This window comes from Sphingobacterium puteale (assembly GCF_003627955.1).
In the GTDB taxonomy this organism is placed as follows: Bacteria; Bacteroidota; Bacteroidia; order Sphingobacteriales; family Sphingobacteriaceae; genus Sphingobacterium; species Sphingobacterium puteale.
In genome coordinates this window covers 115,343-230,685 of the sequence record NZ_RBWS01000008.1, presented here as the reverse complement: position 1 = coordinate 230,685, position 115,343 = coordinate 115,343, and the positions used below count along the sequence as shown (strand labels likewise).

Annotated in this window: 105 protein-coding genes (2 of these 105 running past the window's edge); 36 read left to right on the top strand and 69 right to left on the bottom strand. The window is 40.6% G+C overall.

Features of this window, described 5'->3' with window-relative positions; all coding sequences use genetic code 11:
- The 4 genes from D7322_RS11755 to D7322_RS28450 all read right to left on the bottom strand — a co-directional run.
- Positions 1–154: the 5' portion of a patatin-like phospholipase family protein gene (locus D7322_RS11755; RefSeq protein ID WP_121124550.1), read on the bottom strand. 878 nt of this gene lie to the left of the window's left edge; only the first 154 of its 1,032 coding nucleotides appear in the window; it begins with the start codon at positions 152–154; its stop codon lies beyond the left edge, outside the window.
- Between the two features lie 35 nt (positions 155–189).
- On the bottom strand, positions 190–1,035 hold the full coding sequence (locus D7322_RS11750) for a phosphatidate cytidylyltransferase (RefSeq protein WP_121124423.1): 846 nt from the start codon (positions 1,033–1,035) through the stop codon (positions 190–192).
- Entirely contained in the window at positions 1,028–1,633 is a 606-nt protein-coding gene (locus D7322_RS11745; RefSeq protein ID WP_121124421.1) for a CDP-alcohol phosphatidyltransferase family protein, read from the bottom strand. The genes D7322_RS11750 and D7322_RS11745 overlap by 8 nt, the downstream gene beginning before the upstream one ends.
- 163 nt (positions 1,634–1,796) lie before the next feature.
- Entirely contained in the window at positions 1,797–3,272 is a 1,476-nt protein-coding gene (locus D7322_RS28450; RefSeq protein WP_183078686.1) for a TPM domain-containing protein, read from the bottom strand.
- 137 nt (positions 3,273–3,409) lie between these two features.
- Between D7322_RS28450 and D7322_RS11735 the strand changes: the two genes are divergently transcribed.
- Positions 3,410–3,565: a hypothetical protein gene (locus D7322_RS11735; RefSeq protein ID WP_220700064.1), complete on the top strand. Its 156-nt coding sequence runs from the start codon at positions 3,410–3,412 to the stop codon at positions 3,563–3,565.
- A gap of 75 nt (positions 3,566–3,640) precedes the next feature.
- On the opposite strand, the gene D7322_RS11730 is transcribed toward D7322_RS11735, so the two are convergent.
- Positions 3,641–4,963, bottom strand: coding sequence for a gluconate:H+ symporter (locus D7322_RS11730; RefSeq protein WP_121124419.1), 1,323 nt, complete (start codon positions 4,961–4,963; stop codon positions 3,641–3,643).
- 16 nt (positions 4,964–4,979) lie between these two features.
- Positions 4,980–6,491, bottom strand: a complete 1,512-nt coding sequence (locus D7322_RS11725) for a gluconokinase (protein WP_121124418.1) — start codon at positions 6,489–6,491, stop codon at positions 4,980–4,982.
- An 81-nt stretch (positions 6,492–6,572) separates the two neighbouring features.
- Here D7322_RS11725 and D7322_RS11720 point away from each other — a divergent pair, with 81 nt between their 5' ends.
- On the top strand, positions 6,573–6,806 hold the full coding sequence (locus D7322_RS11720) for a hypothetical protein (RefSeq protein WP_121124416.1): 234 nt from the start codon (positions 6,573–6,575) through the stop codon (positions 6,804–6,806).
- Between the two features lie 237 nt (positions 6,807–7,043).
- Here the strand turns inward: D7322_RS11720 and D7322_RS11715 are convergent, their stop codons facing one another.
- Positions 7,044–8,675, bottom strand: coding sequence for an ABC-F family ATP-binding cassette domain-containing protein (locus D7322_RS11715; protein ID WP_121124549.1), 1,632 nt, complete (start codon positions 8,673–8,675; stop codon positions 7,044–7,046).
- Positions 8,676–8,759: 84 nt separating this feature from the next.
- Here D7322_RS11715 and trmD point away from each other — a divergent pair, with 84 nt between their 5' ends.
- From trmD to dusB, 6 genes are all read left to right on the top strand, one after another.
- Complete coding sequence (gene trmD, locus D7322_RS11710) at positions 8,760–9,437, top strand: tRNA (guanosine(37)-N1)-methyltransferase TrmD (RefSeq protein WP_121124414.1); 678 nt, start codon at positions 8,760–8,762, stop codon at positions 9,435–9,437.
- A gap of 257 nt (positions 9,438–9,694) precedes the next feature.
- Entirely contained in the window at positions 9,695–11,098 is a 1,404-nt protein-coding gene (locus tag D7322_RS11700; protein ID WP_121124410.1) for an anthranilate synthase component I family protein, read from the top strand.
- Positions 11,095–11,388: a chorismate mutase gene (locus tag D7322_RS11695; RefSeq protein ID WP_121124409.1), complete on the top strand. Its 294-nt coding sequence runs from the start codon at positions 11,095–11,097 to the stop codon at positions 11,386–11,388. The genes D7322_RS11700 and D7322_RS11695 overlap by 4 nt, the downstream gene beginning before the upstream one ends.
- Complete coding sequence (locus D7322_RS11690) at positions 11,375–11,947, top strand: anthranilate synthase component II (RefSeq protein ID WP_121124407.1); 573 nt, start codon at positions 11,375–11,377, stop codon at positions 11,945–11,947. The genes D7322_RS11695 and D7322_RS11690 overlap by 14 nt, the downstream gene beginning before the upstream one ends.
- A 266-nt stretch (positions 11,948–12,213) precedes the next feature.
- Complete coding sequence (gene trpC / locus D7322_RS11685; RefSeq protein ID WP_121124405.1) at positions 12,214–12,996, top strand: indole-3-glycerol phosphate synthase TrpC; 783 nt, start codon at positions 12,214–12,216, stop codon at positions 12,994–12,996.
- Between the two features lie 400 nt (positions 12,997–13,396).
- Positions 13,397–14,392 carry a tRNA dihydrouridine synthase DusB gene (gene dusB / locus D7322_RS11680; RefSeq protein WP_121124403.1) on the top strand — a complete coding sequence of 332 codons (996 nt, stop codon included), beginning with the start codon at positions 13,397–13,399 and terminating at the stop codon, positions 14,390–14,392.
- Between the two features lie 51 nt (positions 14,393–14,443).
- Here dusB and D7322_RS11675 read toward each other — a convergent pair whose 3' ends face one another.
- The 3 genes from D7322_RS11675 to D7322_RS11665 all read right to left on the bottom strand — a co-directional run bounded on the left by D7322_RS11675 (position 14,444) and on the right by D7322_RS11665 (position 17,447).
- Entirely contained in the window at positions 14,444–15,880 is a 1,437-nt protein-coding gene (locus D7322_RS11675; RefSeq protein ID WP_245971326.1) for a lipopolysaccharide biosynthesis protein, read from the bottom strand.
- A gap of 72 nt (positions 15,881–15,952) precedes the next feature.
- Positions 15,953–16,234, bottom strand: coding sequence for an acylphosphatase (locus D7322_RS11670; RefSeq protein WP_121124398.1), 282 nt, complete (start codon positions 16,232–16,234; stop codon positions 15,953–15,955).
- Between the two features lie 37 nt (positions 16,235–16,271).
- On the bottom strand, positions 16,272–17,447 hold the full coding sequence (locus tag D7322_RS11665; RefSeq protein ID WP_121124396.1) for an amidohydrolase family protein: 1,176 nt from the start codon (positions 17,445–17,447) through the stop codon (positions 16,272–16,274).
- Positions 17,448–17,860: 413 nt separating this feature from the next.
- Between D7322_RS11665 and D7322_RS11660 the strand changes: the two genes are divergently transcribed.
- The 4 genes from D7322_RS11660 to ggt all read left to right on the top strand — a co-directional run bounded on the left by D7322_RS11660 (position 17,861) and on the right by ggt (position 23,021).
- Positions 17,861–20,317 (top strand): TonB-dependent receptor, encoded by a 2,457-nt coding sequence (locus tag D7322_RS11660; protein ID WP_121124394.1) that lies wholly within the window; start codon positions 17,861–17,863, stop codon positions 20,315–20,317.
- A 135-nt stretch (positions 20,318–20,452) separates the two neighbouring features.
- Complete coding sequence (dtd, locus tag D7322_RS11655; RefSeq protein ID WP_121124548.1) at positions 20,453–20,911, top strand: D-aminoacyl-tRNA deacylase; 459 nt, start codon at positions 20,453–20,455, stop codon at positions 20,909–20,911.
- A gap of 18 nt (positions 20,912–20,929) precedes the next feature.
- A complete protein-coding gene (locus D7322_RS11650) occupies positions 20,930–21,256 on the top strand; it encodes a nucleotide pyrophosphohydrolase (RefSeq protein ID WP_121124392.1) in 327 nt (108 codons plus the stop codon).
- Positions 21,257–21,323: 67 nt separating this feature from the next.
- Positions 21,324–23,021: a gamma-glutamyltransferase gene (ggt, locus tag D7322_RS11645; RefSeq protein WP_121124390.1), complete on the top strand. Its 1,698-nt coding sequence runs from the start codon at positions 21,324–21,326 to the stop codon at positions 23,019–23,021.
- A gap of 68 nt (positions 23,022–23,089) precedes the next feature.
- Here ggt and groL read toward each other — a convergent pair whose 3' ends face one another.
- From groL to D7322_RS11515, 26 genes are all read right to left on the bottom strand, one after another.
- The gene (gene groL / locus D7322_RS11640; RefSeq protein ID WP_121124388.1) at positions 23,090–24,727 is read right to left on the bottom strand and encodes a chaperonin GroEL; all 1,638 of its coding nucleotides are present in this window, start codon (positions 24,725–24,727) and stop codon (positions 23,090–23,092) included.
- A 113-nt stretch (positions 24,728–24,840) separates the two neighbouring features.
- Positions 24,841–25,116 carry a co-chaperone GroES gene (locus D7322_RS11635; protein WP_121124386.1) on the bottom strand — a complete coding sequence of 92 codons (276 nt, stop codon included), beginning with the start codon at positions 25,114–25,116 and terminating at the stop codon, positions 24,841–24,843.
- Positions 25,117–25,416: 300 nt separating this feature from the next.
- Positions 25,417–25,836: a preprotein translocase subunit SecG gene (secG, locus tag D7322_RS11630; RefSeq protein ID WP_121124384.1), complete on the bottom strand. Its 420-nt coding sequence runs from the start codon at positions 25,834–25,836 to the stop codon at positions 25,417–25,419.
- A 12-nt stretch (positions 25,837–25,848) separates the two neighbouring features.
- The gene (locus tag D7322_RS11625) at positions 25,849–26,922 is read right to left on the bottom strand and encodes a hypothetical protein (RefSeq protein WP_121124383.1); all 1,074 of its coding nucleotides are present in this window, start codon (positions 26,920–26,922) and stop codon (positions 25,849–25,851) included.
- Positions 26,923–26,934: 12 nt separating this feature from the next.
- A complete protein-coding gene (locus tag D7322_RS11620) occupies positions 26,935–27,450 on the bottom strand; it encodes an LptE family protein (RefSeq protein ID WP_121124381.1) in 516 nt (171 codons plus the stop codon).
- Positions 27,451–27,460: 10 nt separating this feature from the next.
- Positions 27,461–28,738, bottom strand: a complete 1,278-nt coding sequence (locus tag D7322_RS11615; protein ID WP_121124379.1) for a sigma-54 interaction domain-containing protein — start codon at positions 28,736–28,738, stop codon at positions 27,461–27,463.
- A gap of 37 nt (positions 28,739–28,775) precedes the next feature.
- Positions 28,776–30,212, bottom strand: a complete 1,437-nt coding sequence (miaB, locus tag D7322_RS11610) for a tRNA (N6-isopentenyl adenosine(37)-C2)-methylthiotransferase MiaB (protein WP_121124377.1) — start codon at positions 30,210–30,212, stop codon at positions 28,776–28,778.
- Positions 30,213–30,471: 259 nt separating this feature from the next.
- Positions 30,472–31,155: an OmpA family protein gene (locus tag D7322_RS11605; protein ID WP_394342593.1), complete on the bottom strand. Its 684-nt coding sequence runs from the start codon at positions 31,153–31,155 to the stop codon at positions 30,472–30,474.
- A gap of 206 nt (positions 31,156–31,361) precedes the next feature.
- Positions 31,362–32,123 carry a hypothetical protein gene (locus D7322_RS11600; RefSeq protein ID WP_147430383.1) on the bottom strand — a complete coding sequence of 254 codons (762 nt, stop codon included), beginning with the start codon at positions 32,121–32,123 and terminating at the stop codon, positions 31,362–31,364.
- Between the two features lie 152 nt (positions 32,124–32,275).
- Positions 32,276–32,674, bottom strand: coding sequence for a hypothetical protein (locus tag D7322_RS11595; protein ID WP_121124373.1), 399 nt, complete (start codon positions 32,672–32,674; stop codon positions 32,276–32,278).
- Between the two features lie 5 nt (positions 32,675–32,679).
- The gene (gene rlmD / locus D7322_RS11590; RefSeq protein WP_121124371.1) at positions 32,680–34,092 is read right to left on the bottom strand and encodes a 23S rRNA (uracil(1939)-C(5))-methyltransferase RlmD; all 1,413 of its coding nucleotides are present in this window, start codon (positions 34,090–34,092) and stop codon (positions 32,680–32,682) included.
- A gap of 267 nt (positions 34,093–34,359) precedes the next feature.
- Positions 34,360–34,935: a TetR/AcrR family transcriptional regulator gene (locus D7322_RS11585; protein ID WP_104385291.1), complete on the bottom strand. Its 576-nt coding sequence runs from the start codon at positions 34,933–34,935 to the stop codon at positions 34,360–34,362.
- A 114-nt stretch (positions 34,936–35,049) separates the two neighbouring features.
- Positions 35,050–36,090, bottom strand: a complete 1,041-nt coding sequence (gene pheS, locus D7322_RS11580) for a phenylalanine--tRNA ligase subunit alpha (protein ID WP_077438207.1) — start codon at positions 36,088–36,090, stop codon at positions 35,050–35,052.
- A 295-nt stretch (positions 36,091–36,385) separates the two neighbouring features.
- Positions 36,386–36,844, bottom strand: a complete 459-nt coding sequence (locus D7322_RS11575; protein WP_121124369.1) for a single-stranded DNA-binding protein — start codon at positions 36,842–36,844, stop codon at positions 36,386–36,388.
- A 19-nt stretch (positions 36,845–36,863) separates the two neighbouring features.
- Positions 36,864–37,913: an A/G-specific adenine glycosylase gene (gene mutY / locus D7322_RS11570; RefSeq protein ID WP_121124367.1), complete on the bottom strand. Its 1,050-nt coding sequence runs from the start codon at positions 37,911–37,913 to the stop codon at positions 36,864–36,866.
- A 106-nt stretch (positions 37,914–38,019) separates the two neighbouring features.
- Positions 38,020–38,499 (bottom strand): urease accessory protein UreE, encoded by a 480-nt coding sequence (locus D7322_RS11565; RefSeq protein WP_121124365.1) that lies wholly within the window; start codon positions 38,497–38,499, stop codon positions 38,020–38,022.
- Positions 38,492–39,448: an urease accessory protein UreD gene (locus tag D7322_RS11560; protein WP_121124363.1), complete on the bottom strand. Its 957-nt coding sequence runs from the start codon at positions 39,446–39,448 to the stop codon at positions 38,492–38,494. The genes D7322_RS11565 and D7322_RS11560 overlap by 8 nt, the downstream gene beginning before the upstream one ends.
- A 12-nt stretch (positions 39,449–39,460) precedes the next feature.
- Complete coding sequence (gene ureG, locus D7322_RS11555; RefSeq protein ID WP_120261827.1) at positions 39,461–40,090, bottom strand: urease accessory protein UreG; 630 nt, start codon at positions 40,088–40,090, stop codon at positions 39,461–39,463.
- Positions 40,091–40,192: 102 nt separating this feature from the next.
- A complete protein-coding gene (locus D7322_RS11550; protein ID WP_120261828.1) occupies positions 40,193–40,879 on the bottom strand; it encodes an urease accessory protein UreF in 687 nt (228 codons plus the stop codon).
- Positions 40,880–40,980: 101 nt separating this feature from the next.
- Positions 40,981–41,475: an urease accessory protein UreE gene (locus tag D7322_RS11545; protein ID WP_121124361.1), complete on the bottom strand. Its 495-nt coding sequence runs from the start codon at positions 41,473–41,475 to the stop codon at positions 40,981–40,983.
- Between the two features lie 10 nt (positions 41,476–41,485).
- Positions 41,486–43,336: an urease subunit alpha gene (gene ureC, locus D7322_RS11540; protein WP_121124359.1), complete on the bottom strand. Its 1,851-nt coding sequence runs from the start codon at positions 43,334–43,336 to the stop codon at positions 41,486–41,488.
- Positions 43,337–43,342: 6 nt separating this feature from the next.
- Complete coding sequence (gene ureB / locus D7322_RS11535; protein ID WP_121124356.1) at positions 43,343–43,714, bottom strand: urease subunit beta; 372 nt, start codon at positions 43,712–43,714, stop codon at positions 43,343–43,345.
- Positions 43,715–43,728: 14 nt separating this feature from the next.
- Entirely contained in the window at positions 43,729–44,031 is a 303-nt protein-coding gene (gene ureA / locus D7322_RS11530) for an urease subunit gamma (RefSeq protein WP_046674789.1), read from the bottom strand.
- 36 nt (positions 44,032–44,067) lie between these two features.
- Positions 44,068–45,276 (bottom strand): porin, encoded by a 1,209-nt coding sequence (locus tag D7322_RS11525; RefSeq protein ID WP_121124354.1) that lies wholly within the window; start codon positions 45,274–45,276, stop codon positions 44,068–44,070.
- Between the two features lie 152 nt (positions 45,277–45,428).
- Positions 45,429–46,811, bottom strand: a complete 1,383-nt coding sequence (locus D7322_RS11520; RefSeq protein WP_183078684.1) for a sensor histidine kinase — start codon at positions 46,809–46,811, stop codon at positions 45,429–45,431.
- Entirely contained in the window at positions 46,801–47,481 is a 681-nt protein-coding gene (locus tag D7322_RS11515; RefSeq protein ID WP_121124350.1) for a response regulator transcription factor, read from the bottom strand. The genes D7322_RS11520 and D7322_RS11515 overlap by 11 nt, the downstream gene beginning before the upstream one ends.
- Positions 47,482–47,775: 294 nt before the next feature.
- Between D7322_RS11515 and D7322_RS11510 the strand changes: the two genes are divergently transcribed.
- The 6 genes from D7322_RS11510 (at position 47,776) to D7322_RS11485 (ending at position 52,944) form a co-directional block, all read left to right on the top strand.
- Complete coding sequence (locus D7322_RS11510) at positions 47,776–49,173, top strand: WG repeat-containing protein (RefSeq protein WP_121124348.1); 1,398 nt, start codon at positions 47,776–47,778, stop codon at positions 49,171–49,173.
- Positions 49,163–49,603, top strand: coding sequence for a hypothetical protein (locus tag D7322_RS11505; protein ID WP_121124346.1), 441 nt, complete (start codon positions 49,163–49,165; stop codon positions 49,601–49,603). Before D7322_RS11510 ends, D7322_RS11505 begins: the two co-directional genes overlap by 11 nt.
- 82 nt (positions 49,604–49,685) lie before the next feature.
- Positions 49,686–50,246, top strand: a complete 561-nt coding sequence (locus D7322_RS11500; RefSeq protein WP_220700063.1) for a YeeE/YedE family protein — start codon at positions 49,686–49,688, stop codon at positions 50,244–50,246.
- A complete protein-coding gene (locus tag D7322_RS11495; RefSeq protein WP_121124344.1) occupies positions 50,247–50,660 on the top strand; it encodes a DUF6691 family protein in 414 nt (137 codons plus the stop codon). It abuts the gene before it with no gap.
- Between the two features lie 58 nt (positions 50,661–50,718).
- On the top strand, positions 50,719–51,534 hold the full coding sequence (locus D7322_RS11490) for a sulfite exporter TauE/SafE family protein (RefSeq protein ID WP_121124342.1): 816 nt from the start codon (positions 50,719–50,721) through the stop codon (positions 51,532–51,534).
- 12 nt (positions 51,535–51,546) lie between these two features.
- Positions 51,547–52,944, top strand: coding sequence for an MBL fold metallo-hydrolase (locus tag D7322_RS11485; protein ID WP_121124340.1), 1,398 nt, complete (start codon positions 51,547–51,549; stop codon positions 52,942–52,944).
- A 77-nt stretch (positions 52,945–53,021) separates the two neighbouring features.
- On the opposite strand, the gene D7322_RS11480 is transcribed toward D7322_RS11485, so the two are convergent.
- Positions 53,022–53,879, bottom strand: a complete 858-nt coding sequence (locus D7322_RS11480; RefSeq protein WP_147430381.1) for a hypothetical protein — start codon at positions 53,877–53,879, stop codon at positions 53,022–53,024.
- 160 nt (positions 53,880–54,039) lie between these two features.
- On the opposite strand from D7322_RS11480, the gene D7322_RS11475 reads away from it, so the two are divergent.
- Positions 54,040–55,917 carry a M1 family metallopeptidase gene (locus tag D7322_RS11475; protein ID WP_121124336.1) on the top strand — a complete coding sequence of 626 codons (1,878 nt, stop codon included), beginning with the start codon at positions 54,040–54,042 and terminating at the stop codon, positions 55,915–55,917.
- Between the two features lie 143 nt (positions 55,918–56,060).
- On the opposite strand, the gene D7322_RS11470 is transcribed toward D7322_RS11475, so the two are convergent.
- On the bottom strand, positions 56,061–57,182 hold the full coding sequence (locus D7322_RS11470) for a glycoside hydrolase family protein (RefSeq protein WP_220700062.1): 1,122 nt from the start codon (positions 57,180–57,182) through the stop codon (positions 56,061–56,063).
- A gap of 225 nt (positions 57,183–57,407) precedes the next feature.
- Here D7322_RS11470 and hemW point away from each other — a divergent pair, with 225 nt between their 5' ends.
- Together hemW and D7322_RS11460 are read left to right on the top strand one after the other, a co-directional pair.
- The gene (hemW, locus tag D7322_RS11465; RefSeq protein ID WP_121124334.1) at positions 57,408–58,535 is read left to right on the top strand and encodes a radical SAM family heme chaperone HemW; all 1,128 of its coding nucleotides are present in this window, start codon (positions 57,408–57,410) and stop codon (positions 58,533–58,535) included.
- Positions 58,536–58,672: 137 nt separating this feature from the next.
- Positions 58,673–60,121 carry a glyceraldehyde-3-phosphate dehydrogenase gene (locus D7322_RS11460; RefSeq protein ID WP_121124332.1) on the top strand — a complete coding sequence of 483 codons (1,449 nt, stop codon included), beginning with the start codon at positions 58,673–58,675 and terminating at the stop codon, positions 60,119–60,121.
- A gap of 149 nt (positions 60,122–60,270) precedes the next feature.
- On the opposite strand, the gene D7322_RS11455 is transcribed toward D7322_RS11460, so the two are convergent.
- Positions 60,271–61,509: a 3-deoxy-D-manno-octulosonic acid transferase gene (locus tag D7322_RS11455; protein WP_121124330.1), complete on the bottom strand. Its 1,239-nt coding sequence runs from the start codon at positions 61,507–61,509 to the stop codon at positions 60,271–60,273.
- Between the two features lie 66 nt (positions 61,510–61,575).
- Here D7322_RS11455 and D7322_RS11450 point away from each other — a divergent pair, with 66 nt between their 5' ends.
- Positions 61,576–62,568: a UDP-glucuronic acid decarboxylase family protein gene (locus D7322_RS11450; RefSeq protein ID WP_121124328.1), complete on the top strand. Its 993-nt coding sequence runs from the start codon at positions 61,576–61,578 to the stop codon at positions 62,566–62,568.
- Complete coding sequence (galE, locus tag D7322_RS11445) at positions 62,568–63,599, top strand: UDP-glucose 4-epimerase GalE (RefSeq protein ID WP_121124326.1); 1,032 nt, start codon at positions 62,568–62,570, stop codon at positions 63,597–63,599. The genes D7322_RS11450 and galE overlap by 1 nt, the downstream gene beginning before the upstream one ends.
- A gap of 350 nt (positions 63,600–63,949) precedes the next feature.
- Here the strand turns inward: galE and D7322_RS28445 are convergent, their stop codons facing one another.
- Positions 63,950–64,204: a hypothetical protein gene (locus D7322_RS28445; protein ID WP_183078682.1), complete on the bottom strand. Its 255-nt coding sequence runs from the start codon at positions 64,202–64,204 to the stop codon at positions 63,950–63,952.
- 57 nt (positions 64,205–64,261) lie between these two features.
- On the opposite strand from D7322_RS28445, the gene D7322_RS28305 reads away from it, so the two are divergent.
- Entirely contained in the window at positions 64,262–64,477 is a 216-nt protein-coding gene (locus D7322_RS28305) for a hypothetical protein (protein WP_147430379.1), read from the top strand.
- Positions 64,478–64,738: 261 nt separating this feature from the next.
- On the opposite strand, the gene D7322_RS11440 is transcribed toward D7322_RS28305, so the two are convergent.
- The 8 genes from D7322_RS11440 to D7322_RS11405 form a co-directional block, all read right to left on the bottom strand.
- Entirely contained in the window at positions 64,739–66,418 is a 1,680-nt protein-coding gene (locus D7322_RS11440) for a tetratricopeptide repeat protein (protein WP_147430377.1), read from the bottom strand.
- 209 nt (positions 66,419–66,627) lie between these two features.
- Positions 66,628–67,203, bottom strand: coding sequence for a 5-formyltetrahydrofolate cyclo-ligase (locus tag D7322_RS11435; protein WP_121124323.1), 576 nt, complete (start codon positions 67,201–67,203; stop codon positions 66,628–66,630).
- A gap of 126 nt (positions 67,204–67,329) precedes the next feature.
- Positions 67,330–67,890, bottom strand: coding sequence for an elongation factor P (efp, locus tag D7322_RS11430; protein WP_121124321.1), 561 nt, complete (start codon positions 67,888–67,890; stop codon positions 67,330–67,332).
- Positions 67,891–67,974: 84 nt separating this feature from the next.
- Complete coding sequence (locus D7322_RS11425) at positions 67,975–68,598, bottom strand: ABC transporter ATP-binding protein (protein WP_121124319.1); 624 nt, start codon at positions 68,596–68,598, stop codon at positions 67,975–67,977.
- A gap of 23 nt (positions 68,599–68,621) precedes the next feature.
- Positions 68,622–69,410, bottom strand: coding sequence for an acyl-ACP--UDP-N-acetylglucosamine O-acyltransferase (gene lpxA / locus D7322_RS11420; protein WP_075990789.1), 789 nt, complete (start codon positions 69,408–69,410; stop codon positions 68,622–68,624).
- Between the two features lie 10 nt (positions 69,411–69,420).
- Positions 69,421–70,821: a bifunctional UDP-3-O-[3-hydroxymyristoyl] N-acetylglucosamine deacetylase/3-hydroxyacyl-ACP dehydratase gene (locus tag D7322_RS11415; RefSeq protein WP_183078681.1), complete on the bottom strand. Its 1,401-nt coding sequence runs from the start codon at positions 70,819–70,821 to the stop codon at positions 69,421–69,423.
- Positions 70,822–70,964: 143 nt separating this feature from the next.
- Positions 70,965–72,005, bottom strand: coding sequence for a UDP-3-O-(3-hydroxymyristoyl)glucosamine N-acyltransferase (lpxD, locus tag D7322_RS11410; protein ID WP_121124315.1), 1,041 nt, complete (start codon positions 72,003–72,005; stop codon positions 70,965–70,967).
- A gap of 33 nt (positions 72,006–72,038) precedes the next feature.
- Positions 72,039–73,289, bottom strand: coding sequence for an HD domain-containing protein (locus D7322_RS11405; RefSeq protein WP_121124313.1), 1,251 nt, complete (start codon positions 73,287–73,289; stop codon positions 72,039–72,041).
- A gap of 266 nt (positions 73,290–73,555) precedes the next feature.
- Here D7322_RS11405 and porX point away from each other — a divergent pair, with 266 nt between their 5' ends.
- Genes porX through D7322_RS11390 form a run of 3 tightly spaced genes read left to right on the top strand, consistent with a single transcriptional unit; the run spans position 73,556 to position 76,599 of the window.
- On the top strand, positions 73,556–75,109 hold the full coding sequence (gene porX / locus D7322_RS11400; RefSeq protein WP_108636311.1) for a T9SS response regulator signal transducer PorX: 1,554 nt from the start codon (positions 73,556–73,558) through the stop codon (positions 75,107–75,109).
- 12 nt (positions 75,110–75,121) lie between these two features.
- The gene (tsaE, locus tag D7322_RS11395; protein ID WP_121124311.1) at positions 75,122–75,532 is read left to right on the top strand and encodes a tRNA (adenosine(37)-N6)-threonylcarbamoyltransferase complex ATPase subunit type 1 TsaE; all 411 of its coding nucleotides are present in this window, start codon (positions 75,122–75,124) and stop codon (positions 75,530–75,532) included.
- A 23-nt stretch (positions 75,533–75,555) separates the two neighbouring features.
- A complete protein-coding gene (locus D7322_RS11390; RefSeq protein ID WP_121124309.1) occupies positions 75,556–76,599 on the top strand; it encodes an ABC transporter ATP-binding protein in 1,044 nt (347 codons plus the stop codon).
- Here the strand turns inward: D7322_RS11390 and D7322_RS11385 are convergent.
- Positions 76,596–77,447: an alpha/beta hydrolase gene (locus D7322_RS11385; protein WP_121124307.1), complete on the bottom strand. Its 852-nt coding sequence runs from the start codon at positions 77,445–77,447 to the stop codon at positions 76,596–76,598. The genes D7322_RS11390 and D7322_RS11385 overlap by 4 nt on opposite strands.
- A gap of 151 nt (positions 77,448–77,598) precedes the next feature.
- On the bottom strand, positions 77,599–78,810 hold the full coding sequence (locus D7322_RS11380; protein ID WP_121124305.1) for an alanine dehydrogenase: 1,212 nt from the start codon (positions 78,808–78,810) through the stop codon (positions 77,599–77,601).
- A 225-nt stretch (positions 78,811–79,035) separates the two neighbouring features.
- On the opposite strand from D7322_RS11380, the gene D7322_RS11375 reads away from it, so the two are divergent.
- The 5 genes from D7322_RS11375 (at position 79,036) to ytxJ (ending at position 83,502) form a co-directional block, all read left to right on the top strand.
- A complete protein-coding gene (locus D7322_RS11375) occupies positions 79,036–80,961 on the top strand; it encodes a polysaccharide biosynthesis protein (RefSeq protein WP_183078680.1) in 1,926 nt (641 codons plus the stop codon).
- A gap of 78 nt (positions 80,962–81,039) precedes the next feature.
- Entirely contained in the window at positions 81,040–81,711 is a 672-nt protein-coding gene (locus D7322_RS11370) for a tetratricopeptide repeat protein (RefSeq protein WP_121124302.1), read from the top strand.
- A gap of 83 nt (positions 81,712–81,794) precedes the next feature.
- Positions 81,795–82,283, top strand: a complete 489-nt coding sequence (ribH, locus tag D7322_RS11365) for a 6,7-dimethyl-8-ribityllumazine synthase (protein ID WP_121124301.1) — start codon at positions 81,795–81,797, stop codon at positions 82,281–82,283.
- A gap of 146 nt (positions 82,284–82,429) precedes the next feature.
- On the top strand, positions 82,430–83,170 hold the full coding sequence (locus D7322_RS11360; protein WP_147430376.1) for a hypothetical protein: 741 nt from the start codon (positions 82,430–82,432) through the stop codon (positions 83,168–83,170).
- A gap of 2 nt (positions 83,171–83,172) precedes the next feature.
- Positions 83,173–83,502, top strand: coding sequence for a bacillithiol system redox-active protein YtxJ (ytxJ, locus tag D7322_RS11355; RefSeq protein ID WP_121124297.1), 330 nt, complete (start codon positions 83,173–83,175; stop codon positions 83,500–83,502).
- On the opposite strand, the gene D7322_RS11350 is transcribed toward ytxJ, so the two are convergent.
- The 5 genes from D7322_RS11350 to D7322_RS11330 form a co-directional block, all read right to left on the bottom strand.
- On the bottom strand, positions 83,503–84,345 hold the full coding sequence (locus D7322_RS11350; protein WP_121124295.1) for a cyanophycinase: 843 nt from the start codon (positions 84,343–84,345) through the stop codon (positions 83,503–83,505).
- 28 nt (positions 84,346–84,373) lie between these two features.
- Entirely contained in the window at positions 84,374–85,429 is a 1,056-nt protein-coding gene (locus tag D7322_RS11345) for an isoaspartyl peptidase/L-asparaginase family protein (RefSeq protein WP_121124544.1), read from the bottom strand.
- A 4-nt stretch (positions 85,430–85,433) separates the two neighbouring features.
- The gene (locus D7322_RS11340; RefSeq protein WP_245971325.1) at positions 85,434–86,864 is read right to left on the bottom strand and encodes a RagB/SusD family nutrient uptake outer membrane protein; all 1,431 of its coding nucleotides are present in this window, start codon (positions 86,862–86,864) and stop codon (positions 85,434–85,436) included.
- A gap of 13 nt (positions 86,865–86,877) precedes the next feature.
- The gene (locus D7322_RS11335) at positions 86,878–90,006 is read right to left on the bottom strand and encodes a SusC/RagA family TonB-linked outer membrane protein (RefSeq protein WP_121124291.1); all 3,129 of its coding nucleotides are present in this window, start codon (positions 90,004–90,006) and stop codon (positions 86,878–86,880) included.
- 101 nt (positions 90,007–90,107) lie between these two features.
- Positions 90,108–90,518, bottom strand: a complete 411-nt coding sequence (locus D7322_RS11330) for an RNA-binding S4 domain-containing protein (protein ID WP_108636323.1) — start codon at positions 90,516–90,518, stop codon at positions 90,108–90,110.
- Between the two features lie 174 nt (positions 90,519–90,692).
- On the opposite strand from D7322_RS11330, the gene D7322_RS11325 reads away from it, so the two are divergent.
- From D7322_RS11325 to folP, 4 genes are all read left to right on the top strand, one after another.
- Positions 90,693–91,511, top strand: a complete 819-nt coding sequence (locus tag D7322_RS11325) for a 2,3,4,5-tetrahydropyridine-2,6-dicarboxylate N-succinyltransferase (protein WP_108636324.1) — start codon at positions 90,693–90,695, stop codon at positions 91,509–91,511.
- Between the two features lie 29 nt (positions 91,512–91,540).
- Complete coding sequence (locus D7322_RS11320) at positions 91,541–92,119, top strand: L-threonylcarbamoyladenylate synthase (RefSeq protein ID WP_121124289.1); 579 nt, start codon at positions 91,541–91,543, stop codon at positions 92,117–92,119.
- A gap of 241 nt (positions 92,120–92,360) precedes the next feature.
- Complete coding sequence (locus D7322_RS11315) at positions 92,361–92,840, top strand: DUF4920 domain-containing protein (RefSeq protein ID WP_121124288.1); 480 nt, start codon at positions 92,361–92,363, stop codon at positions 92,838–92,840.
- On the top strand, positions 92,837–93,676 hold the full coding sequence (folP, locus tag D7322_RS11310; RefSeq protein ID WP_121124286.1) for a dihydropteroate synthase: 840 nt from the start codon (positions 92,837–92,839) through the stop codon (positions 93,674–93,676). The genes D7322_RS11315 and folP overlap by 4 nt, the downstream gene beginning before the upstream one ends.
- A gap of 46 nt (positions 93,677–93,722) precedes the next feature.
- On the opposite strand, the gene D7322_RS11305 is transcribed toward folP, so the two are convergent.
- The 14 genes from D7322_RS11305 to D7322_RS11235 all read right to left on the bottom strand — a co-directional run.
- The gene (locus tag D7322_RS11305; protein ID WP_121124284.1) at positions 93,723–94,745 is read right to left on the bottom strand and encodes a cytochrome-c peroxidase; all 1,023 of its coding nucleotides are present in this window, start codon (positions 94,743–94,745) and stop codon (positions 93,723–93,725) included.
- A 174-nt stretch (positions 94,746–94,919) separates the two neighbouring features.
- Positions 94,920–95,786 (bottom strand): MbnP family protein, encoded by an 867-nt coding sequence (locus D7322_RS11300; protein ID WP_121124282.1) that lies wholly within the window; start codon positions 95,784–95,786, stop codon positions 94,920–94,922.
- A gap of 33 nt (positions 95,787–95,819) precedes the next feature.
- Complete coding sequence (locus D7322_RS11295; protein WP_121124280.1) at positions 95,820–97,808, bottom strand: TonB-dependent receptor plug domain-containing protein; 1,989 nt, start codon at positions 97,806–97,808, stop codon at positions 95,820–95,822.
- A 5-nt stretch (positions 97,809–97,813) separates the two neighbouring features.
- A complete protein-coding gene (locus D7322_RS11290) occupies positions 97,814–98,758 on the bottom strand; it encodes a hypothetical protein (RefSeq protein ID WP_121124278.1) in 945 nt (314 codons plus the stop codon).
- A gap of 298 nt (positions 98,759–99,056) precedes the next feature.
- On the bottom strand, positions 99,057–99,437 hold the full coding sequence (locus D7322_RS11280; protein ID WP_108636332.1) for a hypothetical protein: 381 nt from the start codon (positions 99,435–99,437) through the stop codon (positions 99,057–99,059).
- 109 nt (positions 99,438–99,546) lie between these two features.
- Entirely contained in the window at positions 99,547–100,881 is a 1,335-nt protein-coding gene (locus D7322_RS11275; protein ID WP_121124274.1) for a DUF5125 domain-containing protein, read from the bottom strand.
- Positions 100,882–100,892: 11 nt separating this feature from the next.
- On the bottom strand, positions 100,893–102,386 hold the full coding sequence (locus D7322_RS11270) for a glycoside hydrolase family 30 protein (RefSeq protein WP_245971324.1): 1,494 nt from the start codon (positions 102,384–102,386) through the stop codon (positions 100,893–100,895).
- Positions 102,387–102,397: 11 nt separating this feature from the next.
- The gene (locus D7322_RS11265; protein WP_121124272.1) at positions 102,398–103,918 is read right to left on the bottom strand and encodes a RagB/SusD family nutrient uptake outer membrane protein; all 1,521 of its coding nucleotides are present in this window, start codon (positions 103,916–103,918) and stop codon (positions 102,398–102,400) included.
- Positions 103,919–103,928: 10 nt separating this feature from the next.
- Complete coding sequence (locus tag D7322_RS11260) at positions 103,929–106,901, bottom strand: SusC/RagA family TonB-linked outer membrane protein (RefSeq protein WP_121124270.1); 2,973 nt, start codon at positions 106,899–106,901, stop codon at positions 103,929–103,931.
- Between the two features lie 256 nt (positions 106,902–107,157).
- Complete coding sequence (locus tag D7322_RS11255) at positions 107,158–108,678, bottom strand: DUF6377 domain-containing protein (RefSeq protein ID WP_147430374.1); 1,521 nt, start codon at positions 108,676–108,678, stop codon at positions 107,158–107,160.
- Between the two features lie 276 nt (positions 108,679–108,954).
- On the bottom strand, positions 108,955–113,505 hold the full coding sequence (locus tag D7322_RS11250; RefSeq protein ID WP_121124266.1) for an efflux RND transporter permease subunit: 4,551 nt from the start codon (positions 113,503–113,505) through the stop codon (positions 108,955–108,957).
- A gap of 13 nt (positions 113,506–113,518) precedes the next feature.
- A complete protein-coding gene (locus D7322_RS11245) occupies positions 113,519–114,625 on the bottom strand; it encodes an efflux RND transporter periplasmic adaptor subunit (RefSeq protein WP_121124264.1) in 1,107 nt (368 codons plus the stop codon).
- A gap of 151 nt (positions 114,626–114,776) precedes the next feature.
- Positions 114,777–115,157, bottom strand: coding sequence for a hypothetical protein (locus D7322_RS11240; RefSeq protein ID WP_183078679.1), 381 nt, complete (start codon positions 115,155–115,157; stop codon positions 114,777–114,779).
- A 112-nt stretch (positions 115,158–115,269) separates the two neighbouring features.
- Positions 115,270–115,343, bottom strand: the final stretch of a protein-coding gene (locus tag D7322_RS11235) for a GH92 family glycosyl hydrolase (protein ID WP_121124260.1). Its footprint extends 2,215 nt past the window's final position; the window shows 74 of its 2,289 coding nt (coding positions 2,216–2,289); its start codon lies beyond the right edge, outside the window; its stop codon occupies positions 115,270–115,272.

Sequence of the window (115,343 nt, the reverse complement as noted above, 5' to 3'; positions counted from 1 at the left end):
AAGCCTGAATAATCGCAGCAGCCAATGATCCACCACAGCTAGCAATTAGTAGGTCTGGTTTTAGTCCCAGTTCTTCCAACGCGGCATACATACCCAGGTACAAGCCAAAGCGAGTACCGCCTCCTGAAAATAAAACTGCCCGTTGATAATTCATTTCGCGATATATTAGATATGAGATTCTGATTTTACTTACAAATTCGTCATTTCTATCCAACAAATCAAACCATAGAAAACAGGTGCATTAAACAGCAGGCTATCTATCCGATCCAATAAGCCACCATGTCCGGGGATTAATGTCCCCGTATCCTTGACTCCCGTCCTGCGTTTCAAAAAGGATAAAAGCACATCACCGCAAAATCCTAAAACACCGAAGAGCAGACCTAGCAACGAAAAGCGGATAAAATCTCCAAATGGCAATAGCAGATAGCCCAAGATATTACTCAACATTACCGTCAGCCCGATACCGCCGATACATCCGGCAACAGTTTTATTTGGACTGATGCGCGGAACAATCTTTCGTTTGCCAAAGAATTTACCCATGAGGTATTGGAATACGTCGTTCAGCTCCGTTAAAACGATGATATAGGCCACAAGCCGCAATCCCATCCACTCATTCTGATGAATTTCTACTGCCCGGACAAAAGCCAGCTGGCTGAATGCTAGTAGGCAGGCAGCCGTTCCAAAGGTCATTCCGATAGCAGCACCCATCGCTGTTTTCTGTCCCAGCCAGAAAAACAACCCAATCCCTAAGCACAATAGTGTCGCCCAGAATAGATAGCCGCTATATGAACAGTAGGTTAAAAGGATCAACTGCAATAGAGCAAGTACAATAGCAAAGGGCAATGCAAGACTAAAATTGGGCACAAACATCTTCATAAATTCGCGCATGCCCTGAAAAGTAAGCCAGCAAACAAACAACCATGATGTTATTTGCGGAACGAAGGCAATCGCCAGTACAAGCACAATATAGCCCCAGCTTCTGACTCGGACAGGTACGTCAGCAAACTTGTCTTTCGGATTGGATACTTCACTCATGTACCACCAATGCCTTTCTCAATCGCGTCATGGAACTCAAGACCAATAACAAACATAGCACAGCAAAAATATAACTCGAAAAAGCAGTTATCGAAATATGCAACAAACTTAAAATCCCGTATACCCCCAGCAGCAGTGCACGGTCGCTTTTACCCATAGGTCCATCATAACGACGATCATTGGCAATAACCTTTCCGATCACACCGCAAAATTCGTTGATGACACTCAAAACAATAAAGCCTACTACCAAATATAAACTCTCGGGATGAAATTTCAGCAAGGGAAAAAAGATCAGGACATCAGAAACAATATCACCTACCTCGTTCAGGACTTCCCCCATTTTACTCGTCTGATTGAAAAGACGGGCCATCATCCCGTCCAGTGCATTGAGAGCCATGCGCAATAATAAACCAATCGGTAATGCCAGAAATAAAATTGAGCTGCAGTCTGCATTCCAGAACAAGATCGCAATGACCAGAGACAAGACCACCGAGCCAACCGTAATCTGATTGGCCGTTATCTTTTTTCGATTCAAAAAGCTCAGAACCGGCATCAATAACTGCTGGAACTTTGGTTTTAATTTATAAACAGAAATCATATATGCGCTATGTAACTTACTTTTTTTATTTTTTTTAAAAAAAAATTTTGATAGTGTAAAAAATACACTATATTTGTATCATCATAATTTAGGTTTATAATTGGTTATTTAAGGTTTTCATTCTCCCCGTTTGAAAACCTTTTTTTTGCACCTAAATGAGCAATTACCATCTTCCGCCAGCCCCACCGCCACCGGACGAACCGCCACCAAAACTTCCGCCGCCGCCACCGCTGGAACCTCCCCCACCAGATCTGCTTGATGAAGAGCGTACTTTAACAGGTATGCTGTGCTCGCCATGGGACACACGGTGACCACAGTTCTTACATTTATCAAAACGTTCCTCCAACCCCTGCGAACTGTAAGTTGCGGAACGGATCGTATGTGTAAGTCCCGTTTCAAACGTACGGTAATGACATTGTGGACAATCTATATACCCTACATTTTCATCCCAAGGAACCAACTTAGTCTCATTGCTTGTCTGATCCACCCAGATCTCATAAGACCTGCTGCCGATTTTTTCTTCCAAGAGCTGTCCTTGATCCAAGTATACGCTTTCCCGGGTAGCCACATCATCCTTATTCATGCGCAACCAACGCCCCGAGCCATCCGGAGGAGTCAGCCGAAGTTCATTCCTTCGGATACGTTTATTTATTCCAAAAAGATCAAACAGTGCCAAAGGACTTAACAATAAAGGGACAAGTCCCCAAACGCGAAACTTACGCAAAGCCTGTTGGATATTCTCTTCATCACGGTAGGAATTGACAATCTCTGTGCGGCTCGCATTATATTTCATCGCCAGCGTAATGCTGCCAAATATAAAAACAAAATAAGGTAGGTTCTTCCATTGATAAACAACTTCGAAGTTGTTCAGCGCAAAAGCACATATAAATACACTGGCAAACATCAGCATTCCCATACAACCGCAACCGCTCACCAGTGGTGGAAAATACTTACTTTTTTTTGTCAGCTTTCCCTTGATCGCACGGGTCACCTCACCCAGCCAGATATAGCAGATGACAAATAAAGCCAGTACCAAAAGCGAATTTCTTAAGATAGGACTTCTTAAACTCCAAATTGGAGTTGCTTCAGGCATCAAACGTTCCAGTTCGGCCCTACTGTCAGGTGATGTCAGAATGGTTTTGATAAACCGCGAAGCCTCCAGCACGCCTTGATCATAATCCCCATTTCGAAAATTAGGTACCAGATATTTTTCGCCGATTCGTTTTAGATAGGCGTCAGGCAAGGTGCTTTCCATGCCATAACCTGTAATAAAGCGATATTCCCGCCGGTCTTTGGCAATAAACAATAATAGACCATTATTGCTTTCCTTCTTACCGATACCCCAGGTATTAAATAGCTTCAACGCAAATTCAAAATCGCTCTCACCCACATAGTCATTGACCAATACAATGGCATACTCACTTTTGGTAGCTGCTTCAATCTGTGTGGATAAACCATCCAATTCAGCCACAGTACCCGAAGACAGAATCCCATCAGGATTGGAGACAAAATAGTCCTGTCCTTTCTGCTTTGGGCTAGGTATATTATCAACTGTATATTGGCCAAAAACAGGCCCGCCACCCAAGCAGCAACTCAGGCAAAATAAGATATATAGATAAAGCGGTTGTGATCTATGCATATTTGTCAGAATAACTCAAACAACAAAAATTTGGTTCATTGTCACGATATTAAGAAAAAAAAATCAAACAAAGGTTTTCATCAAAAAAAAGCCCATAATCAACCGATTATGGGTCTATATAATTCAATATTCGTTTGATGAAAAAGGCAATCGAGAATGCGGGGTTCGCCTTGCGGTTTCGACAGCCACCTTCTGATAAGGGACAGTTTTATCATGGTACAAAAGCCGATTTAAAGGTGGGTGACTTATTCCTTCCCGGTGGCGAATCTAAAACCAAGCAGCCCTCAAAATGAACCATATTTATTTTATAGCGATGGTCAATGGAGCTGGTCTTGCGGCAACTTTAAAAATTATTTTCTCCTTCGCTGTCAATGACCAAGCCAGTGTAAAATCAAGACACCGATCAATCCAATAACAGAAACAAGCGTTTCCATCACCGTCCAAGAGCGAAACGTATCCTTCACGCTCACTCCAAAATAAGATTTAAACATCCAAAACCCTGGATCGTTGACGTGTGAGAACATGAGACTGCCCGCTCCGGTCGCTAGCACCATTAATTCAGGAGTAACCTCTCCCGCTTGCACAATGGGGAGCATAATGCCCGCTGCCGTGAGTCCAGCAACGCTTGCCGAACCGATAACGAGGCGAATGATACCGGCTATTAACCAGGCAAGCACAAGAGGCGACAGGCTAAGGTCTGCGGTTAAGTCAGCGATGTAGTTCGCGACACCACTATCTACCAAAATTTGCTTGAAGGCACCTGATGCTGCAATGATAAAAAGGATCATCATTATCCCACGGATTGCTTCTTCCACACTTTCTGACTGCTCCCGCAAACTTTTACCTTGGCGGATTCCCATCGTGTACATCGCCACCAGAGATGCAATCATTAAAGCCACCACCGGGTCACCCAAGAAACGGAGTGTCGTCAGCCAAGCGGAGCCTTCTGGGAATATTAGATGTGCAAATGAACCAAAAGCAATTAAAATTATTGGAAACAGTCCCGTAAATATACTAATTGCAAATCCGGGAAGCTCTTTCTTATCTGCTTGATTGTGCTCAGGAAAAAACTCGGCAGGTGGGTTGGTCGGAATACGCTTAAGCATCCTGCCAAAGAGTGGTCCACCGATAATTATGGCAGGGATTGCCACCACAATGCCATAGGCCATTGTCAACCCTATATCCGCATTGTAAGTAACCGCTATGGCTGTAGCTCCCGGATGCGGTGGCAAATAACCGTGCGTCACGGACAGCGCTGCCAGCAGTGGAATAGCTACGTAAAGCAAGGGCATCTTATTGGAAGCACATACCATGAAAACAAACGGTACCAATACGATAAAGCCGACATTGTAAAATAAAGGAATTCCTACTAAAAAGCCCGTGAGAACCATTGCCCAAGGTAAGTTCTTTCTGCCAAATACTGCCGTTAGTTTCGTTGTAATCTTTTCTGCAGCGCCCCCCTCCGCCATCAATTTACCCAGTAAAGACCCGAAGGCCAACAAAAGCGCCAACTGGCCCATAGTACTACTCACTCCGGTTTCAACAGATTTAAGGATATCGACGGCATTCATATTCATAGCAAAACCGACCGCAACAGATGTAATCAGTAATGAAAATATCGTGTTTAACCTGACGACAGTGACTAAAAGAAGTAGTAAAGCTACTCCCAAAATAACGATGATTAGAGGCATAATAATTTACAACTAGTTAAAACTCACCTTCCAATATGTGGTACAGGTGTTCAAATTTCTGGAAGTTTTTAATATATACGGCGTGGTTCTCTTCACTCGGTTTGTAATAGTGCTCGGTATCTTGTGTTCCCGCCGCTTGCTTGTTTTTTACTGTAGGCTCACCCGCCTGTATACCCAATGCTTCCAAGCCTATCAATGCTGCTCCCCATGCAGAGCTTTCTACCGTATTTTTAATGAATACAGGTTTATTGAAAATGTCTGCAAGCATTTGCACCAACAACGATGAACGTGCTAAGCCGCCGCTTGCATAAATTGTATGAATGGGGCCGGTGTTCTCCTCTAATGCGATCCCTACACTGTAAATCGCAAACAACATCCCTTCCATCATAGCCCGTGCAAAGTGCGCCCTGCCGTGATGCAGCTGTATTCCAAAATAAACTCCTTTTGCATTGGAATTCCAATGTGGAGCCCGTTCACCGGTCAAATAGGGCAAGAATATTAAGCCCTCTGCCCCGGGAACGACGGAGTCGACCAAAGCATTTAACGCGGCAGAAGAATCTCCATCCGTTTCCGTTTGGGTAAATTCATGCAAAAAATTATCTCGAAACCAGTTGCGTAATACTCCCCCATTGTTAACCGCGCCACCAATTATATATTCATTTGGTCTCAGTAGGTAGGTAAATAGCCTTTGTTTTTTTTCTCTATTTGCCTGCGAACTTGCCACGCGAATAGCTCCACTGGTACCAATAGTTATAGAAGCTACCCCAGGACGTATAGCCCCTACCCCGAGATTAGCCAAACAACCATCGCTACCACCTATTACAAAAGGTGTATCTTGAGGGATGTGCATCAAGGCCGCAATTTCTCGGCTAGGCATATTTAAAATATAATTGACCGGAACTGGCAATGCTAGTTGCTCTTCCGATATGCCCGTCAATCTTAACGCCTGATCAGACCATGTTAATTGATGTATGTCGAAAAGCCCTGTTGCAGATGCAATGGAATGATCGACCACATAAACGCCAAAAAGCCGGTAAAAAAGAAACTCTTTGATACCGATAAACTTGTACGACTGCGCAAATAATTTTTGATCATTAGACTTTATCCACATTAATTTGCAGAGCAAAGACATGGGATGTATTGGTGTACCCGTTTGTTGATAAAGCAGCCTGCCAGTCTCACTTGCCTCCAAGGCTACCGCAATATCCTCGCTTCTGCGATCTGCCCATATCATGCAATGGCTAAGTGGCTTTCCAGCTGAGTCAACAGCGATCAGTCCGTGCATAGCACTGCTCACCGAAATGCATACGGGTTTCGGTATCTCGGCACTAGATTGCTTTAAGCTAATCATGACATACCTAATAGACTCAATACATGCAGCATAAACAATCTCCGGATCTTGCTCGTACCAGCCTTCTGAGGGGTTTAATATGGGATAGGGTATACTATGCTGCGACAAGATGTTACCTTCGTAGTCAAATGCAACAGCCTTCGCAGATGATGTCCCAATGTCTAATCCAATGATCATAAATAAAATTGATGTTTAGGAGAGTTCAATATACGGATTATCTGTTAGTTTACAACAAAACACTCAATACCAGCGAAGTAATTGAAGCGAGAAAAGCGCCTCATACATCGCCGACAACGGCTTCGCGAGGTATTGAAAGATGCCATCGCAAACGGGATACCCGTATCTGGATACGTAAACGCACTCTCTTATTTTGATGCTTACCGACCCAAAAAATTACCTACAAATATTATACAGGCACAACGTGACTATTTTGGCGCACATACCTATGAACGTATTGATCAGGAAAGTATCTTTCACACACTTTGGGATTAAGGGAAAAAGCTTGAATATTCGATTTAATCTTTGTTTTAAACGCTAAAAAGCGGCTTTATATAAAAAAGCCGCTTTTTATAACTGATTCTCCTATCGAGATGAACCAATGACCTACTTGCTACAAGTCATTTGCTCTACCAGCTGAGCTCAAGAGACTACAGATAAAGTTTCTGATTTCTGTACTGCAAATATCGGGATTGGACCACCGCCTACATTTACACTTCGATGATTTAGAAGCTATCGTTCAATATCCTTCAAACTGTTCATTTTCTTATATTCCAGGAATCCTTTGATATCTTCAAAATGTTCACGGACACGCTTATTTCCAAACTCAAATACTTTCTCCGCTAAGCCGTCCAAAAAGTCACGGTCGTGTGAAACAAGGATCAATGTACCATCAAAATCCTTTAAGGCATCTTTGATAATGTCCTTGGTCTTCATGTCCAAATGGTTGGTCGGCTCATCGAGAATCAACACATTCACGGGCTCCAAAAGCAGTTTTATCATCGCTAGACGGGTTCGCTCGCCACCGGATAACACTTTAACCTTTTTCGTTGTGTCATCCCCGCTGAACATAAAAGCCCCCAGAAGATCTTTCATTTTTACGCGTACATCGCCTACAGCGATTTGGTCGATGGTATCAAAAACAGTCAGTTCGCCATCCAATAAAGCGGCCTGATTCTGCGCAAAGTAACCGATTTTGGCATTATGACCTATCTTTAGCGTACCTTCAAAATCTATTTCGCCCATAATCGCTTTGATCATGGTTGATTTACCCTCACCGTTCTTACCTACAAAAGCAACTTTTTCCCCGCGTTCAATCACCATATTGGCTTTTTGGAATACGACATGATCGTCATATGCTTTGCTAAGATCTTCCACAATCACAGGATATTGGCCCGAGCGCGGTGAAGGGGGAAATTTCAGACGCAAGGCTGAAGTGTCTACTTCGTCAATTTCGATAATTTCCAACTTTTCCAACATCTTAACACGTGACTGTACCTGCAAGGTTTTCGAATAAGTACCTCTAAAACGGTCAATGAATTCCTGATTGTCAGCAATAAAACGTTGCTGCTCCTCATAAGCTTTCAATTGATGCTGACGTCTTTCCTGACGCAGTTCCAAGTAATGACTATACTTGGCTCTATAGTCATAAATACGCCCCATCGTCACCTCAATAGTACGGTTGGTGATATTATCGACAAAGGCCCTATCGTGTGAAATAACAATAACTGCTTTGGCCGAATTGACAAGGAAATCCTCCAGCCATTGGATACTTTCGATATCCATATGGTTGGTCGGCTCATCCAATAAAATCAGATCCGGTTTTTTTAATAATATTTTAGCTAGTTCGATACGCATACGCCATCCTCCGGAAAATTCCGAGGTCTGTCTGCTAAAATCCGATCGTTCAAAACCAAGCCCTTTCAGCACCTTTTCCACCTCCGCATCGTAATTGACCTCTTCGATCGAATAAAACTTCTCGCTCAGCTCCGACACCCGCTCAATCAATTGCATATAATCATCCGACTCATAATCCGTACGGATATTCAGCTGCTCGTTCAGCTGCTCCAATTCATCCCGCATGCCGTAGACCTCCTCGAAAGCTTTCGAGGTCTCCTCAAAGACTGTTACATTATCCTCGGTCAGCAAATGCTGCGGCAGGTATGCAATAATTGCGTCTTTTGGGCCCGCGACATTACCCGTTGTAGGCTTGCCCACGCCAGCGATAATTTTTAGCAGGGTAGATTTGCCCGCGCCGTTCTTACCCATCAATGCAATCTTGTCATTCTCATTGATCGAGAAAGATACATCCGAAAAAAGAGTCGTTCCCCCAAAGGAAACAGAAATATTATTTACGTCAATCACTGTATGTACACTTAAATTTGCCACAAAGATAAGCGAATCAATCTTATAAATAGACAATGGATCATTTTTGTGTATCTTTGCGCCATGCGTTTTGATATTATTACGGTCTTACCAGACCTTTTGGAAAGTCCATTTGCACACTCTATTTTGCAACGTGCAAAGAATAAAGGCCTCGCGGAGATATATGTACACAATTTAAGAGATTACTCAACAAATAAGCACAAAAGTGTGGACGATTACCCCTATGGGGGTAGTTCCGGCATGGTGCTACAGATCGAACCTTTCGCCAAGTGCATTGAACAATTACAGGCCGAACGGACATACGATGAAATCATCTATATGACTCCCGATGGTGAAACGTTCAATCAGGATATTGCCAACGGGCTCTCGACCAAAAGTAACATGATGATTCTCTGTGGCCACTACAAAGGTATAGACCAACGCATCCGGGATATATATGTGACAAAGGAAATCTCGGTGGGTGATTATGTGCTGTCTGGCGGTGAACTTCCGGCAGCAATTGTTACAGACGCGATTATCCGTCTGATCCCCGGAGTTTTGTCCGATGAAACCTCCGCACTTTCGGATTCTTTTCAGGACGGATTGCTCGATGCACCGATCTATACACGCCCCGCAGACTGGAAAGGGCACAAAGTACCCGACATTCTACTCAGTGGACATGAAGCAAACATCGCTTCCTGGAAGCATGAACAACAGCTAAAAAGAACACAGGAAAGACGTCCCGATTTATTAAATGATTAAGAAATACGGTGAATTTTTGTTTTTTTATCACAAAAAGTTTGCTTATTTATTTTTTTTTATAAATTTGTGTAATAATGACACGAAGATATACAAATACAAATTGGTGGTGGCCTGGAGCAATAAGCATCGGGAATCAATTGGTATTGTCATAATATTTCATAATCAACCAAAACCATTTATGGAAATTCCAAACCCGATGCTAACCAGTATCGGGTTTTTTTATGTATAAAATTTATCAAAGCGAATAAAAGAATAAAATGAAGTATAAATTCAAAACACAGAGCAGAAAGTTGCTCGCCGACACAACAACACCGGTGAGTATTTATCTTCGATTACGGGATATCTTTCCAAATTCACTGCTATTGGAAAGTTCCGACTACCATAGTCGTGACAACAATATCAGCTATATTTGTTGCCAGCCCATTGCTGGGATTCAACTAGATGAGCGCGAGTTAACATTAACCTATCCCGGCAATGAACGGATTGTCAAAAAAGCACAAGAAATCGAATTGCGTCAGGAAGTCTCCGACTTTAGGAATTCCTTTGAAGATTCGACGGTAGCCGAATTAAACCTAATCTCAAACGGGCTATTCGGGTACTTTACATTTGACTGCATCGAACATTTTGAGGATATCAAACTGACAACAGCTATCGATCCGGCACGGAAAATACCGTTTATGCAGTATCACGTCTACAAATATGTGATCGCCATCGACCATTTCCGTAATCAGCTTTATATCTTCGAACACCTTTTGGAAGATGAGGAGTCCGAGCTGGAACGCATGCAATTTCTGATCCAGAACAAAAACTTTCCAGAGTACACATTCAAGTTAGCGGGAGAGGAAAGTTCCAATCGTAGCGATGAGGAACACCGTCAACTGGTCAAGAAGATGAAGGAACATATCCAACGTGGCGATGTCTTTCAGATCGTTCCCTCCCGTGGTTTCCGGACCCCATTCTCGGGCGATGAATTTAATGTCTACCGCGCATTACGTTCCATTAACCCCTCGCCTTACCTATTCTATTTTGATTATGGTGACTTTAAACTATTCGGTTCATCTCCCGAGGCACAATTGCGCATCCATGGCAAGCAGGCTACGATCTTCCCAATTGCCGGAACATTCAAGAGAACCGGGAACATGGAAGAAGACCAAAAAATTGCCTCTAGGCTAAAGCAGGATCCAAAAGAAACCTCCGAGCACGTGATGTTGGTAGACCTTGCCCGTAATGATCTGAGCAGACACTGTACCCAGGTTAAAGTAGAATCGTATATGGAACCACAATACTACTCGCATATTATCCACTTGGTCTCGAAGGTAACAGGGGTATTAAAGGATAATATCAATCCATTCGATATTGTGGGAGATACCTACCCTGCCGGAACACTCTCGGGAGCTCCTAAGCACATGGCATTGACACTCATTGACCGCTACGAAGGATTGCAACGCTCGTTCTACTCTGGAGCAATTGGCTTTATGGGTTTCAATGGGGATTTCAATCATGCCATCATGATTCGCTCGTTCTTGAGCAAGCAAAACACCTTACATTATCAGGCCGGCGGCGGAATCGTACTGGATTCTGATCCGGAAATGGAACTCCAGGAAGTGAACAATAAAATAGCTGCTTTGCGAAAAGCATTACAATTAGCAGAAACGTTATGATTAGACCATTAGAATATTGTGTCAATACCCAGCATATTAATGCTTCGATAGATACCATCGACAACCGCATCGTTGAATTGCTAGCCTTACGGAAGACCTATCTCAATAAGGCAAAAGTATTGCAGGATGATACAGATAATGAACAGAATAGGATAAAAAATATCAGCAGCAATCAGGCAACATTGGCAAAGAGATTTGATCTGCCCGTAGAATTTGTCCGGGCGATATTTCAGGAAATAGATAATTACTTTAATCAGGACTATACAACAAGAGGTTATGAGCAACAATAAAATCGTTGTCATTGACAATTACGATTCATTCACCTATAATTTGGTTCATTTGCTACAGGAGTTGGGACAGGACTATGTGGTATTGAGAAATGATAAATTCAAACTGGAAGAGCTGGAAGCATTCGATAAAATACTTCTTTCCCCAGGTCCCGGGATTCCGGAAGAGGCAGGTCTATTGCTTGACGTGATCCGCACCTATGCGCCGCACAAAAGTATATTGGGCATCTGCCTTGGTCAACAAGCAATCGCTGAAGTATTTGGCGGTACATTATTTAACATGGAAAAACCCCTGCATGGTGTTGCAACGGGCATTATCGTAACCGATGAATCCGAAAAGCTATTTCAGGATTTTCCGAAAGATTCGAAAATAGGTCGCTACCATTCATGGGCAGTAAACAAAGATACCTTGCCAAACACGCTCAAAGTTACGGCTGTAGATGAAAATGGTATCATCATGGCACTGACACATACGGAGTATGATGTGCGAGGCATGCAGTTCCATCCAGAATCTGTACTAACAACAAATGGGAAAAAATTAATTGAAAACTGGTTATCTTAGTATAGCATATTGAGATAGGAGTCTTTAGACATTACTTTTACGAGGCTACGTCTCACTGAGTCGTGTAAATGATCACCTATGTACAGGAACACAGCAATGAAAAGCGTATAAGCGTAATAGAGATTTCGCGTCCGCCCAAGGCTTGAAGCACCAAAGTCTCAATACTTAAACTGCAATACTAAAAAATTAAAATAGAGAAAATATGTCAGCCGAAGGCTTAAAGTACTAAAATCTCAATACTCAATACTAATATCTTACTACTACAAATGACAATACTCGATAAAATCATTGAACGAAAAAGAATAGAAGTAGAAAAGGCGAAGGCCTTAGTTCCATTCGAGGAACTGTTGAACTATCCCTATTTCAACGTAGCCTGTCTTTCGTTACGGGAATCTATTTTAGACCCTGAAAAAACAGGGATTATTGCTGAATATAAACGAGCATCTCCCTCAAAAGGGGATATCAATAGTACAGCAAAAGTTGAAGATGTTGTCAAGGCCTATGAAGAAGCTGGCGCTTCGGCTGTATCCGTTCTGACGGACGGCGAATTTTTCAAGGGCCATTTGGAAGACCTCTCCAAAGCTCGGGCAGTTATTAGCATTCCAATTTTGCGCAAAGAGTTCATTGTGGACAAATATCAGATTACCGAAGCCAAAGCGTATGGTGCCGATGTCATCCTCTTAATAGCAGCCTGCCTCAAAAAGGAAGAAGTTCAGGAGTTTGCCGCCTACGCCCATCAGATCGGGCTCAATGTATTGCTTGAAGTACATAATGAGCAGGAACTGTTGGACAATCTTTTCGATGATATTGATGCCATTGGTGTCAACAATAGAAACCTAAAAGATTTCACTGTCGATATACAACATTCGTATGATCTTTTGGATAAGATTCCATCCGAATACATCAAAGTATCCGAAAGTGGCATTTCTGATCCCAAGACAATTAAAGCATTGAAAAAGGCTGGTTTCCAAAGTTTTCTGATCGGTGAAAATTTTATGAAAACCACAGACCCAGGGAAAGCAATCAAAGATTTCGTAAAAGAAATTTGATTTTATTCAAAAACAAATCTGGATAAAAGTGTCCTTGCTGATTATATGCAAGAAAGACATCTTGAAAAAACCTTCATGACCAGACGCACGACCAGCGATGAAAATCAACTGATGGTTCTTTCTGACCAATAGAGGCTCTTTCAAAAAAAGAGGTTATGCATAGATAAAGCCAGTTCTCAGCAAATATACCTTCAATACTGGGAAGGTATATTTGCTTTCATAGGAAAATTCAATCCCGACAACAGCCCTATCTTTCAGCTACCGTTTCGGTGGTTCGCGGAATACACCAGCGCTACGCGCTATGCATTCTGAAGACATAAAAAATCGCCTCTAAACTCATGACAGTTAGCTAACTTTATTCTAATACCAAATTTTGTACCTTTGTAAAAAATTATCGAAGATGTCGGTCAAGATTGGTGAAAATATTGATTTGGGTGAATTCCCTTTATTATTAGCTCCTATGGAGGATGTAAGCGATCCACCGTTTCGCTATGTATGCAAACAGAATGGTGTTGATTTAATGTATACTGAATTTATTTCTTCAGAAGGACTAATCCGTGACGCAGCTAAATCTGTTCAAAAGCTTGATATTTTTGAATATGAACGACCTATCGGTATCCAGATATTCGGTGGAGATATTGAAAGTATGCGTCAATCAGCTGAAATCTGCACAAAAGCAAATCCGAATCTCATCGATATCAATTACGGTTGTCCAGTTAAAAAAGTGGTCTGTAAGGGAGCCGGCTCTTCCTTATTGCAAGACATTGATAAAATGGTTGCGATGACTAAAGCTGTTGTTGAAGCAACTCATCTCCCTGTGACAGTAAAAACACGGCTTGGCTGGGATGATAATACCAAAAATGTATACGAAGTAGCTGAAAGGTTGCAAGACGTCGGTATCAAAGCACTCGCAATTCATGGACGTACACGTGCACAATTGTACAAAGGTCAAGCTGACTGGTCCATGATCCGTGATATCAAACGTAATCCGCGCATTCAGATTCCAATTTTTGGTAACGGTGATGTGGATTCAGTCGAAAAAGCAGCAGCCTGGAGGCAGGAATACGAAGTGGATGGCATTATGATCGGCCGTGCGGCTATTGGTTACCCTTGGATCTTTAGAGAGATCAAGCATTTCTTCCAAACAGGCCAGCGCTTGGAGGGGCCTACAATTGCTGAACGCGTTGAGGTTTGTAGAACACACTTAAACAAATCCATTGAATGGAAAGGTGATAAATTAGGGATCTTTGAAATGCGGAGACATTACGCCAATTATTTTAAAGGAATTCCGAATTTCAAAGAATACAGGATGAAACTGGTTAGTCTTCAAAATCAAGCAGATATACTTGAAGTTCTTCATGAGATTGAACATTCGTTCATGCCTGAATTCATCTAAAAATAACAAATGCGATAACCTAACAGTTACCGCATTTGTTTTAATATGAAATTATCTTCTTCGTATTAATTTCATCAGCCCATTCTTCTCAAAGAAAAAAGTAACACCGAGCAGCAGTAATAACATGGTGTTTCCTATCCAAATATTACTATGGAAAACCTGAAAGCTCAACCACGAAATCAACAGCCCTGCTCCAAGATAGACAGCGATCTTGATCATCTTATATGGTATGGGATAATACTTCTGGCCCCAGTAAAGTGAAAAAGCGATCATGACCAGATATACTACTGTTGTTGATAAAACAGCTCCAACATAGGAATAAGTTGGGATAAGCCACACATTGAGCATAATTGTAATTAGCGCCCCTATTCCCGAAATGTAAATAGCATATCGTGTATGATCAGTCAATTTATACCAAATCGATAGATTCATATATATTCCAAGTAGCACATAATTGAATAAAAGAATGGGGACAATTTTAAGCCCAGTCCAATATGTTGCGACCTCTTTTTCATTGCCTTCAATAAAATACTTCAGCCAATCCAGATTCACTGTCAATCCGACCATTGCAATAACCATAAGGATAACAAAATACTCCATGATTAGGGCATAGGTTTTCGATGCGTTCTGGTTTTTTGAATATGAAAAGAAGAACGGTTCTGCCCCCAATCTAAAAGCTGTCACAAATAAGCTTAGAAATACGGACAATTTAGCAACTGCGCCATAAATACCTAACTCATCTTTCCCCGTCTTTCCAGGGATCAATTTCAGAAAGAACATTTTGTCTAGATTCTCGTTAATAATAAATGAAATATTAGCGACTAAAATTGGGAAGCTATACTTTAACATTTCATTCATTAATTTTCTATCTAGGCTGAATCTGAAAGTTAACAGTTCAGGTAGCAATAGAATTAATGTGACAATACTTGCAAAAAGATTGGAGATAAAGACATAACCAATCCAACCCTCTTTGAACCATGTTCCAGCAAAATCCGCCCAAAATGTATACTTATGTACCCAATCCGGCAAGAACAAAATAAAAAATAGATTTGAAATCACGGTAATACCGATATTAACAAATTTCAATGCACTGTATTTATAAGGTCTGCCCTCTGCCCGTAGCTTTGTAAACGGGACAACAGCTAGCGCATCAGCAACAAGGATAAAAGCAAAATACTTAATGTACTGTTCATATAGATCCACATCCCCCCCATCCGCAAACCAGGAAGCGATAGGTCTTGTGAAAACAAATACAGACAACAATAATAATCCTGAAGTAAATAAAGTTACAAAGAAGCTATTGTTGTAAACTTTATTCTTATTCTGTGGTTCAACTTTCTGTAAATAACGGAAATAAGTTGTTTCCATTCCAAATGCCAGAATAGCATTTAGCATGGACATCCAAGCATAAAAATTAGAATAAACTCCATAGACCCCTGCATCCTTAAATTTACGGAGATAGAGTGGGGTCATCAGGAATCCTATCATTCTTGAAACGATAGTAGTCACACCATAAATAACGGTATCGCTGAGAAATTTCTTAATTGTCGACACTAGGCTTTAGGATTGAACTCTTTTAATCACTTCAAAATTAGAAAAGCCTTTCAGTTCGCCTTCCGTAACTTCAACAGCTTCAACATTTGCATCCTCCGGACCTTCCTGGCAGAAGTCCAACAATGAATCAAGTGCAAAATCGTCCCCTTCGGCCTCCATATAGACAGCCCCATCCTTTTGATTGAGTACAAAGCCTTTCACACCGACCTGATCCGCAACAGCTTTGGCCGTCAATCGAAAAAAGACTCCTTGTACTTTACCTCTTATTGAAATATTCAAATGTTTCATAAGAGCAAAAGTACAGAAGTTTTTGTGGAATTAAATACTACGCTAAACGTTTGATTTTAACTTTATCTGTTAAACGAAAGTTTTCCATACCCTCAAGCAGGACAATCCCCGGTTTTTTGCCGATTTCCAAAGATCCATATTCATCCTCAATATTCAATGCAACAGCTCCGTTGATCGTTGCCCATTGGATTGTTTGCAAGAAATCCAAATCTTCGAAATGTTCATGCAATACCTTCAGTTCTTCCAATACCGAAAGTGTATCATTCGACGCTAGGCTATCCGTACCAATCACTAACCGTTGTCCCGCGTTTATAAAGTTCTGAACCTTAGGAAGGTTCCCCTCAATATATAAATTTGCCTTTGGGCACAGGCACCATACAACATCACGGTCCATTCGTTCTACAAAATCGAGATCTTTTAATGAAGTATAGGTATTATGGACCAACAACAACTTATTCGGATAAGGCAAGTAAGGTAAATAAGACTGGATGGAGTTTCGGGCTTGCGCTTTTATAGAATCCGCATTCTTTCCGATACTCTTATAGAAATCCAGAAATTCACCTGTTTTGTATCTAAACAATTTATTCTCTTCGTCGCTCTCCTGATTATGAATACTAATGATATTAGTCTCAGGCACCGATTTTTTAAATTTCTTAAAAAGAACTTTCGAACACGAATAAGGTGCATGTGGCGTAATGGACACATGACCATTTCTAAATTCTTGTGTTAAAGACTTGGCTTCTTTTAGTTTAAAATCAGCTTCTTCGGGTTCAACCCCAATGACCTCCACAAAGGTATGATAAAGTATTTTTGAATCTTCCTTCTGCTTAGAAGAATTGTCCGTATTCGCATGGTCTCCCACCGCTACGATCCCATTTTCATACATCTCTTTATCCGCTTTCGCCATTGCATCATCCATTTTCTTCATAGACGCACTACGTGAAGTCATTACCTGGCTAAGGAAATTTGGAAGACCGGTACCTTTAGCTACCACGCCTTTCATATGTGACAATTCAAGATGGCAATGGGCATTGATAAAACCCGGAATAATTATTCCCCCATACCTCTCGATTTCGACTTTATCAGTCTGTGTGAATGAAGCAGGGTCATAGATGCCTTGAATTACCCCCTCCTCGTCTACCGCTACAATACCATCTTTTATTGGCATTGAGGTAATCGGTAGAATATAATTTGCGCTTAAATACTTTAACATTTTATCTCCTCACTCTCAAATTAGTAACTAAAAAATTTTTGACTGAATATGAATACATACTAACAGTAGAAAATTCTATACCAAGGTACCTAAAAAGAACAATAAACACCAAAAACAAGCCTAAACGTAAAATTTTAAACCATAAGGAAATTACCACATATTTTCCAAGAAGTATACTTTTTGTAAAAAACACCATCTTTATATACCATTCCGATTTTAATTTATATATTCGCAACGTCGATTAGGGGTGCCTTGTTTTGTCAGAAACACAAATAAAGGCTGAGATCATACCCAACAGATTAAGTTCTGTGCACCTGATCCAGGTAATGCTGGCGGAGGGAGAGGTTAGTTAAATAAAACGGTCATAGTGACCCCTTGCTATGATTTGTTTAACTTAAACAAAATACATCAACATGATCAAATTTTTGATTTGTAGCGTTTTAGCTACTACTTTAAGCCAAATTGCTGTTGCCCAGCACAATTTGACGATTAAAACCGTAGATAAGGATACACAAAGGCCACTACACAATGCAACGATATACATAGACGGACAGGCTTCATTTACAACCAATTCGGACAAAGATGGCTTGATCAAATTATATAATATCGCAGATGGAAAACATACCATTCAAGTCTCGTTTGTCGGATATCAAACCTGGACTCAAAACCTAAACCTCCAACGGGATATGGAATTGACCGTTCAGCTCGATCCAAAAACAATTCGTACCGAAGAGGCTCTTGTGGTATCCACCAGAGCTAAAAAGAATTCACCGACCACATTCAGGAACATCTCAAAAGAAGAGATTTCTAGGAATAATCTGGGACAGGACATTCCCTATCTCTTGAATCAGACACCTTCTGTTCAGGTAAACTCCGATGCAGGAGCCGGCATAGGATATACAAACATGACGATCCGTGGATCTGACAACCAGCGGATCAATGTAACCCTGAATGGTATTCCATTAAATGACGCCGAAAGCATGGGTTCTTTCTTTGTCAACCTTCCTGACTTCGCCTCATCCACGGAAAGCATCCAGGTACAGCGGGGAATCGGAACATCTGCCAACGGGGCCGGATCCTTCGGAGCTTCCCTGAATATTCAATCCAATACATTAGCGGAGAAACCTTATGCCGAACTCAATAATTCATTCGGGTCTTATAATACCTGGAAAAATACGGTAAAACTCGGAACCGGTTTGATCAATGACAAGTTTGCTTTCAATGCCCGCTTATCCAGGATCAGCAGTAATGGTTATATCGAAAGAGGCTCCTCAGACCTGCAGTCCTTCTATATTGATGGAGGTTATTATGGCAAAAAACAGACTTTAAAAGGAATCGTATTCTGGGGAAAGGAAAAGACCTACCAAGCCTGGAACGGCGTACCGGAACCTTTGATCACGGGTGATAGATCTCGCATGGATGATTACGCTGACAATGGATTATACGTATCAGGCACAGAAAAAGACCGATTTATGAACGCCGGCCGAAACTATAATCTGTATACTTATCGAAATCAGACGGACAACTATACGCAAAAACATCATCAACTTCATTACACCAACATTCTAAGCGAAAAATTAACACTTAATACAGCCTTACATTATACACGAGGTTATGGCTACTATGAAGAGATGAGACCCGGTGATAAATTAAGTAAATATGGTTTGCCCGATGTCATCCTCGGTAGTGATACCATAAAAAAAACAGATCTGATCCGCAGAAGATGGTTAGATAATTATTTCTATGGCATGACCTACGCATTGAATTACAAACCGAATGACCAACTTGAAATTACCTGGGGTGGAGCATACAATCAATATCGGGGAAAACATTACGGTGAAGTAATCTGGGCACAGTATGCTTCCAACGGATTTATAGATGATAGATATTACTTCGGAAAATCGCAGAAAAATGATTTCAGCAACTTCCTAAAGGTAGATTACAAATTGGATAAATGGATCTTAATGGCCGACGTCCAGTACAGAAATGTAGACTATCACATGTATGGGGATGATGATAAGGTCAAAAATTATAATTACCACCCAAAATTCAATTTTCTAAATCCCAAAGCCGGAGCAACCTATCTGTTAAATGATCATGCAAACATCTATGCTTCCTACGCTTTCGCTCAAAAAGAACCCGTCCGAAAAGATTTCATAGAGAAGAACAGCAAACTTCCGGATCCTACGCCAGAAAAAATGCAGGACATTGAAATTGGATATAGATTCACCAATACCAAATTCAATATTGGATTAAATGGATACGGGATGTTTTATAAAGACCAGTTGATTCCAACAGGCGAGATCAGTGATACGGGTGCTCCTATCCGACAAAATGTAAAAGACAGCTATCGAATCGGACTGGAATTTGACGGAGCCTGGAACATCAGTAAGCAATTGAACTGGAAGGCGACAGCCAGCTTCAGTCAAAACAGAATTAAGAATTTTGAAGAAATTGTGAAAGATATAAACGGTGTCAGCCCAGATACCAAAATTTTCTATCCAAAGACAGATATTGCCCTGTCTCCAAATACGATTATATCCAGCAATTTTTCCTATAGCCCTATTGAGCCGCTTACATTTTCGTTGCTGTCAAAATATGTAGGACGACAATACCTCGACAACTCATCCACAGAAGAAAGAAGCATTTCCTCTTATTTCGTCAACAATTTGCTGGCAAACTATAATTTTACGGCGTTAGGCATCAAAAATATTAGTGCGACTTTACTGGTCAACAATATCCTCAACGAGAAGTATGAAACCAATGGCTACACCTTTGGTGGAATGGACAGTGATACCAGAAAATATTATAATTTCTACTTTCCACAGGCACCTGCAAATTTTATGTTAGGCCTGAATATCAAATTCTAACAGTTAAGATTCTATATATCAAGAGCCGCCTTATCTATTCAAAATAAGGCGGCTTTTTATTTTGGCAGCAATAAATGTTAGATTGGATCGTGTTTGACGATGGGAATTTTTAACTTTGGTTTTATACTTTTTATTATGCGTGCAGTAATACAACGGGTAAAACATGCTTCCTGTACAGTGGACGAACAGATCACTGGGCAGATTCAAAAAGGTTTGGTGATCCTATTGGGAATAGAAGAAGCCGATACAATTGAAGACTTAAAATGGCTGGGGCAAAAGTTCGTTAACCTACGGATTTTTGAAGACGAGCAGGGACTAATGAATAAATCCATACAGGATATCGGCGGTAATATCTTACTGATTTCCCAGTTCACCTTATTCGCTCAGACAAAAAAGGGAAATCGGCCTTCGTTTATTCGGGCAGCCAAACCTGATACCGCCAAACCCCTTTATGAAGAAATGGCCAAATTGCTTTCCAAACTGATTGATCAGCCGGTTCAGCTCGGCTTATTTGGGGCGGACATGAAAATCAATCTATTGAACGATGGTCCCGTTACCATCGTTATGGATACAAAAGATAAGGACAATTTTTAAACTACTAAATCCGAAAAAATGACAATTAAAGAAGCACAGGAAGTAATTGATAAATGGATCAATACAACAGGAATACGTTATTTCAATGAGCTGACAAATACAGCCATGCTCATGGAAGAAGTTGGTGAAGTCGCCCGGATTATGGCCAGACAGTACGGCGAGCAATCGTTCAAAAAATCCGATAGAGAAGTTAACCTGGCAGATGAAATGGCCGATGTATTGTTTGTCTTAATGTGTCTTGCAAATCAAACGGGTATAGATCTGACCGATGCACTGGAAAAGAACCTTCAAAAGAAATCCATTCGGGATGCAGACCGTCATAAAAACAATGAAAAATTAAAATAACACCTTTGTATTCCATCGGTGTCCAAGGTTTAATATTAATCTTACGCACAATTTTAGAGCAGATATTATGAATAAACTATTTATTTATTCGTTAGTGGGGAGTTTACTATTCGCTTCGTGTTCCAGCAGGCAGTTTGGTTCACATAGGACCAGCCCTGCCACCTTCAACAAAGCTGCTGTGGTCACTGCCCACCCTCTGGCCTCCGAAGTCGGAGTGATGATTTTGAAAAAGGGCGGCAATGCAATTGATGCTGCTGTCGCTGTGCAGTTTGCTCTTGCTGTTGTTTATCCCAATGCAGGCAATATCGGTGGTGGTGGATTTATGCTATATCGCAATAGCCAAGGTCAATACGATGCCTTGGACTTCCGGGAAACTGCTCCCAGAAAGGCGCACCGGGATATGTATCTTGATGCACAAAAGAATGTTATTCCCAATTTGAGCTTATACAGTCAGTTAGCATCCGGTGTTCCCGGTTCTGTTGCCGGCATGTGGGAAGCACATCAGAAATATGGAAAACTGACGTGGAAAGAGCTTCTTGCCCCAGCGATTGAACTTGCCAAAAATGGTTTTAAAATCAGTGAAAGACAAGCCAACGAATTTGAGAGTCATAAGGAACGTTTTGTCAAGCTGAATCCTACGGGAGCAGCAATTATCAAAAATACAACATGGCAAACCGGTGACCTATTTGTACAGGAAGATCTTGCCAATACCATCGAACGAATCGCCAATGAGGGACGCGACGGCTTCTATAAAGGAAAAACGGCTGATTTGCTTATTGCCGAGATGAACAGAGGCAAAGGAATCATTACCCATGAGGACCTCACAGGCTACAAGGCACTTTGGCGTACCCCCATTGCATCAAGTTATAGAGGTCACAAGGTTGTTTCTATGCCACCGCCATCGAGCGGCGGAACTTCCCTACTGGCTTTATTAAAGTCTGTGGAGCAATTCCCCCTTCAACGCTGGGGTTTTCAGACAGACTCCGCAATACGTGTCATCGTTGAAGCAGAACGTTATGTGTATGCAAATAGGGCAAAGTATTTAGGAGACCCCGATTTTATCAATGTCCCTGTGCAGCAACTGATAGATTCCTCGAAAAATGCAGCTAAACTGAATCCGTTTAATTTTCGTCAGGCGACTTTAAGCAAAAACGTCAATGCGGATGTCATTCCGGGTTATGAGAGTGAGCAGACAACTCATTTCAATATTGTTGATGAGCAGGGAAATGCTGTTGCCATTACCACAACACTCAATGATTCCTATGGCTCTGGGGTCATCGTGAATGGTGCAGGATTTTTATTGAACAACGAAATGGATGATTTCTCGGTAAAGACCGGCGTACCCAATATGTATGGCTTGACAGGAGAAAAAGCAAATGAAATTCAGCCCGGAAAAAGAATGCTGAGTTCCATGACACCGACCATTTTAGAAAAAGATGGCAAGCTATTTATGGTGGTAGGAACACCGGGCGGATCAACGATTATTACCTCCGTTTTCCAGACCATATTAAATGTAATCGACTTTGGTCAAAATGCACAATCCGCTGTCAGTTCACCCCGATTCCATCACCAGTGGTTACCTGACCGCATCGATGTGGAGCAAGGTGCGATTGATATAACATTGCGAGACAAATTGACAAAGGATGGCTATGCAATAAATCCCCGCGGGGCAATAGGACGTGTAGAAAATATTCTTGTCCTTCCAAACGGCAAATTACAGACAGGAGCCGATCCCCGTGGAGACGATACGGCAAAAGGATATTAATCATCAAATAAAAAGGCTCATCTGGAATCCCAGATGAGCCTTTTTTATATTATATAGTTCGGATGATCTTACATCATGCCACCCATACCACCACCCATTGGAGGAGCACCAGCACCTACAGGGTTTTCTTCAGCCTCATCAGCTAATACACATTCTGTTGTCAACAACATTGAAGCAACTGAAGCTGCATTTTCTAAAGCAATACGAGATACTTTAGTTGGGTCGATTACACCAGCCGCGATTAAGTTCTCGTAACGGTCAGTACGCGCATTGTAACCAAAGTCAGCTGTACCTTCTTTTACTTTCTGAACGATCACTGCACCTTCGATACCTGCGTTATTACAGATTTGACGTAAAGGCTCTTCAATAGCACGTTTGATGATATCGATACCGATTTGCTCGTCTTCGTTCTCACCTTTAAGGTTTACCAAAGCTTCTGTAGCACGGATAAATGCAACACCACCACCAGCAACGATACCTTCTTCAACTGCAGCGCGAGTCGCATGTAAAGCATCGTCAACACGGTCTTTTTTCTCTTTCATTTCAACCTCAGTAGTAGCACCTACGTACAATACAGCTACACCACCTGACAATTTTGCCAATCGCTCTTGTAATTTCTCACGGTCGTAGTCAGAAGTTGTTGTTTCGATTTGTGAACGGATTTGAGCAACGCGAGCTTTGATGTCATCTACGTTACCGCCACCGTTGATAATTGTTGTATTATCTTTGTCAACCTGAACTTTTTCAGCTTGCCCCAAATAAGATAACTCCGCATTCTCCAATTTGAAACCTCTTTCTTCAGAGATTACTGTACCACCAGTTAAGATAGCGATATCTTCTAACATCGCTTTACGACGATCACCAAAACCAGGAGCTTTTACAGCCGCCACTTTCAGTGAACCACGGATTTTATTGACGACTAAAGTCGCAAGAGCTTCACCGTCCAAGTCTTCAGCAATGATCAATAATGGTTTACCAGTTTGAACTTGTTTTTCCAAAATAGGCAACAACTCTTTCATGTTGCTGATTTTCTTGTCGTAGATCAAAATGTAAGGGTTATCTAATTCTGCTTCCATTTTGTCAGAGTTCGTAACAAAGTATGGTGACAAATAACCACGGTCAAATTGCATACCTTCTACAGTTTTTACTTCTGTTTCAGTACCTTTTGCTTCTTCAACAGTGATAACACCATCGTTACCAACTTTTTCCATCGCTTGCGCGATCAAAGAACCAATTACCTCGTCGTTATTTGCAGAGATAGCTGCTACTTGTTTGATTTTGTTATTATCTTGACCAACTTCTTGAGATTGAGATTTCAAGTTGGCAACAACAGCTGCCACAGCTTTGTCAATACCACGTTTTAAATCCATTGGATTAGCACCTGCTGCTACAGATTTAATACCCGGAGCAACGATCGCTTGTGCCAATACAGTAGCCGTAGTTGTACCATCACCAGCTTGATCAGCAGTTTTGGAAGCAACCTCTTTTACCATTTGAGCACCCATATTTTCTAAAGCATCTTTCAATTCGATTTCCTTCGCAACTGAAACACCATCTTTAGTGATTACCGGTGCACCGAATTTTTTCTCAATAATTACGTTACGTCCTTTTGGACCTAATGTTACTTTAACAGCATTAGCTAAAGTGTCTACACCTTTTTTAAGGGCCTCACGAGCCTCAACGTTATATTTTACTTGTTTTGCCATTTCTTTAGTATTGAGTATTGAGATCTTGGTAGTGAGACTCTAATATGACAAGTCTGCAGCTACGAACCGCCTCATTTTTTAAATTTAACTTTGTAATTTTGACTTTTGAACTCTTAGATAACAGCGTAAATATCTGACTCACGCATAATTAAATACTCTTTCCCTTCGTAAGTAATTTCAGTACCTGCATATTTACCATATAATACTTTGTCACCTACTTTTACAGTTAACGGCTCGTCAACTTTGCCAGTACCTACAGCAACTACTATACCTTGAGATGGTTTTTCTTTTGCTGTATCGGGAATATATAACCCTGAAGCTGTTTTTTCTTCTGCTGGAGCAGCTTCTACTACTACTCTATCTCCGATAGGTTTGATACTTAATGCCATAATTAATTTACTTTTTATCTGTTATTGAATTTATTTTTATGTTATAATCGTTATAGACACATCATCTTTTATGCCAATTGTAAATAAGGTGATGTATAAGACAATTTTTCACCGAAAACTTAACATGTCAATAAATAAAAGCGGATTTTGCTGTCACACTGTCACTGTTTATATGACATCCTTACATAACCGTATTCGTCATTCCGGCCACATGTTGATAAGCAAACTGACAAACCCGTGTATAGCAAAAAGGCCTCGTCTAAATTATAGACGAGGCCTCTTGAATTTCTTTCTTCGCAACTATTTCTTAGCTTCTTCAGTTGGCTTAGCTGCTGGCGTTGTCGCCGGAGTTTTTTGTTCTGATTGCGCTGGAGCAGCTTGCTCTTGTCCTGCTGGAGCACCTGCAGGTTTCTGTGCTGGCGTACCCAAGTTCAAAGGTCCCTGTTGTTGCGCAGGGGCTTCAATTTGACCACCCAAGCCTCCTTTAGATGTACTTGGCGCTGTCCCCATAATGTTAACCCCCAAACTAAAAATCATAATAGCAATAACCATGATCCATGTACCTTTTTCCAAAAAGTCTCCTGTACGTTTTACACCCATTAGGTTTGTTCCTCCGGAAAAACCAGATGATAAACCGCCACCTTTTGGATTTTGGATTAAAACCAAAAATGCTAAAATAATACTAGCTAATATGATAAGACCAATTAATAATCCTTGCATCTCTTTATGTAATTAATTTAATTTCTTTTCTAATTCTGTTATGCGTGCCGCAAAGTAAGCATTTTTTTCTGGATATTTCAAAACTAATTTTTCGTAAACCTCTATTGCTTTAGGATATAAACCCTGTTCGGTATATATTTTTGCAAGGGTCTCCGTTACCAATGAATGCTGATCTTCCGAGCTTTTTCTAGCCTTATTCTCCAAATCCAACTTTTCAGCCTGTAGTGGTTGGATCATAGGCTCCTCGCGGATAAATTTCTCGATTACCTCATCCGTTTTGCGCGGAATCTGGAAGGCAATTGTTGTTTTCACCTCATCACTGAGTTTTGCCTCCGGTGATTGCAGATGGAAAATATTCTCCCGAATCTGTTGATCCAATAGCTGGCTATCCAATTTTTCATGGATCTTGGCAATATCATCATTTGATGGTGCCATAGGACCCAAAGGTGACTTTACATAGGGCTGATAGGTTTCAGCATATTCAAGTCGTGTTTTGTGCAACCACCACAAGAAACTATAGGGCATGGTATCATCATCATAGACCGAGACACGCTCCTGTGTATCCTTGAGTGACCGAATAGCTGTTTCAGAAGATACCGGTTCAGCTATTTCTGGCTCCTCAACCGAGGTGACCTGTTGTTTTGCTTCACTCGAACGAAAATAATCCTGCGCTACACCTGCTTGAATCAAACGGTCCAATTCATCTGTCTTCTCCACCACGTTTTCAACTTCAATTTTCACCGCCTCAACTTCAGTCTCAGCCACGACTGTTGCCTCAACATCTTCATCAAGGTCGTCCTCAAGAATTATGATGTCCTCCAATTGGATTTCTTCCCTCTCCACCGTTGGCCTACTATGCATAAATTCATACAACCAGTTTGGAGACGAAGCATAAAGCAATGTAGACGATAAATTCTGAACAGGTTTGCTTTCACCAAAAACTTTACGCTCATAAATAAATCGTAAACTTTGCGCATACGGATATTTTTCGATCAAGCCTAAAATCACTTCTTCATCAACAGATTCTGGGTGATTGATCGTTCGAAAAAAAAGTTCATTATTCGATAGTGGCATAGTCATATTCATCTTGGGAAAGGATTACCAGTTGGCAAACGCCTTATTATAAATATCCTCTGTCAACATCTGGATAACCTCCTTACCCAAGCTCTCCTCCTGTGCACTCTGAAGATTTCCAGCAAACTCTTTGAAGCGTGTAAAAGGCTGCTCAAAGTCGTCTTTAGGGTTAATCTTATTGTGGTAAGAAACTTTAATGGTAATGGTCAATCTATTCATTGCAGCCCGATCCGTCCCTGCTTCAACAGCTGCTGGGCTGATCGTATAATCTGTAATGAAGCCTTCAAAAGTAGCATCACCATCTTGGTTGACCTGACTTAATCGGGATTGATTTCGAATACGCTCCTTTAATGCCTCCGTAAAATTCTGGCTTAAAGTCGGATAAACCAAAGGCGCAATATTTTCGAAATATTGAATATTGACTGTCTTCATCCCTTCTGGAATAGATCCTCCCGTAAATCCATATTTCACACCACAACTGTTCATTAAGAATAGAAAAGTGGTCGTGAGCAAGGTATATAAAATTCTTCTTGACAACATCTGCAAAACCTTAGTCTAAATTTAAGTCTTTAATTTTCCTATACAAAGTCCTTTCGGAAATTCCCAATTCTTGTGCCGCTGCCTTACGTTTGCCGCGGTGTTTTTTCAAGGCCTTCTTGATAAGATCAGATTCCTTGTCCACCAAGGACAAAGACTCTTCCACTTCCTGTGCATCTTGCAGATATTCATCCTGGGTAGCGGGATTCTTCAAGACATTTGCCGTATTGTTATTAGGCGAATGTATCGTCAGTGTTGGCGCAATACCGTATCCTTCGGCATCAGATTTTATCTGTGGTTCAATTTCCTGATAAAGCTGATTAATATAAGGCGAATTTTGATCGAACGTAGTAGAATCCACACCCTTCTGGATCAGCTCAACAACGAGTTTTTTGAGATCGACCATATCTTTCTTCATATCGAAAAGAACCTTATAAAGTAAATCTCTTTCTGAAAAATCTTCTTTTGCGCTATTATTTGATGAAACTATGGCCGGTAAGCTCGTCCGCGATTCATTTGGCAAATAGTTTTGCAGGGTATGCGCATCAACAACACGTTCTTTCTCTAAAACAGCAATCTGTTCGGCCACATTTTTTAATTGACGCACATTGCCCGGCCAATTATAGTTGCGCAGCATATTTTGTGCATCTTCAGTCAATTGCACTCCGGGAGAGCGATATTTTTCCGAAAAATCGACAATGAACTTACGAAATAATAAATTGATGTCTTCAGGACGTTCCCTAAGCGAAGGAACACGCAACGGCACGGTGTTCAGACGGTAATACAAATCTTCCCGAAATTTACCTTTTTGAACTGCTTCAAACATATTGACGTTTGTCGCGGCAACCACACGTACATTCGTTTTCTGAACTTTCGATGATCCTACACGAATGTACTCTCCGGACTCCAAAACACGTAGTAATCGAGCTTGCGTCCCCAAAGGCAGCTCCCCGACCTCATCCAAGAAAATTGTTCCACCGTCGACTACTTCAAAATAACCTTTACGTGCTTCGTGAGCACCGGTAAAGGAACCTTTCTCATGCCCAAATAATTCAGAATCTATTGTCCCCTCTGGTATTGCACCACAATTGACTGCTATAAACGGCCCATGCTTGCGGGAACTCAATTGATGGATAATATGCGAAAAAACTTCTTTACCACTACCGCTCTCACCTTGTATTAATACAGAAATATCAGTTGGAGCCACCTGTCGGGCGATATCTATCGCCCGATTTAGCAACGGTGAGTTACCGATGATTCCAAACCTATTTTTTATATCTTGATTATCCATAAATTTCCAGTTGGAAATAAATTTATATTAAGTTTTCTTAATCGACAATTTTACCTAACAAGGTTGCTGATGTACATGATTCTACACGTACATTGACGTAATCTCCCTGTTTGTACCGAGGGTCTATCGGAAATACAACCAAGGCATTTTGATCGTTACGACCGCAAAAATCAAACTCAGATCTTTTTGAAAAACCTTCTATAAGCACCTTACATATCTTTCCAATAAAATGTTGATAACGATATAAGCTATGGTCACGTTGTTTGTTGATTACCTCAGTCAAACGACGTTTTTTGACATCCTCCGGAATATCATCCGCATAGCGCTTCGCAGCTAATGTCCCCGGTCTTTCGGAATAAGCAAACATATACGCAAAGTCATATTTCACATAATCCATCATGGATAATGTTTCCTGATGTTCTGCTTCTGTTTCTGTACAGAAACCCGTGATAACATCAGTTGAAATCGCACAATCTGGAATAATCTTGCGGATAGCGTCTACACGTTCCATATACCACTCACGATCGTAAGTACGATTCATCAGTTCCAATATCCTGGAATTTCCGGATTGTACTGGCAAATGGATATAGTTACAAACATTTTCATGCGCGGCAATCGCATATAAAACCTCATCTGTGATATCTTTTGGGTGGGAAGTCGAAAAACGAACGCGTAAAAGCGGGCTCACCTTAGCCACCATGGTCAATAACTTGGCAAACGTTACCGTTTCGCCCGGAGCTTCACCTTCTGCAACGGGTACAGTATACTTATAGGAATCCACGTTTTGACCCAATAGAGTCACTTCTTTATATCCCGCATTGAATAAATCCTGCGCCTCTTTCACAATAGAATGAGGATCACGGCTGCGCTCACGTCCACGGGTAAATGGAACCACACAGAACGAACACATATTATCACAACCGCGCATGATGGAAATAAAGGCTGTCACACCATTTGAATTTAATCGAACCGGATTAATATCGGCATAAGTCTCCTCACGTGATAGCAGGACATTCACTGCCTTTGCACCGTCATCGACCTTATCAATTAAATTAGGGAGATCACGATATGCGTCAGGACCTACCACAACATCAACTAATTTTTCTTCTTCAAGAAACTTCGATTTTAAACGCTCAGCCATACAGCCCAACACACCGACGATCATTCCAGGATTCCTGGTCTTAGCCGCCTCAAATTCTTTCAGTCGATTACGAACACGCTGCTCTGCATTCTCGCGGATTGAACAGGTATTAATAAAGACAACATCTGCTTCCTGATAATTTTTTGTCGTCTCAAAACCTTTATCCAACAAAATAGAAGCAACGATCTCACTATCCGAGAAGTTCATTTGACAACCGTAACTTTCAATATACAGTTTACGTCCATTACTTATCTTTGGATCCTGTTCTAATAACAATGCCTCACCCTGACGAGATTCGTCGTGTTCCTTAGTTGTATGTGTTAAATCTAACATAGCTCAATTTTCAAAGACTACAAAGTTAGAAATTAAAATCCATATAATGACAGTTTGTCAGCCAGAAATATAGTTTATGCTTTGTCAAATTTTAGCGCTAAATACTCCTGCGCTCCAACCGCACTATATCCCTATGCATGGAGATTTTACAAAAAAAGCACGGATAAATTTCCGTGCCTGTATATTTTGAAAATCAACAAACGATTTTTAGTGAAACGCTAACAACAACCGATTCCACAGGAACCAGCTATTCAGTTGCTTATTGACCAGCTTGTTGTTTTGCCTCTTTCTTCATTTGATCACCAGCAACGATAACGATCTCCACACGACGATTTTGTGCACGTCCTGCTTCTGTATCATTACTTGCAATTGGCTCCGAGAAGTTTCTTCCTTCAGTTTTAATACGTGAAGAAGCCAGTCCTTTGGATACAGCAAACGCACGTACCGCATTTGCACGGTCCAAAGAAACTTTGTCATTCGCCGCTAACGTACCTACATTATCTGTATGTCCGATAACCAAGATCTCTGTCCCTTGTTCCTTATTTAAAGTGGTAACCAAGTTAGCGATATTATCTTTTGCAGTGGCTTTCAAATCAGATTTGTTGAAATCGAATAAAATACCTGAATCAAATTTCACAACAATACCCTCTGCGGATTGAGTTACTTCAGCACCTTCGACGGTTTTAGAAATCTCAGCAGCTTGTTTATCCATTTTCTTACCGATCAATACACCGGCTGCACCGCCAATAGCCGCACCTGCTAATGTACCAATAGCCGTATTACCAGCCTTACCGCCAATTAATGCACCTAAAGCACCACCCGCTACACCACCGATTACACCGCCTTTAGTCGTATTATTTGTATTTTGGATTGTAGAACAACTTCCAAATAACATAGCCGAGGTTGCAACAGTCAAACCAAATACAGCTAATTTTCTATTCATTTTCATATCTATCTAAGACTTTTAATATTCAAACTAAATACTGTCCATGTTAAAATCAAACAAAGTGCCAAAAGCAACCATTTTCAACTTTTTTGTAACGATATGCTCAAAAAAGCATTATAACACGTATAAATGAAGACGATCCACTACAAATAATCCCGATGACCAATGTTCAAAAGAGCTAACAGTATGGAAAGGAAATTGTTTTACTTCTCCTGCGTCTTAACTTCGATATCTGGCAACAACGCCCCTTTTGGGCGGCCCTTTGCTTCGAAATCCTGCAAAGACTGTTGCACATAATTCATCAAATCATATTGTCCCCAGTGTTCGGCGAGATCAAATGAAGGACGATAACGTACCATAAAAGCATCTAAATCGGCACTATCCAATTTTGTTAATTTCTGGACCGCCGCGCGTGAAAAAATACGGTCGACCTGTAATTCTTCTTTTTCCCGGTCCATAAAACGTCCAAAACGTTTCGCATTTTTTGCTTCCCGTCCAAAAAGATTATAAAGTGCGGTAGCAGGACTTCCTAAATAGGTCCCAAATTTATTTTTCCCCCCATTATAAACTCCTTTTTTGGAGTAGTTTCCCATCGCCTCATTTAGTTCGGCCTCTTTCGACTTCCTTTCTACGATTACTGTCTCAAGCTTTATCCCTTCCTGCATCTCAATATAAAATTCATTCAGGTTTGTCAACACTGTCTTTACCGGTGAAAATCCGACCTTAGTGAAAGAAAGCGAATCCCCCACCGAAGCGTCAATCGTAAAGACACCGAAAGAGTTTGTCAGCGCCGATCTGCTCGTCCGCAAATTTAGCACAACCACATCGCCAACTCTATTGGCAGTCCCCTTCTGCATCACCATACCTGACACTTGCTGTATATGTTGTGCCTTTGCTCCGAATGCCGTCAAAACCAACATCAATACGCCTAAAAGCCCTCCTATATGTATGTGTATTCTTCTCATTGGAATATATTGTTATTATCACGCCAAGCTTTACAACCCCATGCCGCCCTTAGCGTTCCGGCCTTATTTCCGCGTCATGCTTCCAGCCTATTTCGTTAAAAATAGTAATAGTTTGACAATTGTATTGTTAAAAAAGTTTAAATATTACTTCTTCATTTATAGGGATAAAAGACAAAATTGGCTCCTTCGGCAACAACCACAAACAGGCACATAAAATCCTTAGCAGATTTATAATTCTGAATAAAAGTAGCTTTACGGTCTTCCTGAATGATATCCATTTCGACAAACTCCTCCAACGTAGAGGCATTGATTGTCCAATTTGTCTCCAGTTCAGTACGGTCCAAGATTATCTCTCCTACCGATACCTCATGTTGATGTGCCACAAAAATCGGATAGGAAGAATAGCCTTCCTCAATGATTTCCATCGCAACCTCACGGATTGACTCACTATAAAAATCAAGATCAACCTGCAAACTTTTCAATGGACTCTGCCCAGTAGATGGCGCTTCCTCATTTCTGGATCCGCTCGAAAATAAATCCTCTACTTCCATATATATTATGATTTTTTAAGTTCCAATAGAACGACATTTTCTACGTGCTGTGTATGCGGAAACATGTCTACCGGTTTAATACGCTTCACGTCGTACTTCTCAGCCAATAAAACTAGATCTCTCGCCTGTGTCGCAGCATTACAACTGACATAAACAATTCTAGGGGATTCCATCTCCAATAAACGGGCCACAACATCCGCATGCATACCTGCTCGTGGTGGATCGGTAATTACGACATCTGGTTTACCATGCTCAACAACGAAAGAAGGAATCAACACATCTTTCATATCCCCAGCATAAAACTTCGTATTGTTGATATTATTGATCGCCGAATTTACCTTCGCGTCTTCAATTGCAGTAGGGACATACTCAACTCCGATGACTTCTTTTGCTTTCTTAGCGACAAAGTTTGCTATTGTACCAGCCCCCGTATATAAATCATACACGAGCTCATCTCCTTTTAAATCCGCAAAATCGCGCGTGATCTTATAGAGTTCGTATGCTTGTGCTGAATTGGTCTGATAGAAGGATTTCGGTCCAACCTTATAGCGAAGACCTTCCATCTCCTCATAAATAAAATCACGACCTGCATATACATGAATATCCTGATCAAAGATGGTATCATTACGCTTTTGATTCACGATATACAAAAGCGAAGCAATCTGAGGAAACCTTTCATTGATGAAATTCATCAATAATTCCACCTGGCCTTCCTCTGGATAAGCAAAAACCACAATCACCATCATCTCACCAGTAGACGAAATACGGATGATCAGATTGCGTAATACCCCAGTATGCTCGCGGAGATCATAAAAAGTCATTCCTTTGCTTAGCGCAAAGTCCCGTATGGTATTCCGAATCTCGTTGGAAGGGTCTTGCTGAAGAAAACAATGATCAATATCCAGAATTTTATCAAATCGCCCCGGTACGTGAAAGCCCAAAGCATTCATTTCCAATTGCGATGCATCCTCATCAACCGAAGTCAACCATTTCTTATTGGAAAATGTATATTCTAATTTATTTCTATAATACTCCGTCTGAGCCGATCCCAAAATATCCTCCATGGCGGAAGTATCTACTTTCCCGATCCGGGATAAAGCATTGTCAACAGACTGTTGTTTAAATTTTAATTGGGATTCATAGCTCATGTGCTGCCATTTACAGCCTCCACAGACACCAAAATGCTCACAAAAAGGATCTACGCGATAAGTAGAAGCTTCCTTCAGACTCGTCACCCGAGCCTCAGCAAAATTCTTCTTCTTGCGCATTAACTCCACATCGACAACATCACCCGGGACAGCTTTTTCGACAAACAAAACCAGATCATCGGTTTTCCCCACACCTCTACCTTCTTCGGCAATATCAATGATTGCGATATCTTTCAAGAACTTCTTTTCTTGCGGAATTCTTCTACTCATAGTTCGCAAAAATACAATTTTTTATAATGATTTTTCACTGGCCTACATTGTCTTAGAAAAAAGACCCTTCATATAGCGCAATAATCGATTTTGATCAGGCAAATTTCCTTTATTATTCGCGGATATGCAGCATTGTTTAATGCCTATAAAAAGGTCTAAATTCAGACATACTTCCTTGAAAAAAAGTAAACGTTAGAACATTAGCAAAAGGAAGATTATTGAATAGGTGGATAATAGGCGGCAATAAACAACAGAACCCATAATCACTTAGAGAATCGTTGCCTGAACAAGGTACGGAAGAATCTCTTTTTGAAAAGAAATAAAGTTTTTACGTACATCGGCATCCGAAACGGCAGTAAAAGCAAAAGAGAATACAATGCTCTTACTTGATTTGATCAGAAATGTCAGTTTTTCCTCACTGATCGCTTCATTGATCTTTTCATTCTGGATAAATGTACTCAAAAGCAGGAATTCCAGATCCTCAGATAGTGTTTTTAGATATTCCTGTGCATTGGCCGACTCACGGATAAATTCCCAGCCAATCAATTCATTGCATGCTGTATAAGTCAGTCGGCTGACACGAAGAATGGTGGAAGCCAAAAAAGAGGCCATATCATCCTCATATTTTGTGGTCTTTAAGATATCCAGCAGACTTGCCCGCAGATAATCCATCAAAATGGCATGCAAGATCATTTCCTTACTATCAAAGTATTTATAAACCGTCGCCTTAGCAATCTTAGCTTTTTTGGCCAACGTGTTTACACTGGTTTTATGATAACCATTTTGACGAAAGAGTTCCCGTGCTGTTCTTTTTATGGATTCAATGATATGATCTGGTTCCATATTCTTCAGATAAGACTACCACACATCACACTATTTCCAACACCCGGATCGAATAAGACACACCTAAGGCTTGGCAATAGTGTGATGGTTTCAATAGTCTTTATTAGCATTGATTTATATTAATTCAGTCTCAAACTGAGCTAAGAAACGCGTATCATTTTCAGAGAAAAGTCGCAAATCTTTGATCACATATTTAAGATTTGTGATTCGTTCGATGCCCATACCGAAGGCAAAACCCGAATACTTTTTACTGTCGATTCCACAATTTTCAAGTACATTCGGATCTACCATGCCGCATCCTAAAATCTCTACCCAACCCGAATATTTACAAAGATTACACCCAGCACCTTTACAGATTGTACAAGAAATATCCATCTCAGCAGAAGGTTCTGTAAATGGGAAATACGAAGGGCGGAAACGCACTTTAGTGCCCTCACCATACATTTCTTGAACAAAATGGTATAAAGTCTGCTTCAAATCAGCAAACGAAACATTTTCATCCACATATAATCCTTCTACCTGGTGAAAGAAACAATGTGCACGAGCCGAGATAGCTTCATTCCGATAAACACGACCGGGCATAATCGCACGGAAAGGTGGCTTACCAGCTTCCATGAGTCTAACCTGAACAGAAGATGTATGTGTTCTGAGTGTAATATCGTTACCTTCCTGTTTTTTGATAAAGAATGTATCTTGCATATCACGCGCCGGATGCTCAGGCGGGAAATTCAACGCGGAGAAATTATGCCAATCATCTTCAATCTCTGGTCCCTCAGAAACGATGAAGCCCAGCTTTTTAAAGATCTCAACGATTTCCTTGCGTACCAATGAGATTGGGTGTCTGGATCCCAACTGAAATCCATTACCGGGCAATGTTAAATCACCCTCGATTTGCTGAGACTTCTGTTTCTCGCCGGAACCAAATTTCTCCTGTGCTTCCTTGAAGGTATTTTCCGCCAACTGCTTAAATTCATTCAGTACTTTCCCCAAAGTACGTTTTTCTTCAGGAGTAACTGTTTTGAATTCATCAAAAAGATTTTTTACAATCCCTTTGGAAACCAAAAACTTCAATCTGAAATTTTCTACATCGGCTGAAGAAGATGGCGCAAACGCCTTAATTTCTTCAGTATACTGCGTAATTTTATCTTGCAACATAATTACGACAAACATAGCCAAAATTTCCGCCAAAAAGAAATTTTAGCCATCTCTCAAACGGCTTCGAAAACACCCCTGCCTGCAAAATTTCGATCTAGATCAACCAGAATAAACCTATTTTTTATCAACTCATTGCGCATAAAAACACCGGTAAGATGATCTTTTCATCCCTGTCAGAAGCAAGCAAGAGTATACTAAAAATCAAAAAGAGCAGACTTTCATCTGCTCTTTTGCTCATAACTATATTAATGTAAAATAATATCCGTTCAATATTCAAAGCTGCTTTCGAGTTCGATTAAAATGGAAGCGGATTATCTTCCTGATCATTTTCGGTAAAATCAACTTCGATTTCTTTATCCTCGGCCTTCTGCGCGGGGGTGCTTGCAGCAGTTCCCGCATTAGCAGTTCCAGCTGGTTCAAAATCCGATTTCCGTCCCAAAAGAGTAAATGTCTCAGCAACCACCTCAGTAGCATAACGTCTGATCCCCTCTTTATCTTCGTAGGTACGCGTACGTAATCGACCTTCGATATAGACCAATTTGCCCTTAGTAAGGTATTTTACCGCCACATCTGCCAAACCGCGCCACATGACAATATTGTGCCACTCGGTTTGTTCGACCCGTTTTCCGTCCTTGTTATACGTTTCTGAAGTTGCCAATGGGAAACTGGCAACGGAGACATTGCCTTCTAAATATCGAATTTCGGGATCTTTTCCAAGATGTCCCACTAAAATAACTTTGTTAACTCCTGACATAATTTAAAAGCATAAATGGTTAAAAATTGGATCTTTCCAAAAAGGTAAAGATCAACTTGTGTTTAGCTAATTTATCTAAATCTTTTAAAAATACATAATCCCAATTGGATTTTTTTTGATTTAGACCGCCCTTTAACCGCACTTCAAAGAATGTCGCATAAATATTCTGATGGCTCAGAATATGTTTAGTTTGTTTTTGCAGAAGTTTGATCTCCGCCTTATCCCCGAAATACCGGACAAATTGCTCATCTATTAGAATCTCCGGTATCGTTAATGTCCGATCGGACTCGATAAGGGGAAACTCATATAAATTCTGCCAGACATCGCCTTCTCCGCGCTTTGACATCAAAATTTGCGCTTCATCTTTAACAATAAAATAATTAAAGTACCGTTCTTTGCTTGCTTTGCCTTTAAGTTTAACCGGCAATCGATCAACCTCTCCCTGTAGCACGGCGTAACAAGATGTATTAAACATACAAGTAATACACAAAGGTTGCTTAGGCTTACAATGAATAGCACCAAAATCCATAATGGCCTGATTGTATAATGCCGGATGGTCCTGATCCAAATTTTCCTGAGCGATAGCCGTAAAAGTTTTCTTTCCCTCAGTAGAATTAATCGCTGTGTCTATGCCATAATATCTCGAAAGCACACGGAACACATTCCCATCCAATACTGCCTGAGCCTCATTATTGGCAAAGGATGAAATTGCGGCAGCGGTATATTCACCTATACCGGGAAGCTTTAGCAAGGTCTTATAGTCTACAGGAAAAATGCCGTTATATTCGTCACGGACGATTCGTGCAGCCTTATGCATATTTCGTCCCCTTGAATAATAACCTAATCCCTGCCAAAGGTGTAAAATATCATCTTCCTCTGCGTTGGCAAAGTCAACGACTGTCTCAAACCGTTCCACAAATCGTAAATAGTAAGGCAGCCCTTGTTCTACTCGAGTCTGCTGCAGGATAATTTCAGAGAGCCAAATTTTATAGGCATCTCTTGTTTCCCGCCATGGTAAATCACGCTTATGCTGTAGATACCATCCCTGCAATTCCGCACCAAATGTCATAACAACAAAAATGCACAATTTTTCAACATTTTCAAGCAGCGCACAAACAAAGATCGGCTCCCGCTATCAAATCAAAACCTAAAACAAACGTTCAAATACTCAGCTCTTATTTTTTCGCATTGCGAAGCGACGTAATCTGTTCATCTGGTTCTAAAATGGCATTTTCCAAGGAAATGGAACCATTATATTTTTCTTTTAATGCCTGATACAAGCGTCCGTCATAGGAGACAGCAAAGCGCCCATCAGCTTTCAGATACACGGGCAAATGACGATTGCCTACATCAAAACAGAATTCTCCGACCACAGAAAGATCCTGACTGTCAAGCAATACACAAAGGCAGGGCAAGATATTGACCTGTATAAACAGATCTTCGCTATGATAGATACATTGCCCCGACTGTAAGGCCGTGCTGTCATCCCGTTGTATCTTTACCATATTTCCCTTACGCGTTTTGCGGTGGATAACACGTTTATTCACTTCAAAGTAGGAAAGATCCAAAATATCCGATTCACGATTGAATTTAACATGCTCAAAATTGGGAATGGACTCAATGAGGATTTCGGTAGGCTCTTTCGGTTTACGCATATTTCAGTCCTTCCTCCGTAGTACTCTTGCTTACCCTCTTTTTCCGCGGACTGGCTGCGTCTTTCTTGTCAGCAACAACAACTTCAGTCAAAACCGCTTCTGTCACAACCGGCAAAGTCTCGGTCGCCTCATTTTCGATGACTTCAACTTCTTTCGACTCCGACAGTTTATGCATGGTAAAGTCCCAGCACAATTGCCCTAACATTTGCAGAAAATCATACAGCAATTCACCATCAGAACCCAGCGCTCGTAAAATAACGACATTTGATGATGCCTGTGTAAATCCATAAGAGATGTCATTATATTCTACAGTCAATATTTCGTCAAGTTCATTCTTTAATTCCTGCGCGAAAAGAGCGGAGAATATAAAGGTCGCTTGATGGGTGTAACCTTCAAAGAAGAGCATTTTCTGGATTGGCTGCTTTTTGGGTTGCAACAGCTGATTGTCGATGAAGGCCAGTTTTCCTGATCTGAAAATCTTAGTCTGTGTATGCAAACGATCAAATTCAAATGCTTCTTTCATATAGATCCGTCCGACACTGATAATATCACCCCACATCAAAACCGCATCTTCGGCCAAATGAATATGATTGGTTGCCTTGAATATGGAGTCTTTAAAGGGCGTGACCGGATGCGGAATGTAATGCAATATTCCCCCCGAAGCCACCTGTACATCTGTATGCTGGCTAGCACCGGTTTTCATCGGATGTAATTTATTGAAAGACTGCGTAAACAGCTTTAATTGCGCCTCTTCCTTTACATGGACATCAATATGAAGATGATCTGTATCCATAATACCGGGTGATGCACTCATGATAATCATTTCCAGATGATCAGTTAGATTCGCTGCTCCATAATGTGTCAATTTATATGGCGCATTATGGTAGCTTTCTTTTAGTCTGCTTCTACCGTCCTCTTTGGCTACATTTAATACGATCTTACTATCCATATCCCGTTGTTTTTAACCTACTTGTTCTAATAAAGCATATTCTTTGATCCATTTCTTTACATCTTCCAACCCTTCTAATGTCATCAGATTCGTAAAAATAAAAGGACGTTCTCCACGCATCCGCAATGTATCACGGCGCATGACCTCCAAATCTGCATGTACATAGGGCGCTAAATCAATTTTATTGATCAATAACAAATCTGAGCGTGTGATACCAGGGCCGCCTTTACGCGGCATTTTTTCACCCTCGGCAACATCAAGAACAAAGATGGTTAAATCCGCCAAGTCCGGGCTGAATGTTGCTGTCAGGTTATCTCCCCCACTTTCAACGAAAATAAGCTCCACATCCTCAAAACGGTTGGCCAATTCCTCCACCGCTTCAATATTCATCGATGCATCCTCGCGGATCGCGGTATGTGGGCATCCACCAGTCTCTACACCAATGATACGTTCTGCTGGTAATGCCGAATTTTGCTGTAAATACATCGCATCTTCACGTGTGTAAATATCATTTGTAACAACACAAATGCTGTAATCTGCGGACATCGAACGTGTCAATCGTTCGATCAAAGCAGTCTTGCCCGATCCAACAGGTCCGGCAACACCAATTTTTACATAATTTCTTTTTGACGTCTTTTTCATCTCTAACTATTTATTTCATCGCTTAGATGAAGTTTATGATGCTTAAAATTTACCTTGCTCAATCAGATTAAATAAATTTTAAGTATAGCAGTAATCTTGCATTTACGATATATAGATCCGTGTATATAACTTTTCATGTTGCATACAACGGATATCTTGTGCGATACAACAATTACCGATTAAATCCTCTTCCAACGCTGGTTGCGCGATAACCAACTTATTGATTAATGGCTGCAACTTAAACAGAATCTGTTGTGCATCCATTTGACTAATAGGGACCAGTTTCGCGCAGTTGGTCATAATACCATTGAGTGAATTGTAATAAAAAGCACTCAATGCATCTGAATAACTAATCCCTTGCGCATGTGCAAACATGGCAAATGCCATCGCGTAATGCCCATGCAATTCTTGTGTATTTATTGCTTTTAAATAAGCTGAACAACGTTTAACCGGCTGCAATTTTTCAGTCAGCTTCAAGAAGCGTATTCCCAATTTTTTACTGGCATCCCGAATTTCATAAGGCGCTTTAAAGGCCGTGATCAAGGCATCTAATTCTGCTACCTTCTTCTTTGTTGCCTTTGTTTCGCATAATTGCCAAGTCTTATGAAAAAAGGCCGCATCGTTGTAATAGAAACTATGTTCCAATAAGGTCTGCGCGTACTCTTTGGCAGTTTTCGAGTCGTGTACAAGACCTTTGGTTATATAGGTTTCCAATCCATAGGAATGTGTGAATCCTCCAATCGGAAAAACGGAATCATTGATCTGCATCAATGTCAACAATGGATTCATATGTAAATTATTTTTTTTTAATGGTCATATGGAATATCCGGATTACTTTGTTCGATCACTCTTGCTGGCAATCGCCTGACCACACTTTGTGATCATTAGATTTATACCCCCTTTGCTAGCGTGATCTTATTTTGCACGACGGCATACTGATGTATGCGCAATGTATGCGTGCGTTCAATTACCCGTGACTCTTTCGTTGGTGTAAATCCCGCCCGCAGTAATTGTTCCCACAGCGGATTTTCGTAAGCCGCTATGATTTCATGAGCTGCGTTTATAAAAACAGGGATATGCTTATTGCCTATTTCTAAACATACTCTCGCCATATCCATTCTATTTTTTGGCCGTACGACTAAACAAGGACAGGGCAATATTCGGACAACGATACGGAGTTCTTCTGTTTCGAAAAGGATATCACCATCGAACAAGGAGTCTTCACCCAGATTTTTAAATCCGATCTCCCGGCCTTGAACGGTAAATCCCCGAATGACACGTCGCTCGGTATCAAACCATTCAAGCTCTAAAAAATCAAGTTCAGCAGCATCCTGCTCCTTGCCATCTGCCCAAATATTGCCTTTAATGTCTCTTGCTAAAATCATATATGCGGAATTAGAACAGGAAGTAACGTTGTGCCATTGGAAGCTCTTTTAATGGCTCACAAGTAGCTAATACACCATCCACTGTTACTTCATACGTTTCTGGATTGACCACGATATTTGGTGTGGCATGATTATGTACCATATCCTTTTTCATCACTGTACGACAACCTTCTACTGGCAAACATTTACGTGATAAATTCAATTTTTGGATATTTCCATTCTCTATGGATATTTTTGAAACGAAGTTGAAACACAATTTTGACACTGCCTTACCATAGTTTCCGAACATCGGTCTGTAGATGATAGGCTGTGGTGTAGGGATAGAAGCATTCGCATCCCCCATTTTCGCACCTAGGATCATACCGCCTTTGATAATCAACTCTGGCTTCACACCAAACAACTCTGGTTTCCACAAGATCAAATCGGCATATTTACCCGTCTCAATGGATCCAATATATTTATCAACACCATGCGCTTTTGCAGGGTTGATTGTAAATTTGGACACATAACGTTTTACACGGAAGTTGTCATTATCTTTACCCTTATCTTCAGCCAAAGGACCGCGTTGTATCTTCATTTTATGTGCCGTCTGGAATGTACGCGAGATAACTTCACCCACACGTCCCATCGCTTGACTATCCGAACTCATAATAGAGAATACACCCATATCTTGAAGAATATCTTCAGCGGCGATCGTCTGTGGACGGATACGTGAATCTGCAAAGGCAACATCTTCTTTTACATTTTTATCCAAGTGATGGCAGACCATCAACATATCCAAATGCTCTTCTGCGGTATTTACTGTAAACGGCTTTGTCGGGTTGGTAGATGCAGGGAGAATGTTTGGATACATTGCAATTTTAATGATATCAGGCGCGTGTCCACCACCAGCTCCTTCTGTATGGAACGTGTGGATAACACGACCATCGATTGCGGCAACGGTATCTTCCAAGAAACCAGCTTCATTCAATGTATCCGTGTGTATAGCTACTTGTACATCGTATTTATCAGCAACTTTTAACGCTGCATCGATGGTCGCAGGCGTAGCACCCCAGTCCTCGTGGATTTTTACTCCTAATGCACCAGCTTCAATTTGTTCCTCAATCGGTTTGGTTGTTGAGACGTTACCTTTACCGAAGAAACCAACGTTGATCGGTAAATTTTCAAACGCTTCAAACATACGCTCGATATACCATTTGCCCGAAGTGACCGTCGTTGCCAGTGTACCATCTGCCGGACCGGCACCACCGCCGATAAATGTAGTTACACCTGAGTATAACGCAGTTTCGATCTGTTGTGGCGATATAAAGTGAATATGTGTATCAATACCGCCGGCAGTAAGGATATAACCCGCGCCACCATGCACTTCTGTCGAAGCTCCGATGACCATTCCTTTGGTTACACCATCCTGTACGTCAGGGTTACCTGCTTTTCCGATACCAACAATTTTACCATCCTTAATACCAACATCAGCTTTCACAATACCCCAGTGGTCAATAATGATCACATTGGTAATACAGAAGTCTAAAACATCCTCATCACGCAGGGCACGGGCAGATTGCCCCATACCATCACGGATTGTCTTACCGCCACCGAATTTATTTTCTTCGCCATATACGTTGAAATCTTTTTCAATTTCTATAAACAACTCCGTATCAGCTAAACGCACCTTATCACCCGTGGTAGGGCCAAAAAGAGCAGCATATTTTTCTCTAGGGATATAAAGCTCCCCATCAATATATTTAACAGATGATTTGTCTAAACCTAGTTTATCTAAACCAAGCGCATGCAGACCAACGGTAGTTCCCAATGTAGTGAGCCCTACAACCTTAATCCATTCGCGTCTATTCCATCCTCCCATTCTATCTTATTTAGATTGTCTGAATTTTAATTTTTTCATTTTCTCAACAGCTTTCGATTTGACATTCTGGTCTGTAAACTTGCCATTTGTCAATCCATTGAAACCGTGAACTTCTTTACTTCCGCCAAATTCAACCAGCACAACAGACTTCTGTTCCCCCGGTTCAAACCGTACAGCCGTACTTGCAGGAATATTCAAGCGCATACCAAATGCCTTTTCGCGGTCAAACGAAAGCAATTTGTTCGCTTCAAAAAAATGATAGTGCGAGCCCACCTGGATCGGTCTATCGCCTTCATTTTTTACAACAAGGCTAGTGGTTCTACGTCCCACGTTAGCTTTGATTTCTTCTTTTTTTAAAATGTATTCTCCTGGAATCATATGTTTAAGATTTATTAACGAATAGGATCATGAACAGTGACCAACTTGGTACCATCCGGAAAAGTAACCTCAATCTGTACATCATGGATCATTTCAGGAACACCTTCCATCACCTGGCTTCTTTTCAATAAAGTCGTACCGTAAGACATTAAGTCCGCAACAGATCTGCCGTCTCTTGCTTCCTCCATAATCTGAGCACTGATATAGGCAATACATTCAGGGTAATTTAGTTTCACCCCACGCTTTAGTCGCTTTGCTGCCAATTCTCCTGCTAAATGCAATAGCAGCTTTTCTGTTTCTCTTGGTGTTAAACGCATAAAAAATAATTATTTGTTATTTTGTTAAAGGAATTATTACAGCACCGGAATGGTAAAATATGCGCCAAAAGCAACACGGTTATATTGACTTTTATCCATATTCATGAGTCCTTTGTAGTTTACCGTGTTCCCCACGTACCCTAGGTAAAATCGCAAATCCTGATTATGAAAAGGCTTATGTTGCAACGCAGCAAAGTAAGTCCAGTTTTGACGGAAATTTTTTCCAACTTGATCGTCATCTCTTGATCCGGCAGTCTCATAGCCACCTTTCAGAGCGACCTCCCATTTTTCACTTAAAAATTGATCATAACGAAGGATTGCGGAGGTATAACTGACATCCTTTGCCAAAATGCGCGCTGTACCCGTGCGTCCGTAAAAGTCATTGATAGCGGATGAAGCGATCAAAGCATGGTCAACACCCAGATAAGAATATTGTAGGTCTAAATAAACCATCTGCTTTGGCGTTTTAAACTTGTTGGCCAGGGAGACCGAGTGGTTGGTATGCCCCTTAGCAAACTGCGAGATATTATAAGACCATTTGGTATTGATCTTTTTATCCATAAAGGCTCCTACCCAAGTGAAGTAAGCACCCATGGGTACAGCCGAACGCTCCAAATCACCTACTGCAAAGCCATTTTTAGTATGCACATCCATAAAACTATCGTTTGTGGTATTATATACTTGTGCATGTAAGGAATGATTGGGATTAACTTCGTAGGACAATGTACCGCCGACTACAAATAAATTCAAGATGCGATCAACATAATCCGTGAATTTATATTCGTAAATTGGATTGTTTTCAAATTCGTAGCTCCCCACAATAGCACTCTGCTTACCCGCTGTGACCGACCATTTCAGATCCTTGCCGAATTTGTATTTGATATAGGCCATATCCAATGCTCTTGAACCATTGTCCTGACTGGTCGGTGCAAATGATCTATTCAGGCGAAAACGTACTTTATAAGAAAGCTGCTCGTTGTAATCACCGCTCATCAAGATGCGGGCATCGTCCAAATTTGCTTTTGCCTGACTGGAGCCATCGCTGTTATCAGCCTGCAGCCCCGCACGCAGCAAAACATCCAATTGAAATGATTTTGCCCTAGCTGGTTCTTTTGACAATAAACTACTTCTGGATAATAAGTTATTTCTTTCTGCTGGAATGGAATCTATTGGAGCCTGTTCCTGCGCATGTAATGCCGCAATACCCAAACCCAACGTTGTAATAAGTGAAAGTGTTTTTTTCATCCGTATAACTTGCTTTTTGTTGGTGATGAAGCTATCAGATTTATTCCTTTATAGTTTGAATAAATCGTGATGGTTTCATATGATATACCTATCTCTGGTACAAGTATATCATGGCAAATTAAAAATGGAATAAGGATGAGATTAAAATAAGATTAGAAAGCAATTTTAGGCAGCGTGACAACAACCTGGGTACCTTGCCCTTCTGCAGAATAAAGATTGAGCTCAGCACCATGGAGATCGAAGATATTCTTGGCTAAAACAAGCCCCAGGCCATTTCCATAGATATCCCCGACATTGGAAGCGCGATAAAAGGAAGTAAAAATATGGGGCTGATCTTTCTGCGGAATTCCGATCCCTTTATCAAATACTTTAATTGTAATATTTCGGTCATCACAGCTAATAGCGACCTGAACCTGCTCACCATTGCCATATTTATACGCATTGGAGATAATATTGCTAAATGCGATATAGAACAGATCGGGATTAGCAAATACAGTTAACTCATCGCTATCCTCAGGGATTTGAGTAAGGTCAAAGGACAACCTAAAATCTTTATGAATGCTTCGTTCAGCCTTATAAATTTCATAGAGCAATTCGTCGATGCGAATGAGCACCTTATTATCTACCTCTCCTTTAAAGCCCATACGGGATAATTGAAGGAGATTATTAATAATGAGTTCCATCTTATCCGCATATTTCGCAATCGTCTCCAATGAATAATAGGCTTCGTGTTCTTTTGGGATTAGATTTCGTGCAAGTTCGGCCTCACCACCAATAATTGTTAGCGGTGTCTTTAATGAATGGGATGCATTTCCGATAAAACTCTGTTGCGACTGTACAGAAATATCCAAACGACTGAGCATCGAGTTGAGGTTAGCAATTAATACCCCTAGCTCATCTTTAGCATTGCTGAATTTACTGGATAGTCTATAGTCCAGATTAGCAATATCCACTTTCCCCAAATCACTGTTGATATCTTTTATAGGCTTTAGTAGTCGATCTGCAAAATAAAATGACATGAGGATAATCAATAGAATTGCTAAGAATCCACCTGTAATCAAGGTATGATCTAATTGTCGTTGTTCATCATGGCCATACTCATCTATACCTTCGGATACGACTATAAGGTTGTCGTGATGGAGATTGTCATTAAAGAATACCGCAACAAATGCAGTCTTGTTATGCATATATCTGCCTTTGCCATTCTTAATAACTTCTTTATAAAAGCTCATGGGCATGGGTAGATTAGGTTTAAACCGAATACTGTCGCTACCTTTCACCACCCGCAGCAAATGGTCTGTCCCTTCGGACAGCTGCTTGAGGTATTTGCGTTTTACCTGAATATATAATTCTTTGTTTTCTTCTTTTTGATGGACTATATGATCTCCAACGATAACTGCATTTTCTTCTAAACGGTGAAAAAACTTAGTCTGCAAACTATCGTAGGTAAAATAAGAAACATAGAGGGCAAAGACAACAAGCAAAAGCGTGCTGATGATTGAAAATAAGAGTACAATCTTGGTCCTAATTTTCATGACGGATGACATAGCCCATACCGATAACCGTATGGATTAATTTACGGGCAAACTGTTTGTCAATTTTTTTCCGAAGATAATTGACATACACATCCACGACATTGGTGCTCAGATCGACGTCCATACCCCATACTTCCTCCAGGATATCTATCCGTGTTAATACTTTATTTCGATTGAGCATTAAGAATTCCAATAAACGGAACTCCGTAGCTGTGAGTATGATGGGCGTATTTCCTCGTTGTACCGATTTACTGTCCCGATCCAGTTGCAGATCGTCGAACGTCAGCACATTCTTTTGTTCGCTAACGGTTTTGGATTTACGGCTGTAGCGATTGACCCTGGCCTTTAGTTCTTCCAGACGAAACGGTTTGGTGAGGTAGTCGTCAGCATCACGTTCAAAAGCCGCAACAATATCTTCTGTTTGGTTTAATGCTGTCAGAATAATTATAGGAATCTCATTATTGGACATACGGATGTTTTTGCATACATCCAGACCATTCATCCCCGGCAGCATTACATCCAGCAAAATGAGATCATAATGATTTAAGCCGGCCATTTTCAACCCAGTATAGCCGTCCATTGCAATGCTAATGTTATAGCCTTCTTCCTTTAGTCCTCTTTCTATTAATGATATGACCGACGGTTCGTCTTCTATAAGCAATAGTTCCACAGATATTGTTTTAAAAAGTAAATTTAAGGTTTGTAAAATACAAAAATATCAGCAGAGGTCTTATATAAACCGTTGTATATCATAAAATTCGATCTTTCTTGACTTTTATATGATACTTTTTACGATGATACAAGCGGCAGAGTTACCTACGGTCTGATTTTTACCACTTATTTTACAAAATGGCATTCGCTCACAATAATATCAAAATTTTTGCATGATTTTTCTCAAATGACAAAAGATTATTTCACAAACCAGCCAAATTTCAATACATTCGTATTTTAATTTGTATTCCTAATGAAACATTTTTTCCTTTGCATAGCGTTTTTCACATTAATTTTTGTAAAAACAGGTTCGGCACAACAAAAACTATTCAAAATCACCTATCAGTTTGCAGATCCCGAAACAGGTACAGACACATCAAGTTCCGAATTTATCAAAATATTGGCCGGTAGTGGAGAGGCGTTGATGCATGCCTATATCCGCAACGACCAAATGCGCGTAGAAACACTACTTTTTGGAAAATCAGTACAAATTAGCAATATAAAAGAAAAGACCTCCTATCTGATAGATGAAAACAGCAAAACCTACACACCGACCGATCTTGCGTCCGGCAAGCTTATTGAAACCTCAGAAGGTAGTGATTACGCCTACTCTAGTGATTTTGAAATCAGCTTAATTCCGAATGAGAAGAAAATTATCGCCGGCTTGTCCTGCAAAAAAGCAACATTTAATCTCGCTGGCAGTAAAGATAAACAAACTGAAATCACCGTGTGGTATGCGGAACATTTACCAAAATTATATTGGGGAACCTACGATTATCTAGAAAAAGTACCAGGAGCAGCATTATATATCGGAGCAGAAGGCCTAGGAATTCAGGCAACTAAAGTCGAAGAAATACCTTATGACGCTACATTATTTGAGATTCCAGCAGGCTATGAAGAAGGAGAAGCTGAAGAAACAGCCGCCGACTCTGCCCTAAATGACCATTTGTCTTGGTATCAGGATCCCAATACTGAATTTTTTGGGGTAAAGGATAGCCTCGACAACAAACTCACACCAGCAAAATATGCTTCTATTTACGCATATGTAGGTAATTACGCAATTGTCACTGATGCAGCACAGATGTTTGGTCTAATCGACCTACAAGGTAGAGAAGTTATCACATGTCAATATGAATCGCTAAGTTTAGATACGGAAGGCGCACCGGTAGTCTTTATGAAAGACCAGAAGTATGGCCTATTGGATTATACAGGAAAACTACTGCTCGCTGCACAATATGATTTTATCTCCATTCCTAGTTTAAGTCACGCGCTGTACACCGAAGGGGACTATACCGGTGTGCTCGATCTGAAAGGCAATATATTGATCCCTGCAAAATATGAGACAATAGCTGAGTACCGGGACAATATGGCACTCATTATCGAAAATCAGATCTATCAGTTGGTTGATAAATCCGGTAAAAAATTATTACCCACAGGTAATGAATTCCTATCTTTCGCTGGCGAAAAATTACTATTGGTATTTAAAGACAATACCTATGGATATATAGACTACAGTGGAAAAGTGGTCATTCCATCTAAATTCCAAAATGCACAACCCTTTGAAAATGGTTTAGCCTTGGTCAGTGAAGACCTGGAGAATTTTTACTATATTAATGCAAAAGGAAAGTTTATAAAAAAGTATGAAGAGTAACCCACAAACATTCCATCTTTCAACATTGCATCGCGGAAAATACATGTTTATTCTGTTGACCTCAATTCTATTGATAGGGACAGGGATGTCTAAAGTTCCAATTCAGGAAATTTACAAGATCATCGTTGCTCTTCTAATGGTCCCATTGGCACTGTATTTAGCGATAAAATGTTCTACACTGGAGTCAACATGGCAATTGGACACGGGTACGCTGCGCATCAGCAATTCAAAAAAGACAATTGAATTCCCATTGAGCAACATTTCACATATCCGAAATCTCAGGCGCTCCGGTGGCAATTTGATTATTATAAACCAAAACAAAGGTTCCGCTTTTCGTACCTGGCGCAATAAATTATTCCAAAAAGAAGATGACCTACCGTTATTAGTCGAGGCCCTCAAGGAAGCCAACATTGAATATTACGATATGTAATAACGCACATTCCACGGTAACATTTGTTACCGTTTTTTGTAATAGCGCTATGTACCTTTGTCATATAACTTTAGAACAAGCTATGTTATTGGAATACATCAAACAACCATGGCCTTGGTATATTTCAGGGCCTTTAATTGCATTAGTCATGTACTTGTTGTTAAAACAGGGGAAGGATTTCGGCATGTCGAACAATCTGCGGACAATGTGTACGGTATTAGGTGCCGGTAAATCATCCTCTTTTTTTCGCTTCGACTGGAAGACGCAAGCCTGGAACCTTCTTGTGGTACTCGGGACCGCCATTGGAGGATTCATCGCCCATTACTTTTTAAGTGACGGGACCGCTGCGCAAATCAATGCAAAAAGTGTCGCTGATTTAAAGGAACTGGGCATAATAGATCATCTACAGGGCTATCTTCCTGAATCTATCTTTATTTTTAACGGCTCTTGGCTTCAGTTTCTAATACTGAGCATTGGCGGACTATTGATCGGTTTCGGGACAAGATATGCCGGGGGTTGCTCGTCTGGACACGCCATCTCAGGACTCAGTAATTTCCAGCTCCCCTCTCTAATCGCAGTCATTGGCTTTTTTATAGGTGGCATCATCATGGTTCACTTCTTATTTCCTTTAATCTTCGCATAAATGAAAGCAGTAAAATTTATATTGATCGGGATCTTATTTGGGATCATTTTATACAAATCAGAAGCAGCTTCATGGTATCGCATTTATGAGATGTTTCAGTTCCGCTCTTTCCACATGTATGGCATGATCGGTACGGCACTCACAACAGCGATTATCATTGTACAAATTATCAAACGGAAAAAGATTAAAGACAGCAATGGCATGCAGATCGCATTTCAGGCAAAAGACAAAAGCATCACACGCTATCTTGTCGGTGGCACCATTTTCGGACTGGGCTGGGCATTGTCAGGAGCCTGTCCGGGACCTATGTTTGCATTGATCGGCTCAGGCTATTGGACATTGGGCATTGTACTAATCTTCGCCATCCTAGGGACATGGATCTATGGTTTAATTAGACACAAGCTGCCTCATTAAGCCGAGAATAGATGATCATGAGCCTGTGGGTATAACGATAGCATTTGATTTAGCAAGAATGGAACTACTATTTATAATTGGCTTTTTATTGGCGATATTGGTTGGGCTATCAATGGGTTTGATGGGGAGTGGCGGCAGTATTTTAACACTACCGATCTTCGTGTACCTATTTCATATTGAGCCCCAATATGCTCTTGATTATTCCTTGTTTTCCATTGGAATACTGGCCATAATCGGCTCAATCACCCCCCTGGCCAGAGGTGAAATAGATCTAAAGACCACAGCAGTCTTTTTAATTCCGTCTTTACTGTCGGTCTACTTGACCAAGCGACACTTGTTGGCTGCCATACCAGCGCAATTTCATCTTGCAGAAATAGCGATCTCCAGAAATCACGTTATTATGTTGCTGTTTTCGATTGTTATTCTAATTTCCGCACTGGCAATGATCCGCAGAAGGAAACAGGTCGAAATACCAGCCATTACAATGCATATAGGTCAAGTCCTCAAAGTTATCACAGCAGGTTTACTGGTGGGTATCTTGACGGGGCTTGTCGGCGCTGGCGGCGGATTTATTATTGTACCCGCTTTGGTGCTTCTGCTGGGGATCCCCTTGAAGCAAGCAATTGCGACATCGTTATTCATTATTGGATTAAACGCGTCCTTTGGTCTGGTCGCCAACTACCAACTCTTGAACCACATGAATTGGCCGATATTGCTTACTTTTACGTTAATCACTTTAATAGGCCTTCAGATTGGTTCCAAATGGAAGGACAAATTGGAGGTAGTACGACTACAGGGGATCTTCGGTTACTTTCTGATCAGTATCGGTATCCTAATTTTCACTTTCGAAATCATTCAATTCGTAAATCACTAAAAATCATATATTATGTTTTTTCAACACATTTTTGAGTCATCTTTAGCACATTCAAGTTATTTAATTGGCTGTCAGGCCAAAGGTGTTGCCATGGTAATTGACCCCAAAAGAGATGTCGACACTTACTTAGCGATTGCAGCAAAAAACAATTTAAAAATTACACATATTGCCGAAACACATATCCATGCTGATTATCTCTCCGGAACATTGGAATTAGCTGAACTAACAGGCGCCCAATGTTATCTTTCCGACGAAGGAGGCAAAGATTGGCAATATGAGTTTCCCCATATCGGATTAAAAGATGGTGATCAGATCCATCTTGGAAATCTAATTTTTAAGGTGCTTCATACCCCTGGACATACGCCTGAGAGTCTTAGTTTTGTTTTAATTGATACGCCAGCCACAATGGATCCGGTGATGATATTTACAGGTGATTTTGTATTTGTTGGAGACATTGGCCGTCCAGATCTTTTGGAGAATGCCGCTGGACTCATTGGCACCAAAGAAATAGGTGCACAGCAGATGTTTAAGTCTTTACAGCATTTTTTGACTTTACCAGATTATATCCAAGTGTGGCCTGCCCATGGCGCTGGATCAGCATGTGGCAAAGCATTGGGTGCTGTACCTAGTTCAACGGTTGGTTATGAACGGATACGCAACTGGGCGCTGCAATACCAAAATAATGAAAGTGGTTTTATAACTGAACTTTTAGAAGGACAACCTGAGCCACCGCGTTATTTTGCCCAGATGAAGAAGCTTAACAAAATCAAGCGACCACTACAAACAAGCGTGCCTCAGTACCCGAAACTTTCAACGGCAGAATTCAACAAACTATATCAGGCAGGTACAACGATCATTGATACACGGCATAAATTTGACTTCGCCAAAGGCTATCTTCCAGGCAGCATCAACATACAGCATAATCGGACATTCAATACCTGGGCTGGCTGGATCTTGGATTACACAAAACCTTTTGTACTTATCATGGATGAAAACGAAAAGGAAGAGATTGCCCGCAAGCTAATGCGCATCGGCCTCGATCATGTTGCCGGATATATTACTCTGGAAACAATTCCTCAATTGGGAATTCCCTTGGAACAACAGCAGCTTATTGGGTTCCAAGAGATGAATGCTGTACTGGAGAATCCGAATGTTCAGATTCTCGATGTCAGGAATACAGCCGAATTTACAGCAGGACATCTGCCACATGCCACACATCTCTTTGTTGGAACAATTGAAGACAATCTGGACAAAATTGATCGCACAAAAGAATTATACCTGCATTGTCAATCTGGAGACCGGGCGACAATTGCAGCCTCAATATTAGCTAAAAACGGGATTAAAGACGTTAAGATTTACAGTGCTTCCATCAACGACTGGATTGCAAAAGGGGGAATATTAGTTAAGTAGGATACTAAATAAAATAGCTCCAGAAACAAATCCTGGAGCTATTTTGTCTTTCTGTTATTGTAGTTATTAAAGGGCTTTTATAGACTGTTCCTATTAATTCGCAGAAATTCAATAACCTCATCCTTCTTCTCTTCCATCTTCCCTTTCTTCTCGACAAATTGATGATTATAGATGGTCAGGTATTGATGGTCATCGGTATCCGATTCGTACACCTCTGCAGTTGCAAAAGAAAAATGCTCTTCTTCATCGGAAAGATGATCGTAGACATAGGCAAAATCATGATTTGCCAACGTATTTGCCATGGCATCTTTATCCTCAACAAACTTTAATCTTCCAGGCAAAATTCTCTTTTTCATCCACATTTCGTCTTTCTCTGAAAAAGGATAAATGGTAATGCCCCTAAAAGCCATAACAATAGGTGTAATCAGGATGATTGCCATTTCAATAGCCCAGACGGCCCAGAGCATCGCACCGGAAACTGGCGACTTCTTCAAGGTAAAAGTACCAACCTCATTTAGCCCCTGCAGCGCCTCCCAGATAAATGATGGATGCATAAAAAATGCTTTAAAACCTTCCAGACTAAAAGAAGATTTTACCCAAGTGTCACCACCCATGGTACCTTCAGCATTATACATCAACGAAACGAACAGCGCCCACTGTGCATAAAAACCAACTAGGGCAACAATCAGAGTGATGATAATCGCGACGCCTTTATTTCTTAACTTCCATTGTTTGAAACAAAAATTGAGCAGATAGAACAGTCCGGCGCCAAACCCAAGTGTGATAAATACATTGAAATAGACGATCGGAATAAACCATTGTAAAGCAATGTAGATAATGGCCAGAACAACCGCTCCGACAATACCTAACACAAGTGAACCGATTAATGCTAAAGCAGGCGCCTTCCCCGAAGGCTTATAATACAGATTTTCCATAAATTTATTTGCAATATTTGTTAACTCAACAGATAAATTTTCTAACCAAAACCAAGCCAATTATTAATAATCAAATCACTTTTCGTCAAGATTTGATGACATTTACCTCGATTAGGTTGATTAATCGGCATTTCTTGAGACAATTTTGTAAGTTTGGAGCATGAAAATCAAAATATTGTCCTTTCTAGCGCTTATATGTGTCATAAATATTGGAGGACAGGAAGTAAAGGCCCAGAGAAAAGGATTCTGGCAGCAGAAGGTTGACTATACAATGGATGTCAACGTGGATGAAAAAGCTTATCAATATGATGGAAAAATGGCTTTGAAATATAGCAACAATTCAGGTCAATCCTTAAAAAAAGTCTATTTTCATTTATATTTTAACGCATTCCAACCAGGATCAATGATGGATTACCGATTGAAAAATATCAGTGATCCAGATAAACGGATGGTATCCAATATTGGCACCAAAGAAAAACCAATATTGCAAAGCCGTATCGAAACGTTACAACCAAACCAGATCGGTTACCAAAAAATTAAAAGCCTCAGCATGAATGGGGCCAATACAAGCTATAAGATTGATGGGACGATATTGGAAGTGACCCTACCCACTGCGATCCAGGACGGAGAAACAGCAAATTTTAATATGGAATGGACAGCACAGGTACCTGAGCAGATCCGTAGGTCAGGCCGTAACTCGGCAGAAGGTGTAGCACTTTCAATGGCACAATGGTATCCGAAGATGGCACAGTTTGATGAATTCGGCTGGCACCTTGATGAATATATCGGCCGCGAGTTTATCGCACCTTTCGGCAACTTTGACGTCACTATACACCTCAACAAAAACTATGTTGTCGGTGCTTCAGGTGTTCTTCAAAATCCAAATGAGGTGAAAGGCTATCAGGCAAAAGCTAAAATAAAAACCAATCAGGACAAAGCGACCTGGCATTACAAAGCCGAAAACATCCATGATTTTGTCTGGGCTGCAGATCCCAAATTCGTTGTAGATTCCGCCTCAAGCAAGAATGGCATAAAAGTTTACACGGTGTATCTCCCTACTGACAAAGAAGTTATATCAAACTGGAAAACAGCTCTCGGCCTATCAACTGAGTTTTTCGATTTCTGTAGTGCTAAATTCGGCAAATATCCTTGGCCGACTTATACCATTATTCAGGGGGGCGATGGCGGCATGGAATATGGCACCGCGACGTTAATTACCGGTGGCCGTAATCTAAAAAGCCTTGTTGGCGTTATCTTCCATGAATCTGCTCACTCCTGGTATCAGCATTTATTCGGGATCAATGAAACCGTTGATGAATGGTTTGACGAAGGATTCACTTCCTATGTTGAAGAATTAGCGATGCAACATCTTTTTGAAAAACGGGGAGCCATTGCATCCAATCCACTTATCGATGCTTATCGCGCTTATTATAAATTAGCACTTTCAGGCAAGGAAGAGCCGATGAGCCTGCTTGCGGACTATTATAATACAAATTATGGCTATAGTAACGAAGCTTATAATAAAGGTGCTGTTCTGGCTGAGCAATTAGGCTATATTATCGGTCAAGAAAATCTAGAGAAAACCTTTTTGAAATTCTACGATAGCTGGAAATTCAAACACCCGACACCTAATGATTTCAAGCGTGTCGCAGAGGAGGTATCAGGCATAAACCTGAAGTGGTATTTCAATTTATTTATCAATACCACACGTCAAATTGATTATGCAATCGGTCATGTTACCGATTCAGAAATTCAACTGCTCAATAAATCAAACTTTGCGATGCCACTCGATATACTTGTAGAATATCAAGATGGAAGCAAAGAGCTATTTTACATCCCTTTACGTGAAATGCGCGGTGAAAAACCGGCGGAAAATTTTGAAATCTATAAGGGTATAAAACGCACTGTACTGAAAGATTGGTTCTGGACCAACCCTGAATATAAAATCTCAGTCAATAAGGCCCCTAAAACCATCACAATAGATCCTTCGCTTCGACTTGCGGATGTAGAATCAGCGAACAATAGTCTGACACGCTGATTTTAATACTGAAAGATAGGCATTGCAGCAGATTATATAAAAGAACTACTTTTTGAGAACTTAATAAGCCCTGATAAATTGCAATTTATCAGGGCTTATTTTTATTTGAACGGAATGAAGGTTGTCCAGGGAACGGTAAAATACTATCCTCTCAATGGAATGACCATATTCCAGGTCCGTTCAAACTGATAGGACTCGGATCCATCTCCTGTAGCCGCAAAAAGATGTGTCGGTTTCCCATTTTCAAATAGTAAAAATGGCCGCTCAAAATTAGCTTGATGGCTGACAGTCCCATCATTCCAGCGGATCGTCTTGGAATAGGCTTTGACGGCTTTTGACAGATGCCAATCGATTCCATCTTTCGAATATGCATGGATGCCGCCACCCTCTTCCCCACAGATTTTGCCATAGCGGTCTTTCATAATCAATTCAAAATGCTGACCATTATGCCATACGAAAGGATCTTCCACATCATTTTCATGATTTTGATCAGTATGGAAAGAAAAAATAGGCTTGTTGGACAAACGAAGATATGGCCCCAGGAACGAATCAGCTTGTGCCGCGCCCAATAGTAGAGGGGGATTATAATTCACCGGTGATGATTTATAGATCAGATATACTTTTCCATCTGGCAGGACTACCGGAGAAGGATTGGATGTTATGGAAGCATCCCACTCGCCCTTCCTCGGATTCAAAATGGGCTGATCAACGCGCTTCCAAGGACCTGATATCGACTTTGAATAGGCCATTCCGATGCGTTTATGCATCCAGGCCTTCTGTCCCAAACCCGATTCCCAAACATTCTCGGAATAACCAGGATTGGGCGCCTCATAATTGTTTCCAAAATAATAAAGCACATAATAGTCACCGTTTTTAACGATCCGGGGATTATGGGTTGTACAACCATCAAAATACTTTTTCCCGCGGGCAGGCAATACCACCTCAACAAATTCGTAGGGTCCTTCTGGGGTATCGGAAATTGCCCGAACAACTTCCGAATTGGTTACCCAATTACCAAAGCCATATTTTTTGCTCCAACGTGACGCAAACATATGATACCGACCATCCTCCCCCTTAATCACTGAAGGATCCCATATCCAATAGTCTGCCATGGCAAATCCGCCGCCCCTTGGTGCTGGGAGCAACTTATCAATAAATGCTTCTTCATAAGGTTTATCCAAAGCGAAGCCTTGCTGTGAAAGCAGCAGCATACTCGATGCACCAATGACATTCTTCAGAAAGTCACGACGGGAGGATATTTTCATAAGATTAGTTTTTTGATTATGTAAAATGAACCTGACCATCAAGATAGAAAATATATTTTTAAAATACTATTTCTAAAAATACCCGCATTCAACATTGACGTGACATAACACCGGGTATTGCTCGCCAATAAAAATATCTAAGAGAATGGGGGAAACGACTGCCCAAATGGAAGAAAAAATGTGAATAAACGATGAAGTTGGACCAGTCTTGGTATATTTGTGCCCATGATTTACATCCATATCCCGTTCTGCAAACAAGCTTGCCATTATTGTGATTTCCATTTCAGTACTTCACTGCAATACAAGACCGAAATGGTCAATGCCCTTTTGCGAGAAATCGAACTTAGGTCTCCGTATTTGGAAGACAGAAAAGTTGAATCCATCTATTTTGGTGGTGGGACTCCCTCTCTGTTGGAGACGGACGAAATCTCAAGGATCATTGATGCTGTTGCCAAACAATTTGACATAAGTGATCATGCTGAAATTACGTTGGAAGCTAATCCAGATGATCTTAATGCCGCAAAAGTGAATGCATTAAGATCAACTCCCGTGAACAGGTTCAGTATAGGGGTACAGTCTTTTTTTGAGGAAGATCTGAAATGGATGAATCGGGCGCATACCCAACAGGAAGCATCCGCAGCAATCATGCGTGTACAGGATGCAGGATTTGAGAATATCACCTGTGATCTTATTTATGGCTACCCCTTGTTGACCGATGAAAAATGGCGCTACAATATGCAACAACTGATCGATTTTGCGATCCCCCATATTTCTTCCTATTCAATGACTGTGGAAGCTAAAACAGCACTAGATCATTTCATCAAGAAGGGCATGAGTCCGGCCATTGATTCAGATCAGGCGGCTGATCAGATGAATCTGCTGATCGAAACATTGAAAAGTGCGGGTTATGAACAATATGAAATTTCCAATTTTGCTAAAAATGGTTTATATGCACGTCACAATACCAACTATTGGAAAAGCAAACATTACCTAGGTATCGGCCCTTCAGCCCATTCATTCAATGGTCATTCCAGATCTTGGAATATCGCCAATAATGCCAAGTATATCGGCTCCATACAGACCAACCAGCTTCCCTTGGAAATCGAGCATCTATCTGTTCGCGATCAGATTAACGAGTGTATTATGACCTCACTGCGCACCATGTGGGGCCTGGATCTGGAGCAGTTAGAAAAGAATTTTGATTACTCCGTTAAAAGCAAAATAATAGAAGATGCCGCACCATTTCTCGAGCAGCAACAATTAATTTTAGACGATAATAAATTAAGATTAACAGATTCTGGTAAATTAATGGCGGATCATATCATGTCCGAATTATTTATTATTGAAAATTAACAACAAAACAATCTAAAAAATTATCAAAACAATAATAATAAGCATGTTTTTATTTCAATAATTACGAAAATGAAAATTAAATCACTTTTTTAGCGCTGTTTATACTATGTTTGCAGCATAATCTATTATAAAATATTATGTTACATAGTCGTTCTTTTGATTTAGAAATCAAAAGTTACAGAGAGCAGCAAAATGCAGCTGTTGAACTGATTCAAATCATTAGTAATCTTTGGTATAACCATACCGTTGAGCTCGTTCTCTTCAGAGAGCAGCTTGTTGATGAAAAAGTAAGTGTGATTCTCAACCACCTCCGGGAAAGCACTTTCCTTACCGGCAATATACTGACCATATTCGATCTATTGAATGTTGCCCGTGTATTGGAAAAATCAAATCTGGCTCCCGCTCGAATTGATATCGGTAAACTTGCAACAAAAGCCACAAACGACCAGATCAATATGGAGGATTTGTCTTCTTTTATTTTCAATGAATTAGAGGGAATCGCCGAATGGCAGGAATTAACACCTCGCGATGTTGTGCTTTATGGTTTCGGTCGTATTGGTCGCCTGCTCGCACGCGAACTTATTAATAAATCGGGTTCTGGCAAGCAGCTTCGTCTACGGGCAATAGTCACCAGAGACCCCAATGATGCCAAATCATTGTTAAAAAGAGCCGCTCTCCTGAAAAGCGATTCTATACACGGCGAATTTGAGGGCGAAGTTTATACCGATCCTGAAAAAAATGCGCTTATTATTAATGGTATCACGGTCAACGTTATCTCTGCTAAGCAACCTGAAGATATTGATTATACAGCATACGGCATCAATAATGCATTGGTTATCGATAATACAGGCGCCTTTCGTGATGAAAAAGAACTTGCACGCCATTTAGCCTCTAAAGGCGCTTCGCAAGTATTGTTGACGGCCCCTGGAAAAGGTGTTCCCAACATTGTTTACGGTGTAAACGAAAGCACGATAGATCTGGAAAAACATGCTATTTTTTCAGCTGCTTCCTGTACCACAAATGCTATTGCACCAGTTTTGGCCGTCCTCGAAGAGAAAATAGGTATCCTGAAAGGCCATATAGAAACTATCCATTCCTATACGAATGATCAAAATCTGGTAGATAATATGCATAAAAAATCCAGAAGAGGTCGTGCTGCAGCCTTGAACATGGTCATTACGGAGACTGGGGCTGGCAGTGCTGTTTCAAAAGTCCTTCCGACATTAACAGGCAAACTCACTTCCAACGCAATCCGGGTACCTGTCCCTAATGGGTCATTAGCCATATTAAATTTAGAATTGACCTCCGCAATATCTTTGGAACAAATAAATAGAATCTTAAAAATGAGTGCATTGGAAGGCAGTCTTGTTGAACAGATTAAATTCTCAAGCAATGATGAGCTTGTCTCTACAGATATAATAGGTACAACAGCAGCCGCTGTCATTGATGGACCAGCAACTATTGTTTCAGCTGATGGTAAAAATATTGTACTCTATGTATGGTATGATAATGAGTATGGCTATTCCCACCAGGTCATGCGTCTATCGCGGCATATTGCAGGTGTAAGAAGATACACATACTATTAAAATCCAATTTTCAATATAAAAATAGGGTATCCAAAATGAACGGAGCCCTATTTTTCTTTCACCCCGTTCATCTGCATTTAGCCGGTCTTTTCAGCTTTCCGTTTCTATGATAGTTAACTTCTACTTTTTGCGCCAATCTTTTTCATTTATTATAGCTTGGCATTCTTCAGATATTTCATGATAATCGGTGTCGCTCCCGCCTTTTGCTGTACATATTGGCGTGCTGATTTCGCTGCTTCCACACGTTTGGATTGATCCTGCAATCGTTCAAATACAGCGGCAAGCCCCTCGCTGTTAGAAAACGAGAAACCTCCCCCTTGCTCAATCAGATCTTTCGCTTCCTGAAATTTCTTAAAATTAGGTCCAAACAGCACCGGCATGCCATAAGTCGCTGCTTCCAATGTATTATGTATCCCTACTCCAAATCCACCACCAATATAGGCAATTTGACCATAAGCGTACAAAGAAGACAACAGCCCGATATTATCTATAATTAATACTTTTGCTCCCTTTAAAGTTTCCATATCATATTCCGTGATTTTTGAAAAGCGAAGGGCTGCAGGCCATAGATTTAATATACTGACAACATGGCCCGCATTGATTTCGTGCGGGGCTAAGATCAGCTTATAATCTTGAAACCGTTGGAACAACTCTTTCAATAATTTTTCATCCTCAGCCCAGGTGCTTCCAGCCACCAAAACAGGAGCGGTTCCGACAAAATCTGCTATTAATGGGATGTCTTTCCGAGTCTTAGGTAAATCAATCACACGATCAAAACGCGTATCACCTGCCAATCCCGCATTTCGAATTCCATATTCTTTCAATAAACGCACACTTTCCTCGTTCTGTACAAAGAAATAAGTTACAAAACCCAGAATCTTAAGAAAAAAGGATCCATAGGCCTGAAAGAAAATCTGTTCCGGTCTAAAAATTGCCGCAATCAGAAATAAAGGTACCCCCCGCCGGTGCAATCCTTCAAAATAATAATACCAATATTCGTATTTCGTAAAAACGGCAAAAGTGGGATTGATCAAGTCTAAAAACAGTCGTGCATTCTGAGCCGTGTCATAAGGTAAATAGAAAACATGATCCGCCAGATTGGAATTCTTTCTTATCTCATAGCCAGAAGGTGAATAAAATGTTACAATTATTTTATGATCCAAATAATTATTTTTTACGGCTTCCAAAACAGGTCTGCCCTGCTCAAATTCTCCTAGGGAAGCGAAGTGAAACCAAATATGTTTTTGGTTGGAATCAACCGATTGTTTCATTCGTAAATACCAGTCTTTTCGTCCTGTCACCATGAGACGCGCTTTGGCATGAAAAGGGGCCAAAATACGCAATAAGAGTCCATAAAGAAAGATTCCAATTGAATAAAGCAAACGCATGTTGTAAAAATAATGTTTATCTTAGTCAAAGATATCAAACCCATTTCATTAATAAGGAACCATTGAGTGGAAAATAGACAACGCAAACGGATTTTGATCACTGGAGCAGCGGGCTTCCTTGGTTCCCACCTTTGCGATCGCTTTATTGCCGAAGACTACGATGTTATTGGCATGGATAACCTGATCACTGGCGACCTACAGAATATCGCACATTTATTTAAGCTGGAGAATTTCGACTTCTATCATCACGATGTTTCGAAGTTTGTGCATATTCCGGGAGATTTGGATTATATCCTCCATTTTGCATCACCAGCAAGTCCTGTCGATTATCTTAAAATTCCGATTCAAACACTCAAAGTCGGCTCTTTGGGCACCCACAATCTCCTTGGCCTGGCAAGGGCTAAACAGGCCCGTATATTAGTAGCATCGACCTCAGAAGTCTATGGCGACCCTTTGGTCTCACCACAGTCAGAAGATTATTGGGGAAATGTTAACCCTGTCGGTCCCAGAGGGGTATATGATGAAGCCAAAAGATTTCAGGAGGCCATTACGATGGCCTACCATAATGCGCATGGACTTGATACACGCATTGTCAGAATATTCAATACTTTCGGCTCGAGAATGCGTCTCAATGACGGGCGTGCCATCCCAACGTTTATAGCACAAGCTATTCGAGGCGAAGACATTACTCTTTTTGGTGATGGTTCACAAACACGGTCGTTCTGTTATATCGATGATCAAATCGAAGGCATTTATAGGTTGTTGCATTCAAATTGTATAAAACCCATAAACATAGGCAATCCCGATGAAATATCACTATTGCAGTTGGCACAGGAGATCATAGAACTAACTGATAGCTCAAGTAAGATCAGCCATAGACCATTGCCCATAGACGACCCTAAACAACGTAAACCGGATATTGGTATGGCGAAGGCAAAATTGAATTGGCAGCCCAAAATAGACCGAAAATTAGGCTTAGAAAAAACCATAGATTTTTACAGAAAGGTTCCTTTGGAAACATTATCACATAAAGACTTTACATACTATAATCAAAAATAATGAGCAAAAAAATATTAGTCACAGGCGGAACAGGCTATATTGGTTCTCACACCGTTGTCGAACTACATCAGGCAGGATATATTCCTGTAATCGTTGATGATCTTTCCAATTCAAATATCAAGATATTGGATCAAATAGAAAAAATCATCGGGATTAAACCCGAATTTCATCAATTCGACCTTTGTGATACCGATAAAGTAAATGAATTTGTAAAAAATAACAGTGATATCTCCGGAATTATTCACTTTGCTGCATCCAAAGCTGTAGGTGAATCGGTTCAAAATCCTTTAAAATACTACCACAATAATTTTTTCTCCTTGATTAACATCTTGGAATCATACCGTGAGAAGCCAATCAATTTTGTTTTCTCTTCGAGCTGTACGGTTTACGGCGAACCAGACTCACTTCCTGTTAATGAAAGTGCACCGGTTAAAAAAGCGGCTTCACCCTACGGAAATACAAAACAGATTGCTGAAGAAATTCTTGAAGAAACAGCTAATGCATACGATAACTATAAGATTATCGCCCTGCGTTACTTCAATCCGGTAGGTGCGCATGAGTCTGCATTGATAGGCGAATTGCCAAATGGTGTACCTCAAAACTTATTACCATTTATTACACAGACAGCAATCGGGAAAAGAGAGAAATTAACAGTATTCGGAGACGATTATGATACGCCTGATGGTTCTTGTGTACGTGATTATATTCATGTGGTTGATTTAGCAAAAGCCCACGTCGCTGCAATCAAATTATTGGAAAAAGGAAACCCTAACGGTAAATATGACGTATTCAATGTGGGAACCGGTAATGGTTATTCAGTACTTGAAGCCATCAAAGCATTTGAGAAAGCTTCTGGTCAAAAATTGAATTATGAAATTGGCCCGCGTCGGGATGGTGATATCATCAAGGTATATGGTGATGTGACCAAATCAGCAGATCAATTGCATTGGAAAGCCGAACTGGGCATTGATGAGATGATGGCCTCAGCTTGGGCATGGGAAAAAAATCTGAAAGAAAATCCATTGGATTAAATAGGAGCCCATTGAGCTCTACACTTAATATGACCGTCCAGGAAACTGAGACGGTCATATTTTTGGTAATAGTGAATTGAATTGTCTACATCCTTTCTCTTTTTGCAAAAACTACCTCTTGTTTGTGACGAAGCAAATCTGGGCGAAATCGGCTTATCTTTGTTAGCAAACCTTCACAAAGAACCGCGTTAGGTGTTCTCTTCCGCACAGATCGAGAACCGATCCTTCTAAACCAAGAACACATGCGAGTGCCAAGAAAACCATTCAGATGCGTAAAGGAATATGTGCTGAGACGATTAAATCGCTTCGACCGCGTAAGTGTTTGGATGGATGAGCTAAAGGTCGCTATTCTATAACGAGGAGAATTCATTGCCCGCCGACTGATTACTATCGTCTAAGGAATAATACACTTCGGCACTGTACGAAGTTGCTTGGGCAGCCCTCGAGAACACTGCGGTCATCAAAAGAATATCATGAGCCTGGCATTGATACACTTCCGCAGTCAACACATACGCTTCACATGAACAAGTAAATGACACAATCAACCAACAGGATGTATTCAGTTTCCAACAGATCAAAAGAAGAAGAGCAAGAAATTCGATCACAGCTCCAGGAGACCTATTGAGTGTTCAAAATAGCTACAGCGAGCGCTATGCATTCACTTGGGCAGAGCAAGAAATATCATCAGCGCAGCATGGAACTTCATGAAAGGAGAACAAAAGCTCTTCGGTAGTGCTCGCGAACTCTTCCTCAGCGCAAGCAGCATCGAACAGCGCTCATGTGTCTTTGATCAGCCGACCTATTTGGAGCGATTTCAATTTTCAATGATGGTACCGCTAGGCTGGGAGGTCCGGAAACCACAACCTTTGCGCTGGTAGCTCAATTTGTCCAGTAACCAATAATGGAGAATACCCCTAAAACGCATGAATTTACGGAGAAACAGCTAATATAAATATCAGATACAAGCAAAGAAAGGGGCACTTCAAAAAAATAAATAAAATAAAAAATATTTCAAAAACATAACATAAAACAAGCTGAATGTACGAACAGAGGGTTAATGGAAGTTTATCTTTCGGTTATTCTCAATCATCGGGTTTTAACTGAGTAAAAGATATAGACGATCGAGCAATCATCACCTCTTACACAAGCTCTTTATCCGAAATATATTCCATCAATATTCCGGCTTGTCCACCGAGTTTCTTTTTCAAACGTTGCATTGACTTTTTGATTGCGTCGGGAGTAACGCCCAGAACATTAGCGGCTTCTCTATTATTCAGTCCCATTTTCATGAGGACAATCACACGCAGATTAGACTCTGTAATATCAGGAAATTTACCTTGAATATCATGCAGCAGGTTCGGAAATTCCTTGGTAAGCAAGAACTTAAATTCCTGCCATTTCTCATCTGTGATAAGATGAGACTGCAAAAGTGTTTTAAGTTCATCCCGGTCTTTAATACTTGTTTCCCCCATCTCATCAAGCATTGAAGAAAGAAGATTTATCTGTTCATTACTACGTTTGAGATACAGCATGTATTCCTCAATCTGACTTTTGGAACTCATCAATTCTTTATCCAGTTCAGCTTTGGTATACTTGAGGTTCAGCAACTGATATTCGTATGCCTGCATGCGCTTCCTCGAACGATATCTAAAAGTATTGTAGATAAAAAAGAATAGCACCAATAGAAACAAGCTTAATATAACCCACAATCTCGTTTCGGCACGTTTCTTTTTTATTAGCGCTTGTGCCAAGGATAATTTGTCGGCATATTTTTGTTTATCTGCCATAAATTTCAATTGCGATAAAACAGGATCTCCGTCCAAGAAGCGCAATGAATCCTGAAGTTGTTCAATCCGGCGCCGCACATTGAGCTCTTGCGTCAAATCATGGTTTTGAATGGCAAGATTCAACTTATGCCCCTCCAACTCAAGTATTGTTTTTTTATCGTCGGCGCCTTCCAACAGATGTTCGGTTTCATTGATCAGTTGACGGACCTCTTGATTTGCTCCCATAGCAATACGCAAGCGAATCCGCATCATTAAGGCAAAAATGGTATTTTTATTGTTCCCCAGGGATTTCGAAATTTCCAGGTCTTTATCCAAAAGTGACAGTGCTTTTTGATAATCTTTCATACCTTCATAAATCCGCGCCTGATTGCCCAAAATCTTCGCATAGCGAAGAGAATCCTTCTCAGAAAGCGCCAAATGCAGAGCAAGGTCAAAGTTTTTCATTGCCTGCACGGTATCCCCACCACTTTTTAAAATCAATAAGCCTAAGTTGTCTAAGATCTCTGCTTTCAATTGCAGAGCAATGCCCGCCTGTTGCTGGCCTAATTCCAGATACTTAATTCCCGAACGATAATCTCCCAAAGTTCCGAAGAAATAGCCAAGCTTTTTGTAAGTCTGTGTAAGATCTAACACCAGTTCTCTAGGTATATCCTCCAGGCTTTTTTCACCCTCCAATAACAATGGAAGTGCTTCCGAAGCCTTTAAACATCTATACAAATAAAACCCGTACATCACCTTTACCCATGCCTTCACGTTTTGATAATTGTACTCCTCTTGCAGATCTAGGGCTTTAAGGTAATATTTATCACTGAAACTATTTCTACCACCCTCATTATCAAAAGACTGATCTGCTAATAAGCAATAATAAATTGCAAGCAAGGCGTTATCGTTTTTTCGGATTCCCTGGTTAAAATAAGGCGTTAGGTATCTACTCAATGCTGCACTGGAAGCTCGGTGCTTTTGCGACTCCCGGATGATCGTCTCGTAAAATTCTTTTTCTTCTGCAGAGGAATTGGAATCCATTATATCCATTCCGAGAACAGCGCTATTGGGAATTATAGCCGCAAAAAAAAGTATAAGAAAAAATCTCAGCATAGCCGCATATAAGTAGAATTTCACATTAAAAATAAAAAATAATTTTAATTAAATCAGCATGTACCGAAATCAGCATATAAATAAAAATTAATGAGCTGAATCAATAAAATAAAGCGTACAACAGAGCTCCTATTAGCTTATTTACGCTAAACAAAACTATAAATATGATAGGGCGTAATCGCTTTTGTCAACATGACATCGTGTTCATTTCGATCAGCGATTCGCTCAATTGGATCAAAAAAAGATAATCCTACTCGTTGGGCTTCTGCAGCACAAAGCGCAAAAAAACGATCGTAAAATCCTTTTCCATAACCTACCCGATGACCATCCAAATCAAATGCCAGCAAAGGAACGATTATAAAATCAATAAGCAACGGTGAGACCTCCTCCCCCGAAACAGGTTCCAGAATGCCCCATTCATTTTTTTCAAACACAGTTTGGGAATCCAGAATATAGTGCTGCATGGAATAGTCCGAAAAATTTGATCTGGATACGACAAGGACAATATTCGAAAAAAACTCATTCACATAGTTGATGATGGAATACGTATCTGGCTCATGATATTTTTCGATAGGAAGAAACACATGCATAAATTTAACTGCTGTTAGATCTATTTTCTGAAATTGTAGCAGTAAATCACGATTAAGACGCTCCTCCTCTTGCTTGGAAAGCTGGCATCTTTTCATCTTAAACTCCTGTCTTAATTCCTTTTTCGATTTCATGCTTAAATATATATTTTTTATTCCATGATTTAGCTGATCACAGGTGAGCAAAGATAGAGCAAAAAAAACGGCCTTGTAGCGAGCGCTATCAAGACCGAATAATCAACCTAAACCTAAAATCTTATATTACTTTACGCGTTCGATATAATTACCTGTTTGCGTATCAACTCTTACTTTCTCTCCTTGATTGATAAATAGAGGCACCATAATCTCTACTCCTGTTTCTACAGTAGCTTTCTTCAGCGCATTTGTAGAAGTGTCTCCTTTCACTGCGGGCTCTGTATATGTAATTTCCAATTCAACACTTTTGGGTGCTTCTGCCATGATCGGCTCATCACTTTCAAAAGCAATAATTACAGTCATTCCTTCTTTTAAGAAACGCGCTGAATCACCAAATAAGAATTTGGGAATATTGAATTGTTCATATGAGTTGTTGTCCATCACAACAAAGAACTCCCCATCTTCGTATAAGTATTGATAATCATTTGTTTCCACACGTGCAATCTCAACACTCTCATCAACTCTAAAACGATATTCAACTAATTTACCCGTCTTCACGTTACGCATTCTTGCTTGATAGAAAGCGCGCAAATTACCTGGTGTACGGTGTATATATTCTTCTACGGAGACCAATTCTCCATTAAATCTTAAAATATTTCCTGATTTTACCTCTGATGCCTTAGCCATTCTTTGAATTGAACTTTAAACGGTTATCTCATTATTGAGTCGTCAAAAATACAAAAACTAATTGTGTTATTAAAATTTCATTCGCTACTTTTTGAAGTCGATGATAGAAATCCTTTCGTCACAAAATTCGTATTCTTTTTTTTGATTTGAACAGATAATGAACAACCTAAAATCGCGCTTGGTATGGCCGATTAAATCCAGGTACCATTCCTCTCCTGCTGTATCCAGATTACTTGTTGGCTCATCCAATAATACCAAATCTGTATTTGAGCAGCAGGCCAAAACTAATTTAACCCGTTGACGCATACCCGATGAAAAGTATTTTATTTCTTTATCTAAGGCATTTTCTAACCCCAACAGATTCAAAACACTTCCTTTATCAAAACCTTGGAGATAAGGTTTAAACTGAAAATGAAAATCGAACAGTTCACGCAAGGTAAACTCTTCGATCAATTCGATATAGGGCGCGGCAATAGACAGTTGTTTGTAAATCTGATCGATCCCAATGATGCGCTCCCCATCCGTATAAATCAATTCGCCTTCGGAAGACGACAGACTACCGGAAAGCACTTTTAACAAGGTGGATTTTCCAGAACCATTTTGTCCGAGAACAGCATAGCTCTTTCCGGGCTCAAAACGATAATTAATATGCCTGAAAATCCATTCACTGTTATATCTTCGACCAATATCCTTTAATGTTATTTCCAAAGTAAACCGATTCGGTAATGCAATTACATTGCTCTATTATTGAAACCCTTCATGATACCACGTCCAGAATTTCGGATAAAATCCAAAATTTCATCACGGATTTCCGTTGCCTGATATTCCGCTTCTATAATTTCTATTGCCTTAGCTAGATTTCTATTCTGAACAAATAGAATACGGTAAAGATTTTGAATTTCGGCAATCTGCTCCTCCGAAAACCCTCTTCTCCTCAATCCCACAGAATTAATTCCGGCATAAGAAATCGGCTCACGGGCCGCTTTTACAAACGGGGGAATATCTTTACGCACCAAAGATCCACCTGTGACAAATGCATGTGAACCAATTTTCACAAACTGATGTACAGCCACCATCCCCGCCAAAACAACATAATCCCCAACGGTAATATGTCCCGCAAGTGTACTGTTATTCGAAAACACACAATTATCGCCCACTTCACAATCATGTGCAACGTGGCTGTAAGCTTGAATCAGGCAATTTTTACCAATGACAGTTTTGTATCGGTCCTTTGTTCCTCGATTAATTGTCACACATTCACGAATCGTTGTATTATCACCAATTTCTGCTGTTGTAATTTCACCATCAAATTTTAAGTCTTGAGGTTCACCAGAAATCACGGCACCGGGATATATCTTACAGTTTTTTCCAATTCGAGCTCCATCCATAATGGTCACGTTTGAACCGATCCAAGTCCCCTCTCCAATGACAACGTCTTTGTAAATGGTTACAAATGGTTCAATGACCACATTTTTAGCAATCTTTGCTTCTGGATGAATATAAGCTAATGGCTGTATCATCTATACTTCTTTAGTTGTTATTTACTCTTACGATCTGTGCCATAAGTTCAGCCTCACAGACAATTTTCTCTCCCACCATGGCCACACCTTTCATTTTAGCGATGCCTCTCCGGATTGGTTCCATCAGATCACATCTAAAAATAACAGAGTCTCCTGGGGTTACTTGTGCTTTAAAGCGTGCATTCTCGATTTTGAGAAATAATGTTAACCAATTTTCAGGATCAGGAACAGTCTTTAAGACCAAGATACCACCAGTCTGTGCCATCGCTTCGACCTGCAGCACACCCGGAAATAAAGGAGCTCCTGGGAAATGTCCCATAAACAAGTCTTCATTCATGGTCACATTCTTTAACCCTACCACATGGGTCTCCGTTAATTCTAAAATTTTATCGACCATAAGCATTGGTTGACGATGCGGAAGAATTTTCATGATTTCAACGGTATCGTACAATGCCGGCATATTTGGATCGTAAACTTTTATTTTTTTACGTGTTTTATCTTTCTTAATCTGCTCTTTAATTTTCTTTGCAAAGGCAACATTTGCAGCATGTCCGGGGCGGGCAGCCATAATATGGCCTTTCAAAGGTCTACCTACAAGTGCCAAATCACCAACCATATCCAATAGTTTATGTCGGGCAGGCTCATTCTGATGACGCAACTGATTATTATTCAGGATACCCTCTTTTGCTACAGCGACAGTTTCTTTATGGAAAAGATGGGCCAGTTTTTGCAACTCCTCCGGAGAAGTTTCCTTATCAACAATGACGATCGCATTGCTTAGATCTCCGCCTTTAATCAATCCATGGTCGACTAACATTTCCAATTCATGCAGAAAACAAAACGTACGAGAAGAAGCAATTTCAGCTTTAAAATCTTCAATAGAAGTAATCGCAGCATGTTGACTTCCCAAAACCGGTGAGTTAAAATCAATCATACAAGTCAACCGATAACCATCCATTGGCATTCCCAGGATCTCAACTTTACGATCTGGTTCAGCATAATGGATATTATTGGATATCTCATAATAATCTCGATCAGCATCTTGTTCTTCAAACCCCGCTTCTTCCAACAATTTCACAAAAATTGCTGAACTCCCATCCAATATTGGAATTTCAGGACCATCAATATCAATCAGGACGTTATCAATCTGCAGACCAATTAATGATGCCATTAAATGTTCGATTGTACTAACACTTGCTCCATTTTGAGAAATAGTAGTTCCTCGGGAAGTGTCCGTGACGTTATCTGCATCAACCAAAATCTCCGGCTGACCTTCTAAATCCACACGTCTGAACTTAAACCAGTGATTTTCCGGAGCAGGTTTGATCGTCATCGATACAATTTTCCCTGTATGAAGACCTACCCCCGAAATTTCAACCTCGTTTTTGATGGTTCTCTGTTTTACATTCATTTCTAATAACATATTTTTAAATCAAAACTTCTTTTGACGGAACCATCATGAGATTATAATATTTTATCGAATTAGCAGCACACTAGGACCGCTCATGATAGCTTCATTACAATTAAATAACAGTTTATTTCAATGAAAAAAGATTATTTTAACTTCAATTCTATTAATTTTTCTAGCTCCTGGATACGTTTCTCCAGTTCTGGAAGACGAGCAAAAATGACATTGGATCTTAACTGAGGCTGGTAAGGCATTACCGGCGTCCCACCCCATTTTTTCCCCTCATCTTTAATTGATCTGTTAACGCCGGATTGAGCTTGTATTTGCGAGCCTTTAGCCACAACAATATGCCCCACAACACCAACCTGACCACCCAATACCACACGCTCTCCAATTTTTGAGCTTCCGGAAATCCCTGTCTGGGCAGCAATAACTGTATTCTTACCAATGTCAACGTTATGTGCTATCTGAATCAAATTATCTAATTTGACGCCGTCACGCACAATCGTAGCCCCCATTGTCGCTCTATCGATCACCGTATTGGCGCCAATCTCGACATTATCTTCTATCTGAACGTATCCTATTTGCGGAACCTTCTTATAAGTACCATCTTCCTGCGGCGCAAAACCAAAACCATCCGAACCAATCACAACTCCCGAATGAACAACGACATTCTTACCTATTTTACAGTCATGATAGATCTTCACTCCCGGATACAACGTTGTATTATCGTCAATAGAGACTTTGTCTCCTATAAAAACCTGTGGATAAATTTTCACATGATCGCCGATCTTCGCTCCTTTACCGATATAGGCAAATGCCCCAATATACCCCCCTGTGCCTATTGTTGCCTCAGGATGTATAAAACACGGTTCTTCGCGTCCGCTTTTATCAAGACGAAATTCGTTATACATATTCAGAATGGTAGAGAAAGCCGCATACGCATTCTTCACACGAATAATCGTGAGCGTGGGTTTGGTATCTTGCATCAATTGCAAATCTTCATTCACAATGACAATGGAAGCATCCGTGTTATAAATAAAATGCTCATATTTTGGATTTGACAAAAAAGAAAGATCGCCTTTTTTACCTTCCTCAATTTTGGCAAGGTTACCTACAGTAACATCTGGATTCCCCTCAATCCTTCCTTCTAATAATGTCCCTATTTGTTGAGCAGTAAATTGCATGGTACAAATCTATGTTTTTTTATTAAAAAATAACTATCCGGCGGAAGGAATTGCAATATATCCCACCTCTTTTGGATAACATAACGCATATTTGGATACATTTTTAGACAATGCTTCTAAATTTCCAAGATCCGATGCTTCGGTAATATCAATGAGTTCGCCCGATTTCAACAATATCTTGATTTGATCGTTTGAGGGGTTATATGCACGATTTTGTATTTCTTCCGTAAATACATAATAATGGATATCTTCCCTTCTTACTCCCAAGAACTCTTGCACCTTGCTTTTTACCAGTTCAAGGTATGCTGTAGAAAAGGGCTTATTGCTCATTATTGAACGATATAGGTCCCTTTTCATAATTCGCTGGCACATCTTACTCAAAATCTCATCCTCATGCCGTTCCCATGTTTTTATTGCGGACATAATATCCGTATCATCTAAACGGGTAAACCAGTCTAAATGCAACGGGTCATCCAAAAAATTTGTGCGATCAACCTGCTGACTCAAAAACCAATGAAATGCCGGCGTGGAAAAAAGTTCCCTACCAGATGCGGTCAGGTCTTTCGCTCTTTGTAAAATTTTAATCAATAATTGCTCTGCTCCGATAACGGTCTTGTGTAAATAGACCTGCCAATACATTAGCCTCCGCGCAATAAGGAATTTTTCTACGGAATAAAGACCTTTATATTCAACGACAATCTCATCATTCACAACATTCAACATCTTTATAATCCGGTCGAATGAAATGACCCCTTCGGACACTCCCGTGAAGAAGCTGTCTCGATTTAAATAGTCCATCCGATCTACATCCAATTGACTTGAAACAAGCTGATGAAGGAATTTTCGCTCGTATTGATTATTAAAAATAGCAATGGCCAAGCTTAATCTCCCACCTAGATCTTGATTTATACGATCCATTAGCAAGGAGGAAAGCAACTCGTGCGAAACCCCCACAATCAAACTATGTTCTAAAGAGTGAGAAAAGGGACCATGACCGATATCATGCAATAAAATAGCCGCTAAGACCGCCTCTTCTTCAAGCACAGAAATTTCGATCCCCTTACTCCGAAGGGTTTCCAATGCCATCGACATGAGATGCATAGCACCTATTGCATGCTGAAACCGTGTATGCAATGCTCCAGGATACACCAAATGAGTCATACTCACCTGTTTAATATAACGAAGTCGCTGGAAATAGGGGTGCTGTACAAGGTCAAATACCAATCCCGTCGGAATGGCAACAAACCCATACACAGGATCATTGATGATTTTATTTTTGTTCAATGTGGCGATAAATTAATGCTACTTTTCAACATATTAAATTGAAACCCTAGTTTTTAAAACACAAACTTATGGTTATCACTAATATAAACTTAAAACAAAGATAGTTAGTTCATCGTTAAGAAATGTTAAAAATAAATCTAAAGCACGATATTTGCTTATGTTAGCATGATATTGAAATCCATTCAATAAACGAGGTATTTTCTTTTGTTACACTTCAAATTTGAGTAACACTACCAACCTCTCTTATAGTAGACATATATAACAAGATGCAAAAAACACATATTCTCTGGGCTGATGACGAAATTGACTTTCTAAAACCTCATATTTTATTTTTAGAAAGCAAGGGGTATAAAGTTGATACCGTCAACAATGGAAACGATGCGGTTGAAGCCTTTAAAAATGGTTTTTTTCATTTGATCTTTCTGGATGAAAACATGCCGGGGCTGACCGGACTCGAAACACTTGCGATCATCAAATCCATTAATCCAACCGTTCCGATCGTGCTCGTCACCAAGAATGAAGAAGAGCATGTTATGGAGGATGCCATTGGCTCTAAAATAGATGATTATCTCATCAAGCCTGTAAATCCTAAGCAGATTTTGATGACAATAAAAAAACTTACTGAAAATAAACGTATCGTCAACGAGAAAACCTCCATGGCCTACCAGCAGGATTTCCGCAATCTAGGCATGATATTAAATGACAACTTAGATTTCATGCAATGGTCAGAAGTATATAAAAAACTTGTTTACTGGGAATTATCACTCGAAAAGCTTGAAGACAACAATATGCATGAAATATTGACGATGCAGAAGTCCGAGGCAAATATGCAGTTTTCAAAATTTGTCGAAAACAACTACATCAATTGGATCAACCGTCCAGAGGATGGTCCTATTTTATCCCATCAATTGTTTAAAAAGAAAGTATTTCCAGTCCTTGAGGATAATATCTCGACTTTCTTCGTCCTAATAGACAATTTGCGTTTTGACCAATGGAAAATCATCAACGAGGTGATTACAGATTATTTTAGACTGGAAGAAGAGATCAATTATTTCAGCATCCTGCCAACAGCTACTCAATATGCAAGAAACGCAATTTTCAGCGGCTTAACACCATTGGAAATGGAAAAACGCTTTCCTAAGTTATGGCAAAATGATGAGGATGAGGGGGGCAAAAATTTATATGAAGACCGGTTCCTGGATGATCAGATCAAAAGGCTATATCGTAAACCTATAAAGCATTCTTACACCAAAGTTTTAACGCTTGAACAGGGCAAAGATGTTTTGGACAACTTGGGCAACATGATGCACAATCAGCTCAATGTCCTGGTATACAACTTTGTCGACATGTTATCCCATGCGCGAACAGATAGTTCGATGATCCGTGAACTGGCGAATGATGAAGCAGCATACCGTTCGCTAACACTATCCTGGTTTGAACATTCACCTCTTTTAGAAGCTTTAAAATGGCTTTCACAGAAAAAAGTACGTATTATTATCACCACCGACCATGGAACGATCAGGGTCAAAAAACCAAGTAAAATCGTCGGAGATAGAAACACGAATACCAACCTGAGGTATAAACAAGGTAAAAATCTAAACTACATTGAAAAAGATGTATTTACGATCAAGAATCCCCATGATGCGCAGTTGCCCAAACTCCATGTTAGCTCAACGTATGTATTTGCCAAAGAGGATTCCTACTTTGTTTATCCGAACAATTATAACCAATTTGTCAATTACTTTAACGGCACATTCCAACATGGAGGAATATCATTGGAAGAAATGATCATCCCCTTTGCGACATACTTGCCGAAATAGTAATTTTGCAACATGGAAATTATCGTAAACACAACGGCAGACCTTTCTGTTGCAGCCCAAACTCTTTTGAACAGGTTTCCAAAGGATCGAATTTTTTTGTTGTATGGCCCAATGGGGGCGGGGAAAACAACCTTTATAAAATATTTGTGTGAACAGTTGGGCGTAAAGGATAGTACCTCAAGTCCGACCTTCTCCATTGTCAATGAGTATGACTCTGACAATGGTCTAATCTATCATTTTGATTTTTACCGGATTAAAGATGAACAGGAGGCATTTGATTTTGGCTATGAGGAATATTTCTATTCGGGAGCGTATTGCTTCATTGAATGGCCAGAAAAAATCCCCAATCTATTGCCTGAAGAAGCAAAGGAAATACAGATCAGCATCGTAGATCCCGATACACGTAAAATATCTATCCGTTAACCTAGCATTTATCACCCTCCATTATGGCTCATTCATCGTCTTGTCAATATATTCCATCTGATACTCACGTACCCGGATTAGCAGCTGTTCACGCCGAACAATTAAGTTTTTCCTTCCATGAAAACAATGTGCAGTTTGCCGTCGAAAATGCTTCTTTTGATATTGAAGGAGGAAAGATAACCGCTATTATCGGTGAATCGGGAAGCGGAAAAAGTACGCTCTTAAGATTAATCTATGGTTTGTTGGAACCAACCAGCGGCACCGTGCGGTACAAAGGCTGGCAAGTTCCTACACGCAAAGACAAACTAATACCCGGACATGATTCCATGAAACTTGTGTCACAAGGATTTGACGATTTGAACACCTATGCAAATGTATGGGATAATGTCGCTTCACAGCTACCTAATACAGATATCAAACGTAAACAGGATAAAACCGCCGAGATTTTACAACGCTTGCGCATAGATCATTTGGCAAAAAAAAGGGTCGCTGACATCAGTGGCGGAGAAAAACAGCGCGTTGCCATCTGCCGTGCATTGATCAATGAACCTGAAGTCCTGTTGATGGATGAACCGTTTAATCAAGTCGATGCATCTTTTCGGGACACCTTACAACAGGACATAAAAGATATTGTCAGAGATACAGGACTGACGATAATTTTAGTTTCGCATGATCCCACCGAGGTGCTCGCACTTGCGGACAATCTTATTGTCATGAAATCAGGTAAAATATTGGATCAAAATAACCCACATGTACTATATAGTGAGCCATCACACCCCTATACGGCACTGCTGCTTGCAAAAAGTAATATATTAAATCCTGAACAGGCGCAAACTTTGGGTATTGAAAGTGAAAAGTCCATCGCAATTCATCAGGAATGGATTTCTATTTCTACCACAGAAGAATCGTCTTTCTTTGTCAAAGACAGCAAATTCAGAGGTTTTTATTATGAAATTTTGATTTCCAATAATACCGTTGACCTGCACTGCATCACTACTTCGCAGTTAATCCCCAAGAAAAATCAAGCCGTTGATCTAACAATTTCCAATTGGATCGCTTTCGATTAATTTAAGGTCGACAGCCATGAAAGAAATGCATCAAACCATTTTTTTTCCGAAGTTTTATTGATTAACCCGAAGCCATGGCCACCTTCATCAAAGACATAGAGCGTATTTGGAACATTTACCCTATCCAGCCCAGCCATCATTCGATAACTATTTTCGATAGGAACAGCTGTGTCATCTTTGGCGTGAACAAAGAAAGCGGGACATACTTCGGGAGAAACCTGTAGATTCGAAGAAAATAACCGGACAAGTTCTTCGGATGGATTTTCTCCAATGAGATTAATTCTTGAGCCTTTATGCGTCACATCGTTTTCCATTGAAATCACTGGATATATCAGTCCCGCAAAATCAGGGCGCAGTGACACATGTGACGGATTGGCAATATATGCTTTCTTAAACTTGGTCATGAGGGTTGATGCAAGATGTCCTCCCGCTGAAAAACCAATTACACCAACTTTTTTTAATTGCGGGTTGGAACTACGAATCAACTGCATCGCCCGTTGCGCATCTTGAAGCGGCCCGATACTCTTATCCCGCATAATATTTGGCGAAGGCAATCTATATTGCAATACATATGCCGAATAGCCATTCTTTACAAGCTCCTTAGCGACCGCATGTCCTTCATGATCCATAGCAATATGCGAGTACCCTCCTCCCGGGATCACAAGCACAGCAATATTTTTAGCTGTATTTTTATCTGGCGTATAGGTAAATAATTTAGGGATATTTTTTTCCAAAAGAGCTTGAGCCTTATCAGCTGCATTTGGAATAGAATCTTGATAAAGATTAATCGCTTCCTGAGCCTTTGCAAGCGAAATCAAAGAACATAAGATCATAAGAATTTTTCTCATCTGTATTATATAATGTTAGGTTTCAGTCTTTCCTACTGGTATTTTTTTTTGCACCATACAATCCGACACCGGCAATGGATATTGGACTCTTTGCTCCGCTTGAACAGCTTCTCTTCTTCTAATCAGTAGAGCCGAAGCTACCCACGTTAGGCTATAGCGACGAAACGACTAATAAATCCAAATCTTTTGCGGTCATATTAAATCGGGAAGCCATATCGGCATTGGTCAGGTTACCCTGGTATAAATAGATTGAACTTCTTATTCCCGGACTTTTCCAAATCGCATTTCTCAACCCACCCAATTCGGCAAAGTCCAACAAAATGGATGTAAAGATATTGCTCATCGCATAGGTTGCCGTGCGCGCCACCCGGGACGCGATATTGGGAACACAATAGTGAATGACATCAAATTTTCGAAAAACCGGTTTATCGTGTGAAGTTACTTCCGATGTTTCAAAATTTCCCCCTTGGTCAATGCTGACATCAATGACAACCGAATTAGGTTTCATCTTCGAGACGGTTTCTTCGGAAATCACACAAGCAGAGCGGCCATTCTCCGCTCTTAATGCACCAATGACAACATCCGAACTTATTACGGCCTTATTCAGGATAATGGGCTGAATAACGGAAGTAAACACCCTGCTCCCAAGGTTGTTTTGCAAACGCCGAAGTTTGTAAATCGAGTTATCAAAGACCTTTACCTGAGCCCCTAGAGCCAAAGCAGTCCGTGCCGCTTGCTCCCCTACCGTCCCGGCACCGATAATAACAACTTCCGTAGATGCGACTCCGGTAACACCGCCTAGCATGAGCCCTTTTCCGCCAAATGCGTTACTTAGATATTCTCCGGCTATTAAAGTCGCTGTTGCACCAACAATTTCACTCATTGCCCGCACCACAGCCAAACAACCACCCTCATCCCTAAGGTATTCATAAGAGATTGCGGTAATCTTTTTATGCATAAGCGCCTTTAATACGTCCACATTCATTAGCGAAGGTTGCTGCGAAGATAACAGCACTTGCCTTTCCTTCATCAATTTAACTTCTGACACGGTAGGGCTGCCAACTTTAATAATCAAATCGGCCTGATAGATTTCTTCTCTCGAAGACACTATCCGAGCTCCTTGTTCACTATAATGGTGATCCAAAAAATTAGCTCCAGCGCCAGCTCCGGTCTCAATTAATACTTCATGACCATTCTCGACCAATAATGCCACCGCCAAGGGCGTCAGGCATATACGCTTTTCCTGAAGTGAGGTCTCCTTTGGAATCCCAATAAAAAGACTTTTTGCATTCTTCTTCTTCTCAAAAAGCATCTCTTTCGGAGACATCATGGCCTGACTCGCAAGCTTCCCTAACTCATTCATTTTGTTAAATTGACTTTAGTTTAAAATTACGATAAATAATCAATCTAATCAAACGAAGATAAAATTGCTGCAACGACTCCGCCATTTTACAAGTAACATCGCGATGTTTAGTGTACCAATACGCCCTCATGAACCATTATACATTATAAAAGATTAATACTTATAAAGACCATTGGAATGATACAAAATTATCTACATTTGTCTAAATTAATCAGACTTAATACCATGCTAAGTAAAATCAGTATCGTACCCAGATGGATCATTTTTTTATTGGACATTTTCAGTGTTTCTATAGCCTATCTCCTTGCAAATGTTATTTATTACGATTTTAACTTCGACTTTCTCCTTGATATAGATTTCAGCATACGATATATTTTGTTTATAAGCGTTTGCTCCCTGTCATTCTACTTATTCAAAATGTATACGGGGATAATTCGTTACACAAGTGCCATTGACTCCATACGAATATTATCTACCATAGTATTTAGCGTATTCATACTTCTGGTACTCAAATTAATTATCCAGGCAAACGAAATCGAGCGAAATATTCCGACGGCATTAATTATCTTCTTTGCGCTTTTTTCATTTTTAATATTAACGGTCTATCGAACCATTATCAAAATTTTCTTTTTATATACTAAAAAGGTCAACGGCAGTAGAAAGAAAACTTTAATCTACGGTGCCGGCGATCTAGGTATTGCGGTAAAAAGAACTTTGGACCATGACGTTCGATCGAAAAATGCCATTATTGGTTTCTTGGATGATAACGACCAAAAAATCAATAAAGTGATTGATGGAACCAAAATTTTCTCTTCCAAGAAGTTTAATCATCTTATCAATACCCTCAATGTGGAGGAGGTCATTATTGCATCACACAATATTCCTTCGGAACGCAAGAATGAAATTACAGATATTGCCCTGGAACGGAATGTAAGCATCTTAACACTACCGCCCGTTAAAAAAATCATGAATGGAGATCTTAATCCCAATCAGATCCAGAAAATAAAAATTGAAGATCTATTGGAAAGAGATCCAATCAAAATCAATGACGATCATATTCTAAGCCAGACAAAAGGTAAAAGAATACTTGTCACTGGTGCGGCAGGGTCAATCGGAAGTGAAATTGCTTCTCAATTGGGGAAATATGAGCCCCAAATGATTATTCTATGTGACCAGGCAGAATCACCATTACATAATTTACAATTGGATCTGCAGGACGAATTTCCGGATCAGGTGTATCATACCTATATCGCTGATATCAGAAGTACAAAAAGAATGCGCTTGCTCTTTGAAACATTTAAACCACATTATGTCTATCATGCGGCCGCATACAAACATGTCCCCATGATGGAAAATCATCCCTTGGAAGCGGTACAGACCAATGTCCTGGGAACTAAAAATCTAGCTGACCTAGCCGTGGAATTCCAGGTCGAAAAATTTGTCTTCGTCTCAACGGACAAAGCGGTCAATCCAACAAATATTATGGGTGCGACAAAGCGAATTGCCGAAATATATGTTCAATCGTTAAACAATCATCTGGAAAGCCTTCAAGATGGAAAAGTGAACACTAAATTTATTACGACACGATTCGGAAACGTGCTTGGTTCTAATGGTTCCGTCATTCCGAGGTTTAGAGATCAGATCCAGAAAGGAGGCCCTGTTACAGTAACCCACCCTGAAATTACGCGCTATTTTATGACTATTCCCGAGGCATGTCGACTTGTTCTTGAAGCCGGTGCAATGGGACAAGGCGGAGAGATCTTTGTCTTTGACATGGGTAAATCCGTAAAAATAGTAGAGCTGGCCAAGAAGATGATCCGTCTCTCCGGATTTAAACCGAATGAAGATATAGAAATCAAATTCACCGGCTTAAGGCCAGGAGAAAAACTATACGAAGAGTTACTAAATGACCTCGAGAATACCCTTCCGACACATCACGAGAAAATAATGATCGCCAAAGTCCGTGAAAATAATTATAATATTGTCAGTCTAAAATTGGCTGAATTAAAAGAAAGGTTAGCCTCTCAAAATAAAAATGAGGTTGTCTACCAGATGAAGCTTATCGTTCCAGAATTTAAAAGTAAAAATTCAATCTATGAACAGCTGGACAAAGAAATCGAATTATCAAATGAGTCCGAAAACAAAAGTTAATTCACTTTAAAATTTCCAAAATACTTGCAAATTTGCTCGAAAAGTGTATTTTTGCAATCCATATTTTACTGATTAGTAATGTCTAAAAATACAAATAATACAAATCAAGGTTTAAAACCTTCAAAAGGATCTTTTTTTCAAGATAACCAAAAAAGCGTCGCGTTTATTTTCGGTGGTATCATTGTATTGATTTTGCTGTACTTTGGGTACGAGAAACTTTACTTGCAGCCAAGAGCGGAAGAAGCGTCGAATCGCATGTATAAAGCCGAGCAGCTTGTTACAATTGACTCTTTGCAGAATAAAGCAATTGCAGGTGACGGAGCATTCCTTGGTTTTAAACAAATTGCCGATGAATATTCAAACACAAAATCAGCAAATATTGCAAATGCATACTTAGGAGGTCTTTATTTACGTCAGGGTAAATTTGATGATGCAGTAAAAGCATTGGAAAAATATTCACCAACGGGAAGTCAAATTTTGGATCCGTTGGTCATCGGTTTAACAGGAGATGCCTATTCAGAGCTTAAAGACTATAAAAAAGCCGCTGATTATTATAAACAAGCTTCTGAAAAATCAAGCAATTCGTACACAACACCGTTATTTCTAAAAAAATTAGGACTTGTTTACGAAGCACAGAACGACTATAAAAGTGCTGAAACAGCATACAAAAAAATCAAAACTGATTTCCCTGAAAGCCAGGAAGCATCTACTATCGATGGTCTATTGGGTAGAGTGCAAGCACATTTATAAGGGATCATAAATACACAAAAAAAGAGGCTATTTCGTAGCCTCTTTTTTTGTGACCATCTAAATTCATTATCTTTGTATCTATTATGGCAAGTAGCATTAAAAATCTATCAGACTTTTCGCATATCCAAGTTGCGGATGCAAGTTCATTCAAATTTGCAATTGTGGTTGCACAGTGGAATGCAGAAATCACTGGTGCATTATTGAACGGCGCAATCTCAGGTTTAGAAAAACACGGCGCAAAAGAAAGTAATATTGAAGTCATTGAAGTTCCGGGAAGCTTCGAGTTGACTTCTGGAGCAGATCTGGCATTGAGAAATCAAAGTTTTGATGCTGTCATCTGTCTGGGCTGTGTCATTCAGGGAGAAACCCGACATTTTGATTTTATTTGTCATGCGGTTGCCAATGGCGTTTCAAATGTAGGACTAAAGTATAACAAGCCCGTAATTTTCGGTGTACTTACTACGGACAACCTTCAACAAGCCTTGGACCGTGCCGGTGGCAAACATGGTAATAAAGGTGAAGAAGCTGCTATTACGGCAATACAGATGGCTGCCATTGCTAAAAAAATCTAGTTTGGTATCAATTTTGTCTAGTATTCAGTCATGAAAAGTATTTTGGGCCAAAACATTAAAAAGCACAAGTACTTTTATTTTAAATAAATCGATTAATAAAGTATGGTAATATCTTATTAATCGATTTTTATTTTTTAGATATGATTATGAAAACATTATCGAACATACTTTTGATATTTATGCTATCAATACTCTGCCAGGCACATCTGTCGGCTCAGGATGATAGCTTAAACAAACAGATCTGGCGTAGTATTGGTGGCCAAGACAAATGGGATTCCCTGCAATTCTTGGCTTTTTCAGCGAAGGGAAATACCGTATCTGAAGAGCTGTCCAATGAAGAACGTAAATTCCTCTTTAACCGGACAACTGGGGAATGTAGATTCGATGGGTATAATGGCTCTGATCAGGTGACCTATTTATTCAATTTCAAAGGCAGCGGCACAGATAAGCTTTTTATTGGTGGCAATGTCGCAACGGATGGTCAGGAAGTAAAGAAAGCTATAAAAAATCAGCTCTTTACCGATTTAAATCTACTATTGTTACCAACACTTATTGAGCAAAAAAGCATCCAGCTTAAAAATCAGGAAGAACAATTTGTTGGGGGACAAAAGCTAACCGTCGCAAGTATTACCTCATCGGCGCCAATCTTTGGGTTAAAACTAGATGGTTTAGTTTATGTCGATCAAAATACCGGTGAGATTACGCGTTATGATTACACCGATAAAACTGAAAAAATCAGTTATGAGGTAAGTAAATATAAAGAGATAGGTGATGGCATTCGCCTACCCAGCTTATTCAACTCCACAAACAATGATAAGAGAACGTGCGTATTTTCTTCTATATCTTCGTTTGTACAAGTGGAACAGAAAAAATTTAAAGAACTATAGTTATGATTAATTGGATAGAATTAAATACAGAAGAACAATTACAGGAACTTTATCGTTCGAATAAAGTCACCGCTATATTTAAACACAGCACAACCTGCGGGATCAGCAACATGGCAAAACGCAGTTTAGAACGTATGTCAAATACATCTGATCAGGAATATTCCATTTACCTGTTAGACCTGTTGCGCTACCGCGCCCTTTCGAATGAAATTGCACAACGGTGGAATATTGAGCATCAATCTCCCCAACTCCTTATTGTCGAGGGTAAAAACAGTCTTTACGATGCGTCACATGGGGATATTCAATTTGATGAAATCGAAAAATACCTTTAGTTATTTTAGCTTAAACATTGCACCTTCATCATAGGCACTCAGCGTGAGATTATCCCAAGTGATCATTCCATTGGATTTCTTCTTTAATCCACGCGGATTTTTGGCAACGATGACTAGGGATTCTCCAACCACTTTTACCGTATTCTGCCGAACTATAATAGCAGTTCCCTCATCAATCCCGATACAGGTCTTGTCAGGGAACTCCGCTAAGGCGGTAAAAAGTCGATTATATCGACTTCTCTTTACAAAATGCTGATCTATAATCGCAGTCTTAATCAAGCCCAGACCTTTGGCGGTCTCTAAATTTTGATGTTCCAACCTATTGAAAGTAGGTCGATAGACCGTATCTTTTAATTGATTCCCCGTAATCATTGTCTCGCTCATAATAGCAGCACCAGCACTTGTGCCGGCAATACATGCCCCTTGCTGGTAGGCCGCATGGATCGCATCGAACAACGCCGTATTCGCGACGATCGACATGAAGCGGTTTTGATCTCCGCCGGTGATATAGATCAATTTAGCGTTACGGACAGAATCAACCAGACGCTTATTTTCCGCATCTGATTTTGAAAAATTGATACTGGTAACCTTATTTTTTGTCACCTCCTTCAGTTGCTTTACCATATCCTCAACAGACTCTTCGGGCAAAGTTGAAGCCATTGGCAAGATCATAATATAGTCCTTTGACGAGAGCTGGGCCGCCTGCACCAAAGCTTCCATCAGGTGCTCATCCTTATGCCCGCCACCGATAACAAACAGTGTCCCTTTAGGTGGAATCTTTGACTTTTGGCTGGTGAAAGAGCACAGCACCACGACCACTATAATACACAATAACTTTTTCATGACAGCTATCCCTCTATGATATGTTTGATTATTTATAAATTTCTACTTTTATCTTACCATCCTTGGTTACAGTTCCTCTATACATCCCTTCAGTATTAAATGGCATCGCGACATGCCCCTCTTTATCCATAACGATCATTCCACCATCGCCGCCCATCTTGCCGATCCTGTCAATGACCGCTTGACCAGCTTGCCATACATTGTCTCCTTTATATTCCATTAAAGCAGAAACAGAATATGCCGCAACATTACGAATATAGAATTCGCCCCATCCAGTGCAGGAAACAGCACAAGTCATATTATTTGCATAAGTTCCAGCACCAATAATTGGAGAATCGCCTACACGTCCAAATTTTTTGTTTGTCATTCCGCCTGTTGAAGTCCCCGCGGCTAAATTTCCCTGATGATCCAATGCGACACAACCGACCGTTCCAAATTTAGAATCCCTGTTAAGAATCCCCAAACGCGAACTCTGTTTCTGATCATGATCCAGCTGTGTTTTGGTACTGTCCTCTTTTTTAATTTTTTGCAATGCATCCCAACGCATTTTAGTCCAGAAGTAAGATGGATCCACCAGCTGCAAACCCGCTTCTTTGGCAAACTCTTCGGCTCCTTTGCCTACCATCATGACATGTTCAGATTTTTCCATCACCGCACGCGCTGCGGAAATTGGGTTTCTGATGGTTGTAACTCCAGCAACTGCACCGGCAGCTAAGGTCTTTCCGTCCATAATAGAAGCATCCAGTTCATTTTTCCCGGCGTTCGTAAAAACGGCTCCCTTTCCCGCATTAAACAAGGGAGAATCTTCCATCACATGAATAGCCTGTTCAACGGCGTCCAAGCTTGAATTTCCTTGCTTTAATTGTTTATAACCAGCTTGTAAAGCCTGCTCCAAAACTGTTTGATAAGCCCGCTCCATGGAGTCAGTCATATTTTTTTTCAAAATTGTCCCAGCCCCACCATGAATTGCCAGAACAAATTGTTCTTTCGCCATATCTTGTGTTTCCATTCTATCATTGTGACTACAGGAAAGCGTCGCCGCAGCAGTACCCATAATCACCGCCATCATTGCATGTATCTTCATTTTATTATTTTGTATAACCTGGATTTTGAACCATATTTTTGTTGACAAATATTTCATCCGCAGGAATAGGAAAATTGTATTGCGCTTTTGTTGACTCCAACAATAGTGCTCCCGCGGTATTTACAGCATCTTGCGCCCCTCGACGGACAGGCATTTTTCTTCTTTTTAGATCAAAAAAACGATGTCCTTCAAATGCCAGCTCCTTATAACGTTCCACTAAAATAGCGTCAATAAGTTCATCTTTGGAAGCGATGACTTGATTTTGATAATCTTGGATTCGAGCTTTCCGCAACACATTCAGATCATTATTTGCCTCATTGAGCTTATTCGTCTCCGCATTGGCCTCCGCCCGGATTAAATACATCTCGCCTGTTCTAAATAGTTTTACGTCAACCAAACCTGCCGTCGCATCATCGTCTTTACGCCCCAGGTACTTTCCTATTAAATACTGTTGTTTACCAGCTCCCCGATTGGGATCGTTGAGGACATAACTACTAAAACGTATATCTTTATTCTTATCAAATAGAGCAAGTAACTTATTTGAAGGTGTATAAAGTGCTATTTCACCATCCTGCCTAAAGAACATCGCCCCAAGAGGTCCTTCAGCCGGAGAATCGTCGTCTTTGGGGAGATCAGCGGCTGTCCTACGCAACGAAAAAACAACCTCATTGGAGCTCTCGTCCGACCATATTTTCGGAAAGGAGCTCCTGTCAGCCAATGGTTTTTCTGCGATGACCTTTGATGAAGCAGCAATTGCCAAGGTCCAATCCCTTGCATATAAAGCGGTTCTTGCCTGCAATGCATACAAACCAGTCTTAGAAAAGCGGTAAACAGCCTCTTCATCGCCAATTAAGCCCAAAGCGTCATTAATGTCCTTTTGGGCCAAGCTGATGACTTCGGCAACTGTTTTGCGTGGGGGATGTCCAATTTCAGACTTCAACATATAGGGAATTCCCAATGCTGTAGGCTCATAGCCTGCTGCATATGCTCTCAAAAGCTCAACATGAGCAAAAGCACGGATAGCAAGCAATTCGCCCTGGTAATGCTTCCTCTTATCAGCATCCACTTTCTCTAATTTTTCGAGTCCCGCCAAAGCGCGGTTCGCGCGATCTATGACAACATAATACTCGCCAAATGCACTCGTCACAGAGGAACTTGAAGCAGTATACTGCCAGCGGTATGCACTCACATTGCCAACTGTATTTTCCGAGGGGTAAATCGCTTCGTCCGAGACAACCACGCTATTTCCGATGAGCGTATAGGTCATCCCTGCGTAAGCTCCTTTGATGGCCATATCGATGTCTTCCAGATTACGGTAAGCCTTTTCAGGATCAATGGTATCTGAAGGTTTCAGATCTAATTTGTTGCAGGAATAGAAAGTCGACAAACCAACAGTAAAGAGGCCGATTACTAATATATTTTTAAATGATTTCATTACCGTAATCTTTTTAAAAGTTAACACTGAATCCTGCTGTATATGTTCTTGGAGCAGGATAGTTAAAACGACTTATCCCTTCACTATTTTCGGGATCAAGCCCCCTCCAGGACGTCCAGGTCAATAAATTTTGCCCCTGAAAGAAAATTCGGGCTCCTTTAATTACCTTTTGGTCCCCAAACAAAGTCTTCGGAAACTGATAAACCAAATTCACATTCCGCAACCTTAGGAAAGAAGCATCCTGGATATCCTTCGAAGTATAATTGCGCGGTATATCAATTCGCTGTAAAATGGCATTATCCCCCGGTTGTTTCCAGCGATCCGACAGCATGCGTATACTTTGATTACTCGTCATATAGCCGGAATTTTCGTTATAAAAATCCTCGTTATTCCAACGGCGAACGTCACTAACGAATGCAAACAAGGCGTCCAACGAAAGGTTTTTCCAGCGGATAGTTGTGTTAAATCCCCCCACCCATTTTGGAAACATGCTTCCGGATTTTGTAACCGCCTGTGCAGTTTCGTCGTATTCGGTCGTGACACTACCGTCACGGTTATAATACTGCGCATCGCCCGTTTGGGGATTAACCCCTGCCCACTCGGGCGCATAGTAGGTCCCATAAGGCAGTCCAACGCGCATGATACGTGTATCTCCATCTAAAACCTCTGTCAATGCATCAGAAAGATATAATATGGTATTCTTATTATAGGAAGCATTGACTCCTAGCGTCAGCCCCCAATCTGCCGTCTTAACAACATCACCGGACAAGCTCATTTCCAGCCCCCTATTACGCATCTTGCCCGTGCTCAATGGTAGCTTACGATCCAAGAATCCCGATGTCAGGGAAATCGGCTGATCAAAAAACATATTCTTGGTTATTTTATTATAATAATCCATGGCAACACGAAGCCGCTTTGATGGAAAAAGCTCCAAATCAAATCCAGCATTGAATTCATCCACATATTCCCAGTCATAATTTGGGTTTCCGGGATCATAAGGACGAATTGCTGTTTCACCGCCATAGGTAATATCCTTTCTAAAAGTTGCTAAATAATTGAAATCACCGTTGATTGTACTGGCCGTGGTGCCATAACTCGCCCGTAGGGATAGACCTTGTATGAATTCATTGGACTTCAGGAATTCTTCTTCCTTGATATTCCAATTGGCGCCGAAAGAATAGAAACCATGCCAACGATTCGCCTCCGCTACACGGGAAGAGCCATCATAACGATAACTTGCCGTCAACGAATAACGATTGTCATAGGTATACCTTCCCAAGGCCATATATGAAGCCAATGCGTATTTCGTACGGCCGCCCAAAATTGCAGGTAAATAGGCCGGACTTACGGTTACACCATTCGGATTCTCGGGCAGACGACTGTCAATGCCGTAACCTTTGTAGCCAAAGGCGCGGTTACGGCGATATAAATATTCAAAATAAGCCGAGAGCTCCAAATTATGCCTTTCGTAAAAAGTATTTTGATAGGTTAATCCTGTGGTACTGATCACATTGGTAGAGCGGAGATTGTCTTCTGCGAATAGTCCCTTTCCACCAAGTGTCGGATCTCGATCCCTTGATCCGTAATAAGAATCCGGATTGATATAATCTTGGCCGGTAGTTGTATTATAATCTATCCCCAGTCGCGTATGGACTTTTAAAGTTGGTAGCAACTGATAATTTAGGTTGAGACCAACATTGGTATTAAATAATTCAGAAGAACTACTTGAATTGAGCAGACGCTCCAATCCTGCACTCCCCTCACGCTGATCTAAAATAAAGTAATCATCTTCGTTACCAAAATGAATGAGCGTTCCGTCCGGTGCATAAGGATATTCATAAGGTAGTGCATAATAAACTGATGCCATAGACGATCCGACGCGTGAAGCTCCTACACCTTCAGTAAATTTCGAATTTGTATAGCCTAGGGTTACATTTACCCCCCCTGAAAGCTTCCCTTTGTCAAAATCTAGGTTATTTTTCAAGGTATAACGATCAAGACCAGATCGAACGGCAACACCTTCCTGTTTATAGTATCCCGCACTGCTATAAAACCGTACATGCTCCCCGCCTCCACTGACATTCACCTGCTGATCCATAAACTTTCCGTTGCGAAAGAAGTAATCACGCCAGTCAACATTAATTCCTCTCAAACTATCCAAAATTTGAGCGGCCCGGGCTTTATAAGCTGCAGTCCCACCCGCTACGTCGGGATTTTTAGGTGAATAGGTCCATCCAGGACCTATACCCTCATTATTATCCGGATCGACAAACGCCCCCAATTCTTCTTCAAATTGCAGACGTTGCTGCGTATTCATCATCTGGAATTTAGGCCGTGTCAGTTTGGAAAGACCATATTGAGAATTAAAATTCACCGTTAACTGACCAGATTTACCTTTTTTTGTGGTGATAACAATGACACCGTTTGAACCTCTGGATCCGTATAGCGATTTTCCTGTTGCATCGCGCAGTACATTCACAGATTCAAAATCATTTGCGCTAAAATTCTTCAGTTCCGATGTGGCAATAGGAATTCCATCAATCACATAAAGTGGATCCGAGATACCGTTTATCGAGCCGACGCCCCGTATGACAACAGAAGCGGTAGCGCCAGGTTGCCCTGAGCTTGCCATTACACTCATCCCCGGAACGCGCCCCTGCAGCATCTGATCCACCGAAGCCATAGGTACCTGCTCTAAATCTTTTGCTTTTACAGTGGTTGAGACATTGGCAGATTGCTTTCTGGAGTAGTTCGTATAACCTGTCACGGTCACGTCTTCCAATACCGTACTCCTATTTACCAATGTAATTGCTAAGGGAGCCGAACCATTGACAGATACTGTCTGCCGATCAAAGCCTATGGAGGAAAACTCCAATTGATCTCCCGGTTTTGCAGCAATACTGAAATTGCCATCCGGAGCAGACTGTGCAGTTGTTCCTGCCGTCAAATTTCTGACGGTGACACCACCTATGGCCTGCCCCTGCTCATCGAGAATTTTTCCTCGAATAGTTTGTTGCAATCCTAAAAATGAATATCCGTAATTGGCAGAGGAGATGGAATTTCCAGACTTGGCAATAGTCGGTGATAGATTTAGGGTGAGCGCTAGTGTCATCAGCGCTTGTGCGTGCATGCTACCTCTCATAATAATTTGCATTTTGGTCAGTGTTAAAGCCTCTCCTATGAAGAGAGCTTTAGCTAACCTAAAATGCAAATAATTATCGAAGAAATGAAATGTTTTTTGCCTTATTCATCTTCTTTATCCCACCAGTCTGAAGCCTGTAAATCATCTATTTCACGTCGATCTTTCTTCGTGGGCCTTCCCGTTCCGCGGTCACGTTTAAGTACCGGTGCCTGAAACACCGATTTGTAGCCTACGGTCTCTTCCACCGGAGTCTGATCTTCATAAAACTGAACAGCAGTTTTTGCATCTACCCGACGTTCAAGAAGACCGGTCACCTGAACGACTTTCTTTTCTATTCCTTTTTGAATATGATAGACATCACCGATTTTAACTTCGTAAGAAGGTTTAATATTTTGACCTTTCAGCTTGACCCTGCCCGCCTTACAGGCTTCAGTTGCCAAAGTTCGCGTCTTAAACAATCTTATCGACCATAAATATTTATCAATTCTCAATTTTTCTGATGCTGCAGCCATAGTTCAAAAATAGTTATATTAGCGAATTATCGTGGTATTTCCACCGAAAATTAACATATTTCCCCGACGAATATTTTCTTCATGACAGGAGAGATCGATAAAGTTGCTTTTAAAAGCAACTTTATCTAAGTTTGTACATCAAAATAAACAAATTCAAATAAGCAAACAAATAATATGGTAGAGCCACTTAAAAAATTGATTGAGGAAGCTTGGGAAGATAGACAGTTATTGGAGTATAAAGAATATACTGAAGCAATTCGTACAGTGATCATGAAGCTGGACAGCGGTGAAATCCGGGTAGCGGAAATGATCGGAACGAGATGGCATGTTAATGACTGGATCAAGAAAGCTGTGATCTTGTATTTCCCGATCAATGATATGCGTGAAATGACGGCCGGTCCTTTTGTATTCCATGATAAAATGAAGTTAAAAACGGATTACAAACACACGGGTGTACGTGTTGTTCCAGGTGCTTCTGCACGTCTGGGCGCGTATTTAGCTAAAGGAGTGATCATGATGCCTTCTTATGTCAATATCGGTGCCTATGTCGATGAAGGTACAATGGTAGATACCTGGGCGACAGTAGGCTCCTGTGCGCAAATCGGTAAACATGTACACTTAAGTGGCGGCGTTGGTATCGGTGGTGTACTTGAACCTGTTCAAGCTGCTCCCGTTATCATTGAAGACAACGTATTTATCGGATCAAGAGCAATCGTTGTTGAAGGAATCCGTGTAGAAAAAGAAGCAGTATTGGGGGCTAATGTCGTATTGACCGCATCAACCAAAATTATTGATGTTACTGGTCCTGAACCTGTCGAATATAAAGGTTATGTTCCTGCACGCTCGGTTGTCATCCCTGGATCTTACACCAAAAAATTCGCTGCGGGCGAATATCAGGTTCCTTGTGCATTGATCATTGGTCAACGCAAAGAATCTACCGATAAAAAAACTTCATTAAATGATGCTTTACGTGAGCATAATGTCGCTGTCTAAATTCACGTCAGAACTAAAGAAATAAAAAAATGAGCGCATTCGTGGATCGTGAGGATTTAAATAAAGCGTTGGAAACGCTGAAAGCAGGTGGATTAATCCTATACCCAACAGATACGATCTGGGGAATAGGCTGTGATGCTACTAATCGGGAGGCTGTAGAGAAAGTCTTTCAATTGAAGGGAAGAGATAAATCCAAGAGTCTGATCATCCTTTTACATAACGACAACCAATTGGCAAGTTATGTGAACGAAATCCCGGACGTTGCTTATCAGCTTATCGAATATACGGACAAGCCATTGACAATTGTCTATTCGAATGCCAAAAATCTCGCCCCCAATGCCATCGCAGAGGACGGTTCGATTGGCATTCGAATTGTCAAACATCCTTTTTGTGAGCAACTTCTACAGCGCTTCCGTAAGCCTATCATCTCCACTTCAGCCAATATCAGTGGTGAGCCAACAGCCAAGGATTTTGACGAAATCGCTGAGGAGATCAAGGTCGGTGTAGACTATATTGTCGCTTACGATAGACATGTAAAAACCGATGGTAAATCGTCTACCATCATGAAACTGGACCCGAGCGGTAAATTTGAATTTATTCGAAAATAGTAGAAAGTTCTCCTGTTTTTTTTAACACGTAAAATACAAGAAACAGTTTTTGTGATCTTGAATACGACTTAAAAGAAACAGACCATGAAAATTACGCTTGTGCTAACGAAGTAAAGATGAAGCCGTCAAAGGCGGCATGAACCGAACGATGTGAGCTCACGAATACTTAAAAATATCAATTTAACGGGTAAACGGGTTCACTTATACAGATGAGACCAAAGATTATAAATAATTTAAACGGATGAAAAAGATCATTTTATTTTTTGCCCTGGCAATTGCTATAAATACACAACTACACGCGCAAAAAAAGGAGATTCCTTCCGCAAAGCCCGGCGTAAAATATGGAAAGGAAATTCAGGCAAATAAGGCGATTTCTGTTGGTAAACTAGAAAAAGAGCTAAGTAACAAAAGTATTTTCACTGGCAAAATTGAGGGTAAGGTGGTCGAGGTTTGTAAGAAAAAGGGTTGTTTCATGACCTTACAGCGCGATGGCCAAGAACCTATTATGGTTCGTTTTAAAGACTACGGATTCTTTATGCCTGCTGATATCATCGGTAAAACAGTCGTTGTTGAAGGTGTAGCCAAAAAGAAAGAAACCTCAGTGGCATCACTGCAACATGCCGCAAAAGATCTTGGTAAATCTCCATCCGAAATAAATCAGATTACTCAGCCAAAAAACGATATTAATATTGTTGCTGACGGCGTACTTGTGATTAGATGAAAAAATTTCATACAGCAACTGCCCCAGCCATCAATGTAGGTGGAAAACTAATGACATTTGAGAAACCTATTGTGATGGGCATACTCAATGTTACGCCCGACTCCTTTTATGACGGTGGGGATAATACCACTGTGGAGAAAGCCTTAGAAAAAGCAAGTAGTCTCTTAACGGCGGGTGCTCAAATCCTCGATATAGGAGCCTATTCTTCACGTCCGGGTGCCCAATTAATCTCCTCCCAGGAAGAAATGGACAGAGCACTACCTCCTATCCTGGCAATCAGAGAAGCTTTTCCAGAAGCCATCTTATCCATAGACACTTTTCGGGCAGATGTCGCTGCCGAAGCTATTGACGCAGGTGTACACATCGTCAATGATGTCTCGGGAGGTACGCTTGATGAGGAAATGTTTGCCACAGTAGCCAAATACCAAGTGCCCTATATCCTCATGCACATGCGTGGTACTCCCGAAAATATGCAGAAACAAACGGAGTATACGGATATTGTGACAGATGTTGCTACCTTTCTAGGAGAAAGTGTAGCAAAGTTAAGGGATTTGGGAGTAAAGGACATTATCCTGGATCCCGGATTCGGCTTTGCGAAAACGATTGACCAAAATTATGAATTATTATACCGCGTCAATGAGCTCCACTATTTTGGTCTTCCAATTTTAGGTGGCATATCACGTAAATCCATGATTTATAAAAAATTGGGGATTACAGCACAGGATGCCCTCAATGGCACGACAGCATTGAATACATTACTCTTGGAAAGAGGGGTACAGCTATTGCGTGTCCACGATGTCGCCGAAGCAAAACAGCTCATTGATCTCTTTTATTAGAGAGGTATGCATGATCAATATGTACATGATTTGAGGTATGCAGTTTTTACTTTCCAATAAATGCCGGATCACTTAAAGTTTCTAAAAAAGCGATAATAGCTTTTTTTTCCTTTTCCGTTAACGGAATGCGATTGCCATTTTCCTTTAGGATAGGATCAAGATTTTCTGCCTCAAGTACGCCTTTATCAAAATAATCCAAAACGGATCTTAAGGTCGGGAATTGGCCAAAACTCCCATAAGGTGCTGTATAAGCAGCATTTCTTAAGGAGGGAACACGAAAAGCCATTTGATCAGCACTACGCCCGGTAACCCGACCACGGCCTACCTCCTCAGGATTTGGGTTCATTGGAAAGCCCACATTTCTAAAACTCTGATCAGTAAACAATGCGGTGCCATGACAACTTGCACATTTATTTTTGAATGTTGTATATCCTATTTCTTCCATGTCCGTAAATCGCTCGCCTTCATTCCTTGTTACCCGATCATATTTACTATTGGCAGAGATCAGGGTGTACTCGTATTGTGCAATACTGCGATAAATTCGATCAGCTGTTATACTTGCATCGCCAAATGCTTTCTTAAATAATTCCCTGTAATCGGCGTCAGTACCAATCTTACCGATCACTTCCAGAATTGAAGAGTTCATCTCCTCATGTGTTATGATCGGAACAAGGGGCTGCTTTTCCAATTGCAGGATATTTCCATCCCAATTATAAAACTTCATAAACGCCATATTTTGAACAGCGGGCGTGTTCCGAAGTCCCACCCGTTCATAAATTCCAACTGCCTGCTGTTTTCCATCTGAAAAAGCAAGAGCAGGATTGTGACAACTCGCACATGAAATGGTGTTGTTTCCACTGAACCTCTTCTCATGAAATAATTTCTCCCCCAATTCAACGCCATATTTTGTAGGTCTATTCTCAGCAACAGAACTATTTAATCCGGGGAATCCGGCTGGTATATGCAGAAAAATCTCAGGATTATCCGCTTCAACGGATTCCTTCATACCGTCTTTACTGCATGACAATGCAATCAACAACACACTTAAGATACACATGACTGTTTTCATTGGAATAAATTGTTTTGTTATAGGAATAGGACAAGTATACCATCGTTGTTCCCTATCGACGAGCAGGGCGCAGGCAGATTTTTATAGCAAGACAAGGCCACCATCTGAATCGGGTAGCTTTCTAAATTTGAATTTCCCGGCTCCCGATGGCCTTGTCGTTAATTTATATTTCCGCTAGTCATTTTCAACACTTTCGACGGAAAACATGCCGGTTTTATCCTCTTTTCCATCACCACCGATATTATTTACAAATATTTCCATTGCTTCCATGCCGCTATGCTTGCTCGGAGTCGTTGCATTTTTGGCCGTTAGGCTTATTTTCGTTCTGCCACTCAACAGTTTATCAAAGTCCGCTTTTATTTTAATCTTAGGAGTATTATTCCCAACAAAAGCAGTAGTCGTTAGATTCAAGGTGATATCGCGATAAGCATCTACACCCTGTGTATATGTTTCAGGCTGACCGCCAGTTCCATTCAAAGTACTTCCCGTATGGATCTTAAATGCAATATTTTCGACACCATAGAATCCTTCGATCTTTGTAAAACGATAGCCGGTCGCCCATTGCCACATCATATCGGTATCGTTGGCTCCCGCTGCTTCGTAGAATACCGGGAACCTGACCTGATCCAATGTGTTGATTTCTTGCTTTACCCCTAATCCGAATTTGAGCTGACGATATTCGCCTACAGGTATGTTTGTCAATAGATAGTCCAGACTAGCTGGTTTGGCCTGATTCACAACAGTAGCTCCTTTATCAAGGTCATTTACATTGTAAGGAATCTCGGTTCCATCAGCTTTGACAAGCCGAATATTACTGATAACATATTTGAGTTCGGATAGGCGGTGTACCTGATCCTTTTCGGATGTATTAACTGACGCATCAGTGGAGGTCGCTCCGCCAAGGACAATGGTTTTATCTTTAAATGTGTTGTTAAAATGTAAACTGACATTATTTGCAACAGGATTATTATCATTTTTGCTACAAGAAATCATTACGAATGAAACAGCAGATAAAATTAGATAGTTCATTAATTTTTTCATGATATGCGTTATTTGAATGTGATTGATTTTTTTTTAAAAATTGACTTTTAGGGATGTAAAAATGTTCCGTCCCATCCGGGGGATATTTCCCCAATCCGCATAGGTACTATAATATTCATTTAATAGGTTCTCGGCCCCAAGCTGAAAGACAGACTTGAACTTACCGAGACTGAAAGTGTAATCGGCAGATAGGTTCCATATTTTGTAGGCGCCCGTTAGATCTTCACCGTACATCGGGCTGTAATTGGTCTGTGCAAAATCTCCGTTTAAGGAGGTCCGCAAGCCGAGTCTTTTATACCCATAATGCAGTGAAGTCTGATAACTCAGCGGACGTATAAAAGGTAGATTCCCGCCTTCATCATCCTTTCCTCTTGCATAGGTGAACATGGCTTTCCAATGCAGGTTATCCAGGATTTTATAACCTACGTTAACAGCCGCATTAAACAGCGTAGCCTTATTTAAAGAAGTATAGCCCTTTACACCCACGGATTGATAATTCATGGGGCTTCCTAAACTCAAAATTCGCCCGATGATATAATTGTTGATGTAGAAATAGTTAACTTTCGCAGCAATACTTAGCTTCTCGGTCTTGAATCCAACACTGGCATTGGCCTCATAAGAGATCTCATTCTTTAGATCGGGGTTTCCGATATAATCGTAACGGTCGAAGCTATTGTAGATATAATAGCCATAAGCTTCGGAGACGGAAGGCGCGCGATGGCCAAAACCCGTCCCTAACGAAATATCAAACTGATTTAAGTTTAACTCATAACTGGCATGTAGGCCCGGAAGCCATCTATTCTTTTTTTGTGGTGCTCCGGGATGAAAAATCCAGTTAAATTCCACATATTTGGAATAGTTGTAGTTCCAGCCTAACGAACCACCGAGATTCACTTTACTCCTTTCTGAAATTTCCCAGGAATTATTCGTTGCGACACTTGCAAAACGGGTTGTTACCCAAGGCCAGCTATAAGCAAACATGGTCTGTTTGGAACGATCCTGAGGGTACATCCGCATTTCCGCTATCGAAAGATTATCATAAACATTTAACTGTACCTCTGAAGAATATCGGTCTTTCTTTAAATTTATTTTTGACACCAATCCATACGTCGTACTCCATCCGGGCATATCCATGTGTACCAAATTCTCCGGCCGTGTCGTATCATCCATATAGTGTTCCACAGCGTTGAAATAAACTTTGGTATCCCATACTTTTACCAGACCTTGCTCAAACAATTGCTTATAGGATGCGGATGTAATAATCGCCCGTGATAACCAAAGATCCATCGGCAAAGCCGGGAATCCAACATCTTTTGCTCTGTCAAATATCGCATCTACCCTGACAGCAGAAAGTGCACTTGTCTTATAGGCTAAGCCCAATGATGCATTCAGTTTATTATATTGTGAGTGCAGTACTTCCTTATTGTTTCCGTCATAATAATTACCTGCTTTACGAAAGGCAATACTACCGTCAGCCACAAAGTTGTCTGTTGAATAGAATAGACTTCCAAGGTTAAATGTTTGCTTATTGTTAAACTCGAAACCTGTCTGATAAGCTCCGCCTATTTTTTGAGGTAGACCAAAGGGGGTACTTCTCCTTTTTAGATCTATACTTCCTGCTACCGTAGCCCCATGCATATTTCCCTCCTGACCAGACTTGATATCAATGGAGGACAGGTTATTGCTCTCCACATAGGAAGTAATGGGATCCATCTTATCCGTGCAGGCACCAAAAACATGCATACCATCAATCGTGATCGTAGAACGCTCCGTACTCATGTTGTTCAGTAAAGGTTCCCATGCATAAGCTCCACGCTTGATAAAGCTGATATTGTCAGATGAAGCCAAAAACTCATCAACTGAGACAGCCATCTTCATATCGTTTTCGATCTTTTGTTTGATCGTAGCGTCAACCTTGACTTCCCCCAAACGTCTCGTTGTATCTCTTTTTACCGGAACAATTTGTCCATTAACATCCAACCCAAGAGAAATAATAAAAAGAACTAGACTTAATTTCTTCATGACTCTTAGAATAAAATATCGAGATGTAGCTCGCTTTTACGTCCTTCCACTCCCGGTGTAAAATCCTTTGGGACTTCAGTACCACGGATCACTTTTCCCTCTGGGTTCAACAGGATGAAATTTAATGTCCAATTTCCCGTCATGGTATAATTTACAACACCATGGTATAAACCGTCCTTATCCTGAATCAAATCTTTATTGTTAGGAGATGAGTGATTGCCCATAGAAGGTTCAGGCATACGCGGGTCTAACTTTAACGTATAACGCTCAACCTGCGAATAGGAAAGTTGCAGTTGACCAGCGGGGCCTTTTCCTGAGGAATCGAGCATCCTATTCAATTTATAGATGCCGGCGACCAATTTATTTTCGGCGACATTTGGCTTCTGCGGAGCAATCAATGCTATGACATACTGCTCTTCGTCCACTCCTGTGAACATCGTCATATTCAGATTCTTATTCGACTGTTGTTTAACCTGTACCTCTTTTATCAGGGAGAAGGTTTGATTGCCCACGGTAAAATTGATGTGGAGAGCCCAACTCCCCTCGGTACCGCTTTCGCTGGTGAAAACGGTATAACCTGAAAAATACTTATCCTCTGATTTATAATCAAAATCATACTGATTTGGACACGAATTCTTTTCTCCCATGACAGTGGTCCTAACGGGCAGAAATGTAAGACCCGACACTTCCACGGGAGTATTTGTTTGCGTGTTCTTAATCCTTACACGGATATCATTATAGCCGCGATATAATACACCGTTCAGCGCTTCTATACTGACCGTGTAAGCAGAGGTTACAACATTTGAAACCTCCTTAAATTCATTATTCTCTTCAATTACTTCTCCCCTTTCGGCTTCATAATTTGTTTTTCCCTTTGTACATGATCCAAGAAACACACACGCAAGAGCAGCATAAAAAACTATTGTTTTTATCAATATACTTACCTTCATAAAAATACCATGTTAGCTTAGTTAACAGGTGAGGTTTATAACACAGGTTCAAGCATGGTTAGAAGAAAACGAAATATAGACAGTGCCCGCAGCTATCAGAAAGGCAGCCACAATACATATCCTATCATAGAAATTTTTCTAAATTACCCGCAACCCATCGTCCAAAAACCGACGACCTGTTCAAATAAAATTTTCATCCGCTTAAATTCTTTATTCAGTAGCGATGAAGCGATCAAAGCATATACATATCACTATCAGCTAGCGACATACACGCGATGATGATTTCTAAAAAATGGATTTAAACTAATGGAGGGTGAAAAATTGTGAAGATTGGTCTGTAAGAATAATTTTCGTTGTATTCTGGGAACGGGCGTTCCGCAGCATCTTCCTGAAATAAAGAAGAAATCTTAAAATCAAAATTCTGGGTATTATTGATAAAAACAACATCAATAATACGTGATTCCAGGTTCTTTTGCTCCTTCTCTTCGTGCTCACGCATTTTCTTCATCAAGATACATTGTCCTCTACACGAGAGTGCCTTTTCGTTGAAACGGTTGATACATTCGTAACGGGCAATGTAATCTCGATTCAGCTCAAAAATGGACCATAGCCATACTGTTGAGAAGCTCTGGAGGAGCATCAAAGGCAATAAAATCCATATGAACTGTTTAGCTTTCATCTTGTGAGTTCAGCAAATATATAAATGAATCCCCGAATACACAAATTCAACAGAAACAATAAAGGCCCTAGGTAAGGTCTTACCCAGGGCCTGAAAAATTAAAAGTAGCTTATTTTGATACAACCGTAAGAACCGCTTTTTTATTACCCGCTGTTAAATCCAGCGTAAAAAGATACGTTTTTCCAGCTTCTAAGGTTTTACCCGTTTTGATACCCAGATTTCCGGAGTCACGTCCATTTTTACCGTCACCGATAAAAATCAGATCACTCGGAGTTGTCACATCCGTACCGCCAAATTCTCCACCCCAGCCCTTCTGATGGAAAAACTTAAAGTTGATATTATCGGTGTTGATAGACTCCCCTGCCTTTACTGTAATTTGATACTTCTTATTTCCCAATGGAGCTAAACAAAGTGCTTTATCAGTATTCCAGCCGACCTGATTGCTGGATACCTTAGGCTTTCCAACGCCTTCCCCAATTATCCATACGGCTCCAGTACCATCTTCCTGCAATTTAGCAAGATCATTTCCGGCCATGGCCTCAACCACGAAGTATTTTAGGGCAAAGTCTGCAGTAACTCGGTATTTCCCTGTTATTCCTTTAAACGATATAACCCCATCGGCGGCTCGCGTAAAGAAGTCAGGATCAATCCACCAATCTTGTAGATCTGCAATACCTTCAAAAGTTGCTGTCTCTCCTTGATTCAATATCAGTTCAACTTTGGAATGCGTGTCATCAAGACGGCTGAACAGCGATCCATTAAGCAATACGACAATAAATGGCGAGGCTTGAAACGTCAATGTATTAAATTGTATAGGGTATACGCCAGATGTTGAATTTGAAAACGGGATTTCAGCTGTAGAACCCAAATCGACAGCACTATTAACCCATCCAAAACTCATGGCATTACCCTGTTCGCCAACCTTTGGCGCCTGGATATAGCCCTTTACTTCGGCCGAAAAATTCTCCTTGGCGGCATATTGATTCCGTCCGGTTTTCTCCATCCGATAGGACTTTGATTCAGTAACCAAAGTGAGATAAGGAAAATCCGGACGGCTTAAGTCTATATCAAAGGATTGTTCGGTTTTTTTCTGACTAATATTCTGCAAAACAAACTTAATGGTCGCTTTCCCATCTGGGATGTCTTTCAAAAAAGGAACGTAAATTTTTCCGCTATAGTCGCCATTCTCTTTTGTACGGATCGTCGTTTCGGCGACCTTGTCATCTGTAAAATATAATTGAGCTTTCAGCGTAGACAAAGCGACTTCGCTATCCGATACACGAACATTAAACACTAAGCTATCACCAAAATGAGCAGCAGAAATAGCTGATTTCAATTCTATTTTGGGATCACCAATTTGATAGACATATTTTTCATCCTTTTTACAAGAACTTACTACGGCTATTATTCCCAATAGTATTATATTGATGAGATATCTTTTCATAACCCCGATATTTAGTTTTTCCAACGATAAGAGACGACTGAATTTGCGGGAACCTCGTAGCTAAAATGATTTTTACCATCTGCCAGTGTAATTTTCCGATTATCATTCGATTCATTCAACAACACCACAGCATAGGTTCCGTCCGTATTTTGAAAGGCACTATAAACCAGTCCTTCAGCGGTATATCCTGTGGCACCAATTCGTGTCGCTCCAGACTTAACCACAGATGAAAGATGTCCTACAATATAATAATGCGAGTTGCGTGTAATACTCTTATAATTTGATTTGTTAATATCGACAGCACCATAACAGGTCTGACAACCACCATCGCGATTCGGTCCCTTATCGGTATCCAACATCAGATTCCAAACAATAACACCTCTGCTCCAGTTGTTTACAGTCCCTAGTGCCACTTCGCGCATATCTTCCATCAAACGCTTATTAAGGTTACGCCCGTCATTCCATTCGCCAATGGATGTCTCTGTAAAGACCAGCTCCTTATCCGGACGTTGATTATGAATATCGATGAGTTCGGCTTTATCTCCCCCATAGTTGTGATAAGCTGCTCCAGCGATAAAGGAAGCCGCCCCGGCGTCATTATAGATTTTAACAGGGTAATCTTGCTGATCAGCCATGTTATCGTAATTATAGTTATGGTCAAATGCGTAGATCTTCGTCGCAATACTTGCAGCCTTGAGCTGTGGCCCCAGCGATTGTTTGATAAATGCCTGCTGTTCTTGCCATGACATGTACATAGAAGCAGAATTTTTCCGATTCAATGGTTCGTTTTGAACCGTAATTGAATAAATATTAATGCCCTCTTTTTTCATTGCCTGAATCCATTGCACAAAATACCAACCATAATCCTGATAGTATTTTGGATTTAATTGACCGCTAGTCCAAGAATCAAAAGGTTTCAAATCTGTCAGATTATTGACCTTCATCCATTTTGGCGGAGTCCATGGCGATCCCATAATTTTGACGTTTGGGTTGATAGCTAGAATCTCTTTCAGCACAGGAATAACATATTGCTTTTCTTCTGACTGCAATCCAAAATTTTCCTTTCCTTCTTTGTCCCAACAGGTATACTCACTCAATGAAAAATCAGAACATCCAATAGCAATACGAATGTAACTCATACCCATACCATCTTTATCGGAGAAAGTCTCCGTAAGAAATTTCGTCCGATCCTCCTTACTCATTTTCATCAGATTAAAACAGGTAGAACCGGTGATAGCCGCACCAAATCCGTCCATTGTCTGAAACTTCTGAGTGGGATTTAAGGTAATTGTGTTGGGCGACATATTAAACTTTGTACTAAAATCGACATATTTTTTGGTCAGATCATAAGCGCGGTTTGTATTCGTCATCACGATAGTGACATCGCCAGAGTTTTTGATATCATCACCTTGTGATGGTGTGAAGCTATCACGGTTACAAGATGTTGCTGTGATCAAACAGGACAACAAGAATGTATATATCATAGTGTTATTATTACGTTTCATAATTAAAATAGTTAGTATCCTGGATTCTGAACTAAGTTAGGATTCTGGTCAATTTTCGGCTGTGGAATTGGCAGACGATAGGAATTCTTTGTGAAAGGATATACTTGCGCCTTTCTTCCTGAGTCCTTCGCATACACGGCATTCATAACTGCTTCCACCTTATCCAAACGAACCAAATCAAACCAACGCTGTCCTTCGAAGGCCAATTCCAGACGGCGTTCTTTCAAATATGCTTCCAATAAAGCATCTTTGTTGGAGCGAATTCCCGCAGGTAATTTGGGCAATTTTACACGTGTACGGATCTTATCAATAATGTCAGCTGCACCGGAAAGATTTGATCCCAACTGAATCATGGCTTCAGCCTTTAGCAATAAAATATCGGCATACCGTAGCTTGACAATGCTGCTCATACCCGAACGCAATTTAAACATAAAAGGATAATGGTTCGACGGGTAATAGTTGCTCCAGGTTGTTGTATAGTAGACAATCGCTTGCTCCATACGAATTTGGTCTGCCTCATTCGTATATGCTTGTATCAAATCACGCGATGGTGTGACCCATTTGGCCCACGTAAATGCATTGTCGTAATTGGATAGGTCGCGGCCAAACATCCAAGTCGCCCAGTTTCCAGATCCAGGCATAAATTGCGCCTCTAAAATCGATTCTTTTGTATTTCGCTGCGCTAAGTCCGTCTTGGCCGCATTCAATTCATATAGATCACCGTAATTGGGATTCAAATCAAATCCATCTCCTGCCAATGCGTCCGCATACTGAATCACTTTATTATAATCTCTGAGCGGTTTCTCAGCATATAGCTTTACCAACATTGCCCGGGCTACAGACTTTGTAAACAAGGTTTTATTCGCATTGTTATTGACCGGGGCATCAACCAGGGCCTCCAAAAGATCCTTCTCGATCTGTTTATGCGCTTCCTCTTCAGTTGCTTGTTTCGGGAAGTACTCCGGGTATACTTCTTCGATATTTTCTGCCGTAATGTCTCTACCCTGTGTTGTAATGACCGGGATCGATCCAAATATGCGCACCATATCAAACATTGCCAATGCCCGAAAGATTTTACCCTGCGCCTTGTAGACTTTGATGTCAGCGTCACTAATGGATTTATCCGCAACACTATCGACATTGATTATTAGACGGTTGGCCCGCGCAATATCTTCAAGATAACGTGCCCAGTCTCGATCAACAACGGAGTTCGATCCCTCAATGGAATTATTCTCAAATGGTACAACTTCTGCACCTGTTGTTCCCGCGTACGCATTATCAGCATGGGAATCGCCGATTAGCAATAGATCCAGGTACCAATGCTCTTGCCTATCGCGCATCTGTTGGTAAATCCCGGAAAGAAAATTATCAACCTCGCTTTTGTTTTTGAAGACGATCTGTGTTCCGTTTTCAGTTTTACCCTGACTCACATCTGTATAACTGTCCAGTGGATCACGATTTAGCGAGCACGAAGCCAGCAACAAGCCTGTCATGAACAACGGTAAAACGTATTTAATATTAGTTTTTTTCATCACAATTCAATTAAAATTCTACATTTACACCAAGTACAAAAGATCTATTTTGCGGATATGTTCCCCAATCGAGGCCTTGTACTCTTCCCGAATTTCCCCACTGGTTTACCTCCGGATCCATGCCTGAATATTTAGTCAGCGTAAATAGATTACTTGCCGAAAAATAAGGCTGAATCTTATGAATGCCAATCTTTTTCAAACGTTCAGGTGCGATGGAATAACCCAATGAAATATTTTTTACGCGCAAATAGCTTCCATCTTCCACAAAATAAGATGAGTTTTTAATATCAAAGCCTGCTTTGGGCACATGTGTAATCTGTCCCGGAATGCGCCAGCGATCGAGTACGACGGTTGTTTGATTACGGCCATCATACATTCCTTCTGTTTCCATTCGGCTCGCGTTGAAAATGTCATTACCATAAGTACCCTGAAGAAATATACTTAAGTCAAAATTTTTCCAGGAAAAGCTATTTGTCAATCCATATACAAATTTTGGATTGGGATCTCCAATATAAGTCAGATCGGAAGGAGATGTTTTGCCATCACCATTCAAATCTCTATACATTAGTTCGCCTGTCTCCGGATTTACACCATCAGAGATATAACCGTAAAATCCACCTAAAGGTCTTCCGGGTTCATTCCTAACTACAGTTGCATTGACTAGATTATTTGTAACCGCATCATTGTAGATTTTTGTAAAGACGAGCTTGTCCAGACGGTTTTTATTAAAGGAGATATTAAAATCCGTATTCCATGTAAAATCTCCTGCTAGATTCTTGGAGTTGATTCCGATCTCAAATCCTTTATTGGTCATCTCGCCCTCGTTCCGTTTAATTGTACTCGCCGAAGAAGATCCTGTAGGTAAGCTCACTTCCATCAACATATCTGTTGTTTTTTTATGGTAGTAATCTAAGGTCAGGTTCAATCTGTTATTTAATGTAGAAAAATCAATCCCCACATTTGCCTGGGTCGTCGTTTCCCATTTTAAATCTGTCGCTCTCAATGTAGTCGAATTCCCAATATTCGGCGGGGAATATTGATATTTGTCCTCAAACCAAGGTAATCGCTGAATCACATTGAACGAAAGATAGGAATAGTCACCAAGTCCGGATTGGTTACCAGTCTGCCCCCATCCTCCACGTATTTTCAGCTCATTGATCCAATCTATATCTTTCATAAAATCTTCCGCCGATAAGCGCCATGCTGCCGACACGGAAGGAAAATATCCCCAGCGACCGGAAGGGCTCAATTTAGACGATCCATCCGCACGCATATTTGCAGTTAAAAGATATTTCCCATCGTAATTGTACATCGCACGGGCAAAATAGGATAGGATTGCCCAATTGGATGCTCCGGATCCGGTTCCATTCCATGAAATCTTGTTTGCCGCATTGAGTGTCTGTATGATACCATTAGCATAATTGGAACCATAAATATAACTATTGGAATATTTCGAATCTGTCCAGGATGAACCTGCCATCGCTTCCAAGCTGTGTTTTCCAAAGCTTTTGCTGTAAGTCAGCACATTGTCCCAGGTCAATACCGTGTTTGTATTACGGACGTCAGAAGCCTCCCCAAACTGATTTCTGCCCTGTTGCGTAATCCAAGGATCTAAAAATGTGGTCAGTACGCCCGAGCGTCTGTCCATTGAAAACGAAGACTTCCAGGTTAAATTGGGCATAAAAGCGATCAATACACTTCCTGTCGCCAACAACCTATTCTCACGATTATTGTTATTCTTGGTTCGTTCAAGATTTTCTAAAGGGCTGTTAATATTTAGCCCATTGAAATTGGTATTGTACCGATCAGGAAACAGAGGATCCCATATTGGCGCATAAGTTGGCGTATTAATGATCGAAGTAACCACTCCGCCACGATTAGATCCGTTGCCCGAGATAATCCCGTTGGTATTGTAATCTGCATAAGATAAATTGGCATTAACCTTCATCCATCTTTTTACTTGATTATCTATATTCGCTTTGAAGTTATAACGTCTAAAGAATGAACCTTGCAGTGTGCCTTTCTCTGTCAGATAGCCCCCACCCAAATAATAGCGTAATTTCTCGTTACCATCGGAGATTGATAATTGGTAATTCTGTTGAACTCCGGTTTTATAGGTTTCCTTAAACCAGTCTGTCTGATCAGTAAGCCCTTCTGGTAGCTTAACATAACCTGTCTCATCCATCAGCTCCTTGTATTGTGCGGTATTCAGGACTTTTACGCTATTGTTAACCACATTTGCTGTCGCCTGCGCTCCTAAGGTAATTTTTGCTTCCCCTGCTTTTCCGGATTTTGTGGTCACAAGAATAACACCATTTGCTCCGCGCGACCCATAAATAGCTGCCGAAGAAGCATCTTTTAAAATCTGAATATCCGTAATATCACTCGGTGATAAAAATTTGATGTCCTCTACAGGTAATCCATCGACAACATAAAGCGGATCGTTTGAACCATTAAAAGACGTCGTCCCACGGACTTTAATTGACATTTCACCACCTGGGGCACCATTGGGTTGAATCACAGATACACCTGCTGCTTTTCCTTGTATGGCCTGCCCCAAACTTACAACCGGCCTCTTCTCCAAATCTTTGGTAGACACAGAAGAAATCGCAGTGGTTACATCCTTCCTTTTTACGGAACCGTAGCCGATGACAATGACGTCTTCAAGGACATTAGTAGCTGAATTCAGCTGAACAGTCATGGTACTATTGGCCGGCAATTCTTTGTTGTCATAGCCAATAAAACTAAATTGAAGAATGCTGCCTTGTGGAGCCGAAATCTGGAAACGACCTTCTCCATTACTGGAAACCGCATTGCTGGTACCTTTCTGTGTTATCGTTACGCCTGTGAGCGGTTTCTGATCCTGCGCATCCAGCACCCGTCCACTGACCTGAATACGGTCCTGTGCAAATACCGAATTCAACCAGGTACACAAGAAAATCAGCCCCATGGAAAAGGTTACTTTTCGAGTAAAGTAAATCATATGAAATAAAAAAAATTGGTTATTGTTTTGTCTTTGGTTATTCCAAAATTGCGAGGAGTTTCCCCTGCTCCATCGCTCAAAACAAAACTAGCAGGACCTAAACAGGAAAAAAAGTGAAGGTACTCAAAAAGTACCTAACAAAAAATACAAATTACTGGAAAACAATAATTTGTAAAAACAAAAACAGGATAAAAAGTACCAAAAAGAGATCCAATCCACTCCAGTATTGTTACTTTTCGGGTAATTTCACCACTTATTATGATCGATCAATAGTTGCAATTTGACAAACAGAAGCCTCGAAGTCATCGCGATGACCAGCTGCTTTGTTACGTACCTTGGTCCTATAGTTATAAACTGTACGAAGGGAGTACCTCAGAAAGCTGGCAATCTTAACCGAATCATCTATTCCTAAACGAATCAGAGCAAAGATCCGCAGTTCCGTATTGAGCAATTCGTTCTTCTTTGGATATATCTTCTCGTCCTCCTGAAGAAGGGCATTAAATTCATCGACAAAAGTTGGATAAAGGTTCAAAAAGATGCGATCAAAATTGATATAAAGCTGTTGTATTTCTCTTTCTTCCATCTGTGTCGATTTCAATTGCTCCCGAATTGCTTCCCACTGTTGATTGGATGCTTTTTTTAGTAAAGCTTTTCGTATATCCTCCATTTTGTCGATATAACTTGAACACATATCAAAAAATTGCGCAATATACTCCTCTTTAATGTGATTAGACTCCGAGAGTTTAAGATTTGTTTGATTAATTTCTGTGTTCAATGCGCGTAACTGCTGATTGGTTCCGGACAATTCAGACCTGATCCTGCGCAAATGCTGTACTTGACGATAGATCACGATCAAGCCGATAATTACGCCGATCAACAAAATACTGACCACAACAACCAATGCGATCAATTGCTTATTCTGACTATTGATTTTCTGTTGGTACGCCGCATTAATGATCGGGTAGGAAGAAGTACCTTCAATAATACGGTAACGTACTTTACACAGCATCGCGTCATCAATCGCCTTTTCTATATAGCGAAAAGCACGATCAAAATCCTGTTTGTCATAATAAGTTAGCGCTAAATCATGAAATGATGCATTGTCTCGATTCGCCATCTCAATATCCGCACTTGCCGACACAGTCAGATAATAAAGTTGACCGGCCGTATTTTTTTCATATTTATAGATCAAGCTAATAAAATAGGACAATAAGGCGCGCTGCTCCAAGTCTTTCTGATTTTCGGTCCAGAGCTTGAAAAATTGCTTTTTTGCATCCTCCCGACTGCCGTTAAATAAGGTCTTTATCGCAATGGTCGTCCGATATTCCAAGGAAGATTTCGGTAAAACCTGTAATAGTGAATCGCGATAACGTTCACTCGCCTGATAATATTCCTGACGGTTGTTACTTTGTCCGTAATGACTATAAAATGAGCTATAGGTATCGTAATATTTGGCTAAAAGTTTGGTACCAAGGCCTGCGGGACTAATCTCATTCAACAATTTTGACGCTTCAATATAACGTCCAATCGTCGAATAAACCCAGGCTAAATCTAATTGAATAACTGTATGCAGTGAATCATTGTTGGCCGGAGCTAATTTTTGGCAAAGCGTGATATAGGCAAGTGCGGCGTCGGAATCGAATTTTTTGTAGTTCTCAAAAATTTCATAATTCTTCTGAAAAAAACGGTTCTCATCAGCTTCCAGTGATTTTGCTTCCTGCTTTAGTTTATCCAATTTATCTTCCCGATTCTTAGCGTACATCTTCTGATTTTCCATTAGATATTCTAACCTTTGAAAAATCTTGGTACTATCCGAATAGTTCTGGGCAGATAGTATAAAACTTAAATGAAATAGAAAAATGAAAACAAAAATGCGCTGCAACATAATAAAGCCAAGTTCAACATAGTCAAAGCTAAACTACATAAAAATAACAATAAAAAAGAGGACATCTCACGACGGCCTCTTTCCCTGACCCGATTAAGGATCTAAGAATTAACAAGTTAATTCTTTATCGCATGAAAAATAGTTTTCCTAATTAGTTGGACATTTGGTTTATTTCCACCCACCGCCCAAAGCTTTGTAAAGTAAAATCTGGTTCAGGGTATTTTCTTTCTCCAGTTCGACTTTTCCAATCTGGGCCTCCAAAGATTCTTTTTGTGCCGTAACGACGTCCAACGATGTCACCCGTCCAGCAATAAATAGTTCTTGTGCGGCCTCAATGGATAGATCCAACGCCTTTACATGCTCATCCACAAACGTTCGCCGTTTGCTGATCGCTTCTTGGGTCATGATGACATTAGATACTTCATTATAGGCGTTTACAACAGTTTTCTCATAGTCTAAAAAAGCAATTCCATAATCAGCCTTTGCAATTTCATACTGCGTCTTCAATTGTCTTTGATTCAATATAGGTAGTGTAATGCCGCCAAATAAATTATAGGCAATGGACTTGTCCAGATTAAACAACTTGTTGAAACTGAAACTCTGCAAACCAACAAAAGGGCTAATAGCTACCGAAGGCAAAAAAGCAAGCCGGGATGCTTCCTGGCTGTTTGAAGAAGCCATCATCTTCAGATAGGCTGTTTTGATATCCGGACGCTGGTTGACCAGATCATCTGGTGTACCGAAGGTCATTGCATGATAGAGATTGGTGTTCTCAACGTATGCACTGCGCTCGATAGGTTGATAATATCGTCCCAGCAATCCATTGATATGATGTTCCCAAAGTGCAATCTCTTGACTCAATTTTTCTTGAGCAGATTTGGAATTTGCCAATAGCGCTTTAAACTGTTGAACAGACAGCTCCGTGGCATAACCGGCATCTTTTTTTACCTCCACCACTTCAAGGGCATTCGTATGCAATTCAATATTGCGGTTATACACCTTGATCTTTTGATCCAAAGCCATTAACTCATAATAGGCTGTTGCAATGTTGGACACCAATTCCGTTTCCAACAAACGCTTCCCTTCCTGTTCGGCCAAAAGACCAAAATAAGCAGCTTGTTTTTGACTTTTTAATTTACCCCATAGATCAATTTCCCAGGAAGAACGAAGTCCAATAAAATAATCGGGAATAAATGGTTCAGGCAGCTTTTCATCACTTTTTAAATTATCTGAAAAGTTTGAATCATAGTTACCGATACCCGATTCCGTATAGTGACCATACTTACGTATCCCGCCCTCGACAGCAGCTTCCACTGTAGGCCCCAATGCAGCTTTACGCTGTTTAAAATAAGCTTGTGCAGATTCCAATCGTAAGATGGATTGACGGACATCGATATTATTCTTCAGAGCGGAATCAATCAATGCGACCAGAAGGGGGTCCTTAAAGATTTCCCGCCAAGACCGATTCCCTACATTTACGCTATCAATAGCAGTCCTTTCCGCAAAGGCGGTCGGTACGGCAATTTTCTCAGGCTGTGCCGCCTTCTTCGGGACGGAACAACTACCAAAAAGAATGAGCGCAGCAATCACCAATGAGGTCTGTTTGATAACCTGTTTTTTATTCGATTTTTTCGAGAATAAGATCACCAGCCCCGGGATAACAATAACCCCTAATATCGTCCCGATAAGCATCCCGCCGACCGCAGCAGTACCGATACTTCGATTTCCCAAAGCTCCGGCACCATTAGCCATCATCAATGGGATCAATCCAGCTATAAAGGCAAAAGAAGTCATTAAAATAGGACGTAAACGAGCGACAGCCCCTTCAATTGAAGCTGTTACAATATCCATTCCCTGCTTATATTTTAAATTGGCATATTCGACAATTAGGATGGCATTTTTACCCAAAAGACCGATTAGCATGACTAAAGCTACCTGTGCATAAATATTGTTTTCCAATCCAAAGACTTTGAGGAAGATAAAGGCCCCAAAAATTCCGGCAGGTAAACAGAGTAGCACTGGTAATGGTAATAAAAAGCTTTCATATTGAGCACATAATAACAGATACACAAACAGCAAACAGAGCGCAAAAATATACAGCGCCTGATTTCCTGAAATCTTCTGTTCACGCGTCATACCGGACCATTCAATACTATAGCCCTGCGGCAAAGATGAAGCGATCTTTTCCACTTCTTCGATTGCCTGTCCCGAGCTGAATCCTGGAGAAGACTGACCAGTAATCATCGCCGAACTAAACATATTGTATCGTGTAATCTGTTCAGGGCCATAAATACGCTCCATGGAAATAAAGGCATTGTAGGGTACCATCTCCCCTGTTTCATTCTTGACATATAGTCGGAGTACATCTTCAGGTCGCTGGCGGTACTCAGGCCCGGCCTGTACCATCACCTTATACATTTGACCATAACGGATAAAATTTGTAGCATATAGACTTCCCATCAACGTCTGCAAGGTATTCATCGCATTTTCAACAGAAATACCCTTCTTTGCGGCCATATCATAATCCACCTTCAGCATATATTGCGGGAAGTTAACGTCAAAGCTGGAGTTGATGTCCTGAATGACTTCACTTTTCTCCATATCCTCCATAAACTTCTCCAGTACCTCCGCAGTCTTATTCAGATCCTCATTACCACTACGGTCCAACAGACGAAGTTCAAATCCCGAAGAGTTACCAAAACCAGGTACTGTCGGCGGTGGGAAAAAATCAATCTGCCCATCAACAAAGTCCTTTGTTTTCTCACGCAGTTCTCTGATCACATCATCGACCGTCTGATTACGTTCTTTCCAAGGCTTAAGATTGATCATCCCCATGCCATAAGAAGCCCCGGAGACTTCGGTAACGATACTATATCCCGATAACGTTGAAACGGTTTCAACAATATCAAGTTTGCGCGCCACAGAGTCAACCTTATCCAATACGCGCTCAGTACGATCTACTGTCGCACCGGGAGGAGTCGTTACGGAGACATAGATCATCCCTTGATCTTCCGTTGGAATAAAGCCCGATGGCAATATTGCACTACTTCCCCAAGTTGCTACGAAGAACCCACCTAAAAGCAACAGTGTAAGCCCACGTCTGGCACTGGTTTTCACCAATATTCCCTTATAACCGAAAGCTGTACGATCATAAACCTTATTAAATTGTTTAAAGAAACGGTCCAACCAATTATTAGACGGTTTGCGGTCGTGTGGTGACCGAAGGAAAAGCGCACATAGTGCCGGTGTCAATGTCAAGGCATTAATACCTGAAATCACGATAGCCGCCGCCAGAGTTAGTGAAAACTGTCTATAAAATATCCCCACTGGCCCCGACAGAAAAGCAACAGGAACAAACACGGCTGACATCACCAAAGTGATTGCCACAACCGCACCACCAACTTCTTTCATCGCTTCCAAAGTCGCTTCCATAGGCTGCAAATGTTCTTCTTCCATTTTAGCGTAAACTGCCTCCACGACCACAATCCCATTATCGACCACAATTCCGATCGCCAATACTAGTGCAAATAGAGTAAGTAAGTTGATTGAAAATCCCAACATCTGCATGAAAAATAAAGCTCCGATCAGACAGACCGGTACGGCTAAAATCGGGATAACTGTCGCTCGAAAATCCTGTAAAAAGATAAACACGACAATGAAAACCAATAGAAATGCTTCCAATAGCGTCTTTATAACAGATGAAATAGAAGCATCCAGAAAACGGGACACGTCATAGCCCATAGTATAGGTCATGCCGGCTGGGAATGAAGTCTGCTTCAGTTCCGCCATGCGATCTTTTACCCGTTGAATCACTTCCTGCGCGTTGGATCCGGGAAGCTGTTTTAACATAATAGAGGCCGATGGCCGTCCATCAGTCTTGGAGACCATTTCATAATCCAGGGAACCAAACTCAACATCGGCCACATCCTTGATACGAATAATGGAACCGTTGGAATTTGCACGAATAGGTACATTCGCATACTCGTCAATTTCTGTAAATTTTCCAGGGTAACGCAAAACGTACTGCTGCATATTTCGCATCTTGTCGGAACTTATCCCAGTTTGTCCGGGTGCTGCTTCAATATTTTGTTTGCGCAAAGCCGCCACCACATCTTCTGCAGAGATATTATAGGCAGCCATACGATCCGGTTTTACCCATACACGCATCGCATAATCACGCATACCCATAATCTGGGCCAAACCAACCCCCTCGATACGTTTTAACTCCTTCAGGATATTAATATCGGCGAAGTTATAGATAAAGCGTTCGTCAGCAGTTTCATCGTCGGTGAACACATTCAGGTACATCAGCATCGAGTTGACTTCCTTCTCTGTCGTTACCCCGGCTTTAATAACCTCTTCAGGCAACTCATCGAGCACTGTCGTTACCCTATTTTGTACGTTTACCGCAGCAATATCCGGGTCCGTTCCCACCTCAAAGAAAATCTGGATCACCGTGCTTCCGTTATTGGTCGATACGGAGTTCATATAAGTCATCCCGGCAACACCATTGATTGCTTTTTCAAGTGGGATGGCCACCGCATTGGTACTTACCTCTGCATTTGCCCCCGTATAATTGGCATTCACCACCACAGAAGGCGGAACAATATCCGGAAACTGCGTAATCGGTAATGTAAATAATGCCAGTAAACCCAAGAGTGTAATAAAAACCGATATGACCAGTGATAATATAGGTCTTTTTATAAATGTTTCAAACATAATTTATCCTCCGCTACAGCTTCCTCAATTTTGGATTAATCTTCATACCGTTACGCAAGTTTTGCACACCTTCATAGACCACTTTAACATTGGGATCAAGACCGCCTTCAACAATATAATAATGCCCCACACGAGCCCCAGCAATAAAGGGTGTCATCTTGACTGTACTATCAGCTTGCATGGTATAGACATATGTTTTATCCTGTATTTCAAATACTGATTTTTGATGTACAAATGCATGCTCTCCAGTTTCCATTGGTACGGCAATCTTGCCGGTAGCCCCATGTTTTAAGATATGCTCTGCATTGGGAAATTGTACACGGAGGGAAATTGATCCTGTATTTGCTTCAAATTCACTTTCTACAATATGAGCAACGCCTTCATGTGGATATAAGACTCCATTCGCCAAGATCAGTTTCACAGTTTTACGGGTTTCTTTACCATTCATTTTATCCTGCATCATGGTTAGATACTCCCGTTCAGAAATATCAAAATATACGTTGACCTGGCTTAAATCCGAAATCGTGGTGATAAGACTTCCTTCTGTCAGTAGTGATCCCTCCTTTAATAAAATCCGGTCTATCCGACCATCAAATGGTGCCTGGATCACCGTATAATCTAATCTTGTCTGAGCTTGATTAACTAAAGCACGCGCTTCCTCGATTTTGGAATTGGCGGCCTTTAATTGAATTTTCAATAGATTATATTCTGAAGGACTCACAATATTTTTATCCACCAATTTCTGGGTTCTTTCCATCTCAAGCTTAATTTTTTGCGCTTCAGCAATGGAGTTATCATATTGCGCTTTCGCTTTGGCGAGTTCCGAACGATATTCTTCGTTATTGTATCTGAACAAGACTTGACCTTTCTTTACCCAGGCCCCTTCATCCACAAAGATTTTATCCAAAAAACCATTCAGCTTGGACCGGATCTCTACATTTTTCAAAGCCTGAATATCTGCAATATATTCTTGGTAGACTGTTGTATCCATTACAATCAAGGGTGTAACGGGTATATTTTTAATTTCTTCTTTTTGTTCGGCATTCGCATTGGAGGAGCGACAAGAAGCCAGCATTCCTACCGTACCCAATAATAGGCACAGCGCAAGTAATTTCTTCATAAAAACGATAAAAAATAAAATGTTAAACTAGATGGGAGCTACAATAATATTGCATAACAACGCAAGGAAACCACTGCCCTGTGACATCATTAACAAGAGTTAAAAAACAGTAGATTTTATAGACTCCGATAGAAAAGTAAAAGGAAAATACCTAGAAAGGCCGGAATCTATACAAGAACTCATAATATCCCGGTCGACAGAGCGTCTTTGACCGATAAAAAGGATGCACCTTATCTTTCGAAAAGCACAACGCAGTAAATACAATCCCAAAAACAAATATAAAGATGGATAGTACCTGACTATTAACAGAAAATATACGATAATCGTCCTGTAACAGTACTTTTTCTTCCTGTGAAGAATGAATAGGTTCTAAATCCAATACATCATCCAAAAAATATTCCACGATAGTTTCCCCCGCATGCAACACCTGTCCTGTCGCTGATGAGAATGACTCATACGTCAAGAGATTGAGATACGCAAAGAGTGTTAGAAGATGGAATAATTTACCTAACATATCGAATTTTCGAACCACAAAGGTATGGTTTTAAACTGCTAAGATTATTTTATTAATGTAAAAAAACCATGACAGCAACCGAATTCCTGTTCATGGCTTTTACCATATTAAAAAAGGATTACACGCCATTTTAACGCTTTTCCTTACTGAAAGAATAGGGTGCATCTTCTTTCTTGATCCCCCTGTTTTTATTCGGCTCTGCGC

Coding starts and splice junctions, on each gene's coding strand:
- D7322_RS11260 (WP_121124270.1), bottom strand. CDS start 106,901: ATGATTTACTTTACTCGAAAAGTAACCTTTTCCATGGGGCTGATTTTC.
- D7322_RS11510 (WP_121124348.1), top strand. CDS start 47,776: ATGAAACATTTTTTCCTTTGCATAGCGTTTTTCACATTAATTTTTGTA.
- D7322_RS11280 (WP_108636332.1), bottom strand. CDS start 99,437: ATGAAAGCTAAACAGTTCATATGGATTTTATTGCCTTTGATGCTCCTC.
- D7322_RS11545 (WP_121124361.1), bottom strand. CDS start 41,475: ATGATTTTAGCAAGAGACATTAAAGGCAATATTTGGGCAGATGGCAAG.
- D7322_RS11500 (WP_220700063.1), top strand. CDS start 49,686: ATGTTATTGGAATACATCAAACAACCATGGCCTTGGTATATTTCAGGG.
- lpxA (WP_075990789.1), bottom strand. CDS start 69,410: ATGATACAGCCATTAGCTTATATTCATCCAGAAGCAAAGATTGCTAAA.
- D7322_RS11470 (WP_220700062.1), bottom strand. CDS start 57,182: ATGAAAATATCCTCCCGTCGTGACTTTCTGAAGAATGTCATTGGTGCA.
- D7322_RS11460 (WP_121124332.1), top strand. CDS start 58,673: ATGTTACATAGTCGTTCTTTTGATTTAGAAATCAAAAGTTACAGAGAG.
- D7322_RS11595 (WP_121124373.1), bottom strand. CDS start 32,674: ATGGAAGTAGAGGATTTATTTTCGAGCGGATCCAGAAATGAGGAAGCG.
- ytxJ (WP_121124297.1), top strand. CDS start 83,173: ATGATTAATTGGATAGAATTAAATACAGAAGAACAATTACAGGAACTT.
- D7322_RS11320 (WP_121124289.1), top strand. CDS start 91,541: ATGAGCGCATTCGTGGATCGTGAGGATTTAAATAAAGCGTTGGAAACG.
- D7322_RS11495 (WP_121124344.1), top strand. CDS start 50,247: ATGAAAGCAGTAAAATTTATATTGATCGGGATCTTATTTGGGATCATT.
- D7322_RS28450 (WP_183078686.1), bottom strand. CDS start 3,272: ATGCATAGATCACAACCGCTTTATCTATATATCTTATTTTGCCTGAGT.
- D7322_RS11725 (WP_121124418.1), bottom strand. CDS start 6,491: ATGATCATTGGATTAGACATTGGGACATCATCTGCGAAGGCTGTTGCA.
- D7322_RS11615 (WP_121124379.1), bottom strand. CDS start 28,738: ATGGATAATCAAGATATAAAAAATAGGTTTGGAATCATCGGTAACTCA.
- D7322_RS11625 (WP_121124383.1), bottom strand. CDS start 26,922: ATGAATATGACTATGCCACTATCGAATAATGAACTTTTTTTTCGAACG.
- D7322_RS11340 (WP_245971325.1), bottom strand. CDS start 86,864: ATGAAATCATTTAAAAATATATTAGTAATCGGCCTCTTTACTGTTGGT.
- D7322_RS11345 (WP_121124544.1), bottom strand. CDS start 85,429: ATGAAGATACATGCAATGATGGCGGTGATTATGGGTACTGCTGCGGCG.
- D7322_RS11730 (WP_121124419.1), bottom strand. CDS start 4,963: ATGCCTCTAATCATCGTTATTTTGGGAGTAGCTTTACTACTTCTTTTA.
- D7322_RS11745 (WP_121124421.1), bottom strand. CDS start 1,633: ATGATTTCTGTTTATAAATTAAAACCAAAGTTCCAGCAGTTATTGATG.
- D7322_RS11565 (WP_121124365.1), bottom strand. CDS start 38,499: ATGCGTAAACCGAAAGAGCCTACCGAAATCCTCATTGAGTCCATTCCC.
- D7322_RS11350 (WP_121124295.1), bottom strand. CDS start 84,345: ATGAAAAAGTTATTGTGTATTATAGTGGTCGTGGTGCTGTGCTCTTTC.
- D7322_RS11385 (WP_121124307.1), bottom strand. CDS start 77,447: ATGAGAAAAATTCTTATGATCTTATGTTCTTTGATTTCGCTTGCAAAG.
- D7322_RS11380 (WP_121124305.1), bottom strand. CDS start 78,810: ATGAATGAGTTAGGGAAGCTTGCGAGTCAGGCCATGATGTCTCCGAAA.
- D7322_RS11560 (WP_121124363.1), bottom strand. CDS start 39,448: ATGGATAGTAAGATCGTATTAAATGTAGCCAAAGAGGACGGTAGAAGC.
- ureG (WP_120261827.1), bottom strand. CDS start 40,090: ATGAAAAAGACGTCAAAAAGAAATTATGTAAAAATTGGTGTTGCCGGA.
- D7322_RS11475 (WP_121124336.1), top strand. CDS start 54,040: ATGAAAATCAAAATATTGTCCTTTCTAGCGCTTATATGTGTCATAAAT.
- rlmD (WP_121124371.1), bottom strand. CDS start 34,092: ATGAGTAGAAGAATTCCGCAAGAAAAGAAGTTCTTGAAAGATATCGCA.
- D7322_RS11650 (WP_121124392.1), top strand. CDS start 20,930: ATGACAATTAAAGAAGCACAGGAAGTAATTGATAAATGGATCAATACA.
- dusB (WP_121124403.1), top strand. CDS start 13,397: ATGTCGGTCAAGATTGGTGAAAATATTGATTTGGGTGAATTCCCTTTA.
- D7322_RS11360 (WP_147430376.1), top strand. CDS start 82,430: ATGAAAACATTATCGAACATACTTTTGATATTTATGCTATCAATACTC.
- D7322_RS11605 (WP_394342593.1), bottom strand. CDS start 31,155: ATGAATAGAAAATTAGCTGTATTTGGTTTGACTGTTGCAACCTCGGCT.
- D7322_RS11440 (WP_147430377.1), bottom strand. CDS start 66,418: ATGGATATAATGGATTCCAATTCCTCTGCAGAAGAAAAAGAATTTTAC.
- tsaE (WP_121124311.1), top strand. CDS start 75,122: ATGGAAATTATCGTAAACACAACGGCAGACCTTTCTGTTGCAGCCCAA.
- D7322_RS11665 (WP_121124396.1), bottom strand. CDS start 17,447: ATGTTAAAGTATTTAAGCGCAAATTATATTCTACCGATTACCTCAATG.
- D7322_RS11670 (WP_121124398.1), bottom strand. CDS start 16,234: ATGAAACATTTGAATATTTCAATAAGAGGTAAAGTACAAGGAGTCTTT.
- folP (WP_121124286.1), top strand. CDS start 92,837: ATGAAAAAATTTCATACAGCAACTGCCCCAGCCATCAATGTAGGTGGA.
- D7322_RS11315 (WP_121124288.1), top strand. CDS start 92,361: ATGAAAAAGATCATTTTATTTTTTGCCCTGGCAATTGCTATAAATACA.
- galE (WP_121124326.1), top strand. CDS start 62,568: ATGAGCAAAAAAATATTAGTCACAGGCGGAACAGGCTATATTGGTTCT.
- mutY (WP_121124367.1), bottom strand. CDS start 37,913: ATGACATTTGGTGCGGAATTGCAGGGATGGTATCTACAGCATAAGCGT.
- trpC (WP_121124405.1), top strand. CDS start 12,214: ATGACAATACTCGATAAAATCATTGAACGAAAAAGAATAGAAGTAGAA.
- trmD (WP_121124414.1), top strand. CDS start 8,760: ATGCGTTTTGATATTATTACGGTCTTACCAGACCTTTTGGAAAGTCCA.
- D7322_RS11690 (WP_121124407.1), top strand. CDS start 11,375: ATGAGCAACAATAAAATCGTTGTCATTGACAATTACGATTCATTCACC.
- ureA (WP_046674789.1), bottom strand. CDS start 44,031: ATGCGTTTAACACCAAGAGAAACAGAAAAGCTGCTATTGCATTTAGCA.
- D7322_RS11250 (WP_121124266.1), bottom strand. CDS start 113,505: ATGTTTGAAACATTTATAAAAAGACCTATATTATCACTGGTCATATCG.
- D7322_RS11700 (WP_121124410.1), top strand. CDS start 9,695: ATGAAGTATAAATTCAAAACACAGAGCAGAAAGTTGCTCGCCGACACA.
- D7322_RS11575 (WP_121124369.1), bottom strand. CDS start 36,844: ATGTCAGGAGTTAACAAAGTTATTTTAGTGGGACATCTTGGAAAAGAT.
- D7322_RS11585 (WP_104385291.1), bottom strand. CDS start 34,935: ATGGAACCAGATCATATCATTGAATCCATAAAAAGAACAGCACGGGAA.
- D7322_RS11325 (WP_108636324.1), top strand. CDS start 90,693: ATGGTAGAGCCACTTAAAAAATTGATTGAGGAAGCTTGGGAAGATAGA.
- ureC (WP_121124359.1), bottom strand. CDS start 43,336: ATGGGAGGATGGAATAGACGCGAATGGATTAAGGTTGTAGGGCTCACT.
- D7322_RS11600 (WP_147430383.1), bottom strand. CDS start 32,123: ATGAGAAGAATACACATACATATAGGAGGGCTTTTAGGCGTATTGATG.
- D7322_RS11255 (WP_147430374.1), bottom strand. CDS start 108,678: ATGGAAAATCAGAAGATGTACGCTAAGAATCGGGAAGATAAATTGGAT.
- hemW (WP_121124334.1), top strand. CDS start 57,408: ATGATTTACATCCATATCCCGTTCTGCAAACAAGCTTGCCATTATTGT.
- D7322_RS11485 (WP_121124340.1), top strand. CDS start 51,547: ATGTTTTTTCAACACATTTTTGAGTCATCTTTAGCACATTCAAGTTAT.
- D7322_RS11335 (WP_121124291.1), bottom strand. CDS start 90,006: ATGAGAGGTAGCATGCACGCACAAGCGCTGATGACACTAGCGCTCACC.
- D7322_RS11695 (WP_121124409.1), top strand. CDS start 11,095: ATGATTAGACCATTAGAATATTGTGTCAATACCCAGCATATTAATGCT.
- D7322_RS11505 (WP_121124346.1), top strand. CDS start 49,163: ATGAAGAGTAACCCACAAACATTCCATCTTTCAACATTGCATCGCGGA.
- D7322_RS11305 (WP_121124284.1), bottom strand. CDS start 94,745: ATGAAAACAGTCATGTGTATCTTAAGTGTGTTGTTGATTGCATTGTCA.
- D7322_RS11750 (WP_121124423.1), bottom strand. CDS start 1,035: ATGAGTGAAGTATCCAATCCGAAAGACAAGTTTGCTGACGTACCTGTC.
- D7322_RS11300 (WP_121124282.1), bottom strand. CDS start 95,786: ATGAAAAAATTAATGAACTATCTAATTTTATCTGCTGTTTCATTCGTA.
- D7322_RS11375 (WP_183078680.1), top strand. CDS start 79,036: ATGCTAAGTAAAATCAGTATCGTACCCAGATGGATCATTTTTTTATTG.
- D7322_RS11265 (WP_121124272.1), bottom strand. CDS start 103,918: ATGAAAAAAACTAATATTAAATACGTTTTACCGTTGTTCATGACAGGC.
- D7322_RS11290 (WP_121124278.1), bottom strand. CDS start 98,758: ATGAAGGTAAGTATATTGATAAAAACAATAGTTTTTTATGCTGCTCTT.
- D7322_RS11415 (WP_183078681.1), bottom strand. CDS start 70,821: ATGAATGTAAAACAGAGAACCATCAAAAACGAGGTTGAAATTTCGGGG.
- D7322_RS11490 (WP_121124342.1), top strand. CDS start 50,719: ATGGAACTACTATTTATAATTGGCTTTTTATTGGCGATATTGGTTGGG.
- D7322_RS11275 (WP_121124274.1), bottom strand. CDS start 100,881: ATGAAAAGATATCTCATCAATATAATACTATTGGGAATAATAGCCGTA.
- groL (WP_121124388.1), bottom strand. CDS start 24,727: ATGGCAAAACAAGTAAAATATAACGTTGAGGCTCGTGAGGCCCTTAAA.
- D7322_RS11330 (WP_108636323.1), bottom strand. CDS start 90,518: ATGGCTGCAGCATCAGAAAAATTGAGAATTGATAAATATTTATGGTCG.
- D7322_RS11620 (WP_121124381.1), bottom strand. CDS start 27,450: ATGTTGTCAAGAAGAATTTTATATACCTTGCTCACGACCACTTTTCTA.
- dtd (WP_121124548.1), top strand. CDS start 20,453: ATGCGTGCAGTAATACAACGGGTAAAACATGCTTCCTGTACAGTGGAC.
- D7322_RS11660 (WP_121124394.1), top strand. CDS start 17,861: ATGATCAAATTTTTGATTTGTAGCGTTTTAGCTACTACTTTAAGCCAA.
- D7322_RS11635 (WP_121124386.1), bottom strand. CDS start 25,116: ATGGCATTAAGTATCAAACCTATCGGAGATAGAGTAGTAGTAGAAGCT.
- D7322_RS11455 (WP_121124330.1), bottom strand. CDS start 61,509: ATGCGTTTGCTTTATTCAATTGGAATCTTTCTTTATGGACTCTTATTG.
- D7322_RS11520 (WP_183078684.1), bottom strand. CDS start 46,811: ATGAAAATTAGGACCAAGATTGTACTCTTATTTTCAATCATCAGCACG.
- ribH (WP_121124301.1), top strand. CDS start 81,795: ATGGCAAGTAGCATTAAAAATCTATCAGACTTTTCGCATATCCAAGTT.
- D7322_RS11245 (WP_121124264.1), bottom strand. CDS start 114,625: ATGAAGAAATTACTTGCGCTGTGCCTATTATTGGGTACGGTAGGAATG.
- D7322_RS11675 (WP_245971326.1), bottom strand. CDS start 15,880: ATGATAGGATTCCTGATGACCCCACTCTATCTCCGTAAATTTAAGGAT.
- D7322_RS11550 (WP_120261828.1), bottom strand. CDS start 40,879: ATGAATCCATTGTTGACATTGATGCAGATCAATGATTCCGTTTTTCCG.
- secG (WP_121124384.1), bottom strand. CDS start 25,836: ATGCAAGGATTATTAATTGGTCTTATCATATTAGCTAGTATTATTTTA.
- miaB (WP_121124377.1), bottom strand. CDS start 30,212: ATGTTAGATTTAACACATACAACTAAGGAACACGACGAATCTCGTCAG.
- lpxD (WP_121124315.1), bottom strand. CDS start 72,005: ATGCAATTTACTGCTCAACAAATAGGGACATTATTAGAAGGAAGGATT.
- ureB (WP_121124356.1), bottom strand. CDS start 43,714: ATGATTCCAGGAGAATACATTTTAAAAAAAGAAGAAATCAAAGCTAAC.
- D7322_RS11270 (WP_245971324.1), bottom strand. CDS start 102,386: ATGAAACGTAATAATAACACTATGATATATACATTCTTGTTGTCCTGT.
- efp (WP_121124321.1), bottom strand. CDS start 67,890: ATGGCTAAGGCATCAGAGGTAAAATCAGGAAATATTTTAAGATTTAAT.
- D7322_RS11435 (WP_121124323.1), bottom strand. CDS start 67,203: ATGAAATCGAAAAAGGAATTAAGACAGGAGTTTAAGATGAAAAGATGC.
- pheS (WP_077438207.1), bottom strand. CDS start 36,090: ATGTTGCAAGATAAAATTACGCAGTATACTGAAGAAATTAAGGCGTTT.
- D7322_RS11390 (WP_121124309.1), top strand. CDS start 75,556: ATGGCTCATTCATCGTCTTGTCAATATATTCCATCTGATACTCACGTA.
- D7322_RS11370 (WP_121124302.1), top strand. CDS start 81,040: ATGTCTAAAAATACAAATAATACAAATCAAGGTTTAAAACCTTCAAAA.
- D7322_RS11295 (WP_121124280.1), bottom strand. CDS start 97,808: ATGAAGAAATTAAGTCTAGTTCTTTTTATTATTTCTCTTGGGTTGGAT.
- D7322_RS11735 (WP_220700064.1), top strand. CDS start 3,410: ATGAAAAAGGCAATCGAGAATGCGGGGTTCGCCTTGCGGTTTCGACAG.
- D7322_RS11480 (WP_147430381.1), bottom strand. CDS start 53,879: ATGGAAAATCTGTATTATAAGCCTTCGGGGAAGGCGCCTGCTTTAGCA.
- D7322_RS11525 (WP_121124354.1), bottom strand. CDS start 45,276: ATGAAAAAAACACTTTCACTTATTACAACGTTGGGTTTGGGTATTGCG.
- porX (WP_108636311.1), top strand. CDS start 73,556: ATGCAAAAAACACATATTCTCTGGGCTGATGACGAAATTGACTTTCTA.
- ggt (WP_121124390.1), top strand. CDS start 21,324: ATGAATAAACTATTTATTTATTCGTTAGTGGGGAGTTTACTATTCGCT.